This is a genomic window from Serinibacter arcticus (genome assembly GCF_003121705.1).
GTDB lineage: Bacteria > Actinomycetota > Actinomycetes > Actinomycetales > Beutenbergiaceae > Litorihabitans.
Genome location: NZ_PYHR01000002.1, coordinates 1 through 113,844 on the forward strand (window position 1 = coordinate 1; position 113,844 = coordinate 113,844).

Annotated in this window: 108 protein-coding genes, 3 tRNA genes, 1 pseudogene and 1 riboswitch (1 of these 113 only partly in view); of the genes and pseudogenes, 72 read left to right on the plus strand and 40 right to left on the minus strand. The window is 74.1% G+C overall.

The annotated features are described in order from the left end of the window. The 8 genes from C8046_RS00075 to cimA all read left to right on the plus strand — a co-directional run. Positions 1–1,861, plus strand: a 1,861-nt coding sequence (locus C8046_RS00075; RefSeq protein ID WP_268921344.1) for an acetolactate synthase large subunit, incomplete at its 5' end; no start/stop codon positions are given. A 5-nt stretch (positions 1,862–1,866) separates the two neighbouring features. Beyond that, positions 1,867–2,391, plus strand: a complete 525-nt coding sequence (ilvN, locus tag C8046_RS00080) for an acetolactate synthase small subunit (RefSeq protein ID WP_109227742.1) — start codon at positions 1,867–1,869, stop codon at positions 2,389–2,391. A gap of 76 nt (positions 2,392–2,467) precedes the next feature. Next, complete coding sequence (gene ilvC, locus C8046_RS00085; protein ID WP_109227743.1) at positions 2,468–3,496, plus strand: ketol-acid reductoisomerase; 1,029 nt, start codon at positions 2,468–2,470, stop codon at positions 3,494–3,496. A 103-nt stretch (positions 3,497–3,599) separates the two neighbouring features. Beyond that, positions 3,600–4,277 carry an ASCH domain-containing protein gene (locus C8046_RS18980; RefSeq protein ID WP_235865998.1) on the plus strand — a complete coding sequence of 226 codons (678 nt, stop codon included), beginning with the start codon at positions 3,600–3,602 and terminating at the stop codon, positions 4,275–4,277. Continuing rightward, the gene (locus C8046_RS00095) at positions 4,274–4,939 is read left to right on the plus strand and encodes a hypothetical protein (protein WP_109227744.1); all 666 of its coding nucleotides are present in this window, start codon (positions 4,274–4,276) and stop codon (positions 4,937–4,939) included. Before C8046_RS18980 ends, C8046_RS00095 begins: the two co-directional genes overlap by 4 nt. A 70-nt stretch (positions 4,940–5,009) precedes the next feature. After that, the gene (locus C8046_RS00100) at positions 5,010–6,059 is read left to right on the plus strand and encodes a 3-isopropylmalate dehydrogenase (protein ID WP_109227745.1); all 1,050 of its coding nucleotides are present in this window, start codon (positions 5,010–5,012) and stop codon (positions 6,057–6,059) included. Between the two features lie 142 nt (positions 6,060–6,201). Then, on the plus strand, positions 6,202–7,302 hold the full coding sequence (locus tag C8046_RS00105) for a branched-chain amino acid aminotransferase (RefSeq protein WP_109227746.1): 1,101 nt from the start codon (positions 6,202–6,204) through the stop codon (positions 7,300–7,302). A 289-nt stretch (positions 7,303–7,591) separates the two neighbouring features. Next, the gene (gene cimA, locus C8046_RS00110; RefSeq protein WP_109227747.1) at positions 7,592–9,202 is read left to right on the plus strand and encodes a citramalate synthase; all 1,611 of its coding nucleotides are present in this window, start codon (positions 7,592–7,594) and stop codon (positions 9,200–9,202) included. 93 nt (positions 9,203–9,295) lie between these two features. Here the strand turns inward: cimA and C8046_RS00115 are convergent, their stop codons facing one another. After that, positions 9,296–9,967, minus strand: coding sequence for a hypothetical protein (locus C8046_RS00115; protein WP_109227748.1), 672 nt, complete (start codon positions 9,965–9,967; stop codon positions 9,296–9,298). Positions 9,968–10,024: 57 nt separating this feature from the next. Here C8046_RS00115 and C8046_RS00120 point away from each other — a divergent pair, with 57 nt between their 5' ends. Both C8046_RS00120 and C8046_RS00125 read left to right on the plus strand, forming a co-directional pair. Next, positions 10,025–11,086: a lipoate--protein ligase family protein gene (locus C8046_RS00120; protein ID WP_109227749.1), complete on the plus strand. Its 1,062-nt coding sequence runs from the start codon at positions 10,025–10,027 to the stop codon at positions 11,084–11,086. Further along, positions 11,083–11,658, plus strand: coding sequence for an HhH-GPD-type base excision DNA repair protein (locus C8046_RS00125; RefSeq protein ID WP_109227750.1), 576 nt, complete (start codon positions 11,083–11,085; stop codon positions 11,656–11,658). The genes C8046_RS00120 and C8046_RS00125 overlap by 4 nt, the downstream gene beginning before the upstream one ends. Before the next feature lie 47 nt (positions 11,659–11,705). Here C8046_RS00125 and C8046_RS00130 read toward each other — a convergent pair whose 3' ends face one another. From C8046_RS00130 to C8046_RS00155, 6 genes are all read right to left on the minus strand, one after another. Further along, positions 11,706–12,761 (minus strand): DUF2510 domain-containing protein, encoded by a 1,056-nt coding sequence (locus tag C8046_RS00130; RefSeq protein WP_158277091.1) that lies wholly within the window; start codon positions 12,759–12,761, stop codon positions 11,706–11,708. 55 nt (positions 12,762–12,816) lie between these two features. Next, positions 12,817–15,423: a DEAD/DEAH box helicase gene (locus tag C8046_RS00135; RefSeq protein ID WP_199224349.1), complete on the minus strand. Its 2,607-nt coding sequence runs from the start codon at positions 15,421–15,423 to the stop codon at positions 12,817–12,819. 31 nt (positions 15,424–15,454) lie between these two features. After that, positions 15,455–16,591, minus strand: a complete 1,137-nt coding sequence (gene rlmC / locus C8046_RS00140; RefSeq protein ID WP_109230620.1) for a 23S rRNA (uracil(747)-C(5))-methyltransferase RlmC — start codon at positions 16,589–16,591, stop codon at positions 15,455–15,457. A 52-nt stretch (positions 16,592–16,643) separates the two neighbouring features. Beyond that, positions 16,644–17,069, minus strand: coding sequence for a VOC family protein (locus C8046_RS00145; RefSeq protein WP_109227752.1), 426 nt, complete (start codon positions 17,067–17,069; stop codon positions 16,644–16,646). Between the two features lie 97 nt (positions 17,070–17,166). After that, positions 17,167–17,544, minus strand: a complete 378-nt coding sequence (locus tag C8046_RS00150) for a VOC family protein (protein WP_109227753.1) — start codon at positions 17,542–17,544, stop codon at positions 17,167–17,169. Beyond that, positions 17,544–18,971: a hypothetical protein gene (locus C8046_RS00155; RefSeq protein ID WP_109227754.1), complete on the minus strand. Its 1,428-nt coding sequence runs from the start codon at positions 18,969–18,971 to the stop codon at positions 17,544–17,546. Before C8046_RS00155 ends, C8046_RS00150 begins: the two co-directional genes overlap by 1 nt. A 196-nt stretch (positions 18,972–19,167) precedes the next feature. Between C8046_RS00155 and C8046_RS00160 the strand changes: the two genes are divergently transcribed. Beyond that, a complete protein-coding gene (locus tag C8046_RS00160; protein ID WP_146197010.1) occupies positions 19,168–20,289 on the plus strand; it encodes a DUF4349 domain-containing protein in 1,122 nt (373 codons plus the stop codon). Here C8046_RS00160 and C8046_RS18985 read toward each other — a convergent pair. The 5 genes from C8046_RS18985 to C8046_RS00185 are packed head-to-tail and all read right to left on the minus strand — an operon-like array spanning position 20,286 to position 25,446. After that, positions 20,286–21,029 (minus strand): ABC transporter ATP-binding protein, encoded by a 744-nt coding sequence (locus C8046_RS18985; protein ID WP_109227756.1) that lies wholly within the window; start codon positions 21,027–21,029, stop codon positions 20,286–20,288. The genes C8046_RS00160 and C8046_RS18985 overlap by 4 nt on opposite strands. Then, positions 20,954–21,910, minus strand: coding sequence for an oligopeptide/dipeptide ABC transporter ATP-binding protein (locus C8046_RS18990; RefSeq protein ID WP_146197011.1), 957 nt, complete (start codon positions 21,908–21,910; stop codon positions 20,954–20,956). The genes C8046_RS18985 and C8046_RS18990 overlap by 76 nt, the downstream gene beginning before the upstream one ends. Further along, the gene (locus tag C8046_RS00175; RefSeq protein WP_109227757.1) at positions 21,907–22,767 is read right to left on the minus strand and encodes an ABC transporter permease; all 861 of its coding nucleotides are present in this window, start codon (positions 22,765–22,767) and stop codon (positions 21,907–21,909) included. The genes C8046_RS18990 and C8046_RS00175 overlap by 4 nt, the downstream gene beginning before the upstream one ends. Further along, positions 22,764–23,762: an ABC transporter permease gene (locus tag C8046_RS00180; protein ID WP_109227758.1), complete on the minus strand. Its 999-nt coding sequence runs from the start codon at positions 23,760–23,762 to the stop codon at positions 22,764–22,766. Before C8046_RS00180 ends, C8046_RS00175 begins: the two co-directional genes overlap by 4 nt. Positions 23,763–23,793: 31 nt before the next feature. Continuing rightward, entirely contained in the window at positions 23,794–25,446 is a 1,653-nt protein-coding gene (locus C8046_RS00185; protein WP_235865999.1) for an ABC transporter substrate-binding protein, read from the minus strand. Between the two features lie 77 nt (positions 25,447–25,523). Between C8046_RS00185 and C8046_RS00190 the strand changes: the two genes are divergently transcribed. Together C8046_RS00190 and C8046_RS00195 are read left to right on the plus strand one after the other, a co-directional pair. Continuing rightward, positions 25,524–26,117: a TetR/AcrR family transcriptional regulator gene (locus C8046_RS00190; RefSeq protein WP_109227759.1), complete on the plus strand. Its 594-nt coding sequence runs from the start codon at positions 25,524–25,526 to the stop codon at positions 26,115–26,117. A 69-nt stretch (positions 26,118–26,186) separates the two neighbouring features. Then, entirely contained in the window at positions 26,187–26,501 is a 315-nt protein-coding gene (locus C8046_RS00195) for a ribosomal protein L7/L12 (protein ID WP_146197012.1), read from the plus strand. A gap of 55 nt (positions 26,502–26,556) precedes the next feature. On the opposite strand, the gene C8046_RS00200 is transcribed toward C8046_RS00195, so the two are convergent. The 7 genes from C8046_RS00200 to C8046_RS00230 all read right to left on the minus strand — a co-directional run bounded on the left by C8046_RS00200 (position 26,557) and on the right by C8046_RS00230 (position 34,766). Then, positions 26,557–27,882, minus strand: coding sequence for a TrpB-like pyridoxal phosphate-dependent enzyme (locus C8046_RS00200; protein ID WP_109227760.1), 1,326 nt, complete (start codon positions 27,880–27,882; stop codon positions 26,557–26,559). Between the two features lie 74 nt (positions 27,883–27,956). Next, entirely contained in the window at positions 27,957–28,589 is a 633-nt protein-coding gene (locus C8046_RS00205; RefSeq protein ID WP_109227761.1) for a YigZ family protein, read from the minus strand. Between the two features lie 27 nt (positions 28,590–28,616). Then, positions 28,617–29,483 carry a hypothetical protein gene (locus tag C8046_RS00210; RefSeq protein ID WP_109227762.1) on the minus strand — a complete coding sequence of 289 codons (867 nt, stop codon included), beginning with the start codon at positions 29,481–29,483 and terminating at the stop codon, positions 28,617–28,619. A gap of 64 nt (positions 29,484–29,547) precedes the next feature. Next, positions 29,548–31,263 carry a nuclease-related domain-containing DEAD/DEAH box helicase gene (locus C8046_RS00215; RefSeq protein WP_109227763.1) on the minus strand — a complete coding sequence of 572 codons (1,716 nt, stop codon included), beginning with the start codon at positions 31,261–31,263 and terminating at the stop codon, positions 29,548–29,550. Positions 31,264–31,335: 72 nt separating this feature from the next. Beyond that, positions 31,336–32,541: a cobalamin-independent methionine synthase II family protein gene (locus C8046_RS00220; RefSeq protein WP_109227764.1), complete on the minus strand. Its 1,206-nt coding sequence runs from the start codon at positions 32,539–32,541 to the stop codon at positions 31,336–31,338. A 114-nt stretch (positions 32,542–32,655) separates the two neighbouring features. Then, a complete protein-coding gene (locus tag C8046_RS00225) occupies positions 32,656–33,543 on the minus strand; it encodes a 3-methyladenine DNA glycosylase (RefSeq protein ID WP_235866000.1) in 888 nt (295 codons plus the stop codon). Continuing rightward, the gene (locus tag C8046_RS00230; protein ID WP_109227765.1) at positions 33,540–34,766 is read right to left on the minus strand and encodes a heparan-alpha-glucosaminide N-acetyltransferase domain-containing protein; all 1,227 of its coding nucleotides are present in this window, start codon (positions 34,764–34,766) and stop codon (positions 33,540–33,542) included. The genes C8046_RS00225 and C8046_RS00230 overlap by 4 nt, the downstream gene beginning before the upstream one ends. A gap of 107 nt (positions 34,767–34,873) precedes the next feature. Here C8046_RS00230 and C8046_RS00235 point away from each other — a divergent pair, with 107 nt between their 5' ends. From C8046_RS00235 to C8046_RS00275, 10 genes are all read left to right on the plus strand, one after another. Next, complete coding sequence (locus C8046_RS00235) at positions 34,874–35,671, plus strand: class I SAM-dependent methyltransferase (RefSeq protein ID WP_109230625.1); 798 nt, start codon at positions 34,874–34,876, stop codon at positions 35,669–35,671. A 16-nt stretch (positions 35,672–35,687) separates the two neighbouring features. Continuing rightward, positions 35,688–36,461 (plus strand): fumarylacetoacetate hydrolase family protein, encoded by a 774-nt coding sequence (locus C8046_RS00240; protein ID WP_109227766.1) that lies wholly within the window; start codon positions 35,688–35,690, stop codon positions 36,459–36,461. Between the two features lie 42 nt (positions 36,462–36,503). Continuing rightward, the gene (gltX, locus tag C8046_RS00245) at positions 36,504–37,994 is read left to right on the plus strand and encodes a glutamate--tRNA ligase (RefSeq protein ID WP_109227767.1); all 1,491 of its coding nucleotides are present in this window, start codon (positions 36,504–36,506) and stop codon (positions 37,992–37,994) included. A 10-nt stretch (positions 37,995–38,004) separates the two neighbouring features. Further along, positions 38,005–38,418: a hypothetical protein gene (locus tag C8046_RS18995; protein ID WP_235866001.1), complete on the plus strand. Its 414-nt coding sequence runs from the start codon at positions 38,005–38,007 to the stop codon at positions 38,416–38,418. Beyond that, positions 38,328–38,756: an HAD family hydrolase gene (locus C8046_RS19000; protein WP_235866002.1), complete on the plus strand. Its 429-nt coding sequence runs from the start codon at positions 38,328–38,330 to the stop codon at positions 38,754–38,756. Before C8046_RS18995 ends, C8046_RS19000 begins: the two co-directional genes overlap by 91 nt. Positions 38,757–38,926: 170 nt before the next feature. Next, a tRNA-Gln gene (locus C8046_RS00255) sits at positions 38,927–38,998 on the plus strand. 80 nt (positions 38,999–39,078) lie between these two features. Next, positions 39,079–39,151: transfer RNA gene (locus C8046_RS00260), tRNA-Glu, on the plus strand. A gap of 101 nt (positions 39,152–39,252) precedes the next feature. Beyond that, a complete protein-coding gene (locus C8046_RS00265) occupies positions 39,253–39,945 on the plus strand; it encodes a hypothetical protein (RefSeq protein WP_109227768.1) in 693 nt (230 codons plus the stop codon). An 11-nt stretch (positions 39,946–39,956) separates the two neighbouring features. Beyond that, the gene (locus tag C8046_RS00270) at positions 39,957–42,449 is read left to right on the plus strand and encodes a PD-(D/E)XK nuclease family protein (RefSeq protein WP_109227769.1); all 2,493 of its coding nucleotides are present in this window, start codon (positions 39,957–39,959) and stop codon (positions 42,447–42,449) included. After that, positions 42,446–45,808, plus strand: coding sequence for a UvrD-helicase domain-containing protein (locus tag C8046_RS00275; RefSeq protein ID WP_109227770.1), 3,363 nt, complete (start codon positions 42,446–42,448; stop codon positions 45,806–45,808). The genes C8046_RS00270 and C8046_RS00275 overlap by 4 nt, the downstream gene beginning before the upstream one ends. Positions 45,809–45,914: 106 nt before the next feature. Here C8046_RS00275 and C8046_RS00280 read toward each other — a convergent pair whose 3' ends face one another. Continuing rightward, the gene (locus C8046_RS00280) at positions 45,915–46,634 is read right to left on the minus strand and encodes an IclR family transcriptional regulator (protein ID WP_109227771.1); all 720 of its coding nucleotides are present in this window, start codon (positions 46,632–46,634) and stop codon (positions 45,915–45,917) included. A gap of 137 nt (positions 46,635–46,771) precedes the next feature. Between C8046_RS00280 and leuC the strand changes: the two genes are divergently transcribed. From leuC to C8046_RS00295, 3 genes are all read left to right on the plus strand, one after another. Beyond that, positions 46,772–48,253 carry a 3-isopropylmalate dehydratase large subunit gene (gene leuC, locus C8046_RS00285; RefSeq protein WP_109227772.1) on the plus strand — a complete coding sequence of 494 codons (1,482 nt, stop codon included), beginning with the start codon at positions 46,772–46,774 and terminating at the stop codon, positions 48,251–48,253. Positions 48,254–48,279: 26 nt separating this feature from the next. After that, the gene (leuD, locus tag C8046_RS00290) at positions 48,280–48,918 is read left to right on the plus strand and encodes a 3-isopropylmalate dehydratase small subunit (protein ID WP_109227773.1); all 639 of its coding nucleotides are present in this window, start codon (positions 48,280–48,282) and stop codon (positions 48,916–48,918) included. Positions 48,919–49,016: 98 nt separating this feature from the next. Beyond that, on the plus strand, positions 49,017–51,002 hold the full coding sequence (locus C8046_RS00295) for an acyltransferase family protein (protein WP_109227774.1): 1,986 nt from the start codon (positions 49,017–49,019) through the stop codon (positions 51,000–51,002). A gap of 34 nt (positions 51,003–51,036) precedes the next feature. Here the strand turns inward: C8046_RS00295 and C8046_RS00300 are convergent, their stop codons facing one another. Beyond that, positions 51,037–51,513: a MarR family winged helix-turn-helix transcriptional regulator gene (locus C8046_RS00300; RefSeq protein ID WP_235866003.1), complete on the minus strand. Its 477-nt coding sequence runs from the start codon at positions 51,511–51,513 to the stop codon at positions 51,037–51,039. Between the two features lie 144 nt (positions 51,514–51,657). On the opposite strand from C8046_RS00300, the gene C8046_RS00305 reads away from it, so the two are divergent. From C8046_RS00305 to C8046_RS00360, 12 genes are all read left to right on the plus strand, one after another. After that, positions 51,658–52,551 (plus strand): SDR family oxidoreductase, encoded by an 894-nt coding sequence (locus C8046_RS00305; RefSeq protein WP_109227775.1) that lies wholly within the window; start codon positions 51,658–51,660, stop codon positions 52,549–52,551. Between the two features lie 146 nt (positions 52,552–52,697). Further along, positions 52,698–54,713 carry an MMPL family transporter gene (locus C8046_RS00310; RefSeq protein WP_235866004.1) on the plus strand — a complete coding sequence of 672 codons (2,016 nt, stop codon included), beginning with the start codon at positions 52,698–52,700 and terminating at the stop codon, positions 54,711–54,713. A gap of 87 nt (positions 54,714–54,800) precedes the next feature. Further along, complete coding sequence (locus C8046_RS00315; RefSeq protein ID WP_109227777.1) at positions 54,801–56,468, plus strand: TIGR04028 family ABC transporter substrate-binding protein; 1,668 nt, start codon at positions 54,801–54,803, stop codon at positions 56,466–56,468. Next, the gene (locus C8046_RS00320; protein WP_109227778.1) at positions 56,465–57,400 is read left to right on the plus strand and encodes an ABC transporter permease; all 936 of its coding nucleotides are present in this window, start codon (positions 56,465–56,467) and stop codon (positions 57,398–57,400) included. The genes C8046_RS00315 and C8046_RS00320 overlap by 4 nt, the downstream gene beginning before the upstream one ends. A 10-nt stretch (positions 57,401–57,410) precedes the next feature. After that, positions 57,411–58,295, plus strand: a complete 885-nt coding sequence (locus C8046_RS00325; protein ID WP_109227779.1) for an ABC transporter permease — start codon at positions 57,411–57,413, stop codon at positions 58,293–58,295. After that, the gene (locus tag C8046_RS00330; protein ID WP_109227780.1) at positions 58,292–59,908 is read left to right on the plus strand and encodes a dipeptide ABC transporter ATP-binding protein; all 1,617 of its coding nucleotides are present in this window, start codon (positions 58,292–58,294) and stop codon (positions 59,906–59,908) included. The genes C8046_RS00325 and C8046_RS00330 overlap by 4 nt, the downstream gene beginning before the upstream one ends. Next, on the plus strand, positions 59,905–60,945 hold the full coding sequence (locus C8046_RS00335; protein WP_199224350.1) for a putative FMN-dependent luciferase-like monooxygenase: 1,041 nt from the start codon (positions 59,905–59,907) through the stop codon (positions 60,943–60,945). Before C8046_RS00330 ends, C8046_RS00335 begins: the two co-directional genes overlap by 4 nt. Beyond that, positions 60,942–61,544, plus strand: coding sequence for a CMD domain protein (locus C8046_RS00340; protein ID WP_235866005.1), 603 nt, complete (start codon positions 60,942–60,944; stop codon positions 61,542–61,544). The genes C8046_RS00335 and C8046_RS00340 overlap by 4 nt, the downstream gene beginning before the upstream one ends. Further along, entirely contained in the window at positions 61,541–62,203 is a 663-nt protein-coding gene (locus tag C8046_RS00345; protein WP_109227781.1) for an alkylhydroperoxidase domain protein, read from the plus strand. Before C8046_RS00340 ends, C8046_RS00345 begins: the two co-directional genes overlap by 4 nt. Positions 62,204–62,271: 68 nt before the next feature. Next, positions 62,272–62,985: a lysophospholipid acyltransferase family protein gene (locus C8046_RS00350; RefSeq protein ID WP_109227782.1), complete on the plus strand. Its 714-nt coding sequence runs from the start codon at positions 62,272–62,274 to the stop codon at positions 62,983–62,985. Between the two features lie 2 nt (positions 62,986–62,987). Beyond that, positions 62,988–63,983, plus strand: coding sequence for an NAD(P)H-dependent glycerol-3-phosphate dehydrogenase (locus C8046_RS00355; protein WP_199224351.1), 996 nt, complete (start codon positions 62,988–62,990; stop codon positions 63,981–63,983). A gap of 4 nt (positions 63,984–63,987) precedes the next feature. Continuing rightward, complete coding sequence (locus tag C8046_RS00360; RefSeq protein WP_235866006.1) at positions 63,988–64,584, plus strand: NUDIX domain-containing protein; 597 nt, start codon at positions 63,988–63,990, stop codon at positions 64,582–64,584. 49 nt (positions 64,585–64,633) lie between these two features. Here the strand turns inward: C8046_RS00360 and C8046_RS00365 are convergent, their stop codons facing one another. Both C8046_RS00365 and C8046_RS19840 read right to left on the minus strand, forming a co-directional pair. Beyond that, positions 64,634–65,488: a trans-sulfuration enzyme family protein gene (locus tag C8046_RS00365; protein WP_328587621.1), complete on the minus strand. Its 855-nt coding sequence runs from the start codon at positions 65,486–65,488 to the stop codon at positions 64,634–64,636. Continuing rightward, positions 65,485–65,814 (minus strand): PLP-dependent transferase, encoded by a 330-nt coding sequence (locus C8046_RS19840; RefSeq protein WP_328587558.1) that lies wholly within the window; start codon positions 65,812–65,814, stop codon positions 65,485–65,487. Before C8046_RS19840 ends, C8046_RS00365 begins: the two co-directional genes overlap by 4 nt. Positions 65,815–65,874: 60 nt before the next feature. Between C8046_RS19840 and C8046_RS00370 the strand changes: the two genes are divergently transcribed. Then, on the plus strand, positions 65,875–66,990 hold the full coding sequence (locus C8046_RS00370; RefSeq protein ID WP_235866007.1) for a D-alanine--D-alanine ligase family protein: 1,116 nt from the start codon (positions 65,875–65,877) through the stop codon (positions 66,988–66,990). A 159-nt stretch (positions 66,991–67,149) separates the two neighbouring features. Here the strand turns inward: C8046_RS00370 and C8046_RS18270 are convergent, their stop codons facing one another. The 3 genes and pseudogenes from C8046_RS18270 to C8046_RS00380 form a co-directional block, all read right to left on the minus strand. After that, a complete protein-coding gene (locus C8046_RS18270) occupies positions 67,150–67,317 on the minus strand; it encodes a hypothetical protein (protein WP_158277092.1) in 168 nt (55 codons plus the stop codon). 251 nt (positions 67,318–67,568) lie between these two features. Further along, positions 67,569–68,159, minus strand: a complete 591-nt coding sequence (locus tag C8046_RS00375) for a DUF3515 family protein (protein ID WP_235866008.1) — start codon at positions 68,157–68,159, stop codon at positions 67,569–67,571. Between the two features lie 95 nt (positions 68,160–68,254). Beyond that, positions 68,255–68,518: pseudogene (locus C8046_RS00380) on the minus strand (HNH endonuclease signature motif containing protein); the annotation flags it as partial. 2 nt (positions 68,519–68,520) lie between these two features. Here C8046_RS00380 and C8046_RS00385 point away from each other — a divergent pair. Next, positions 68,521–69,480 (plus strand): thiamine-phosphate kinase, encoded by a 960-nt coding sequence (locus C8046_RS00385; protein ID WP_109227786.1) that lies wholly within the window; start codon positions 68,521–68,523, stop codon positions 69,478–69,480. A gap of 105 nt (positions 69,481–69,585) precedes the next feature. On the opposite strand, the gene rpmB is transcribed toward C8046_RS00385, so the two are convergent. Then, complete coding sequence (gene rpmB, locus C8046_RS00390) at positions 69,586–69,777, minus strand: 50S ribosomal protein L28 (protein WP_109227787.1); 192 nt, start codon at positions 69,775–69,777, stop codon at positions 69,586–69,588. Between the two features lie 277 nt (positions 69,778–70,054). Between rpmB and C8046_RS00395 the strand changes: the two genes are divergently transcribed. From C8046_RS00395 to C8046_RS00445, 11 genes are all read left to right on the plus strand, one after another. Next, positions 70,055–72,379, plus strand: coding sequence for an ATP-dependent DNA helicase RecG (locus C8046_RS00395; protein ID WP_235866009.1), 2,325 nt, complete (start codon positions 70,055–70,057; stop codon positions 72,377–72,379). 145 nt (positions 72,380–72,524) lie between these two features. Continuing rightward, positions 72,525–73,232 (plus strand): ABC transporter ATP-binding protein, encoded by a 708-nt coding sequence (locus C8046_RS00400; RefSeq protein WP_109227789.1) that lies wholly within the window; start codon positions 72,525–72,527, stop codon positions 73,230–73,232. Beyond that, the gene (locus C8046_RS00405; RefSeq protein WP_109227790.1) at positions 73,229–74,758 is read left to right on the plus strand and encodes a DUF6297 family protein; all 1,530 of its coding nucleotides are present in this window, start codon (positions 73,229–73,231) and stop codon (positions 74,756–74,758) included. Before C8046_RS00400 ends, C8046_RS00405 begins: the two co-directional genes overlap by 4 nt. Before the next feature lie 9 nt (positions 74,759–74,767). Beyond that, positions 74,768–75,349, plus strand: a complete 582-nt coding sequence (gene rsmD, locus C8046_RS00410; protein ID WP_109227791.1) for a 16S rRNA (guanine(966)-N(2))-methyltransferase RsmD — start codon at positions 74,768–74,770, stop codon at positions 75,347–75,349. A gap of 9 nt (positions 75,350–75,358) precedes the next feature. After that, entirely contained in the window at positions 75,359–75,847 is a 489-nt protein-coding gene (gene coaD, locus C8046_RS00415; protein WP_109227792.1) for a pantetheine-phosphate adenylyltransferase, read from the plus strand. Continuing rightward, the gene (locus C8046_RS00420) at positions 75,844–76,335 is read left to right on the plus strand and encodes a hypothetical protein (protein WP_109227793.1); all 492 of its coding nucleotides are present in this window, start codon (positions 75,844–75,846) and stop codon (positions 76,333–76,335) included. The genes coaD and C8046_RS00420 overlap by 4 nt, the downstream gene beginning before the upstream one ends. A 97-nt stretch (positions 76,336–76,432) precedes the next feature. Beyond that, entirely contained in the window at positions 76,433–77,008 is a 576-nt protein-coding gene (locus C8046_RS00425) for a YceD family protein (RefSeq protein WP_235866010.1), read from the plus strand. Positions 77,009–77,091: 83 nt separating this feature from the next. Beyond that, complete coding sequence (gene rpmF / locus C8046_RS00430; RefSeq protein WP_109227794.1) at positions 77,092–77,280, plus strand: 50S ribosomal protein L32; 189 nt, start codon at positions 77,092–77,094, stop codon at positions 77,278–77,280. A gap of 5 nt (positions 77,281–77,285) precedes the next feature. Then, positions 77,286–78,023, plus strand: coding sequence for a ribonuclease III (gene rnc / locus C8046_RS00435; RefSeq protein WP_109227795.1), 738 nt, complete (start codon positions 77,286–77,288; stop codon positions 78,021–78,023). Position 78,024: 1 nt separating this feature from the next. Next, a complete protein-coding gene (gene mutM / locus C8046_RS00440) occupies positions 78,025–78,939 on the plus strand; it encodes a bifunctional DNA-formamidopyrimidine glycosylase/DNA-(apurinic or apyrimidinic site) lyase (RefSeq protein ID WP_109227796.1) in 915 nt (304 codons plus the stop codon). Between the two features lie 93 nt (positions 78,940–79,032). Continuing rightward, a complete protein-coding gene (locus C8046_RS00445) occupies positions 79,033–79,647 on the plus strand; it encodes a response regulator (protein WP_109227797.1) in 615 nt (204 codons plus the stop codon). A 33-nt stretch (positions 79,648–79,680) separates the two neighbouring features. On the opposite strand, the gene C8046_RS00450 is transcribed toward C8046_RS00445, so the two are convergent. Then, on the minus strand, positions 79,681–81,351 hold the full coding sequence (locus tag C8046_RS00450; protein WP_109227798.1) for a GAF domain-containing sensor histidine kinase: 1,671 nt from the start codon (positions 81,349–81,351) through the stop codon (positions 79,681–79,683). A 393-nt stretch (positions 81,352–81,744) separates the two neighbouring features. Between C8046_RS00450 and C8046_RS00455 the strand changes: the two genes are divergently transcribed. Next, complete coding sequence (locus C8046_RS00455; protein WP_109227799.1) at positions 81,745–84,942, plus strand: Rne/Rng family ribonuclease; 3,198 nt, start codon at positions 81,745–81,747, stop codon at positions 84,940–84,942. Between the two features lie 72 nt (positions 84,943–85,014). Here C8046_RS00455 and C8046_RS00460 read toward each other — a convergent pair whose 3' ends face one another. Then, positions 85,015–86,997: a hypothetical protein gene (locus C8046_RS00460; RefSeq protein ID WP_109227800.1), complete on the minus strand. Its 1,983-nt coding sequence runs from the start codon at positions 86,995–86,997 to the stop codon at positions 85,015–85,017. A 226-nt stretch (positions 86,998–87,223) separates the two neighbouring features. Here C8046_RS00460 and rplU point away from each other — a divergent pair, with 226 nt between their 5' ends. The 4 genes from rplU to proB all read left to right on the plus strand — a co-directional run bounded on the left by rplU (position 87,224) and on the right by proB (position 90,562). After that, positions 87,224–87,532, plus strand: a complete 309-nt coding sequence (rplU, locus tag C8046_RS00465; protein WP_199224352.1) for a 50S ribosomal protein L21 — start codon at positions 87,224–87,226, stop codon at positions 87,530–87,532. A gap of 35 nt (positions 87,533–87,567) precedes the next feature. Beyond that, on the plus strand, positions 87,568–87,816 hold the full coding sequence (rpmA, locus tag C8046_RS00470; RefSeq protein ID WP_109227801.1) for a 50S ribosomal protein L27: 249 nt from the start codon (positions 87,568–87,570) through the stop codon (positions 87,814–87,816). Positions 87,817–87,911: 95 nt separating this feature from the next. Further along, positions 87,912–89,426, plus strand: coding sequence for a GTPase ObgE (gene obgE, locus C8046_RS00475; protein ID WP_109227802.1), 1,515 nt, complete (start codon positions 87,912–87,914; stop codon positions 89,424–89,426). Between the two features lie 5 nt (positions 89,427–89,431). Continuing rightward, entirely contained in the window at positions 89,432–90,562 is a 1,131-nt protein-coding gene (gene proB, locus C8046_RS00480; RefSeq protein ID WP_199224353.1) for a glutamate 5-kinase, read from the plus strand. Positions 90,563–90,582: 20 nt separating this feature from the next. Here proB and C8046_RS00485 read toward each other — a convergent pair whose 3' ends face one another. Further along, entirely contained in the window at positions 90,583–91,128 is a 546-nt protein-coding gene (locus C8046_RS00485; RefSeq protein WP_109227804.1) for a flavin reductase family protein, read from the minus strand. A 163-nt stretch (positions 91,129–91,291) separates the two neighbouring features. Further along, positions 91,292–91,405, plus strand: a riboswitch (SAM riboswitch). Positions 91,406–91,766: 361 nt separating this feature from the next. Between C8046_RS00485 and C8046_RS00490 the strand changes: the two genes are divergently transcribed. Together C8046_RS00490 and C8046_RS00495 are read left to right on the plus strand one after the other, a co-directional pair. Further along, the gene (locus tag C8046_RS00490; protein ID WP_109227805.1) at positions 91,767–92,717 is read left to right on the plus strand and encodes an LLM class flavin-dependent oxidoreductase; all 951 of its coding nucleotides are present in this window, start codon (positions 91,767–91,769) and stop codon (positions 92,715–92,717) included. Between the two features lie 17 nt (positions 92,718–92,734). Next, a complete protein-coding gene (locus C8046_RS00495) occupies positions 92,735–94,072 on the plus strand; it encodes a glutamate-5-semialdehyde dehydrogenase (RefSeq protein WP_109227806.1) in 1,338 nt (445 codons plus the stop codon). 236 nt (positions 94,073–94,308) lie between these two features. On the opposite strand, the gene C8046_RS00500 is transcribed toward C8046_RS00495, so the two are convergent. Next, a complete protein-coding gene (locus tag C8046_RS00500; protein WP_109227807.1) occupies positions 94,309–94,845 on the minus strand; it encodes an aromatic ring-opening dioxygenase LigA in 537 nt (178 codons plus the stop codon). Positions 94,846–95,067: 222 nt separating this feature from the next. On the opposite strand from C8046_RS00500, the gene C8046_RS18275 reads away from it, so the two are divergent. From C8046_RS18275 to C8046_RS00530, 6 genes are all read left to right on the plus strand, one after another. Continuing rightward, a complete protein-coding gene (locus C8046_RS18275) occupies positions 95,068–95,217 on the plus strand; it encodes a hypothetical protein (protein WP_158277093.1) in 150 nt (49 codons plus the stop codon). A 67-nt stretch (positions 95,218–95,284) separates the two neighbouring features. Then, a complete protein-coding gene (nadD, locus tag C8046_RS00505; RefSeq protein ID WP_109230632.1) occupies positions 95,285–95,866 on the plus strand; it encodes a nicotinate-nucleotide adenylyltransferase in 582 nt (193 codons plus the stop codon). A 502-nt stretch (positions 95,867–96,368) separates the two neighbouring features. Beyond that, complete coding sequence (locus C8046_RS00515) at positions 96,369–97,034, plus strand: hypothetical protein (protein ID WP_146197013.1); 666 nt, start codon at positions 96,369–96,371, stop codon at positions 97,032–97,034. 68 nt (positions 97,035–97,102) lie between these two features. Beyond that, positions 97,103–97,492, plus strand: coding sequence for a ribosome silencing factor (rsfS, locus tag C8046_RS00520; protein ID WP_109227810.1), 390 nt, complete (start codon positions 97,103–97,105; stop codon positions 97,490–97,492). Then, positions 97,489–98,100 (plus strand): histidine phosphatase family protein, encoded by a 612-nt coding sequence (locus C8046_RS00525; RefSeq protein WP_109227811.1) that lies wholly within the window; start codon positions 97,489–97,491, stop codon positions 98,098–98,100. Before rsfS ends, C8046_RS00525 begins: the two co-directional genes overlap by 4 nt. A 165-nt stretch (positions 98,101–98,265) precedes the next feature. Further along, a tRNA-Ala gene (locus C8046_RS00530) sits at positions 98,266–98,338 on the plus strand. Between the two features lie 82 nt (positions 98,339–98,420). On the opposite strand, the gene C8046_RS00535 is transcribed toward C8046_RS00530, so the two are convergent. Together C8046_RS00535 and C8046_RS00540 are read right to left on the minus strand one after the other, a co-directional pair. After that, positions 98,421–98,642 (minus strand): hypothetical protein, encoded by a 222-nt coding sequence (locus tag C8046_RS00535; protein WP_109227812.1) that lies wholly within the window; start codon positions 98,640–98,642, stop codon positions 98,421–98,423. A 99-nt stretch (positions 98,643–98,741) separates the two neighbouring features. Further along, positions 98,742–99,482 carry a hypothetical protein gene (locus tag C8046_RS00540; protein WP_109227813.1) on the minus strand — a complete coding sequence of 247 codons (741 nt, stop codon included), beginning with the start codon at positions 99,480–99,482 and terminating at the stop codon, positions 98,742–98,744. Between the two features lie 181 nt (positions 99,483–99,663). Between C8046_RS00540 and C8046_RS00545 the strand changes: the two genes are divergently transcribed. Further along, complete coding sequence (locus tag C8046_RS00545) at positions 99,664–100,725, plus strand: zinc-dependent alcohol dehydrogenase family protein (protein WP_109227814.1); 1,062 nt, start codon at positions 99,664–99,666, stop codon at positions 100,723–100,725. Positions 100,726–100,781: 56 nt separating this feature from the next. Next, positions 100,782–101,465, plus strand: coding sequence for a GOLPH3/VPS74 family protein (locus C8046_RS00550; protein WP_109227815.1), 684 nt, complete (start codon positions 100,782–100,784; stop codon positions 101,463–101,465). 27 nt (positions 101,466–101,492) lie between these two features. Here C8046_RS00550 and C8046_RS00555 read toward each other — a convergent pair whose 3' ends face one another. The 6 genes from C8046_RS00555 to C8046_RS00580 all read right to left on the minus strand — a co-directional run bounded on the left by C8046_RS00555 (position 101,493) and on the right by C8046_RS00580 (position 106,922). Continuing rightward, positions 101,493–102,101 (minus strand): DJ-1/PfpI family protein, encoded by a 609-nt coding sequence (locus tag C8046_RS00555; protein ID WP_199224354.1) that lies wholly within the window; start codon positions 102,099–102,101, stop codon positions 101,493–101,495. After that, positions 102,098–102,490: a DUF1801 domain-containing protein gene (locus C8046_RS00560; RefSeq protein WP_109227816.1), complete on the minus strand. Its 393-nt coding sequence runs from the start codon at positions 102,488–102,490 to the stop codon at positions 102,098–102,100. Before C8046_RS00560 ends, C8046_RS00555 begins: the two co-directional genes overlap by 4 nt. A gap of 37 nt (positions 102,491–102,527) precedes the next feature. Further along, on the minus strand, positions 102,528–103,349 hold the full coding sequence (locus C8046_RS00565; RefSeq protein ID WP_109227817.1) for a purine-nucleoside phosphorylase: 822 nt from the start codon (positions 103,347–103,349) through the stop codon (positions 102,528–102,530). A gap of 10 nt (positions 103,350–103,359) precedes the next feature. After that, positions 103,360–104,856: a purine-cytosine permease family protein gene (locus C8046_RS00570; RefSeq protein ID WP_199224355.1), complete on the minus strand. Its 1,497-nt coding sequence runs from the start codon at positions 104,854–104,856 to the stop codon at positions 103,360–103,362. A 108-nt stretch (positions 104,857–104,964) separates the two neighbouring features. Continuing rightward, positions 104,965–106,251: an alpha/beta fold hydrolase gene (locus C8046_RS00575; RefSeq protein ID WP_109227818.1), complete on the minus strand. Its 1,287-nt coding sequence runs from the start codon at positions 106,249–106,251 to the stop codon at positions 104,965–104,967. A 44-nt stretch (positions 106,252–106,295) separates the two neighbouring features. Beyond that, positions 106,296–106,922: a hypothetical protein gene (locus C8046_RS00580; protein ID WP_109230635.1), complete on the minus strand. Its 627-nt coding sequence runs from the start codon at positions 106,920–106,922 to the stop codon at positions 106,296–106,298. A 124-nt stretch (positions 106,923–107,046) separates the two neighbouring features. Here C8046_RS00580 and C8046_RS00585 point away from each other — a divergent pair, with 124 nt between their 5' ends. Genes C8046_RS00585 through C8046_RS00595 form a run of 3 tightly spaced genes read left to right on the plus strand, consistent with a single transcriptional unit; the run spans position 107,047 to position 110,988 of the window. Next, positions 107,047–108,615 carry a Re/Si-specific NAD(P)(+) transhydrogenase subunit alpha gene (locus C8046_RS00585; protein ID WP_109227819.1) on the plus strand — a complete coding sequence of 523 codons (1,569 nt, stop codon included), beginning with the start codon at positions 107,047–107,049 and terminating at the stop codon, positions 108,613–108,615. Beyond that, positions 108,612–110,024, plus strand: a complete 1,413-nt coding sequence (pntB, locus tag C8046_RS00590) for a Re/Si-specific NAD(P)(+) transhydrogenase subunit beta (protein WP_109227820.1) — start codon at positions 108,612–108,614, stop codon at positions 110,022–110,024. Before C8046_RS00585 ends, pntB begins: the two co-directional genes overlap by 4 nt. 19 nt (positions 110,025–110,043) lie before the next feature. Next, entirely contained in the window at positions 110,044–110,988 is a 945-nt protein-coding gene (locus tag C8046_RS00595; RefSeq protein ID WP_109227821.1) for an EamA family transporter, read from the plus strand. On the opposite strand, the gene C8046_RS00600 is transcribed toward C8046_RS00595, so the two are convergent. Next, positions 110,939–112,147, minus strand: coding sequence for a benzoate/H(+) symporter BenE family transporter (locus C8046_RS00600; protein ID WP_109227822.1), 1,209 nt, complete (start codon positions 112,145–112,147; stop codon positions 110,939–110,941). The two genes, C8046_RS00595 and C8046_RS00600, sit on opposite strands and share 50 nt — an antisense overlap. Positions 112,148–112,205: 58 nt before the next feature. Between C8046_RS00600 and C8046_RS00605 the strand changes: the two genes are divergently transcribed. The 3 genes in view from C8046_RS00605 to C8046_RS00615 are tightly spaced (at most 57 nt apart) and all read left to right on the plus strand, a layout consistent with a single transcriptional unit that may run on beyond the window. Beyond that, positions 112,206–112,724 (plus strand): helix-turn-helix domain-containing protein, encoded by a 519-nt coding sequence (locus tag C8046_RS00605; protein WP_235866012.1) that lies wholly within the window; start codon positions 112,206–112,208, stop codon positions 112,722–112,724. Next, on the plus strand, positions 112,721–113,632 hold the full coding sequence (locus C8046_RS00610) for a DMT family transporter (RefSeq protein ID WP_199224356.1): 912 nt from the start codon (positions 112,721–112,723) through the stop codon (positions 113,630–113,632). The genes C8046_RS00605 and C8046_RS00610 overlap by 4 nt, the downstream gene beginning before the upstream one ends. Positions 113,633–113,689: 57 nt before the next feature. Further along, positions 113,690–113,844 carry the 5' portion of a hypothetical protein gene (locus tag C8046_RS00615; RefSeq protein WP_109227824.1) on the plus strand. 442 nt of this gene lie beyond the right edge of the window, so 155 of the gene's 597 nt are visible here — the first part of the coding sequence; its start codon is at positions 113,690–113,692; its stop codon lies beyond the right edge, outside the window.

Below are 113,844 nucleotides of genomic sequence, written 5' to 3' on the forward strand. Positions count from 1 at the left end.
CAGGAGTTCCAGCTCGGTCCCGTCCCGCGGCCCCGCCCCGTCCCCACGGACGCCGACGCCGAGCCGTCCGCGGCTCGCGCCGACGCCTGGACCCTCGCCCGTCTCGCAGGGCGAGCGCATGACCGGTGCGCAGAGCATCGTCCGCTCGCTCGAGGCCGCCGGCACCGAGGTCATCTTCGGTCTGCCCGGGGGCACGATCCTCCCGACCTACGACCCGCTGCTGGACTCCGAGAAGCTCCGTCACATCCTCGTGCGCCACGAGCAGGGCGCCGGCCACGCCGCGTCGGGCTACGCGCACGCCACCGGTCGCGTCGGGGTCTGCATGGCGACCTCCGGCCCGGGGGCGACCAACCTCGTCACGCCGCTGGCCGACGCCAACATGGACTCGATCCCGATGGTCGCGATCACGGGCCAGGTCGGCGCCTCCCTCATCGGCACGGACGCCTTCCAGGAGGCCGACATCGTCGGCATCACGATGCCGGTGACCAAGCACTCGTTCCTGGTGACGAACCCGGACGAGATCCCGGCCCGCATCGCCGAGGCCTTCCACATCGCCAGCACCGGGCGCCCCGGTCCGGTGCTCGTGGACATCGCCAAGAGCGCGCAGCAGGCCGACACGATCTTCCGGTGGCCGGTCGAGCTCGACCTGCCCGGCTACCACCCGACGACGAAGCCGCACCTCAAGCAGGTGCGCGAGGCCGCCCGGCTGCTCGCGACGGCGCGTCGCCCCGTGCTGTACGTCGGCGGCGGCGTGGTGCGCGCCGGGGCCAGCGAGGCCCTGCGCAAGCTCACCGACATCTCGGGCGCACCCGTCGTCACGACGCTGATGGCCCGCGGTGCCCTGCCCGACTCCCACCCGCAGAACCTCGGCATGCCTGGCATGCACGGCACGGTCCCCGCGGTGGCGTCGCTGCAGCGGGCCGACCTCGTCGTCGCGCTCGGTGCTCGGTTCGACGACCGCGTCACCGGCCTGCTGTCGACGTTCGCGCCGCTGGCCACCGTGGTGCACGCCGACATCGACCCCGCGGAGATCTCCAAGAACCGCCGCGCGGACGTGCCGATCGTCGGCGACATGCTCGAGGTCATCACCGACCTGGCGATCGAGCTGGCCAACGAGCACGCGCAGCACGGTCTGCCGGACCTCGAGGCCTGGTGGGCCCAGCTCGACAAGCTGCGCGAGACGTACCCGCTGGGGTGGACGCCGACCGAGGACGGTCTGCTCGCCCCGCAGCACGTGATCTCCCGCCTCGGCGAGATCAGCGGGCCGGAGGCGACCTACGTGGCCGGCGTCGGCCAGCACCAGATGTGGGCCGCGCAGTTCATCAAGTACGAGCGCTCGCAGTCGTGGATCAACTCGGGCGGTCTCGGGACGATGGGCTATGCGATCCCCGCCGCCATGGGGGCCAAGGTCGGCGAGCCGGACCGCAACGTCTGGGCGATCGACGGCGACGGCTGCTTCCAGATGACCAACCAGGAGCTCGCCACCTGCGCGATCGAGGGCATCGGCATCAAGGTCGCCGTCATCAACAACTCCTCGCTCGGCATGGTGCGGCAGTGGCAGACCCTGTTCTACGAGGGCCGCTACTCCAACACCGAGCTGAACACCGGCCACTCCTCGCGCCGCATCCCCGACTTCGTCAAGCTCGCCGAGGCCTACGGCTGCATCGGGCTGCGCTGCGAGAACGCCAAGGACGTGGACGAGACGATCCGCAAGGCGAACGAGATCGACGACGTGCCCGTCGTCGTCGACTTCGTCGTCAGCCGCGACGCCCAGGTGTGGCCGATGGTCGCCGCCGGCGTTAGCAACGACGCGATCCAGTACGCCCGGGACATCACCCCGAGCTGGGACCGGGAGGAATGAGCACCATGAGCCGCCACACACTGTCCGTCCTGGTGGAGAACAAGCCCGGCGTGCTGACCCGCGTCGCCGCGCTGTTCGCCCGTCGCGCGTTCAACATCCACTCGCTCGCCGTGGGCCCCACGGAGCACGACGACGTCTCGCGGATCACCGTGGTCGTCGACGTCGCCGAGCTGCCCCTGGAGCAGGTGACCAAGCAGCTCAACAAGCTGATCAACGTCATCAAGATCGTCGAGCTCGAGGAGAAGGCCTCCGTACAGCGCGAGCTCCTGCTCGTCAAGGTCAAGGCCGACGACGCCTCGCGCACCGCGGTGCTCCAGGTCGTCGACCTGTTCCGCGCCCACGTCGTCGACGTCTCCCCGGAGGCCGTGACGATCGAGGCCACGGGCGGGCCCGAGAAGCTCGGCGCCCTGCTCACGGCCCTCGGGCCGTACGGCATCCGCGAGATCGTCCAGTCGGGTACCGTCGCCATCGGCCGCGGTGGTCGCTCCATGACCGAGCGCGCCCTCGACCGGGTGGCCCGGTCCGCCTGACCCGCACGACCGTGCGGGCCGCCAGGCCCGCGCCTGCACCCTCACCCCCACCCACGCACACAAGGAGATTCCCATCGTGGCTGAGCTGTTCTACGACGACGACGCCGACCTGTCCGTCATCGCTGCCAAGAAGGTCGCCGTCATCGGTTACGGCTCCCAGGGGCACGCGCACGCGCAGAACCTCCGTGACTCCGGCGTCGAGGTCGTCATCGCGCTGAAGGACGGCTCGAAGTCGGCCGCGAAGGCGTCCGAGGACGGGTTCGAGGTCAAGTCGGTCGCCGACGCGACCGCGTGGGCCGACGTCGTCATGATCCTGGCGCCGGACCAGCACCAGCGCGGGATCTTCAACGACCACGTCAAGCCGAACCTCGCGCCGGGCAAGACGCTCGCCTTCGCGCACGGCTTCAACATCCGCTTCGGCTACATCGAGGCGCCCGAGGGCGTCGACATCGTCCTCATCGCCCCGAAGGCCCCCGGCCACACCGTGCGCCGCGAGTTCGTCGCCGGCCGCGGCATCCCGGACATCGTCGCCGTCGAGGTCGACGCCACCGGTTCCGCCTGGGAGACCGCGCTGTCCTACGCCAAGGCCATCGGCGGCACGCGCGCCGGCGTCATCAAGACGACCTTCACCGAGGAGACCGAGACGGACCTCTTCGGCGAGCAGGCCGTCCTGTGCGGTGGCACGTCGCAGCTCGTCCAGTACGGCTTCGAGGTCCTCACCGAGGCCGGCTACCAGCCGGAGATCGCCTACTTCGAGGTCCTGCACGAGCTCAAGCTCATCGTGGACCTGATGTGGGAGGGCGGCATCGCCAAGCAGCGCTGGAGCATCTCCGACACCGCCGAGTACGGCGACTACGTCTCCGGCCCGCGCGTCATCTCCCCGGAGGTGAAGGACAACATGAAGGCCGTCCTCGCGGACATCCAGTCCGGCGCGTTCGCGAAGCGCTTCATCGAGGACCAGGACGCCGGCGCCCCCGAGTTCACGGCGCTGCGCGCCAAGGGCGAGGCGCACCCGATCGAGACCACCGGTCGCGAGCTCCGCAAGATGTTCGCGTGGCAGAAGAGCGCCGACAGCGACTACGTCGACGGTCAGGTCGGTCGCTGATCACGCACCACCGCTGATCACGCACCACCACTGATCGCCGCGAACGCCCCGCCCCGGACCTCCGGGGCGGGGCGTTCGTCGTCGGCGCTGGTTGAATGGGGTGATGAGCGAGCACAAGGACGACACCACGCCCGAGACCCCGCTGCCGGAGACCGCCACGGACCCGGTGATCCCCGTCGACGAGGCGGTCGACGGCGCCAGCTCGCCCGACCCCGTCGTCGCCGCGGCCTACGCGCCCGAGCCCGAGGAGCCGACGTCGGAGTCGGACGACCCCGAGCTCACCTTCGAGCCCGAGGGTCAGGGCGAGGAGATCCAGCTCTACTGGGAGGCGGTGCGCGCCAAGGCCCGTATCGGCCGGCTCGCCGTCTACATGGGCACCGACCTGTCGACCGCGGTGGCCCCGCCGGCGTGGTCCTTCGGCGACAACCCCCGCCTCGCCGACGAGCTGCTCGGCCACGTCCTGTCAGGCCGCAAGACGGGCACGTCGACGGCGCTGGTCGAGTTCGGCGAGGAGCCGCTGCCGCGCGAGGGGGAGCTCTCGATCATCCTCGACGGCGCGGGTCACCCGCGGGCCCTCGTGCGGACCACCTCCGTGGCGACCGTGCGCTTCGACGAGGTCGACGAGGCGTTCGCCCGCGCCGAGGGCGAGGACGACCTGAGCCTGGGCTCCTGGCGCGAGCAGCACGAGACCTACTGGCGCCGGGTGCTGGGCGTCGACGCCCTCGACCCCGCCACCGAGATCGTCACCGAGCGCTTCGAGCTGCTGGACCCCCGGCCATGACCTCCGACCTGCCTGACGTCCCGCGCTGGCAGGACACGCCCGTGGTGACGCCGACGCCGGAGGTGCGCGACGCGCCGACGCCGCTGCTGGCGCAGGCGCACCTGGCCGCGCTGACGGCCACCGCCGGGCAGATCATCCCGCCGCTCGCCCGCGCCGTCGGGTGGTTGCGGTGGCCCTCGCTGGTCGTGCTGGTCCTCGGCGCGGCCGGACCCGTCCTGCTGATCGCCCTGGCGGCGAGCTGGCAGGGCTGGCCGCGTCCGGTCGGGATCGTCGTCGGGCTGCTCGCGCTGGTCCCGGTCGTCCTGCTCGGACGCTCCCGGGCGGCCACGCTCCGTGCCGCGCGCGCACCGGAGGCCCTCACCGCCGAGCTCGCCGGCTTCGCCGCGCACGTCAACGGCGGTCTGGCGATCCTCGACAAGCTCCGGGCGGTCGCCCAGGGCGGGGGAGCACGCCTGATCCCGCGCCTGACCGCGCTGTGGAAGGTCGTCCAGCTCCCCGGCGACGCGCTCGAGCACCTCGACCGGCTGCCCCACCTGCGCTGGTTCCTGCCGCCCCGGGTGACCGACACGTGGGCTCGCGTGATCACGGTCGTCTGGAGCTCGCTGGGGTGCTACCTGCTCTCGACCTTCCTCGGGGCGCTGTCGCTCACCGACGTGCTCTGAGGAGCCCCGAAGGTGTTCGAGGCGTAAGACACCTGGTTTCAGCAGGTGGGACCGCGCTAGCATCGACGGCATGACTCGCACGCTTGATCTTGCAGTGATCGCCGGTGACGGCATCGGTCCCGAGGTGGTGGCCGAGGGCCTGAAGGTGCTCGACGCCGTCCTCACCGGCTCCGACGTCACCGTGGCCACCACGCCGTACGAGCTCGGCGCGAAGCGCTGGCACGCGACGGGGGAGACACTCACGGAGGAGGACCTCGCCGCGATCGCGAAGCACGAGGCGATCCTGCTCGGCGCCATCGGTGACCCCGGCGTCCCGAGCGGCGTGCTCGAGCGCGGGCTGCTGCTGAAGCTGCGCTTCGCTTTCGACCACTACGTCAACCTGCGCCCGTCCGTGCTCTACCCGGGCGTCCCGACGCCGCTGGCGAACCCGGGTGACGTCGACTTCGTCGTCGTGCGCGAGGGCACCGAGGGTCCCTACGTCGGCAACGGTGGCGCGATCCGCGTCGGCACCCCGGCCGAGGTCGCCAACGAGGTCTCGGTCAACACCGCGTACGGCGTCGAGCGCGTCGTGCGGGACGCGTTCGCCCGCGCCCAGGCGCGCCCGCGCAAGAAGCTGACCCTCGTGCACAAGCACAACGTCCTTGTCCACGCCGGCCACCTGTGGCGCCGTCAGGTCGAGGCCGTGGCCGCCGAGTTCCCCGACGTCACGGTCGACTACTGCCACGTCGACGCTGCCACGATCTACCTCGTCAACGACCCGGCGCGCTTCGACGTGATCGTCACCGACAACCTGTTCGGCGACATCCTCACCGACCTCGCCGCGGCGATCACCGGCGGCATCGGCCTGGCCGCGTCCGGGAACATCAACCCCACCGGGGCGTTCCCGTCGATGTTCGAGCCCGTGCACGGCTCGGCACCGGACATCGCCGGCCAGCAGAAGGCCGACCCGACGGCGACCGTGCTGTCGGTGGCCCTCATGCTCGAGCACCTCGGCCTGACCGAGCAGGCGAGCCGCATCCAGCGCGCCGTCGAGGAGGACATCGCCTCCCGCGTCGGGAACCCCGCCGTCCGGACCACCAGCGAGATCGGCGACGCCCTCGCCGCACGAGTAGCCGGCTGAGCCGCCACCGCGCCCGTGCCGGCGCCCCTCGGAGCGACCTCGGTCGCACCGAGGGGCGTCGTCGCAGCCGGGCACCCAGCGGCGGCTCCCGCCGGCGATTTCTGGCGTAGGTTCGTTCCCGCAACCACCCTGGAGGCTTTCCGTGACCACCCCGACCGCTTCGTCCACCTCGTACGAGATCCGACCGTCCTCGAACCCGCGCACCGTCACCGAGCGCGCGGAGGTCCTGGCCGACCTGAAGTTCGGCACCGTCTTCACCGACCACATGGCGCACGCCACCTGGACCAACCAGGAGGGCTGGCACCACCGTCGCATCGAGGCGTACGGACCGCTGCAGCTCGACCCGGCTTCCGCCGTGCTGCACTACGCCCAGGAGGTGTTCGAGGGCCTCAAGGCCTACGCGCACCCCGACGGCTCCGTGTGGTCCTTCCGGCCCGAGGCCAACGCGCGCCGGTTCGCCCGCAGCGCCGAGCGCCTCGCGCTGCCGCAGCTGAGCGAGGAGGACTTCCTCGACTCGGTGCGCCAGCTCGTGCACACCGACGTCGAGTGGGTCCCGACGACGCCGGGTTCCTCGCTCTACCTGCGCCCGTTCATGTTCGCCTCTGAGGCGTTCCTCGGCGTGCGGGCGGCGCAGCGCGTGGACTACCTCGTCATCGCCTCGCCCGTGGGCCCGTACTTCGCCCGCGGCATCACGCCCGTGCACATCTGGGTCAGCGAGGACTACACCCGCGCCGCCCCCGGCGGCACGGGAGCGGCCAAGTGCGGCGGCAACTACGCCGCCAGCCTGCTGCCGCAGGCCGACGCCGCCGCCCGCGGGTTCGACCAGATCCTGTTCCTCGACCCCTCGGGCGAGAACATCGAGGAGCTGGGCGGCATGAACGTCGTCGTCATCCACGCCGACGGCTCCGCCAGCACGCCGCGCCTGACCGGCTCGATCCTCGAGGGCGTCACGCGCTCGTCGATCCTCACGCTGCTGGCGGAGGACGGGCGGACGGTCACCGAGCGCGACATCCCGCTGGCCGAGCTGGTCGACGGCGTGCGCTCCGGCGAGGTGACGGAGATCTTCGCGTGCGGCACGGCCGCCGTCGTCACCCCGATCGGCCGCCTGGCCGGGACCGACTTCGACGTCACGGTCGGCGACGGCGAGGCCGGACAGGTCACGCGCGACGTGCACGCCACGCTCACCGGCATCCAGTACGGCACGCGCGAGGACACGCACGGCTGGCTGACGCGCCTCGTCTGAGCCGTTCGGCGTCGCCGGCCCGCCCCGGCGACGCGGACGGATCGGGGCGGGGTGGGCCGCTGTGGCATACTCGCTGCGTGGCACACCCCGCCCTCCTCATTACCTAGCGCGTCCGGCCCTCCCGGACGCGCCGCCTCCCGCACCCTCGGGAGGCTTTTGTGTGTCCGGGTGAGCAACCCTCAGCCTCCTCGGGCACGGCGGACGGGCAACCACAGGGATCGACAGGGCCACCGGCACCACCCAGGCCGGCGACGTCGATCCCGCTTCGCACGGTGAAAGCAGGCATGCAATGACGACGCCCCACGCGCTCGACGGCGTGACCGTCGAGATCTACGACACGACCCTGCGCGACGGCGCGCAGCAGGAGGGCATGAACCTCACGGTCGCCGACAAGCTGGCGATCGCGCCCCTCCTGGACGAGCTCGGCGTCGCGGTCATCGAGGGCGGCTGGCCCGGAGCGATCCCCAAGGACACCGAGTTCTTCGGGCGGATCGAGAAGGAGCTCGAGCTCCCGCGGGCGCAGATCGCGGCGTTCGGCTCGACCCGCAAGGCCGGCGGCCGCGCCCACGACGACGTGCAGGTGCGCGGGCTGCTCGACTCCGAGGCTCCCATCGTCACGCTGGTCGCCAAGAGCGACATCCGGCACGTCGAGCGCGCTCTGCGCACGACGGGCGAGGAGAACCTCGCCATGATCACCGACACCGTCCGCTACCTGCGCGACGCCGGCCGCCGCGTGATCCTCGACGCCGAGCACTTCTTCGACGGCTTCCGGTACGACCGCGACTACGCCCTGCGCGCGGTCACCGCGGCCTTCGAGGCCGGCGCCTCCGACGTCGTCCTGTGCGACACCAACGGCGGCATGCTGCCCGACTGGGTGCACGCCGTCGTCGAAGAGGTCCGCGGCCGTACCGACGGCACTCTCGGCATCCACGCCCACAACGACTCCGGCTGCGCCGTGGCCAACTCCGTCGCCGCCGTCGCGGCCGGGGCGCGGCACGTCCAGGGCACCGTGAACGGCTACGGCGAGCGGACCGGCAACGCCGACCTCGTCGCCGTCGTCGCCAACCTCGAGCTCAAGCTCGGTGCCGTCTGCCTGGCGCCCGGCGCGCTGGCCGAGTCCACGCGCATCGCGCACGCGATCAGCGAGGTCACCAACATCCCGCCCTACGGCCGCCAGCCGTACATCGGTGCGAGCGCGTTCGCCCACAAGGCGGGGCTGCACGCCAGCGCCATCAAGGTCGACCCCGACATGTACCAGCACATCGACCCGACGGCCGTCGGCAACGACATGCGCATGCTCGTCTCCGACATGGCCGGCCGGGCCTCGATCGAGCTCAAGGGTCGCGAGCTCGGCTTCGACCTGGCGGGGCAGCCCGAGCTGCTCACCCGCGTCGTCGACCGGGTCAAGAACGCCGAGGCCGCCGGGTACACGTTCGACGCCGCCGATGCCTCCTTCGCGCTCATGCTGCGCGAGGAGATCGACGGCTCGCGCCCCGGCTACTTCCGGATGGAGAGCTGGCGCGCGTCGGTGAACTACTCCGAGCGCACCGGCGGCGACGGCGAGTGCGAGGCGACCGTGAAGCTGCACGCCGGCGGGGCGCGCGTCGTCCAGACCGGCGAGGGCAACGGTCCCGTCAACGCCCTCGACCACGCGCTGCGCGAGGCGCTCGTGGGCGTCTACCCGGAGATCGAGACGTTCGAGCTCATCGACTTCCGCGTCCGCCTGCTCGACACCTCGCACGGGACGGACGCGGTCACGCGCGTGCTCATCCAGACGACGGACGGCTCCGAGGTCTGGAGCACGGTCGGCGTCGGGCCCAACATCCTCGAGGCGTCGTACGAGGCGCTCGTGGACGCCCTCGTCTACGGGCTCGTGCGGCAGGGCGTCGAGACGCGCTGACGCAGGAATGTCTCGACGGGCGGTGGCTGAGGCCGCCGCCCGTCGGCGTTCCCGGGGGAGCGGTGGTGCGGGGCCCGGTCCGGTGCCGAGGCCTCAGACGATCTCGGCGAGGGGTGCCTGGTCGATCACGAGGCGGACGCGCGTGGCGCGTCGGGCGAGCTGCTTGCGGGCCGAGGCGAGCGTCTCGGACACCTCGGCGTCGACCGTCTCCTCGGCGATCGTCACGTTGAGGACGATCGGGTACTCGGGGTCGGCGTCGGCGGGCGCGGGGGAGTGCTCCCCGACGGCGGCGGCGAGGCCGTTCTCCAGCGCGGCGCGCAGGTCGGCCGCGCTGCCCTCGGCCGACGGCGACGTGTGGACGATGCGCACGACGACGCCGCGCAGGCCCGCGTTCCACGCCAGCACGGGTGCGGGGCCGTCGGAGGGGACGACCTCCGCCGCCACCTGGAGCGTGCCGGAGGCCCCGAGCGGCTCGAGCGCCGGCTCGGGGACGTCGAGCGGGTCGGGGTCGGACGCGGGGTCGGGCTCGAGGATCGGGTCAGGCTCGAACGCCGGCTCGGGCTCCACGACGGGGTCCGGCTCGAACGCGGGCTCCGGCTCGACGGCAGGCTCCGGCTCGACAACAGGCGTCGGCTCGACGGCGGGCGTCGGCTCGGGCTCGACGACCGGCGTCGGCGCGGTCCCCGTCGTCGCCGCCGGCGGCGCGAGGGTCTCCTCGTCGGTCTCTGCGTCACGGGTGTTCTTGCGCCAACGGAACCAGGCCATGCGTCCATCCTCCCACCGCGGGGCCACCGGCGGGCCCCGCGGTGGGAGGATGGACGCATGCACGGTGAGTACAAGGTTCCCGGTGGCAAGCTCGTCGTGGCGGACGTCGACCTCGACGGCGAGGGCGACGGCGCGACGCTGGCGAGCGTCGCCGTCTCCGGCGACTTCTTCCTCGAGCCCGACGACGCGCTCGACGTCATCAACGCCTCCCTCGTCGGCCTCCCGGCGTCGTCGTCGGTGGCCTCGATGGCCGCCGCGGTCGCCGGTGCGGTCGGGGACGACGTCGCGATGGTCGGCTTCTCGCCCGAATCGGTCGCGATCGCCGTCCGGCGCGCGCTCGGGCACTCCTCGAGCTGGGGCGACCACACGTTCGAGATCATCCGGGGCCGCGCCGAGGAGCCGTTCGTCCAGATGGCGCTCGACGAGGTGCTGGCCCAGTCCGTCGGCGCCGGTACGCGCGGACCCACGCTGCGGTTCTGGGAGTGGGAGCGCACGACGGTCGTGATCGGGTCGTTCCAGTCGATGCGCAACGAGATCGACCCCGACGGCGCGCAGCGCCAGGGCGTGACGATCACGCGCCGCGTCTCGGGCGGCGGCGCGATGTTCATCCAGCCGGGCAACACCATCACCTACTCGCTCTACGTCCCGGCCTCGCTGGTGGACGGCCTGAGCTTCGAGCAGAGCTACGCGTTCCTCGACGACTGGGTGCTCGGGGCGCTGCGCGACCTCGGCATCCGGGCCAGCTACGTCCCGCTCAACGACATCACCTCCCCGGACGGCAAGATCGCCGGCGCGGCGCAGAAGCGCTACGCCTCCGGCGCCGTGCTCCACCACGTGACGATGAGCTACGACATCGACGCCGACGCGATGCTGGACGTGCTGCGCATCGGCCGCGAGAAGCTGTCGGACAAGGGCACCCGCAGCGCCAACAAGCGCGTGGACCCGTTGCGCCGCCAGACCGGGCTGCCCCGCGAGGAGATCATCGACGCGTTCATCGCCCACTTCGCGAGCCGCTACACGACCGTGCCGGGCGAGATCACCGACGCCGAGCGGGCCGAGGCCGAGCGCCTCGTGCGGGAGAAGTTCGCCACGCCCGAGTGGTTGAATCGGGTCCCATGAGCTTCCACATCGCAGGCCTGGCCGAGGCCGACGCCGTCCTCGACGCCGACCCCTTCGCGGTCGTCGTCGGCATGATGCTCGACCAGCAGTACGGCATGGAGCACGCGTTCCGCGGCGGGTGGAAGGTGCGCAGCCGGTTCGGCACGCTCGAGCCGGCCGCGATCGCGAGCGCCGACCCGGAGGCGTTCAAGGAGCTGTGCTCCACGCCGCCGGCGATCCACCGCTTCCCCGGCTCGATGGCGGCCCGCCTGCAGGAGCTCGCGGCGCTGGTCGTCGAGCGCTACGACGGCGACGTCACCCGGCTGTGGACCGAGGCGACCTCGGGCAAGGATCTGCTGACGCGTGTCCAGGAGCTGCCGGGCTTCGGGAAGCAGAAGGCGCAGATCTTCGTGGCGCTGCTGGCCAAGCAGCTCGGCGTCCGACCCGAGGGCTGGGAGGCGGCCGCGGGGGACTACGCGCTGGAGGGCTACCGGTCGGTGGCCGACGTCGTGGACGGCGAGTCGCTGCTCAAGGTGCGCGACTTCAAGCAGCAGAAGAAGGCGGCGGCGAAGGCCGCCGCGGCCGAGGGCTGATCCGCCCTCGACGTCGGCCCGACGTGGTCGTCGGCCCGGCGTGACGGTCAGCCCAGCGTGACGGTGACGGAGAACGTGCCCGAGGCCCCGAACAGGTCCTCCAGGACGACGAAGGCGTAGCCGGGCTCGACCGGCACCTCCGCCAGCGGGTCGTACTCCGCGCCCCCCGTGGTGCCGGCCAGGGTCGGGCCGCGATCGTCGACGCTCGTGATGCGGCCGCCGGCGTCGTACGTCAGCTGCCCGTCCTGCGCGTCGGGGTCGGCGGCGCGCGCGTCGACCAGGAGCGTGCCCGCGGCGTCCACGGGCACCGAGACGACGGTCGGGAGGTAGTCCGCCACGGTCACGTCGGTCGCCACCCCCAGCGGCAGCTCCACGACGGTCGCTGGCTCGACGAGCACCGTCACCTCCGTCTGGAGCGCGTCGTGCTCGGTGACGACGACGTCGTAGGTGCCGGCCGTCAGGTGGAGGTAGTAACCCGGATCGCTCCAGGTGCCGCCGAGGTGGTCCGCCAGGACGGTGCCGCGGTCGTCGGGCAGGGGCAGGGGGTCGGTGCCCCCGGCCGGGGTGAGGGTGAGCTTGACGTCCTCGTCCGACGTCGCCACCACGAGGTAGGCGCCGTCGGTGGTGACCTCGAGCGTGCTGCGCAGCTCACCGTCGGCCGGGACGGTGCCCCGCGCCTCGACGTCGACGGCGATCGGATCGATCGTGGTGGTGCTCGACGGCGACGGGTCGGCCCCGACCGGAGCGTCGCCGTCGCCCGTGCCCAGGGCGCCGAGGGCGACCACGAGGATGGTGACGACGAGGGCGCCGCCGCCCACCAGCCACCAGACGAGGCCGCTGCGACGTCGCCCCGGCGCCCGGGAGGTCGGCGGGACCAGCACGGGGGCGGGGGTCCAGGTGCTGACGGTGCGGGGGCCGTCGGAGGCGCGCAGGTTGGCGTCCGCGAGGTAGGGGTAGTCGGCCAGCGCGGTCGTCGGACCGTGGGACGCGGTCTCGAGCGGCGCGAACGGCTGGGTGTAGTCGGTCCAGGTGTCGCCGTCCCAGAACCGCACCTGGGGCACACCCTGCGGATCGGGGTACCAGCCCGGCTCTTTGGTCAGCACGGGTCTAGTCTCGCGCACCCGGCGGCCGGGACGGGAAGCCGGGGCCGGTGACGCCTCACGCGGGCCCGAGCGAGACGATCCGCACGACGACCTCGCTCGCGGCGTCGCAGGCGTCGAGGTCGACGTCGAGCTGCAGGCGCCAGTCGTGGTCGCCGGCCGGGTCGTCGAGGATCTGCGTGACGTGCCACGTCCGGCCCTCGGGCTCGACGAGCAGCAGCGAGGCGGAGCGGGCCGCGCCGTCCGTGGCGATCTCGTCGTACTCCTGCCAGTACGGAGCGATGGCGTCGGCCCACCGCTGCGGGTCCCAGCCGTCGTCGCCGTCGAGCGCCCCGAGGTCCGCGTAGCGATCCCGTGCCAGGAGCTCGACGCGGCGGAACGCGGCGCCGCGGACGGCGGTGCGCAGCGCGCGTTCGTTCGCGGTGAACGGCGGCGGCGCCTCGGAGTCGCCGAAGCGGCGCTCGGCGGCGGCCACCTCGTCGTCGGTGAGGCCGTCGGCGGCATCGGTCTCGGCGCCGGCCAGGGCCTCCCACTCGCTCAGCAGCGAGGAGTCGACCTGGCGGACGACCTCGCCGAGCCAGGTCACGACGTCCTCGACCTCGCTGCTGCGGCGCTCGGCGGGGATGATCTGGCGCATCGAGCGGTAGACGTCGGTGAGGTAGCGCAGCACCACGCCCTCGCTGCGGGCGACCTGGTAGCGGGAGACGAGCTCGGAGAACGTCATGCCGGTCTCGATCATCTCGCGCACGACCGACTTGGGCTGGATCTCCGAGTCGGTGACCCACGGGTTGGCCTTCGCGTAGATGGCCATCGCCCCCTCGAGGAGCTCCGCGAGCGGCTGCGGGTAGGTGATCTCCTCGAGCAGCTCCATCCGCTCCTCGTACTCGAGCCCGTCGGCCTTCATCTGACCGATGGCCTCGCCGCGGGAGGCGTGCTGCTGGGCCATCAGGACGGGGCGCGGACCCGGCGTCGTGGCCTCGATGACGGAGACGACGTCGAGCGCGAGCGCGAACGGCTCCTTCTCGGGGTCGAGCAGCTCCAGCGACGCCAGGGCGAAGGGGGAGAGCGGGGAGTTCAGCGCGAAGTCGTCGGGCATGTCGGCCTCGAGCGTCACCGTGGGCTCGCCCTCGCGCACGTACTGCCGCGGGGTGTGCTGGACCAGGCCGGCCGAGCGCAGCGAGCGGTAGATCCCGACGGCGCGGCGCAGGTGGGGGTCGGCGGGCCGGTCGGGCTCGTGGCTGCCGAGCACGAGGTCGGTGAGCCGCTGCACCGGGTCGCCGGGGCGCGCGAGGATGCCGAGCACCATGGCGTGCGTGACGTGGAACTGCGACGTCAGTGCCTCGGGCTCGCTGTCCCGCAGCCGCTCGAACGTCTTGTCGGTCCAGTTCACCTGGCCCTCGGGGGCCTTCTTCCGGACGATCTTGCGGCGCTTGCGCTCGTCGTCGCCCGCCTTGGCCAGGGCCTTGGCGTTCTCGACGACGTGCTCGGGCGCCTGCACGACCACGTCGCCCATCGTGTCGAACCCGGCGCGGCCGGCCCGGCCGGCGATCTGGTGGAACTCCCGGGCGCTGAGGTGGCGCTGCCGCACGCCGTCGTACTTCGTCAGGCCGGTGAAGACGACGGTGCGGATCGGCATGTTGACGCCGACCCCGAGCGTGTCGGTCCCGCACACGACGCGCAGGTGGCCGGCCTGGACCAGGCGCTCCACCAGGCGGCGGTAGCGGGGAAGCATCCCGGCGTGGTGGACGCCGATCCCGAGGCGCAGGAGGCGGGACAGGGTGGTGCCGAAACCGCCGGCGAACCGCTCGCCCGCCAGCGCCTGCGCGATCGCCTCGCGCTGCGGCTTGGTGGTGACGGGGACCGACGTGAGGGCCTGAGCGCGCTCGAGGGCGGCCGCCTGGGTGAAGTGGACGACGTAGACCGGGGCGCGGTGCGTGGTGAGGAGCTCGGTGATGACCTCGGTCAGCGGCTCGAGGGAGTAGCTGAAGGTCAGGGGGACCGGCCGCTCGGTGTTCGTGATGAGCTGGCTCTCGCGGCCCGTGCGGCGCGTGAGGTCGGTGGTGATCGCGCTCATGTCGCCGAGCGTGGCCGACAGCAGCACGAACTGGGCGCCCGGCAGGTCGAGCAGCGGGATCTGCCAGGCGGCGCCGCGCTGCGGGTCGGCGTAGAAGTGGAACTCGTCGGCGACGACGACGAGGTCGGCGTCGTTCTCGGTGCTCGCGGGCGTGGCTCCCAGCTGGCCCCGCAGGGTCTGCGCGGAGAGGATCTCGGCCGTGCAGCAGATGATCGGGGCGCCGGGGTTGATCGCGACGTCGCCGGTGACCATGCCGACGTTCGCGGCGCCGAAGACGGCGGCGAGGTCGAAGAACTTCTCGCTCACGAGCGCCTTCACGGGCGCGGTGTAGAACGTCCGGGCACCTCGGGCCAGGGCGGCGGCGTGGGCCGCGATCGCCACGAGGCTCTTGCCGCTGCCGGTCGGGGTGGCCAGCACGACGTGCTCGCCCCCGAGGATCGCCAGCGCGGCCTCCTCCTGGTGCGGGTAGAGGGTCAGCCCGCGGGTGGCGGCATAGGCCTCGAACGCCCCGTAGGCGTCGTCCGGCGACGTCCCTGCGGCCAGCGCCAGCGGGTGGGCGGGGCTGAGGGAGGTGGTGGTGGGGTGGGGCACCACCCGAACCTACCCGCTGGCCCGCCGCCGCTCAGCGTCGGGCGAGGAGCGTGAGCACCTCGTAGTGGTCCGTGTTCGGGAACATGTCGAGCAGCTGGGCGCGCTCGACGCGCAGCGACGGCATCGCGGCGAGGTCGCGCGCGAGGCTGGCGGCGTTGCACGAGGAGTAGACGACGTGCGCGGCGCTCGAGGTCTCCAACCACTGCGCCAGCGGGGCGCCGATGCCGCGGCGCGGCGGGTTCACGACGACGACGTCGGGGGCCTGCGACGGGTCACCGAGCGCGACGGCCCCGGCGTCCTGCGCCATGAACCTCGCGCGCGGGAGGCCGAGGTCGGCGGCGGTGCGCCCGGCGCTCGCGACCGCCTCGGTCGACACCTCGATCCCGAGCACCTCCAGACCCGGCACGGCCCGGGCGGCGTGCAGGGCGAACCCGCCGACGCCGCAGTACAGGTCCCACAGGGTGCGCGGGCCGAGCTCGGCGATCCACGCCGTCGCCTGCCGGTACAGGGCCGCGGCGACGTCGGTGCTCGTCTGGAAGAACGACCGGGGCCGCAGGTGCAGGGGCAGGTCGTTGACGCGCATCGTGAGCGTCTCGCCGTGCAGCACGATCTCCTCGGGGCCCTCGAGCACGGCGGCGTGCTGCGGCTGGAGGTTGAGGCTGACGACGGCGGCGTGCGGCAGGTCCGCCAGCAGCCCGGGCAGGTGCTTGCGGATCCTCGTCTCGGCCTCGCGCGAACGCAGGACGAGGCGGATCAGGAGCTCGCCGTCGGGACTGGCGGTGACGAGCAGGTACTTCAGCTCGCCGGAGCGGGCGGCGATGTCGTAGGGGGTGAGCGACGCCGTCGTGACGAACCGCGCGAGCGCGGGGAGGGAGGCCTCGATCGTCTCGAGGTGGAGCGGGCACGCGGTGAGGTCGGTGACCTGGCCAGGGGCGCCGTCGATCGTCTGGATCCCGAGCACGGGGGCGGCCGCGGTGCCTCCGACGACGAGCTTGGCCTTGTTGCGGAAGCGGTCCTGCCGGCTGGTGACGGGTGGCAGCCAGACGTCCTCGGGCAGCCCGAGCACGTCACGGACGGCGCGCTCCTTGCGGGCGATCTGGTCCGGATACCTCAGGTGCAGCAGGGTGCACGAACGGCACAGGTCCCGCTCCAGGTAGTCGCACCGCACGGTGAGATCATCCCACCGTGCGGTGCGCACCGCCGCGAGGCCGGTCAGGTCGTCACTCCTGCGGGGTCCCGGCGATGTTGACCATCCAGTAGGTGCCGAACCTGTCGAAGGTCATCCCGAAGTGGTCGCCCCAGGGCGCCATCACGAGGTCCTCGGTGATCCGGCCGCCGTCGGTGAGCTTCGCCCACTGCTGGCGCATGACGGCCTCGTCCTCGGGGCCGCCGAACAGCGCGACGGCGACCGAGGAGGCCTCGGGCAGCGGCATGCTCGCGGGGCTGTCGGCGGCCATCAGCCACGCCGTGCCGTCGATGACCAGCTGGCTGTGCATGATCTTCTCCGCCTCGGCCGGGTCCTGCGCCATGCCGAAATCGCCGAACGTGGAGAAGGTCGCCTCGCCGCCGAACACGTCGACGTAGAACTCCATGGCGGCGCGTGCGGTGTCGCGGAACTGCAGGTACGGGTTGACGTTGATGCTCACGAGGTGCTCCCTGGGTCGGTGGTGGTGGGTGCACGGTAGACCCGGCCACCGACAGGAACTCATCGGGGGGTGCGGCTCGGCCGCGAGGAGTGCTCGGTCAGGGCTTCTCGGCGATGACGATCTCGGTGCCCCACGGGTCGCGCAGGTGCGCGAACCGGGCGCCGGGCTCGCCGTCGGGACCGTGGAACGGGCGGACGCCGAACCGGCGGTCGAGGTGGAGCAGGTCGTCGTCGAGATCGTCGGAGTAGAGCACCAGGGTGGGGTCGGTGCCGGTCTGCGAGCCGACGCGGTCCCCCGTGGAGTCCAGCAGCCAGATGCCCGGGTCGCCGACGGTGCCGGTGCCGACGTGGAGCGCGCGGAAGTCCTCGCTGATCCGGGCGTCGAGGAGGACGGGGAAACCGAGGCCGCCGGAGTAGAAATCCAGCGCCTCGTCGAGGTCGCCGACCAGGACGACGACGCGGCCGAGGCTGATCATCAGTCGAAGAGGTCGTCGAAGACCTCGCCCAGGACCATGCCGCCGAGCAGACCGCCCGCGAGGCCGCCGAGGCCTCCGAGATCGCCGCCGCGACCGCGGCCACGACCGCCGGCCAGACCACCGAGCGCGCCCAGGCCGCCCAGACCCGCCGCGCCGCGGCCGTAGCCGCCGCGACGGTCCCGGTCGCCCCGACCGTCGTCCCAGCCGTCGTCGCCCCAACCCTGGTCGCGTCCGCCGTCGATGTCCTGGCGGGCCAGGTCGAGGGCCTGCGCCGCGAGGGTGGCCGACCGCCGGGCGAGACCGAAGGCCTGCTCGCGGGAGTCGTCGTCGCTGCCGCAGCGGTGGACGTCGGTGAGCGTGCGCTCGGCCTCGGCGAGGCGCGTCCGGGCGTCGGCACCGATGTAGCCGCGGTGACCGGCGATGACGTCGCGCGCGACGGCCAGCTGGCGCTCGGCGTCGTCGATCGCGTGCGCGAGCTGGTCGCGGCCGGGGACGGGACGGGCGGCGCGCTCGCGGGCGACGTCGACGGCGCGGTCGAGGGCCGTGTTGGCCTCGCGCAGCCGCGACAGGTTGCCGAACGGGTCGCTCGGCGTCCCGGCCGCCGGGAGCGCGGCGAGCGCGGCCTCGAGCTCCGCGGCGGCGCGCGTCACGTCGGGGGTGGCGGGGACGTCGCGGACGGCGATCAGGTCGCCGCGCGAGTCGGCGACGACGGCGGCGAGCGTCGACTCGGCCCGGAGCGCCTCGATCTCGAAGGTCTCCACGGCCTCGAGCAGCGTGGCCGAGCGCCGGATGCCCTCGGTGGCGGCCTCGAGGGCGACGGTGGCGGCGGCGTTGTTGCCGGAGTCACGACGCCGGGCCGCGACGTCGAGGCTGTGCTCGGCGAAGGAGATGAGCTGCTCGGCCTCGGCGGCGTTGTCGGCCACCTGGCGCACGGCGCCCGAGGAGTAGCGCTCGCCCAGGCGGGTCACCGTCTCGTGCGCGTGCGGCACCTGGCCGCGGATGCGGGTGGCCTCGGAGCGCACGTTCTCCACGACGGCCGGCGCCTCGCGGACCTTGCTCACGGCGCGCTCGAGGTCGGCCGTCCGGGCGTCGAGGAGGTCCTGCGCCCAGTCGGCGAGCTGGACGATGCGGGCGTTGCGCTCGCGCAGCTCCTCCGGGGTGTCGGGGATGTGGTCCGTGTTGAGCTGGTGGAGGCGGAAGGCCTCGCCGAGGTGGGTGCGGACACTCTCGACGGCGTCGCGCAGGTCGGCCGTCGCGGCCTCGCCCAGCTCGGCGACGGCGAACCCCAGCTCGTCGGTGGTCAGGCGGAGCCGTTCGTCGGCCTCGACGAGGGCGCGGCCGGCGCGCTGCGCGAGCACGGCGTCCTGAGAGTCGAGCTCGTCCTGCTGCTGGTTCTTGCGGGTCCGTCCCCAGAAGAGCGATGCCATGTCGTGAGTCTAGGTCGGCGGGTCGGGGAGTCGGTCGGGCAGCCGGTCGGGGCCTCGTCGTGCGCTGCCTCCGGGTCACGACGACGCAACGACTCGGCGTCGATCCGGTCACGGCTGCACGATCCGCCCCCGCACGGCACACAGACGGGACATCCTGGGCGTGCACGCCCGACCTCTCGACGTGACGGAGACGACCATGATGCGGACCCGAACCCTGATCGCTCTCGGACTCGGGGCAGCGATGCTGGCCGGCTGCTCGGGCGGAGGGAGCGCGAGCGATGCGGGTCAGCCGGGCGTGGCCGAGTCCGCCGCCGGCGCCGACTCCGCCGCGGAGGAGTCCGGTCGCGGGAGCGGCGCGGCGGGCAGCGCCGACGGCGCGGGCTCCACGGTCGACCGCCAGGTGATCTCGACCGGCTGGGTCCAGCTCTCGGTCGAGGATCCGGTCACCGGCGCCGACGAGGTCGTCGCGATCGTCGAGGCCTCGGACGGCCGCATCGACTCCCGCTCGATCGTCGCCGAGCGGGAGGACAGGCACCCGTTCGCCTCGCTCGTCGCCCGCATCCCCTCCGACGACCTCACGGCCGTGCTCGGCCAGCTCGACGACGTGGGCGAGACGCTCAGGAGCGAGATCAGCGCGCAGGACGTCACCGGCACCGTCGTCGACCTCGACGCCCGCATCCGCGCGAAGGAGCTGTCGGTCGAGCGGCTCGAGAACCTGCTCGCGAGCGCCACGACCAACGCCGAGCTGATCGAGGCCGAGGGGGTGCTGACGCAGCGGCAGTCCGAGCTCGAGCAGCTGCGGACCGAGCGCGACCTGCTCGGCGACCAGGTCGCGCTGTCCACCATCACGATCGAGCTGACCGTCCCGGAGGAGATCCCGGTGACGCGCTCGCCGGGTTTCACGGGCGGCCTGGCGAGCGGGTGGGACAGCGTCGTGTCCTTCTTCACCGTGGCGGCCGTCGTGGTCGGGACGCTGCTCCCGTGGCTCGTGATCCTCGGGCTGGTGGGCGCCCTCGTTCTGGTGCTGCGTCGTCGCCGGCTCGCTCGTCGACCTGAGAAGTCCGCACCGACCGCCCCCGCACCCACCGCCCCCGCCGCCGCGCGGACCGCCCCGGTGCCGGACTGGCTGACGACCCCGGCCTACCCCGCGCCGCAGGCCACCCGGTCGGCCCCCGCGGGGGCGACCGTCGTCGCGGATCCCGCGAGGGACCCCGAGCCCGACGCCGGTGCGCGGGAGAAGCCCGACGACACCGAGGTCGAGACGCCGACCGACCCGCCGACCGACCCGCCGACCGACCCCACGGCCGAGCGACCCTAGCGGCCGGCGTCGAGCAGGGCCCGCGTGAACGGGTGGGCGGGTCGCGCCCACACCGTCTCCACGGGCCCCTGCTCGACGACGCGGCCCTCCCGCATCACGACGACGTCGTCGCACACCTGCCGCACGACGGCGAGGTCGTGGGAGATGAGCACGAGCGACAGCCCGCGCCGGGTCTGCAGGTCGCGCAGCAGGTCGAGGATGCCCGCCTGCACGGTGACGTCGAGGGCGGAGACGGGCTCGTCGCACACGAGCAGCTCCGGCTCGGCCGCGAGCGCCCGGGCGATCGCGACGCGCTGACGCTGCCCGCCCGAGAGCGTGCGCGGTCGGCGGCCGAGGATCTCCGGTCCGAGTCGGACCTGGGCCAGCAGCTCGACCAGGGCGTCGCGACGGGCGGGCCGCCCGGCGCTGCTCGCCGAGTCGCGCAGCAGCGCCTCGACGGCGAGGCGGGGGTCCGCACTCGCGAGCGGGTCCTGCGGCACGAGCCGCACGAGCCGGCGTCGCGGTCGACGGGCGCGCTCGTCCGGCGCGCTCCACGGCTCGCCGTCCAGCAGCACCGCGCCGGCGTCGGGCCGCTCGGCCGCCAGCAGGAGCCGGGCCAGCGTGGTCTTGCCCGAGCCCGACTCACCCACGATCCCGAGGGCGCGGCCGCGCGCGAGCGTGAGGCTCACGTCGTCGACGGCGACGACCTCGCCGCCGCGCGGCAGCGGGTAGCTGCGGCGCAGCCCGGTGGCGGCGAGCACCGGCGTCGACCCCGCACCCTCACCCCCTGCAGCCCCTCAGCCGCACCACCGCCGCCGGGCTTCGCCCCGCGCGGCACCGCGGCGACCAGCCGCTGCGTGTACGGATGGGCCGGGGCCTGCAGCACCTGCGCCGTCGGACCCTCCTCGACCACGCGCCCGTTCTCGAGCACGACGACGCGGTCGGCCACGCGTGCGACGGCGCGCAGGTCGTGGCTGACCAGCAGCATCGCGGTGCCCCCGTCGCGGAGCCGGCCCAGCAGCGCCAGCACGCCCGCCGCCACGGTCGCGTCCAGCGCGGTGGTCGGCTCGTCCAGGACGAGCAGGTCGGGGGAGCCGATGATCGCGGAGGCGATGAGCGCCCGCTGACGCATGCCGCCGGAGAGGTCGCCGGAGCGCTGGGCGGCCCGCACCGCGGGGAGGTCGAGCCCGGCGTCGGCGAGCGCCTGCTCGACGGCCGCGCGACGCCCGGCCCGTCCCGTGCGTGCGCCGCCCGCGCGGGCGGCCAGCGTCTCGCCGACCTCCGCGCCCACGGTCCGCAGCGGGTCGAGCGAGCCGAGGGCGTCCTGCAGCACGAGCCCGACCCGGCTCCCGCGCAGGCGTCGCCACCGGCGCTGGCCGTACCCGCGGACGTCGTGGCCCGCGACGTCGAACCGCTGCGCGCGGACGGTCGCCGTCGACCCGCCCTCGCCCGCCAGGCCGAGGACGGCGCGCGAGAGCACCGACTTGCCCGCCCCGGACTCGCCGACGACGGCGACGCACTCGCCGGGGGCGATCGTCAGCGAGACGCCGTGCAGCACGGCGACGGCGGTGGCACCGCGCACGAAGCCGACCTCCAGGTCCTCGATCGCCAGGACGGGAGCCCCGCCCGTCGTCGCCGTCACGCCGCCACCCGCCCGAATCGTCGCCCGAGCACGGTCAGCGCGGCCGCCGTCACCGTGATCGCCAGCCCGGGGCAGACCGTGAGCCACCACGACGAGGTCAGGTAGACCCGGCCGGCGTTGAGCATCGCGCCCCACTCCGAGGACGGCGGCCTGGCCCCCAGCCCGAGGAAGCTCAGCGCGGCCACCCACACCACGGCCTGCCCGATCCCGAGCGTGACGACGGCGACCAGCGGCCACAGCGCGTTCGGCAGGATGTGGCGACGCAGCACCCAGGCGCCGCCGCGCCCCTCGAGCCGCGCGGCGGCCACGTAGCCGGAGTCGGCGACGGAGCGCGCCCGCGCGCGCAGGATCCGGGCGTACCCGGGGGCGGTCGCGAGCCCGACGGCGAGGACCGAGGCCGCCACCCCCGGGCCCTGCACGGCGACGAGCAGGAGCGCGAGCACCATCGTCGGCAGCGCGTAGAGGACCTCGATGATGCGCGAGACCCCGGCGTCCAGCCAGCGCGGCCCGAGCCCCGCCGCGAACCCGAGGACGAGCGCGAGGCCGGTGCCGATCGCCGTCGCGGCGAGGCCGACCCCGAGCGAGGACGAGGCGCCGTGCACCACGCGGGTCCACACGTCGCGACCCGACTCGTCGGTGCCGAACCAGGTGCCCCAGCCCGGCGGCTGCATGGCGCGCCCCGGGTCGATCGCGGCCGGGCTCCCCGGGGCGACGAGCGAGGGTGCGACGACGGCGAGCAGCACCAGGGCGACGACCACGAGCGCCACCGCGCCCGGGACGCCGAGGCGACGCGCCGCCGTCGTGAGCCGGGTCCGCACGGCGTCGGACGCCCGGACCGACGCGTCGGCCGCGCTCACGAGAGCGCCACCGGTTCGGGGGCGGCCGGCGACGGCGCGGAGCGCCCGCCCGCCCGCCGCGTGCGGGGGTCCAGCACCTTCTCGAGCGCGTCGGTGGCCGTGACGATGACGACGTACAGCACCGCGACGGCCGCGACGGCGCCGATCACCACGGGCACGTCGCCCACGAGCGTCGCGTCCACCAGCAGGCGGCCGAGGCCGGGCCGGCCGAAGAGCAGCTCCACGACCACGGCGCCGGACAGGAGCGACCCGAACGCCCAGCCCGACAGCGCCACGACCGGGAGGCTCGCGTGCCGCAGCGTGTGCCTGGCGAACACGCGGGCGGGCGAGGCGCCTCGGGCGCGCGACGACGTCGCGAACGGCGCGGCCCCGGCCTCTTCGAGGCCGTCCCGCATCAGCTGGCCGAGGAAGCCCGCGAGCGGGACCGCCAGGGTGATCGTCGGCAGCACGAGACCAGGCAGCGAGCCGGGGGTGCTCGTCGCGGGCAGCCAGCCGAGCCCGGCCGCGACGACGGCGATGAGCATCGCGCCGAGCCAGAAGTGCGGCGTCACGGTGGCGACGACCTCGAGCCCCCGGAGCGCGGCGGCGACGATCCGTCCGACCGGCCCGCGCGCGTGGACGGCGACCAGCGCCACCGCCAGGGCGAGCAGCCAGGCGAGCACCAGCGCCGCCGTCGCGAGCACGGCCGTCGTGGGGAGGGAGTCGCGGAGCAGGTCGGCCACGGGGACGCGGCGCGAGAACGACGTGCCGAGGTCGAGCGTGGCCACGCGGCGCAGCTGGTCGAGGTACTGCAGCACGAGCGGCTGGTCGAGGCCGTACTCGGCGACGGCGGCCGCGACGGCGTCCGGACCCGCCTGCGAGCCGGGGCCGCCGAGGATCGCCTCGAGCGGATCGCGCCCGCCGGCCCGCAGGGAGAGGAAGACGACCGTGGCCGTGACCCACACCACCAGCAGGGCGCGACCGAGCGCGCCCAGGGCGAAGCGGAGCACGGCCACGAGGCGATCCTCCCTCAGACGTGCGGCGGGGTCAGGACTGCGTCAGCGCGGCGTCGACGAAGGTCGGCGTCGAGACGGTGTCCAGGGTGTCGACGCCCTCGACGCCGCGCAGCAGGAAGTGGTTCTGCTGGTCGTAGAGCGGGAGGATGTAGTGGCCCTCGAGCACGATCGCCTGCGCCTGCGCGTACAGGTCGGCACGCTCCGTCTCGTCCTGGCTGGCCGAGGCCGCGTCCAGCAGGGCGTCGAGCGCGGGGTCCCTCACCGAGGCGAGGTTGGCGAAGTAGCCCGACGGCGCCGGGACGGTCGAGTCGGAGTGGTAGAGGATCCGCAGCACGTCCGGGCCGACCTTGGTGTACGGGGCGCTGACGGCCTCGTACTCGTGTGCCGCGAGGGCGCCGTACCAGCCGGAGAGGTCGAGCGGCTCGAGGACGACCTCGAAGCCCGCCTCGGCCGTGTTGGCCTGGATCTGCTCGAACAGCGACTGCTCGGCGGCCACGGACTGGTTCGTGCTCACGGGGAAGCGGACGGTGAGGCGCTCGCCGTCGCGCGTGCGGTAGCCGTCGGCGTCGCGCTCGGTCCAGCCCGCGCCGTCGAGCAGCGTGTTCGCGGCGTCGAGGTCGTAGCCGAACAGGGACTCGTCGGAGTAGGCCGTGGTCTCCACCGAGGAGAGCGGGGAGTACGACGGCGCGGCGACGCCCGCGAAGAGCGTCTCGATGCCGGGCTCGGGGTTGGCCGAGCGGATGAAGGCCTCGCGCACGGCGGCGTCGTCGAACGGCGCCTGCGCCGTGTTGAGCTCGATGCGGTTGGAGCTGCCCGGGCGCGGCGCGTCGAGGTGCGTGACGTCGGTGCCCTCGGAGGCGACGATCGCGTCGGGCTGCGGGTTGTCGATCACCTGGACCTCGCCCGAGGTGAGCGCGGCGTAGCGGGTGGCGGCGTCGGGCAGGAAGCGCCAGGTGATCCCGTCGAGGATCGCGGGCTCCGCGGTGCCGTCCGGGCGCACGTAGTCGTCGTTGCGCACGAGGTCGACCTGCTGCTGCGGCGTCCAGGCCTCGACGACGAACGGTCCGGTCCCGATCGGCGCCGCGCAGTTGGCCTCCTGGCCGCGTGCGAGGCCGGCGGGGGACTGGATGGCGGTCCACGGCTGCGACAGCGACTCCAGCAGCGCGGAGTCGGGAGCCGTGAGGAGGAAGCGCGCGTGGGTCGCGTCGACGACCTCGACCTCGGCGACCTTGCCCACCGCGAGGTACCCCGTGGAGGAGCCCGTGTCGGGGTCCTGGAGGTGCTCGACGTTCGCCTTCACCGCGGCGGCGTCCACGGGGGTGCCGTCGGTGAACGTGCGTCCCTCGGCGAGCGTGAAGTCCCACGTCAGCCCGTCGGGGCTGACGGTCCAGTCGGTCGCCAGCCACGGGGTGATGGCGCCGTCGGCGTCGCGGCCGACGAGCGGCTCGAGGTACTGCGACGAGAGCAGGGCCTGCGGGTAGTTGCCGCCGACGTGCGGGTCGAGGCACGTGGGCTCGGCGTCACCGGTCGCGTAGACCAGGGTGCCGCCCGCCTCGGCGCTGCCGGTGCCGGCGGTGCTGCTCGCGTCGCCGGTGTCGGGGGAGTCGCCGGCGGGGGAGCCGGTGCAGGCGGCGAGGACGAGCGCGAGCGCGCTCAGGGCGATGACGGGGGCGTGACGGCGCACAGGTGCCTTCTTCCGGATTGTTGGTCGCAGTCCAACAATAGGTGGATCCGGCCCCGACAGCCGCCTACGATCGAGTGATGACGACCACACGGGGGGCCGGGCGGCCGCGGGCCGCCTCGCGCGCGCTGCTCGAGGAGGCGGCCTGCGAGCTGTTCCTGGAGCAGGGGTACGCCGCGACGTCGGTGGCGGACGTGACGCTGCGGGCCGGGGTGAGCCGCTCCACGTTCTTCAACTACTTCGACACCAAGAGCGACCTCCTGTGGACCGGCGTCGACGAGCAGGTCGCGGCGCTCGCGGCACGGCTGGCCGCGCCCGGGGGAGCCGACCTCGCCGGCGTCGACCGCGAGCTGCGGACCTTCGCGACGGCGCTCGGCCCCGACAACGTCGCCCTCGCGTTCTCGCAGGAGTCGGTGATGGGCCTCGGGGACGACCTCAGGGAGGCCGCCGTGCGCCGTCTCGCCGACGTGCGCGACGTGGCGTCGGCGGCGCTGCGGGCGGCCGGCGTCCCTGAGCTGACGGCCGAGGTGCTCGGCGCCGCCCGCGCGGGGGCGCTGCTCGCGGCCGTCCGGTCGTGGTCCCTGCGCGGACCCGGCCGGGTGGCGCTCGCCGACGTCCTCGAGGAGGCGCTCGCAGCGCTGGACGGGGCGGCGGTGCCGGCGGACCCGGCGTGACACCGCCGCCCCGGCGTGACACCGCCGCCCCGGCGTGACACCGCGCCGTCGCCCCGCCAGGATGGCGTGATGGGACTCTTCGGCAGCAGCAGCGGCAACGACCAGACCCTCGAGCGACGCGTGGCCGACCTGGAGCGCGAGGTCCGCGACCTGCGGGCCGCGGTCGCGGCGCTGGCCGCCCGCCCTGCGGGGGGCGGCAGCGCCGACGCCACGGACGCCCCCGCCTGGGGCTCGGCCGTCGCGGGCTACCAGCCGAGCGAGCGGGTCTACACCGCCCTCCTGGCCGGCAGGAAGATCGAGGCGATCAAGATCGTCCGCGAGGAGACGAGCTGGGGGCTCGCCGAGGCCAAGAACTTCGTGGACCGTTTCGAGCGCACGCTCTGAGTCGGCACGCTCTGAGTCGACACGCCCCGAGTCGACTCGCTCCGAGGCGACACGCTCACACGTAGTCCGCGTACGAGGGCAGGTCGAGCACGCCGTTGCCCGACAACCCGATGAGGATCACCTCGTCGGTGGTCGCGGCGCGGGCGTGGGCGATCGCGGCGGACACCGCGTGCGTCGACTCCGGTGCCGGGATGATGCCCTCGGCCCGGGCGAACGTCACCCCGGCGCGGAACGCCTCGTCCTGCTCGACGGCGACGGCCTCCATCAGGCCGAGGTTCACCGCGTGCGACACCATCGGCGACATTCCGTGGTACCGCAGACCGCCGGCGTGGATCGCCGGCGGCACGAAGTCGGCCCCGAGCGTGTGCATCTTCAGCAGCGGCGTCAGGCCGGCCACGTCGCCGTGGTCGTAGCGATAGGTGCCCTGCGTGAGCGACGGGCAGGCGGCCGGCTCGCACGCGACCAGCCCCGTCGTCGTGCCCTCGCGCAGGTTGCGCCCGAGGAACGGGAACGTCAGACCGGCGAGGTTGGACCCGCCGCCCGCGCAGCCGAACACGATGTCGGGCACGGGGTCCCCGGCCTCGGCCAGCTGGACCAGCGCCTCCTGGCCGATGACCGTCTGGTGCAGCATCACGTGGTTGAGGACGCTGCCGAGGGAGTAGTGCGCCTGCGGGTCCTTGGCCGCCGCCTCGACCGCCTCGCTGATGGCCATGCCGAGCGAGCCGGTCGTGTCGGGCGTGGCCGCCAGGATCGCGCGGCCCGAGTCGGTCAGGTCCGACGGCGAGGAGTGGCACACCCCGCCGTAGGCCTCCATCTGGAAGCGGCGGTAGGGCTTGGCGTCGTAGGAGGAGCGCACCTGCCACACCTCGACCGTCAGGCCCAGCAGCGCCCCAGCGAGCGAGAGCGACGCGCCCCACTGCCCGGCGCCGGTCTCGGTGGTGAGCTTCGTCGTGCCCTCGAGCGCGTTGTAGTAGGCCTGCGCGATCGCCGTGTTCGGCTTGTGCGACCCTGCCGGGCTCTGGCCCTCGTACTTGTAGTAGATCCGCGCCGGCGTCCCCAGGACCCGCTCGAGGCGGTGCGCGCGGATCAGCGGCGCCGGCCGCCAGAGCGAGTAGATCTCCCTGACCGTCTGCGGGATCTCGATGTACCGCTCGGTCGCGACCTCCTGCGCGATGAGCGCCATCGGGAACAGGGGCGCGAGGTCCTCCGGCCCCAGCGGCTCGCGCGTGCCGGGGTGCAGGTGCGGCGGCACCGGCTCCGGCAGGTCGGCGTTGAGGTTGTACCAGTGCGTCGGCACGGTGGAGGGGATCTCGAAGCCCAGCGGCTCGAGGCTGCGGCGCTCGGCACCGAGGGGAGCAGCGGGGGCAGGGACGTCGGACATCGGGTTCTCCTCGCAGGATCGACAGTGATCGCGACCGAGCCTAGGGGCCGCCCCCGACGCCCGCGGGGAGGCGCTCAGCCCGTGGTCACCCACGTGGTGCCGACCTCGCGGGCGGCGACCCGCCCCGCGGTGGCGCGCTCCACGCTCGTGACCAGCCGGGCGTCCCCACCGGGCGGGACGTCGACGCGCAGCCCGACGTCGGCGCCGTACGTCGCCGTCACGGGCCACCCGGCACGACGCGCCTCGGCCTCCACCACGGCGGCCTCGGCGTAGCCGGCCACCAGCTCGTAGGAGGTGTGACGGGTCCGGACCGCGACGTCGGCGTCCTCCAGCGCCAGCGCGACGGCGCCGCGGTAGGCCCGCGTGAGGCCACCGGTCCCGAGCAGGACCCCACCGAAGTAGCGGACCACGACGGCGACGACGTCGCTCACCCCGCCGGCGACGAGCGCCTCGAGCATCGGGGCGCCTGCGGTGCCCGAGGGCTCGCCGTCGTCGTTGGTGCGCTGGAGGGCGCCGTCGGGTCCGAGGACGAACGCCGTGCAGTGGTGCCGGGCGCGGGGGTGGGCGGCGCGCACCGCCGCGATCCGCTCGCGCGCGGCCGCCTCGCCGTCGACGGGGGAGAGCAGGCTGAGGAACCGGGAGCGCGAGATCTCGGTCTCGGCGGCGACCTCGCTGCGCAGCGTCCGGTACGAGGAGACGTCGGCCATCAGCGAGCGGCCGTCAACGAGCAGCCATCAGTCGGTGGCGTCGCCCTTGGTGAGCACCTCGAGGCGCTGCCGGGCGACGCGGGCCTGCCGCTCCGCCTCGCGCAGCTTCCGCTTCCAGGCAGCGACGTTCGTGCGGGTCGAGTCGCGGTCGCGGGTCATCGACACGAGCTCGGACTCGAGCACCTCGAGCATCCGCGCGAGCGACTCGACCGTGTCCCTGGCGGCCGACAGGTCGTTCTCGGCGTCGACCAGGTCGGCGGTCGCCCGCTGGATCGCGACCTGACCGGCCCGCTTCGCCGCGCCGCTCGGGTGCCGGTCGCGCGAGGTCTCGCGCAGCGGCAGCAGCGTGACCGTCGGTCCGCCTGGGGTGGGGTCGACGACGTCCTCCTCGTCGGTGTCCAGGAGCGTGAAGCCCTCGTGGACGACGGTCCGCGCCAGGGTCCCCGCGCGCACCTGCTCGGCGACGTCCTGATCCATGACGGCGGCCGTGAGGGTCTCGAGCACGCGCGTCAGGGTCTCCTGCGACGGCTTGCGACCGCCGCCGGCCGACTGGTCCTCGCCGTGGTGCCACAGCAGCGACATCAGGGCGTCGGTCTTGATCCGTCGCGACCGGTCGAGCCGCGTGAGGTCGATGCGGTTGCGCGCCAGGGTCGCGGCCCGCAGCTGCTCCCCGACGGCGAGGAGCTCCTCCAGGTCGGCGGGCCAGTGGTGGGCGATCTGGTTGACCCAGAAGGCGCCGATCGTGGGCTTGGCGAGCTTGCGCAGCCGGGCGGACCCGACCTCGTCCCCGTCGGCCTTCATCGCGGCGGCGGCCCGGCTGCGAGCGCCGACGAACTCCTCGGGCTCCAGCTGGTAGAGCGACGCGATCACATCGCGCAGGGAGCTGGAGGACATGGTCCAAGAGTGGCGGTCGCGGCGTCCCACGTCCACACGGGCGGTCGGCAGCGGTGTCGTCAGCTCACGCCGGCGACCAGCGGTCGGCCTTGCGCAGGCGGTTCGCCAGGCCCTCGCCGCCGACCCGCTCGAGGTAGGCGCGGGGGCCGACGAGCACCAGCAGCGTGCGGGCGCGGGACATCCCGGCGTACAGGATGTGGCGCGCGCGCTCGACCTCCCGCACCCCGTTGACCGCCAGCACCACGACCCGTCGCTCGAGCCCCTTGAAGCCCAGGACGTGGCCGTAGAAGACGTCCTCCTCGGCGAAGAACGTGTCCCAGTAGGCGTCGAAGCCCCCGTGCCCGACGTCGCTCACCTGTGCGGGGTGACGTCGACCCGTGACCAGGAGGGCGACGTGACCGGGGTCCCAACCCTCCTCGAGCAGCGCCTCGACGACGGAGTCGGCGGCGTCGACGACGGCGTCCGCCGAACCGGCGCGCACGGAGGGGTCCGCCGAGCCCAGCGCCTCGGCGTCGCCGGCCTCGACCAGCCGGACCGCGGGTCCGGACATCCCCTGCGGGGACACGTCGGTGTCGGTGAGGCTGCCGAACACCTGGGCGATCTGCCGGGTGGAGCGCAGGTTCTCGCTGAGCCGGAACGGGGGCAGCTCGACGGGTGCGCGGCCCTCCCGCGGGAAGATCCGCTGGGCCTCGTCCGAGAAGACGAACAGCCCGCCGGCACTCCCGCCCTCGGCCGCGCCGCGCAGGCAGCGCGTCAGCGCGGGCCACCAGGCCTCGGAGAAGTCCTGCGCCTCGTCGACGACGATCGCGTCGAACGGTTCGGCCGTCCCCGCCAGGCGCGCGAGGTCGGCCGGGAGGCGGACCTCCCAGTCCTCCGCGACGTCGTCGCGTCCGGGGTCGGCCCCGAGCGCGACGGGCAGGTCGTGGAAGAGGCCCACCCAGGCCGGACGCTCGCGCGCGGGCCACGTCGCCGTCGTCCGCTCCATGTAGCGGCCGAGGCCGCGGGAGTAGCACAGCAGCGCGACCCGGCGGTGCCGACGGGCCAGGCGCCGGGCCTGCGCGAGAGCCAGGTAGGTCTTGCCGCTGCCGGCGCCGCCGACCACCTGCGCGCTCGGGAAGGCGTCGATGAGGTCGAGCACGCGCTCCTGCTCCCGGGTCATCCGCTCGAGCCTGAGGTCGTGCGCCTCGGCGAGCGCGAGCTGCTCGCTCTGACCGGGGAAGGAGTCGGCGAGGGTCGCGTGCACGAGGCCGGTCCCGACGTCGTCGAGATCGGCGTGGCCGACGGCGTGCCGCCCGAGCGACGAGCGCACCTGGGTCCCGACGTCGCCCGCCTCGAGGGTCGCCGCGTCGATCAGCATCGGCCGCGGCAGGTCCGGCGGGCGGACGTCCGCGGGCACGCGCGTGTGGGGGAGGGCGACCAGGTGCGCGAAGCGGACGTCGCCGAGCGAGGGCGCGTGGGTCCGGAGGTACCGGCGCAGGGAGTGCTTGGCGCGGTCGGCCTGGTAGCCGGGGTCCACGGTGCGCCCCTCGCCCGGGCCCTGGCGCCACTCGCCGTCGACGCGGCGCACGGCCCCGCCCTTCACCTCGATCACCGCGATCCCGTGGGGCGGCCAGACGACGACGAGGTCCGCCTCGCGCTGCTCGGCCCCCTCCTGCAGCCGCAGGTTCGCGATCAGCAGCGCGTCGTCGGGGAGCGCGTCGCGCACCGCCGTCCACACGGCGCGCTCGGCCCCGTGATCGCGGGAGTCGTCGGGCGGGTCGGCGGGGAAGAGGTGCGGCACCCCTCAGTCCTATCGCAGCCGGCGGCGGGCCGCAGGGTGAAGCCCCGCTCCCGCCGCCGACGGCGTGGCGCCTCAGCCCCAGAGCGTCCGTGTCGCCAGGGCCGCGCCCTCGGTCAGGCTGCGGAGCTTCGCCCACGCGATCTGGCCGTGCACGCGGCCGCCGAGCCCGCAGTCCGTGGAGGCGACGACGTTCTCCCGACCCACGCGCTCGGCGATCCGGACGATGCGCTCGGCCACGAGCTCGGGGTGCTCGACGACGTTGGTCGCGTGCGAGACGACGCCGGGCAGCAGGATCTTGCCGTCGGGCAGGGCGACGTCCTCCCACACGCGGTACTCGTGCTCGTGCCGGACGTTCGCGGCCTCGAAGGTGATCGCGTCGGCGTTGATCCCCAGGACGGTCGGGAGGATGTCGCGCAGGCCGAGGTCGGTGGTGTGCGGGCCGTGCCACGAACCCCAGCAGAGGTGGTAGCGGATCCGGTCGGACGGAAGGCCGCGCAGCGCGTGGTTGAGCGCCTCGACCCGCAGCCGCGTGAAGTCCAGATAGTCCTCGAGCGCGGGCTCGGGCTCGATCTGGTCGTAGTTCTCGGCGATCGAGGGGTCGTCGATCTGGAGGATCAGCCCCGCGTCGAGGACCGCGACGTACTCCTCGCGCATGACGTCGGCCCAGGCGAACAGGAGCTCCTCGTCGGAGGCGTAGTGCTCGTTGGCGATGCGGGAGGCGGAGCCCGGCGCGAGGGACGTGATGAAGGCGTCGCTCGTCCCGGCCGCGTCGGCCGCGGCGCGCAGGTTGGCGACGTCGGCGGCGATCGCCGCGTGCCCCGTGTAGCGCAGCGGTCCGGTCACCTTGGGGAAGACCGGAGGGGTGCCGTGGAAGATGCCCGACGTCGGGTCGGTGTAGGCCTCGCGGAAGGCCTGCTGGTCGCGTCGGAAGGCGAACCCCGTCAGCCGGGTGTCGCCCGGGGAGGACACGTGCCGGTCGGTGATCCAGGCGCCGCCCTCGTCGAGGGACAGGCCCTCGGCCCGCTGGAAGATGTAGGACCACCACGAGCCGAAGTCCATCGGCGAGGTCATCGACTTGCCGTACTCGCCGTCGCCCACGAGGTCGATCCCGGTCTCGCGCTGCCGCAGGACCAGGTCGGCGACCTCGGCGGCGAGCAGCTCCTCCCAGCCCTCGACCTCCTCGCCCGCGGCCCGCGCGGCGTTGGCGGCGACGAGGCGTTCCGTGCGGGGGAGGGAACCGGCGTGGGACGTGAGGACGGAGTCGTGGCTGCGGCGCATCCCGCCATCATCGCCTCGCCTCGCGGCGTCGGGTCCGGGACGCCCACCAGGTGACCACCGGGCGGACGAGCGCGGCCGAGCGGACCGGTCGGGCCGGTCGGGTCCGGTCGGTGCTCAGCCGGCCAGGACGCGGGTGGTGACGTCGAGCAGCCGGTGCCGGACGCCGTCGGCCCGGACGCTGAAGTCGCGCTGCGCCGCGACGTACTCCGCCTTGCCCGCCGGCGTCTCGATGGCCACGGGCGCGAGCCCGAACGAGGAGACGTCGTAGGGGGAGGCGCGCATGTCGAGCACCCGGATGTCCCGGGCCAGCTCGAACGCCGCCAGGGCGAGGTCGCCCGGGACGGCAGGTCCGAGGTGGATGGAGGTCTTCACGAGGTCCATGCCGACGTGCAGGCAGCCGCCCTGGTCCATCGCCACCTGCGTCTCCCTGGAGGGCTGCAGCGTGTTGAGCGGCTGCGCCGCCGGGGTGAAGAACCGGAACGCGTCGATGTGGCTGCACTGCACCCGGTGGCTGCGCACGACGGCGTCGGTCGCCTCCTCGCCCAGGCGCAGGGGGAGCGGGTGGCGGTGCTCGTCGGCCGCCTCGCCGTAGACCATCGCCCACTCGTGCAGACCGAAGCAGTCGAACCGGGCGGGGCGGTCGGCGACGGCGCCGAGCAGCGCGTGGTGGAACCGGACGGCACCTCCGCGGTCGGCGAGGAAGCGGGCGCGGTCCAGCTCGACGTCGCCGCCCTCCTCGCGGAACCACCGGGCGCCGGCGAGCCGGGAACCGGCCGCGTCCTCGAGCACGACGCCGACGCCGGGGCTCCACCGGGCGAGCAGCGACGGCTTGACCGGGTAGTAGGTGAAGAGGAAGTCCTCGACGGCGTGGCTCTCGCCCCGCCCGCGGCGCTCGCGGTACGTGGCGGTCAGGCCCTCGGCCCGCGCGACGTGCGCCGCCTCGGCCGCTCGCCAGGTCGCCGGGGCCAGCCGGCGGGTGTCGGCCACGAGCGCGGTGCTCACGCCGACACCGACCGGGCCGCGCCGTCGGACGCCGCCTTGAGGAGCCGTTCGAGCGGTCCCTGGCCGAGCGTGGCGCGCCACAGGCAGGCGAAGGCGATCGAGCCGAGCGCGAGGGCGAGCAGGGGACCGTTCGAGGCGGGGTAGTACACGGCGTCGGAGCCCAGGACCGCGATCACGACGAGCTGCGCGGAGTAGATCGTCAGCGACATCGAGCCCGTCGCGGCCAGCGGCCACAGGGCGAGCTCACCGACCCGGCCGGAGGTGGCCAGCAGGCAGAGCCCGAGCACCGCCACGGCGACCCCGAGGTTGCCCACGACATCGAAGCCGGAGTTGGCGTGCGGCTCGACGGACAGCAGCGCGTCGGGCCAGAAGAGCACGTCGAACGGTCCGGTCGAGCTGCCCGTCCCGCTCGAGAGCGAGGCGCCGACGCCGTAGGCCGCGGCCGCGACGAGGGCCCCGCCGCCGAGCAGCGCGGCGGCGTAGCGACGGGAGGCCAGCGCGCCCCGGCCGACGACGATGCCGACCAGCAGGTAGGCGATCCAGACCACCACCGGGTAGTAGCCGAGCACGAGCTCGCCGATCAGCGGCCCCTCCCAGAGGAAGACGACGCTCGGCTGCACGGTCCCCGTCAGGGACTGTCGCAGCCCGAGCGCGACGACGGGGCCGAGCACGACGGCGACGCCCGCCAGCCCGAGCAGCCACCCGCTCCGCAGCCGGAGCACGGGCAGCGCCATCAGGAACATCACCGCGTAGGACGTGAGGATGACGACGACGGGGGTCCCGAGCAGCTGCAGCCCGAACCCGACGCCGAACAGGATGACGGCGCGGACGGCGATCTTCGTCCGCACGCGACGCCACCCGAGGCGGTCGTCGTGCGCCGTCGAGCGCGTCATCAGGGCGATCCCGACGCCCGCGAGCGTCGCGAACAGGGCCGAGGAGCGACCGTCGAAGATCCACATCCACTGCTCGCCCCAGCCGCCACCGCGGTTGTCGTGGCCGGTGCCGAGGTGCGCGACGAGCATGCCGAGGATGGCGACGGACCTGGCGACGTCGACGCCCGAGATCCGACGGCGCGGTGCGGCCGTCCGAGCGGTCGTCGGGGCGGGCGCGGGGGTCGGCGCGAAGGCCGGGCCGGTCGTCGGACCCGGGGTCCAGACCTGCGGCGGGGGCGCTGTGGCGGGTCCCGGGACGGGCGATCCGGCGGGGAACTGCGGTGAGCTCATCACGACCTTCCTGGCGGCGCGGGACGCGCCGGGACGTGGGGCCAGCCTAGGAGACGGTCCTTGCCCCGAGGGATACGGTGGGGGACACCCGCGACGAGGAGGACGCCATGGCCCGGTACACGCACGGACACTCCGAGAGCGTGCTGCGGTCGCACACGTGGCGGACCGCACGCAACTCCGCCGCCTACCTGCTCGACGACCTCGCCCCCGGGCTGGACGTCCTCGACGTGGGCTGCGGCCCCGGCACCATCACGGTCGACCTCGCCGACATCGTCGCCCCGGGGCGCGTCGTCGGCGTCGACACCTCCCACGAGGTGCTGCTGAAGGCCTCCGAGCTGGCCGCCGCCCGCGGCGTGAGCAACACGCTCTTCGAGCCGGCCGACGTGTTCGACCTTCCCTACGGGAGCGCGAGCTTCGACGTCGTCCACGCCCACCAGGTCCTCCAGCACCTCGACGATCCGGTCGCCGCGCTGCGCGAGATGCGCCGCGTGCTGCGCCCGGGCGGCGTGCTCGCCGTCCGCGACGTCGACTACGGCGGCATGCGCTGGTTCCCGCGGCTGCCCGGTCTGGACGAGTGGCTCGACCTCTACCAGCAGGTGGCGCGCCGCAACGGCGGCGAGCCCGACGCCGGTCCCCGCCTGCTGTCGTGGGTCCGGGAGGCCGGCTTCGCGGACACGACCGCGACGGCGTCGACCTGGTGCTACGCCGACGACGACACGCGCGCCTGGTGGGCGGGCGTCTGGTCCGAGCGGGTGCGCCACTCGCAGTTCGCCGAGCACGCCCTGGAGCTGGGCGTGGCGGACACGGCGGCGCTCGACGCCGTCGCGGAGGCCTGGCGCGAGTGGGGCGCTGCCGAGGACGGCTGGTTCGCGATGGTGCACGGCGAGGTCGTCGCCCGGCGGTAGTCCGTAGGCTGACCCCATGCGCATCGCACGTATCGCCGTCGGCGACGACCCCCGTTACGCCATCGTCGAGGGTGAGGGGGAGGACGTCACGTACGCCCTCATCACGGGTGACCCGCTGTACTCCGGCGTCGAGCCCACGGGCCAGGTGCTCCCGGCCGACGGCGTCCGCCTGCTCGCCCCGGTCATCCCTCGCTCGAAGGTGGTCGGGATCGGTCGCAACTACGCCGAGCACGCCGCCGAGCTGGGCAACGCGGTGCCCGAGGACCCGATGGTCTTCCTCAAGCCCAACACCGCCGTCGTCGGGCCGGACGACCCGATCATCCTGCCGAGCTACTCCGAGGACGTGCACTACGAGGGCGAGCTCGCCCTTGTCATCTCCCGGATCTGCAAGGACGTCCCGGTGACGCGCGCCAAGGACGTCATCCTCGGCTACACGTGCGCCAACGACGTGACCGCGCGGGACCAGGGCGCCACGGGCCCGTGGACGCTGAAGAAGGGCTTCGACTCCTCCTGCCCGCTCGGCCCCTACATCGTCACCGACCTCGACCCTGCCGACCTCGCCGTGCGGACCTACCTCGACGGCACGCTGGTCCAGGACGGGTCGACCTCGCAGATGGTCCACGGCGTGCACGAGCTGGTCGCCTACGTCTCGACGATCTTCACGCTGCTGCCCGGCGACGTGATCCTCACGGGGACGCCGGCCGGTGTCGGCCCGATGGTCGCGGGCCAGCGCGTCGACGTCGAGATCGAGGGCATCGGTCGCCTGAGCAACCCGGTGATGCGCCGCTAGGGGAGCCGGGGGAGGACCGGTCGTCGATAGGCTGGCCCCATCATGACTACCTCCTCCGGCTCGTCCGTGCGCGTCCGCTTCTGTCCCTCGCCCACCGGGATCCCGCACGTCGGGATGATCCGCACGGCCCTGTTCAACTGGGCGCAGGCCCGGCACACCGGCGGCACGTTCGTGTTCCGCATCGAGGACACCGACGCCGCGCGGGACTCCGAGGAGTCCTACGCCGCGATCATCGAGTCGCTGCGCTGGCTCGGGCTGGACTGGGACGAGGGCATCGAGGTCGGCGGCCCGCACGGTCCCTACCGGCAGTCGCAGCGCGGCGAGATCTACGCCGAGGTCATCTCCGAGCTCAAGGCCGGCGGGTACCTCTACCCGTCCTTCTCGACGCCGGAGGAGATCGCCGAGCGCAACGCCGCCGCCGGGCGGGCGGCACAGATGGGTTACGACAACGCCGAGCGCGACCTCACCGCCGACCAGGTCGAGGCGTTCCGCGCGCAGGGTCGCGAGCCCGTGTGGCGCCTGCGGATGCCCGACGACGACATCACCTTCACGGACCTGATCCGCGGCGAGGTCACGTTCGCGGCGGGCTCCGTGCCGGACTTCGTCGTCGTCCGCGCCGACGGCAAGCCGCTGTACACGCTCGTCAACCCGGTCGACGACGCGCTGATGGGCATCAACCACGTGCTGCGGGGCGAGGACCTGCTGTCCTCCACGCCGCGCCAGATCGCGCTGTACCGCGCGCTGGTCGAGCTCGGGATCGCCGAGGCGGAGCCGGTCTTCGCCCACATGCCGCTCGTGCGCGGTGACGGCAACAAGAAGCTCTCCAAGCGCGACCCCGAGTCGAACCTCTTCCACCACCGCGAGCGCGGATTCATCCCGGAGGGGCTGCTGAACTACCTGTCGCTGCTGGGCTGGTCGATCGCGCCGGACAACGACGTGTTCACGATGGCCGAGCTCGTCGAGGCGTTCGACATCGCCGACGTCAACCCCAACCCGGCCCAGTTCGACCTCGCCAAGGCCGAGGCGATCAACGGCCAGCACGTCCGGCTCCTCGCGCCGGAGGACTTCCGCTCCCGGCTGGTGCCCTACCTCACCGACGTCCTGTCGGCCCCGAGCTGGGACCTGCTGAACGACCGCGAGCGCGAGATCCTCACGGCGGCGGCTCCGCTCGTGCAGGAGCGCATGGTGCTGCTGGGCGAGGCGCCGGCGATGCTCGGCTTCCTCTTCACGGCGGGCGACGACGTCGCGATCGCCGACGACGCCCGCGCCACGCTCAAGGACGGCGCGGCCGACGTGCTCGACGCCGCGATCGGCGCGCTCACCGGTCTGGAGACGTTCGCGACGGCGGAGATCGAGGCCGCGCTGCGCGAGGCCATCGTCGAGGGTCTGGGCGTCAAGCCGCGCCTGGCGTTCGGTCCGCTGCGCGTGGCCGTCTCAGGACGTCGGATCTCGCCGCCGCTGTTCGAGTCGATGGAGATCCTCGGCCAGGACTCCACGCTGAACCGGCTGCGGGCGCTGCGCGCGACCCTGTGAGCGCGGCGACGTGACGACGCCCGGGACCGTGGTGCTCGACGACGTCGACGGCGTTTTGCTCGACATCGACGACACGCTGGTGGACACCCGCGCCGCGTTCGGCACGGGCCTGGCGGCGATCGCGGAGGTCTACCTCCCGCACCTGGGCGAGGACGAGCGAGCCCGGGCGCTGGAGCTGTGGCGGGCCGACGCCTCCGGGTACTACCGGCGCCACACTCGCGGCGAGCTGACGGCGAGCGAGCAGCGGCTGCTGCGCGCCCGCGAGCTGCACGCCGCGTTCGGGGCCCCGAGATCGACGACGACGACTTCGCCGCCTGGGACGCCGTGTGGCGGGTGGGTTTCGAGGGCGGCTGGCGGGTGCACGACGACGTCGCGGACCTGCTGGTGCGTCTCGCGGAGGCGGGGCTCGCCGTCGGGGCCCTGACGAACGCGGTCGGAGACCTCTCGGCGCGCAAGCTGGCGCGGTGCGGCCTCGCCGACACCGTGCCGCTGCTGGTCAGCCTCGACACGTTCGGCGTCGGCAAGCCCGACCCTCGGGTCTTCCTCGAGGCGTGCCGGCTGCTGGGCACGTCACCGGAGCGCACCGTCTACGTCGGCGACGAGCTGGACACCGACGCGCTCGCAGCGACCGCCGCCGGGCTGCGGGGGATCTGGCTCGACCGGCCCGGTACGCGTCGCGGCGGCGTCCATCTCGAGGACCCCGGCGTCGCGCGCGAGGCGGGGATCGCCGTGGTCGGCTCGTTGGACGCGCTCGGGCGCTGAGGCCGCCTCGGAGGCCGGCTCGGAGGCCGGCTGGGAGGCCGGCTGGGATGCCCCGAGCGCTGCAAATCCGCCGGTTTGGTCACCCCCGGATTTCCTTGTACAGTAGACCGGCGGTTGAAAGACGGCAAAGAGTCGGGGAAGCCCGGAACTGCGCCGATCTGGATACCCCTTGGGGTATGGTGTAATTGGCAGCACGACTGTTTCTGGTACAGTTAGTCTAGGTTCGAGTCCTGGTACCCCAGCGGTGAAGACAGCCGCCGATTTTGCTTGCGAGCAGGAATCGGCTAGAGTCTTTGAGGCCACTTCGGTGGCTGACCAGCACGGCCCCATCGTATAGCGGCCTAGTACGTCGCCCTCTCACGGCGGTAACGCGGGTTCGAATCCCGCTGGGGTCACGAGCGCAAGGCCCCCGATCTTCGGATCGGGGGCCTTCGTCGTTCTCCGGGACGGGTGGGGACCCAGGGCCGATGTCGGCGGCCTCGCCTAGGGTCGAACCGTGGTCTTCCTCACAGCCGGCCCCGACGCCGCAGCCCCGTCCCCGACGGGCCGTCCCGCGCCCGGCGCCCCCGTGGCGCACGTCAGCTCCTACGGACGCGACCTGCTCGAGCAGCTGCGTCGGGCCGTCGCCGCCGCCAAGGGCGGTGACCCGCTGGCCGCCGTCACGGTCGTGGTGCCCGACAACCTCAGCGGTCTGCTGGCCCGTCGCGCGCTCGCCTCGGGCCTGGGCGATCGCGGTCCCGGCGTCGCGGGGCTCGTCGTCACGACCCTGCCCCGGCTCGCGGAGACGATCGTCGCCGGCGCGCTCGCCCCCCGACTCCCCGCCACGGGCGCCGTCGTCGCTGCCCGGTGGCGCCGGGCGCTGCAGGAGGACCCGGGCGCGTTCGACGCCGTGGCCGACCACCCGGCCACGATCCGGGCCCTCGTGCAGGCGCACCGCGAGCTGCGGGACCTGGACGCCGGCGGTCTGGCGGCGGTGGCCGCGAGCGGGGCGCTGGCGCACGAGGTCGTCTCGCTCCACCGCCGCGTGACGTCCGCCCTCGAGGCGGGCTGGTACGACGAGACGGACCTGCTCCGGGAGGCGGCGCGCCGCGTGGCCGAGAGGGCCGGGGCGGCCGCCGTCGCCCCGTCGTCCTGCACGCCCCGCAGCGGACGACGGCGGCCGAGCAGGAGCTGCTGCGGGCGCTCGTGACGAGGACGGCGGTGACCGCCGTCGTCGGACTCACGGGTGTCGAACGGGCCGACGGAGCCGTCCTCGCGGGGCTGGCAGCCGTCGGGATCGCGCCCGCGGCGTCGGAGCGGGCCGGCACCGCCATCCCGGTGGCCACGGGCATCCGCCACGCGTCCGACGCCGACGACGAGGTCAGGCTGGTCGTCCGGGAGGTCGCCACGCTGCTCGAGTCGACGCCGGCCCACCGCATCGCGGTGCTCTACGCCGCCGCCTCGCCGTACGCGCGGCTGCTCCACGAACGCTTCGCGCAGGCCGGGATCCAGGTCAACGGGCGTGGCGTGCGCGGTGTCGAGGAGCGAGCGCTGACGCGCGGTTTCCTCGGGCTGCTGCGGCTGCCCGAGCACCTGTTCGCCCGCGCCGAGGTGATGCGGGTGCTCGCCGAGGCGCCCGCCGTGCTGGACGGCCGCGTCGCGCCCGTCTCGCGCTGGGAGGCGATCTCCCGGGCGGCGGCCGTCGTCGAGGGCGAGGACTGGGACGTCCGGCTGGGGGAGTGGGCCCGGTCCCGGGCCGTGCTGGCCGAGGCCGAGCTGGCCGCGGAGGACCCCCGCCCCGGGGTCGTGGAGCGCCACCAGCGGGACGCCCGGAGCGCCGGCGAGCTGCGGGACGCCGTCCTCGGGCTGCGCGCGCGACTCGCCGACGGCGCTGCGGCGGTGACATGGCCGGCGCTGTCCGCCTGGGCCTCGGCCCTGTTCGCCGACGTCTACCAGCAGGACGACGGCGGACGGCTCCCCGCCGAGGAGTCCTACGCCGCCGCCGCGATCGCCGCGGCGACGGCGCAGCTCGCCTCGCTCGGCCAGGTCGAGCCCACCACGTCCCTCGCCTCGGCCGTGGAGGTGCTGGAGCTGGAGCTGGAGCGCGCCGTCCCGCGCGTGGGGCGCTTCGGCGAGGGCGTCCACGTGAGCCCGCTCGGGGAGACGGCCGCGCTGGAGGCCGACGTCGTGATCGCCGTCGGGCTCGCGGAGGACTCCTACCCCGGCCGCCTGCGGGAGGACGCCCTGCTGGGGGAGGACGCCCGCGACGCCGCCCCGGGACTCGTCCCGCTGCGCACCCGGATCGACGACCGCCACCGTGCGCTGCTGGCGGCGCTGGCCGCCGCGCCGACCGCGCTCGTGACCTTCCCGCGCGGCGACCTGCGGCGCAGCACCCACCGGCTCCCGTCGCGGTTCGTCCTGCCGTCGCTCCGCGACCTCGCCGGCACGGCCGACGGGCCCAGGACGGAGCTCGCCGCCTCGGAGTGGGACGAGGTGCCGGAGGCGGCGAAGGTCGGGTCGCCGTCGTTCGCGTCGTCGCTGCTGCGCACGCCGGCGCCCGCCGACGAGCAGGAGTGGCGGGTGCGGGCAGCGGCGCAGGACGCGCTCGACGATCCGGTGGTGACCTCGGCCCGGACCATGCTCGCGGCACGCGCCGGCGACGTGCTGACGCGCTACGACGGCGACCTGGGAGGCGTCACCGGGCTGCCGGACCACGCCACCGGGCAGCCGGTGGTGGCGCCGACGTCGCTGGAGCAGTACGCCGACTGCCCGCACGCCTGGTTCATGGAGCGCCTGCTGCGGGTCTCGCCGCTCCAGGCGCCGGAGGAGGTCGTCCAGGTCTCACCGCTGGAGGTCGGGAACCTCGTGCACACCTGCCTCGACCGGCTGGTGAGCAGCTCGCCCGCGCTGCCGCAGGACGGCGCCCCGTGGTCGGCCGCCGACCGTGACCTGCTGCGGCGGATCTTCGAGGAGGAGGCCGACGCGGCCGCCGCCCGCGGCGTCACCGGGCACCCCCGGCTGTGGCAGCTCGAGCGGCAGGCGCTGGCGCGCGACCTCGAGCGGATGCTCGAGGACGACGACCGCTGGCGGGCCTCCCGCCGCGCGACCGTGCTGGCCTCGGAGCTGAGCTTCGGCCAGAACGGTGCCCCGCCCGTGCTGGTGCCGGTCGCCGGCGGCGCCGTCGCGATGCGCGGGAGCGCCGACAAGGTGGACCGCGCGGCCGACGGCACGCTCCTGGTGACCGACGTCAAGACCGGGAAGAAGGCGGGCTACACCGCCATCGAGAAGGATCCGGTGGTCGGTGGGACGCGGCTGCAGCTGCCCGTCTACGCCCACGCCGCCCGGGCCGCCTACGGGGGCGAGGTCGCCGAGGCGCTGTGCTGGTTCGTCCGTCGCGACGCCGGCTCCCGCATCGCCGTGACGCTCGACGACGAGCTCGAGCGCCGCTACTCCGAGTCCGTGGGGACGCTCGTCGACCACATCGCGCGGGGCTGGTTCCCGGCCGTCGCCCCGGCGGAGGCCGACGTGATCTTCGTGCGGTGCCCGTACTGCAACCCCGACGGGCTCGGCCACGGCGAGCGCCGCGAACGGTGGGAGCGGCAGCGCAGCGACCCCCGGCTGGCCGACCTGGTCGCCCTCATCGACCCCGAGGCCGTCGATCCGCTGTCGTCGGGTGCCGGCGCGCCCACCCCCCGTACCGAGGAGAACCGATGAGCGCGCTCGGACACGTCGTCGAGCCCGATCCGGACCTGGTGGACGAGGCGGACCGGACCCGCATCACGACCGAGGTTGACAGCTCGCTGTTCGTCGAGGCCGGCGCCGGGTCGGGCAAGACCCGGGCCCTGGTGGAACGGATCCGCACGCTGGTGCTCGTCGAGGGGGTGCCGCTGCGCCGCATCGCCGCGGTCACCTTCACCGAGAAGGCGGGAGCCGAGCTGCGCGACCGGCTGCGCGCCGACCTCGAGGAGGCTCGCCGGGACGCCCGCGATCGTGGCGACGGCGCGGCGGCGCTGCGCGCCGACCACGGCCTCGAGGACCTCGACTCCGCCGCGATCGGCACGCTCCACTCCTTCGCCCAGCGCCTCCTGGGTCGGCACCCGGTCGAGGCGGGACTGCCGCCGCTGGTCGAGGTCAGCGACGAGGTCGGGTCGGGGGTCGCGTTCGACGAGCGCTGGTCGGTGCTGCGCCGCGAGCTGCTCGACGACGAGGACATGTCGCAGCGCCTGCTGCTGGCGATGGCGGCGGGCGTCACCTTCGACCACCTGCGCCAACTCACGCGCGCGTTCAACGCCGACTGGGACCTCGTGGCCGACCGGGTCCTTCAGGCCGAGGTCGGCGACGCCCGGCTGCCCGACCCCGCGTCCCTCGCGGCTCGGGCGACGGCGCTGGCGGCCCGCGCCGCCGAGTGCGCCAACCCCGCGGACAAGTTCGTCGGCAGGCTGGCGGCGCTCGGGGAGTGGGCGGCGCTCGTGTCGGCGGCGGCCGACGACCGCGAGCGGTTCGCCGCCCTCAAGGTCGGTGAGGGTCTCTCCTTCGCGCACGGGGTGACGAAGTCGTGGCCCGACCTCCCGGGTCTGCGGGAGGAGTGCAAGGACCTCGTCGCGGAGGTCGCCGGAGCCGTCGCGGCGTTCACCGACGCCACGCTCCGTCCTCTCGCGCGCTGGATCGCCGAGCGCGTGGTGCGCGACGCCCGGGCGAGAGCCGCCCGCGGGACGCTCGAGTTCCACGACCTGCTCGTGCTCTCCCGCGAGCTCCTGCGCACGGACGAGGATGTGCGGGCCTCCCTGCAGGCCGCCTTCCCGCGACTGCTGCTGGACGAGTTCCAGGACACCGACCCGATCCAGGTCGAGCTCGCCGTCCGGATCGCCGCCGGGGCCGCCGGCGGGGCGCCGGACTGGCGGGACGTCCGGGTCCCGCCCGGCTCGCTGTTCGTGGTCGGCGACCCGAAGCAGTCGATCTACCGGTTCCGGCGCGCCGACATCCGCACGTTCCTCGGCGTCCGATCCTGGATGGGACCGGAGGCCGGGGCGACCCTGTCGACGAACTTCCGCACCACGGCGCCGATCCTGGAGTGGGTGAACGGGGTCTTCGGTGAGCTGATCCAGGCCGTCGACGGGGCGCAGCCCTCCTACGTGCCCCTCGACGCCCACCGGCCCGCGGTCTCCTCGGGCCCGGCGGTCACCGTCCTCGCCCCGGCCCCGCACGAGGACCTCCCGCGCAGCAGCGCCTCGATCCTGCGCGAGCGCGAGGCGGCCGACGTCGCCGGCACGCTCGCGCGCGCCCACGCCGAGGGCTGGGCCGTGCAGGACGAGCGGACGAAGGCCGAGCGAGCGATGCGGTGGGGCGACGTCGCGATCCTCGTGCCCGCCCGCACCTCGCTGCCGTTCCTTGAGGAGGCGCTGGAGCACCGCGGCATCCCGTACCGCGCCGAGTCCAGCTCGCTGGTCTACTCGGCGCCGGAGGTGCGCGACCTGATGGCAGCGGCGCGCGCCGTCGCCGATCCGGGCGACCAGCTCGCGGTGGTCACCGCGCTGCGGTCGCCGCTCTACGGCTGCGGGGACGACGACCTGTGGACGTGGCGCCGCGACGGTGGTTCGTTCCACCTGCTGGCGCCGCGGGAGGACGACGACGGCCTCGATGAGGCGCACCCGGTCGCGGCTGCGCTCGCCCACCTGCGCGAGGTGCACCGCTGGGCGCGGTGGACCACCCCCAGCGAGGTGCTCGGCCGGCTCGTCGCCGACCGACGGATGCTCGAGGTGCCGGCGCACCAGCTGCCCCGGGCCCGCGACGTCTGGCGGCAGCTGCGGTTCGTCGTCGACCAGGCCCGGGCCTGGTCCGAGGTCGAGCACGGGGGTCTGCGCGCCTACCTGACCTGGGCGGCGCGGCAGGCAGACGAGTCCTCGCGCGTGGCCGAGGCCGTGCTGCCCGAGACGGACGTCGACGCCGTGCGCATCATGACCGTGCACGCCGCCAAGGGTCTGGAGTTCCCGGTCGTGGCGCTCTCGGGCCTCACCTCGCGCGGCCAGAGCCCCCGCGGGGTGCGGGTGCTGTGGACCGACGACGGCGGGTGGTCGATCCGCCTCAAGGCCGGCGTGCAGACCGAGGAGTTCACGGCAATGGCGCCGCTGGACGAGCAGATGGACTCCTACGAGCGGCGCCGGCTGCTGTACGTCGCGGCCACCCGCGCTCGCGACCACCTCGTCGTCTCGCTGCACCGGGACGCGGGACGCAGCGACACGAGCGCGCGGCTGCTGGCCGAGCAGGGCGGGGCCTCGGGTCACGGGGCGGTCGCCACTCCCGCGGGGGCCGAGATCGCCGCGCCGCCCGCGCCGCAGCCGCTCCCGCCCGTCCCCGACCTGGCGACGTGGCAGGCGCGCACGGCGGCGGTGCGCGCCGCGAGCCGCGCGGTCGTGGTGCTGAGCCCGTCGGGTCTGGAGGGGACCGAACCCGACGCGCCGTTCACGCCGGTCATCACGGGCGCTGCGGCTGCGGCTGATGCGCGGGACGCGGCTGACGCGGCTGAGTCCGACACGGTCGAGCCAGGGGGAGCGGCCAAGGGCGCACGGGACCTGCAGCTCCCGCCCTGGTCGAAGGGGCGCTACGGCACCGCGATCGGGCGGGCCGTGCACGGCGTGCTCCAGTCGGTCGACCTCGCCTCCGGTGCGGGACTGGACGCGGCGCTGGCCGCCCAGGTGCACGCCGAGGCGGTCACGGAGCACGCCGACGTCGTCGAGGCCCTCGTGCGGTCCGCGCTCGCCAGCGACCTCGTGCGGCGAGCGGCCGAGCGGGAGCACTGGGCGGAGACGTTCGTCGCCACGGTCGAGGACGGCCGCGTCCTCGAGGGGTTCGTCGACCTCACGGTGCGGGACGCGGACGGCGGGGTGACGATCGTCGACTACAAGACCGATGCTGTCCCTGCCGGGGCGCTCGGGGCGCGCACGCAGTACTACGCGCCCCAGCTCCGCGCCTACGCGAGGGCGCTGCGGGACGCCGGGGCCGACGTGCGTCGCGCCGTGCTGCTGTTCCTCCACCCGGAGGGCGCGGTGGAGCGCGACGTCGACCTCACGGCCTGACCAGGGACGCCGTCACAGCGAGAACGCCCGGCGCGGCTCGGGAGTCATCCTCGAGCCGCGCCGGGCGTTCTCGGCGGGAGTGGTGGGGGTCGGAAGCGAGTCGACGTCAGTGCTCGTCGGAGCGCTTCAGCACCTCGGACAGGCGGTTGGCGGCGCTCATCACGGCGGCGGCGTGCAGCCGGCCGGGCTGACGCGTCATCCGCTCGATCGGGCCGGAGATCGACACGGCGGCCACGACGCGGCCCGACGGCCCGCGCACGGGGGCGGAGACGGAGGCGACCCCGGCCTCGCGCTCGCCGACGGACTGGGCCCAGCCGCGGCGTCGGACGCCCGACAGGATCGTGGCGGTGAAGGAGGCGCCGTGCAGGCCGCGGTGCAGGCGGTCGGGCTCCTCCCACGCGAGCAGGGTCTGGGCGGCCGAGCCGGCCTGCATCGAGAGCTGGACGCCGACCGGGATGGAGTCGCGCAGGCCCATGGGGCGCTCGGCGGCCGCCACGCAGATGCGGGAGTCGCCCTGGCGACGGAAGAGCTGGGCGCTCTCGCCCGTGTGGTCGCGCAGCGCCGTCAGCACCGGGCCGGCTGCGGCGAGCAGCCGGTCCTCGCCGGCGGCGGCGGCGAGCTCGGCCAGCCGCGGGCCGAGCACGAAGCGACCCTGGAGGTCGCGGGTGACGAGACGGTGGTGCTCGAGGGCGACGGCGAGCCGGTGCGCGGTGGGGCGCGCCAGGTGCGTCGCGGCGACCAGCTGCGCGAGGGTCGAGGGGCCGGCCTCGAGCGCTCCGAGCACGATCGCGGCCTTGTCGAGAACTCCCACTCCACTTGTGTCCATGCCTCGATATTGCCGTCTCGTTGACTGAGACGCAAGTCCAGGCGGGGGCGAGTTCGGAGCACAATCACCTCCTGACGTGTTCCGGCGGCCCGTCGCACGATCTGCGACCGGGCCAGACGTGGTTGAAGGTGAGCAACATGGGCAAGACCCTGGCTGAGAAGGTGTGGGAGGCGCACATCGTGCGCAAGGGCGAGAACGGGGCGCCCGATCTCCTGTACATCGACCTCCACCTGTGCCACGAGGTGACCAGCCCGCAGGCCTTCGAGGGCCTGCGGCTCGCCGGTCGTCCCGTGCGCCGTCCCGACCTCACGATGGCGACCGAGGACCACAACACCCCGACGCTCGACATCGACCTGCCGATTGCGGACCTCACGAGCCGCACGCAGATCCAGACGCTGCGCAACAACGCCGCCGAGTTCGGCGTCCGCATCCACTCGCTCGGCGACGCCGACCAGGGGATCGTGCACCAGGTCGGCCCGCAGCTCGGACTGACGATGCCCGGCATGACGGTCGTCTGCGGCGACAGCCACACCTCCACCCACGGGGCGTTCGGCGGCCTGGCCTTCGGGATCGGCACGAGCGAGGTCGAGCACGTGCTCGCCACGCAGACGCTCCCGCTGCAGCCGTTCAAGACGATGGCGATCAACGTCGTCGGCGACCTGCCCCCCGGCTCCACCAGCAAGGACATCATCCTGGCGATCATCGCCAAGATCGGGACCGGCGGCGGCGCCGGCTACGTGCTGGAGTACCGCGGTCCGGCCATCGAGAAGCTCTCGATGGAGGCCCGCATGACGATCTGCAACATGTCGATCGAGGCCGGCGCCCGCGCGGGCATGATCGCGCCCGACCAGACCACGTTCGACTACGTCGAGGGCCGCCCGCACGCGCCGCAGGGCGAGGACTGGGACGCCGCCGTCGACTACTGGAAGACGCTGCGCACCGACGAGGACGCGACGTTCGACGTCGAGGTCGAGCTCCTCGCGAGCGACCTCGAGCCGTTCATCACCTGGGGCACCAACCCGGGTCAGGGGCTGCCGATCAGCGCCACGATCCCCGTCCCCGAGAACATCTCGGACGAGAACGAGCGCGTCGCCGCCGAGCGCGCGATCGAGTACATGGGCCTCACGCCCGGCCAGCCGCTGCGCGAGATCAAGATCGACACGGTCTTCATGGGCTCGTGCACCAACGGCCGCATCGAGGACCTGCGCTCCATCGCCAAGGTCATCCAGGGCCGTCGCAAGCACGACGACCTGCGCGTGCTCGTCGTCCCGGCGTCCGCCCGCGTGCGGCTGCAGGCCGAGGCGGAGGGGCTCGACCAGATCTTCCTCGACTTCGGGGCCGAGTGGCGCAACGCCGGGTGCTCGATGTGCCTCGGCATGAACCCCGACCAGCTCGCGCCGGGGGAGCGGTCCGCCTCGACGTCGAACCGCAACTTCGAGGGACGCCAGGGCAAGGGCGGTCGCACGCACCTCGTCTCGCCCCTCGTCGCGGCGGCCACCGCGATCCGCGGCACGCTCTCCTCGCTCAGCGACCTCGACCTGCCCGCCGGCACCGACCTGACGACCTTCGACGGCACGCCCCTGGCGCCCCTGGACCCCGCGGTCCTGGTCCAGGTCTGAGCGCGACGACGAGGAAGGACATCCCCATGGACAAGATCACCACCCACACCGGCATCGGCGTCCCGCTGCGCCGCGGCAACGTGGACACCGACCAGATCATCCCCGCCGTCTACCTCAAGCGAGTCACGCGCACGGGGTTCGAGGACGCGCTCTTCGCAGCCTGGCGCGGCGACCCCTCCTTCATCCTCAACCAGGACGCCTACAAGGCCGGTACCGTGCTCGTCGCCGGACCCGACTTCGGCACCGGCTCCTCCCGCGAGCACGCCGTCTGGGCGCTGAAGGACTACGGCTTCCGGGTCGTGCTCGCCTCGCGCTTCGCGGACATCTTCCGCGGCAACTCGGGCAAGCAGGGTCTCGTGGCCGGTCTGGTCGAGCAGGAGGACATCGAGCTGCTCTGGAAGCTCCTCGAGGCCACGCCCGGCCTGGAGGTCACGGTCGACCTGGTCAACAAGACCGTCACGGCCGGCGAGGCCACCGTGCCGTTCCAGATCGACGAGTACACGCGCTGGCGCCTGATGGAGGGCCTGGACGACATCGGCCTCACCCTCCAGCACGAGGCGGACATCACGGCGTTCGAGGCGACGCGCGAGAGCTGGCGTCCGAAGACGCTGCCGGCACGCACCCTGCCCAAGATCGACATCGAGGCGGCGCGCAGCTCTTCCTGAGCGGCGCTCCCGGGACGACGGGCACCCCCGTCATAGGGTGAGGAGACCGCTCTCGGGCGGCTCCGATCCCTATCCACGCCTCCTCGGACGGTTCCTCCATGACGGTGACGCTCGGCCGCGGGCCCGCTCGCGCGACCGCGTCAGCCCAAGCGTCCGCCCGGCCCCCCGCGCCTCGCGTCGAGGCCCCCTCGTCCCGACCGCTGCCCCACCTGCGGGGCCTGGACGGCGTGCGGGCCCTCGCCGTCGCGGCCGTCGTGGCCTACCACGCGGGGGCCACCTGGCTGCCGGGCGGCTTCCTCGGCGTCGACGTCTTCTTCGTCCTCTCGGGCTTCCTCATCACGGCGCTGCTGGCCCACGAGGTGCGCGAGACGGGCGGCTTCCGGATCGGCACGTTCTACCGCCGTCGGATCGCGCGGCTCGTCCCGGCGCTGTGGACGATGATCGCGGCGGTCGCGCTGGCCGGCCTGGTCTGGCGCGAGCAGCTCGATGCCCTCCGCGGCTCGATCGTCGCCGGCCTGACCTCCACCTCCAACTGGTGGATGATCGCCGCGGACGAGTCCTACTTCTCCTCGGGCGGCCGGCCGCCGCTGCTGCGGCACCTGTGGTCGCTCGCGCTCGAGGCCCAGTTCTACCTGCTCGCCCCGCTGCTGGCGTGGGTGCTGCTGCGCCGGGGGCGACGGTACCTGGGCAGGATCGCCCTCGGTCTCGCGATCGCCTCGGCGGCCCTGATGGCGGTGTGGGCCGTCCGGGGCGAGATGCCGATCCCGTTCGATCCCTCCCGGCTGTACTTCGGCACCGACACGCACCTCGCGGGCCTGATGATCGGCGTCGTCCTGGCGTGCGTGTGGCAGCCCTGGCGGACGTGGCCGGGGACCGCCGCGTGGTTGCGCGGGAGCGACGCCACCCCGCGCTGGCGCTCGGGCCTGGTGGCCGACCTCGCCGGGGTGGTCGGCCTGATGCTCGCGGTCGTGGTGATGGCGACGCAGGGTGAGCTGTCACCGTCGCTCTACCGCGGCGGGTTCCTGTCCTTCAGCGTGATGGCCGCGCTGCTCGTCGCCGCAGCGGCCCACCCGGGCAGCCTGCTGGGACGCGGGCTCGCGCTGCCGCCGCTCGCGTGGCTCGGCACGCGCTCCTACGGCATCTACCTGTGGCACTGGCCGGTCTTCGCCTTCACCCGACCGGGCCTCGACGTGCCAGGTCCGGACTGGCTGGTGCAGACGCTCCGCATCGCGCTGGTGCTCGGGATCGCGGAGCTGTCCTTCCGGTACGTCGAGACGCCCGCCCGGCGGGGCGGCCTGCAGCGTTGGTTCGCCGGGCTCCGCGAGCCCGGGCGTCCCGGCCGCCTGCTCGTGGCGTCCGGCGCGGCGACGGCGGTGCTCGCGCTCGGTGCGGCCGTCGCGCTCGTGCCGGGCACCTCGTCCGACGCCGAGCTCGGCGCCCGGTCGGTCGCCGAGGAGGCCGCGACGCCGGCGTCGGCGCGCGCCACGGATCCCGTCCCCGACGACCCGACCCCCGAGGCGCCGGCGCCGCTGGCGCCGGCGGCGGCCCCGGTGCCACCGCCCGCCCCGGCAGCCGCCACCACCCCAGCCCCGGCTCCGACCCCCGCCGAGGAGCTCGGCACCGTGTCGGCCGTCGGGGACTCCGTGCTGGCGATGGCCGCGCCCGACCTCGGGGCGCTCGGCGTCGGCGTCGACGCGGTGAAGTCGCGGCAGTTCCGGGAGATGGCCGATCTCGTGCTGACGGCGCGCGACTCCGGCACCCTCGGGCACACCGTCGTCGTGCACGGCGGCACCAACGGCCCGATCGCCGAGGCCGACCTCCGGCGACTGCTGGACGGCACCGCGGACCGGCGGGTCTTCCTGGTGACGATCAAGGCACCCGTGGCCTGGGAGGGTATGAACAACGAGCTCCTGGCGCGGGTGGTGCCCGAGTACCCGCACGCGGGTCTGATCGACTGGGCCGGCGCCGCGACGGCGCACCCCGACTGGCTCTACAGCGACACGATCCACCCGCGCGAGGGCGAGGGGAGCGCGGCGATGGCGAACCTGGTCTGGACGACGATCCAGCCGGGGTGGACCGGCTGACGGCGGGCGGCCGACGGCGGGGAGCAGCCCCGTGCTACGGCACGGTCTCCACGAGCGGCCCCGCGGCCTCGGCCGCGGCGACGGCGCCGCGCAGGTAGCGCACCACGACCTCGCGCTCGTCCGGCGAGAGGGAGGCGTCCAGCTGCGCGAGGGCGCGGAACATGCCCCCCATGTGCTGCAGGACCTCGCTCCGGGCGGAGTCGGTGATGACGACCTCGGTCCGGCGCCGGTCGCGCGAGTGGGGGCGACGCTCCACGTGCCCCTTCGCCTCCAGCCGGTCGACGATCCCGGTGGACGCCGCCGTCGAGACGTCGAGCAGCCGCGCGATCTCCGCGGGGCCGATGGGCTGACGGGCGAGGTGCTCCAGGGCGTGCACCTCGGTGTCCGAGAGCCCGGTCGAGGTGGACACGTGCTGGCGCACGTCCGCCTCCAGGCTCATCACACGACGGAGCAGCACCAGCGACTCGGTCTGCTTCCAGGCGCCACGCACGGAGAGGTCGACGTCGGTCAAGTCATTCACCTACTTAGTCACTAAGCAACGCGCCCAGCCTAGCGCTCGCGTTCCGCACCCGTGGGGCGACACGGACCGTGACGTGGCCCCCTCGGCCTGCCTACGGTCGAGGGAGGGGAGCCACCTCCGACCGGAAGGACCACCGTGCGCACGCAGTACACGTTCGTCGACCCCACCACCCTCTACGCCGACATCAGCACGCGACCGGACGACCAGACGGAGCCCGGGCTGGACGCCGAGCTCCGGGACCGCGCCGACCTGGGTGAGGAGACCTACGTCGGCACCGGCCGGCTCAAGGGTCGCAAGGCGCTCGTGACCGGGGGCGACTCGGGCATCGGCGCCGCGACCGTGATCGCGTTCGCCCGCGAGGGTGCCGACGTCGCCCTGGCCTACCTCCCGCCGGAGCAGGTGGACGCCGAGCGGGTCGCCGCGATCGCACGCGAGGCCGGGGTCGTCGTCGCGCTGCTGCCCGGGGACCTGAGCGTGCACGCCGAGGCGGTGGCGCTGGTCGACGACGCGGTGGCGCAGCTCGGAGGGCTCGACATCCTCGTCAACAACGCCGGCAAGCAGATCTACAACGAGGACCTGACGACGCTCCCGGACGAGCAGTTCGACGACACGTTCAAGGTCAACGTCTACGCGATGTTCTGGATCACCAAGGCCGCGCTCGGCCACCTGCCGCCGGGCTCGACGATCATCAACACCACGTCGGTCCAGGCGTACTCGCCGTCGGACATCCTCGTCGACTACGCCTCCACGAAGGCGACCATCAACGCCTTCACGAAGGCGCTCGCGCAGCAGGTGGGGCCGAAGGGCATCCGCGTCAACGCCGTCGCCCCCGGTCCGGTCTGGACGCCGCTCCAGGTCACGGACGGCCAGCCCTCCGACGCGATCGGGGAGTTCGGGCAGAGCACGCCCCTCGGGCGCGCGGGCCAGCCCGCGGAGCTCGCTCCGGCCTACGTCTTCCTGGCGTCGGCGGAGTCGAGCTACGTCTCGGGCGAGACCCTCAACGTCAACGGGGGCATGCCGACCCCCTGACGCCTCACCCACCTCCGCACGGCGCGCCGCCCCCACCAGCTTCCGGTGGGGGCGGCGTCGTCGTATAGTTCACTTGCTTAGCAACTAACCAGGTGATCTACCGAGGTCACGTTCCAGGAGGACGAGCTCAGATGTCGACACGCCGCATGCCCAGGCCCGTGATCTGGGTGTTCGCCATCCTCCCGCTGATCCTCGGTGTGCTGATGATTGCGGTGGTCGGAGGCGGCGAGCGGCCCCGGCTCGCGACCGACCAGCTGCCCGCCGGCTACGACTCGACGCTGGCGACCGAGCTCGCCGCCGAGCTCCCCGACGACGCCGGCTCGACCGCCGTCGTCGTCTTCAGCGCGGTCGGCACCGACGCCCTGGCACCCGAGGCGCTGGGGGAGATCGGCACGCTCCTGACCGACATCTCCGGCGCCGAGCCCGTGCTCGTCCCCTCCGAGGACGGCACCGCGGCGCTGGGGATCCTGGCGCTCGAGGCGACAAGCGCGAGCGAGGTGGCCGACGCCGTCGTCGACCTGCGCGAGCAGCTCGACCAGGGGGTGCCCGACGGCGTGACGGCGCAGGTCACCGGTCCCGCCGGGATCGAGGCCGACCTCGCCTCCGTGTTCGACGGCGCGAACTTCCGACTGCTCGCGGCCACGGCCCTCGTCGTCGCCGTGCTCCTGATCGTCACCTACCGCAGCCCCGTGCTGTGGATCATCCCGCTCACCGTGGTGGGCATCGCCGACCAGACGGCCGCCGCGCTGGCGACCCGGGTGCTCGCCGCCGTCGACATCGCCTGGAACGAGTCGACCACCGGCATCCTCAGCGTGCTGGTGTTCGGCGCCGGCACGAACTACGCGCTGCTGCTCATCTCGCGCTACCGCGACGAGCTGCGCACCACGGACGACCGGTTCGCCGCGATGGGGCACGCGCTGAAGCGCACGCTCGAGCCCGTCCTGTGCTCGGCCGGCACCGTCGTGGTCGGCCTGCTCACCCTGCTGCTCTCGCTCGTCCCGACCACGCGCGGCCTCGGGCTCGCGTGCGCGGTCGGGATCGTCGTCGCCGCGTTCTTCGTGCTCGTGTGCCTGCCCGCGTGCCTCGTGCTGTTCGGGCGCTGGGTGTTCTGGCCCAAGGTGCCCCGCGTCGGGGACGCGCTCGCGAGCGAGACCCGCTCCGTGTGGCGCCGGATCGGCGACGGCGTCGCCCGCCGCCCGATCGTCGTGGGCTCCGGCGTCGTCGTCGTGCTGGCGCTGCTCGCCGTCGGCAACACCCAGCTCCGCCTCGGCCTCGACACGGCCGACCAGTTCCTGGTCAAGCCGGAGGCGATCGCCGCCGCGGAGCGCATCTCGGAGTCGTTCCCGGCCGGGACGTCCAACCCCACCCTCGTGGCCACGCGGGCGGACGCCGCCCAGGTGCAGCAGGCGATCGAGGGCGTCGACGGCGTCGCGTCCGTCGCCCCGGCCGGCACGGGGGAGGGCGTCACGCAGCTCCAGGTGGTGCTCGACGCGGCCGAGGGGAGCGACGACGCCGACGCCGCCGTCCTCGCGCTGCGGGACGCGCTGGGCGAGTTCGACGAGACGTACGTCGGCGGCCCCGAGGCCCAGCGCCTCGACGCGACCGACGCCGCCGCCCGCGACCGCGGCCTGATCATCCCGCTCATCCTCGGCCTGGTGCTCGTGGCGCTGGGGGCCCTGCTGCGGTCGGTGGTGGCGCCGATCCTGCTGGTGCTCACGGTGGTCGGCACGTACTTCGCCTCGCTCGGCGCCTCGTGGTGGATCTTCACCGGCGTGCTCGGGTTCAACGCGCTCGACGAGGGGGTGCCGCTGCTCGCGTTCCTCTTCCTGGTCGCGCTCGGCGTCGACTACAACATCTTCCTCGTCACGCGGGCCCGCGAGGAGAGCCTGGAGCACGGTCCCCGCGAGGGGATGCTCCGGGCGCTCGGGGCCACGGGCGGCGTCATCACGAGCGCCGGGATCCTGCTGGCGGCCGTCTTCGCCGTCCTCGGGGTGCTGCCGCTCGTCGTGCTCGCCCAGCTCGGCGTCATCGTGTGCCTCGGGGTGCTGCTGGACACGCTCGTCGTGCGGACGATGCTGGTCCCGTCGCTCGCCCTCGTCCTGGGCGACAAGTTCTGGTGGCCGCGGCGTCTCGGATCCGGACGGCACGCGTCCGCCATCTGAGACGAATCGGGGTCGCGAGACCCCGTGCCGCCAACGCTCCTACGGTCGGGTCACCCACGCACCACAGCCCGAACCGAGGAGCACGAGATGTCACGCACCACCCCTGTCCGCAGATCGGTCGCGCTCGCCGCCGTGGCCGCCGCCACAGCGATGCTCGCCGCCTGCGGGACGGCCGGCGGTTCGAGCTCCGGCGGCGACGACGCGACCAGCGGCGAGGGCGGCTCCGCCGCCGCCGGCGAGCCGCAGACCGGCGGCGAGCTGCTGTACCTGGAGTACCAGCCGTACACGACGCTGTACCCGCCGCAGTCGGGCTTCTACCCCAACGGCGCCCTCATCGCGAACATCACCGACCGCCTCGTCTACCAGGACCCCGAGACCCTCGAGTTCTCGCCCTGGATCGCCACGGACTGGGAGATCAACGCCGATGCCACGGAGTACACCTTCAACCTCCGCAGCGGCGTGACGTTCTCCGACGGCACCCCGCTGGACGCCGAGGTCGTCGCGAAGAACTTCGACACCTACGGACTCGGTGACCCGGAGGCGGGCTTCCCGATCTCCGAGCAGATCAACAACTACGTCAGCAGCGAGGTCGTCGACGACGACACCGTGATCTTCCGGTTCTCGGCCCCGGCACCCGGCTTCCTGCAGGCGACCACCGCGAACGGCGCCGGCCTGCTGTCCTCGGCCACGCTCGACGGCGACCTGGACTCCTACGCCCCGGGCAACGCGACGAACGTGGTCGGCTCCGGCCCCTTCGTCATCACGGAGGAGACCGTCGGCACCGAGATCCTGCTCGAGGCCCGCGAGGACTACGACTGGGCCCCCGAGGACTCCGAGCACCAGGGTCGCGCGTACCTCGACGGCGTCCGGTTCTCCGTGACGCCGGAGGACAGCGTCCGCATCGGTGCCCTCACCTCGGGCCAGACGGACGTCATCCGCTACGTCCAGGCGTACGACGAGGACCAGGTCGCCGACGCGGGGCTGCAGCTCTTCGCCCCGCAGACGCAGGGCGTGAACAACAGCCTGTCGCTCCGCTTCACCAACGGGATCCTCGCGGACATCAACGTCCGCAAGGCGATCGTGGCCGGTGTGAACGCGCAGGAGGTCGTCGACACGGTCTTCACCGAGAACTACCCGGTCGCCACCGGCGTGCTGTCCCACACCGCGCTCGGCTACGTCGACCACGAGGCCGAGCTGGCCTACGACCCCGACGAGGCGAACCGCCTGCTCGACGAGGCCGGCTGGACCCTCGGCTCGGACGGCATCCGTGAGAAGGACGGTCAGAAGCTGACGCTCGTGGCCAGCGAGGCCAAGCCCCAGCCGCTCTCGCGCGACACCCTGACGCTCGTCTCCCAGCAGCTCAAGACGATCGGCGTCGACCTGCAGATCCTCGCCGCCGACTCCGGCACCTACGCCGAGGCGATCAAGGACCCCGAGCAGGTGCAGCTGTACCACTCGATGGTCGGACGCACGGACCTCGACGTCATCAAGAGCCAGTACCACTCGGCCAACCGCAACGCGAACCTGTCGAACGACGCCGAGCTCGACCGCCTCCTGGAGCTCGTCTCCTCGACGGCCGAGCCCGAGGCTCGCCTGGCGGCCACGGCTGCCGCCCAGCAGTACCTGGTCGACCAGGCCTACGTGATTCCGCTGTTCGAGGAGCCCCAGGTCTACGGCGCGCAGCCGTACGTCCAGGGCTTCGGCTGGGACACCATCGCCCGTCCGGTCTTCTACAGCACCTGGCTCGAGCAGTGAGATACGCCCTCGGCCGCGTCGCCTCCGCCGCGGGGGTGCTGCTGGCGGCCTTCACCGTCGCGTTCCTCCTGCTGCAGGCGCTCCCCGGCGATGCCGTGATGATCCGCTTCGAGAACCCCGAGCTGGGGCTCTCGCCGGAGCAGATCGCGGGCATCCGGGAGAGCTACGGCGCGGACGTGGGCCTCCTCACGCAGTTCTGGCACTCCCTGTCCGGTGCCCTCGGAGGCGACCTCGGCTACTCGGTCGCCTCCGGGGCCCCGGTGCGGGTCCTGGTGGGATCGGCGATCCCGTCGACGCTGCTGCTGGCGGGGCTCGGGTTCGTCGTCGCGGCGATCCTCGCGGGTCTGCTCGCCTTCGGCGCCATCCTCAGCCCGTCCGGGTGGCTGGCCTCGTTCCTGCGGTCGCTGCCCTCGCTGTTCGTCTCGGTGCCGGTCTTCTGGCTCGGCATCGTGCTCATCCAGATCTTCAGCTTCCGGCTCGGCCTGATCTCCGTGATCCGACCGGGACCGCTGGAGGCGCTGATCCTTCCCGTGCTCACGCTCGCGGTGCCGATCAGCGCCCCGATGGCGCAGGTGCTCGTCCGGGCGATCGACGACGTCCAGGCGCAGCCGTTCATCACGGTCGTCCGCTCCAAGGGGGCGGGCGAGGCGTGGATCCTCGTCAAGAACGTGCTGCGGAACGCCGCGCTGCCCGCCCTGACGATCGCCGGCGTCCTGCTGGGCGAGCTCATCGGCGGCGCCGTCGTGACCGAGACCGTGTTCGCGCGGTTCGGCATCGGCCGCCTGACGGCCGACGCCCTGGACACCCAGGACATCCCCGTGCTGCAGGCGATCGTCGTGGTCGCGGCGCTGGCCTTCGTCGTCGTCAACCTCCTGGTGGACCTCGTCGCCCCGCTCATCGACCCGCGCCTCAAGCGCCGGGTCCAGGCCTGAGGAGCACGCCATGACCCTCGAGCTCGAACGCGTCGCGCTGCTCCCCCCGGAGGGTGAGGGGACCCCCGGTCCCCGCGCCCGCCGTCGTCGTCGCCTCCCCAAGGTCGGCGTCACCCTCGCCCTCGCCGTCCTCGTCCTCGTGGTCGCCTGGGCCCTCGTGCCCCAGCTCTTCACGAGCTACGACCCCTACGTCGGCGTCCCGGCCGACGCGCTGCAGGGCCCGAGCGCGGCCCACTGGTTCGGCACCGACTCCACGGGCCGCGACCTGTTCAGCCGCGTCGTGCACGGCTCGCGCTACTCGCTGACGGGCGGCGTGGTCGCCGTCGCGGTCGGGCTCGTCGCCGGCACCGCGATCGGCGTCATCGCCGGCTCGATCGGCACGATCATCGACGAGGTCCTGATGCGCGTCGTCGACGTGCTGCTCTCGATCCCCGGCCTGCTGCTCAGCCTCTCGGTCATCATCCTGCTCGGCTTCGGCACCACCAACGCCGCGATCGCGGTGGGCGTGACGTCGGTCGCCTCGTTCGCACGCCTGTCGCGCTCCGAGGTGGTGCGCGTGCGTCGGTCGGACTACGTCGAGGCCGCCTTCGGCAGCGGCGGTCGCTGGTGGAGCGTGCTGTGGCGCCACGTGCTGCCCAACTCGCTCACGCCCGTGCTCGCGCTGGCCGCGCTCCAGTTCGGCACCGCGATCCTGGCCATCTCCACCCTCGGCTTCCTCGGCTACGGCGCCCCGCCGCCCACGCCCGAGTGGGGCCTGCTCATCTCGGAGGGGCGCAGCCACCTGGCCACCTCGTGGTGGCTCACGACCCTGCCCGGCGTGATCGTCGTGCTCGTCGTGCTGTCGGCCAACCGCCTCTCCGCCGCCATCTCCTCGGCAAGGACGGCCCGCTCATGACCGCTCTCCTGGACGTCCGCGGCCTCTCGGTCGGGTACGGCAACCACGGCGGTGACGTCACCCAGGTGACGCACGACGTCACGTTCTCGGTCGCCCCCGGCGAGATCCTCGCGCTGGTGGGGGAGTCGGGCTCGGGGAAGACGACGACGGCGCAGGCCGTCATCAACCTGCTGCCCCAGGGCGGTCAGGTGCTCGGCGGCAGCATCGAGCTGGAGGGCGAGGACGTCACGTCAGCCTCCGGCTCGCGCTGGCGCTCCCTGCGCGGCCGCCGGGTCGGCCTCGTGCCGCAGGACCCGGGCGGCTCCCTGGACCCGACCAAGCGCATCGGCGACTCGATCGCCGAGGCGTTCCGGATCCACCGCGCCGCCCCGCGCCGCGTGCTCGAGAGCCGTGTCGTGGAGCTGCTGGAGCGTGTCGGCATCGACGACCCGGCGCGGCGCGCCAAGCAGTACCCGCACGAGCTCTCGGGCGGCATGAAGCAGCGCGTGCTCATCGCCGGGGCCATCGCGCTGGGACCGGGGCTGCTGATCGCCGACGAGCCGACCTCGGCCCTCGACGTCACCGTGCAGCGCCGGATCATGGAGCTGCTCGACGACCTGCGCCGCGAGTCCGGCACCGGCATCCTCCTGGTCACGCACGACCTCGCGCTGGCCGGCGACCACGCGGATCGCGTGCTCGTGCTCCAGGGCGGCCGCGTGCAGGAGGAGGGGACGAGCGAGGAGGTGCTCGGCAACCCGAGCGCCGACTACACGCGCCGTCTGCTCGCCGACGCCCCCACCCTCGCGAGCCCCGTCCACCGCGTGGCGCGCACACCTGAGCCGGACGAGCGTCCCGTGCTGGCCGTGAACGACCTCGTCGTGGAGTTCGGCGGCGGGCGGTTCACCCGGACCCCGGCCTTCCGGGCGGTCGACGGCGTCAGCTTCGCCATCGCGCACGGCACCACGCACGCGCTCGTGGGGGAGTCCGGTTCGGGGAAGACGACGACGGCGCGCGCGATCGCCGCCTTCCAGCCCGCCACCTCGGGCCAGGTCACGCTCCTGGGCATCGACGTGCTGGCGGCGCACGGCTCGCCCCGCCGGCAGCTGCGACGCAACGTCCAGCTCGTCTACCAGAACCCGTTCGGCTCGCTCGACCCCCGCCAGACGGTCCTGGAGGTCGTCACCGAACCCCTGACGAACTTCGGCCTCGAGGGGTCGCCCGCGGAGCGTCGCGAGCACGCCGTCAAGGCGCTCGAGCGGGTCTCCCTCCCCGCGGCGCTGCACCAGCGGCGCCCGCGCGAGCTCTCGGGCGGCCAGCGCCAGCGCGTGGCGATCGCCCGCGCGATCGTGCTGCACCCGGAGCTGCTCATCCTCGACGAGGCCACCAGCGCCCTCGACGTCACCGTCCAGGCGGAGATCCTCCGCCTGCTGGACGACCTGCAACGCGAGCGCGGCATGACCTACCTCGTCATCTCCCACGACCTCGCGGTGGTGCGCCAGATCGCCGACACCGTGACGGTGCTCCGCCACGGTCGAACGGTCGAGCAGGGCACGACGGCGGAGATCTTCGCCTCGCCGCAGCAGGACTACACCCGCGATCTCATCGCCGCCATCCCCGGAGGAGTTCACCCATGACGGAGTCGTTGTCGCACCTGCGGCTCGGCGTGTTCACGCGCCTGCTCGACGAGACCTCGCCCCGCGAGCGGTACCGCAACGCGACCGAGCAGATCGTCGCGGCCGAGCGCCTGGGCTACCACTCGGCGTGGGTCGCCCAGCACCACTTCCACGCGCTCGAGGGCGGCCTGCCGGCTCCCGCCGTTCTGCTCGCCTCGGTCGCCTCGCTGACCTCGCGGATCCGGCTGGGCTTCGGCGTCATCACGCTGCCGCTGGAGCACCCGCTGCGCGTCGCCGAGGACCTCGCCGTGCTCGACGAGATCTCCGGCGGTCGGGTGGAGGTCGGCTTCGGCACCGGTGGCACGCCGAGCTCCTTCCGGGCGTTCGGCTTCGACCCGGCCGACCGCCGCCAGATCTACGCCGACCACATCGCCGTCGTCACGGACGCGTGGGCGGGGCGCGACATCGCCGATCCCGAGAACCAGCTCTACCCGCCGGCCCCGACGCTCGCCGCACGGCGGTGGGAGGCGACGTTCTCCGCCGAGGGTGCCGCCCGGATCGGCGCGGCCGGCTCCGGTCTCATGCTCTCCCGCAGCCAGCCGCGTCCCGACGCGACGCCGGACATCACCATCTGGGAGCAGCAGGAGCCGCTCGTCGACGCCTACCTCGCGGCCCTCCCGACCGGGGTGGAGCCGCGCATCGCGGCGTCCCGCACGGTCTTCGTGGCCGACGACGAGCCGACCTGGCGCCGCGAGGCCGACCGCGGCCTGCGCTCGGTCGCCGTCCGCGGCGGGCTGTGGGGACTCGACCCCGACGCCGACCTGGAGGTGCTCGTCGAGCGCTCCAACAGCGTGGTCGGGACGAGCGAGCAGGTCGCGGAGCAGCTGGCCCGCGACACGATCCTCACGCGCGCCACCGACCTGCTCGTGCAGGTCCACTCCGTCGACCCCGTGCACGAGCTGGTGCTGCGTTCGCACGAGCTCCTCGCCCGCGAGGTCGCCCCGGTGCTCGGCCTGAGCACCGGATCCACCACCACCGAGCTGGAGGCCGCGCGATGAGCGCCACCCTGCTGACGCCCCCCGACCTCCTGGACGACGTGCTGGGGGTGAGCGAGGGCGACGCGATCGACGCCGTCCGTCGCTCGCGTCCCGCCGCCCGGGAGAACACCCAGGCCACCCTGACGGCGCTGTTCGCGCTCGAGGACGGGGCCGACGGCGCCGACGTCCCCACGCTGGCCGAGCGGCTCGCGGTGGCGACGTTCGTCGTCGGGCTGCACGGCGAGTCGCCGCTGCTGGCCGTCTACGCGGCCGACCTCGACCCCGAGGTCCGCGACGTCGTGACCGGGCTGGTCGCGCAGGCCGTCCGTCCCGGCCCGTTCGGGGTCTACCGCGAGCCCGGGCTGGCGGAGGAGTCCGTCGAGGGCCCGCGCTGGGCCGCGCCGACCGACGCGCTGGGGCCGCGGCTCGCGGCCGCCCTCACGCACGCGGCGCTGCTGGTGCAGCGTCCGCGCGAGTCCTCGCCGCAGGCCCTGGCGGCGCTGCTGGCCGCCGGCTGGAGCCGGACCGAGATCGTCACCCTGTCCCAGCTCGTCGCGTTCCTCACCTACCAGGTGCGGGTCGTGGCCGGCCTCGCCGTCCTGAAGGAGTCACGTTCATGAGCACCGCACACGTCGCCGGCGACGGCTCCCTCGCCACGGCCCCCGAGGTCACCACCTACCCCGAGCTGGACCGCCCCGAGCACTTCACGCGGGCCAACCTCGGCTGGGTGCCGTGGCTGGAGCCGCCCACGGCCGAGGAGCTCACCGAGGAGCAGTACGTCGGTCTCGTGGACCGCCGTCGCGACTCGAGCCCGTACTTCCGCCTGCTCGCCCTCGACCCCGCGGTGCTCGCCGCGCGGACGAAGGCCGACATCGACATCTTCCACACGTCCTCGCGCGACGGCGACGGGCTGCCGCGGCCCGAGCGCGAGCTCGCGGCCGCCGTCGCCTCCCGCGTGAACGGCTGCGTGTTCTGCGCGTCCGTCCACGCGCGGTTCTCGGCGCAGCTCTCCCACCGGGAGGCCGACATCGACCTCCTCCTGGCCGAGGGCGTCGAGTCGGCCGCGGGAGCGCTCGACCCGCGCTGGTCGGCGATCCTGAACGCGGCCGAGGCCCTGACCGTCACGCCGCCGCGGTTCGGCACGGAGCACGTGGCCTCGCTGCGCTCCGTCGGGCTCAGCGACGAGGCGATCGGCGACCTCGTCTCCTCGGCCGGGTTCTTCTCCTGGGCCAACCGTCTGATGCTGTCGCTGGGCGAGCCCGAGAACCCGGCGAGCTGAGGATCCCCGCCCGACGCCCGGAGGGGCCACGGTCGCCGTCGCGGGCATCCGCACTAGGATCGGCGACCGTGGCCTCAACGACTCGGACGACCTCCGCCAGCTACCGCTTCATCGCCGGGCTGATCAGACCCTTCCTCCGGCTGATCTCGAAGCGCACCTGGTACGGCGTCGAGAACCTGGACCGCAGCGAGGGGTTCATCGTCGCCGCGAACCACGTCTCGACGCTCGACCCGCTGACCACTGCGCACGTGCTCTACAACAACGGCGCCCCGCCGCGCATCATGGCCAAGGCCGAGCTGTTCAAGGTCCCGATCTTCGGCGCCCTGCTGCGCTCCTCGGGCCAGATCCCCGTGCACCGCAACAGCCGGAACGCGGCCGAGTCGCTCGACGGCGCCCGCGCGGCGCTGGCCGCGGGCGAGTGCGTGATGATCTTCCCGGAGGGCACCCTGACGCTCGACCCCGAGGGCTGGCCGATGGTCGCGCGCACCGGAGTCGCGCGCCTCGCGCTCAGCACCCGGGCGCCCGTGCTCCCGCTCGCGCAGTGGGGCGCGAGCGCGATCCTGCCGCGCCAGTCCTTCGTCCTGCGGCTGTTCCCGCGCAAGCGGGTGCTCGCGATCGTCGGCCCCCCGGTCGAGCTGAGCGACCTGCACGGCCGCCAGGACTCCGCCGCGCTGGTCGAGGCGACGGCGCGGATCATGGCCGCCATCACCTCGCAGCTCGCGGAGCTGCGGGGCGAAGAGCCCCCGACCGAGCCGTTCGACCGCCGTCGGGCGGGCGTGTAGTGGTGCGCTGCACCGTCGTCGGTTCCGGCAGCTGGGGGACGACGTTCGCCCAGGTGCTCGCCGACGCCGGCAACGAGGTCGTCGTGTGGACGGCGCGCGAGGCCACGGCCCGCTCGATCACGGACGACCACGCCAACCCGACCTACCTGCCCGGCATCGCGCTCTCCGACGCGATCTCCGCCACCACGGACCTGACCGCCGCGCTCGCGGGGGCCGAGGTCGTCGTCGTCGCGCTCCCGTCGCAGATCGTGCGCGAGGTGCTGGCCCCGTACGCCGCGGCCGTGCCCGGCGACGCCGTCGTGGTCAGCCTGATGAAGGGCGTCGAGCTCGGGACCGACGAGCGCATGAGCCAGGTGCTCGGGGAGATCTGGGACCTGCCGACCGAGCGGATCGCCGTCGTGTCGGGGCCGAACCTCGCCGGTGAGATCGCCCTCCAGCAGCCGACCACCACGGTCGTCGCCTGCGAGGACGAGGACGTCGCGCTGCGGATCGCCCGGACCTGCGCGACGCCGTACTTCCGCACGTTCACCACGACCGACGTCATCGGCGTCGAGATCGGCGGCGCGGTCAAGAACGTCATCGCGCTCGCCGTCGGCATCGCCCAGGGCCTGGGGTACGGCGACAACACGATGGCCTCGATCATGACGCGCGGCCTGTCCGAGGCCGCCCGGATCGGCGCGGCGGTGGGCGCGCAGCCCGCGACGTTCGCCGGCCTGGCCGGGATGGGCGACCTCATCGCCACGTGCTCCTCGCCGCTCTCGCGCAACCACCGTCTCGGCTCGCTGCTCGGCCAGGGCCGCTCGCTCGAGGAGGCCGTGGTGGAGATCGGGTCGACGGCGGAGGGCGCGAAGTCCTGCCGCTCGATCCTCGACCTCGCCCACCAGCACGGCGTGAAGACGTCGATCATCGCGGCCGTCGTCGCGGTGCTGTACGAGGGCATGACGGTGCCCGAGATGGTCGCGAGGCTGGTCGACCGGCCGCCGCGGCCCGAGGACTGAGCTGGTGACGACGTCGCCGCTCCCGACGCGGGCGACCGGGACCGCCGCGCTGCTGCGGGCCTGGACCGCGCCCGACGCCGGTCAGGAGGCACTGCGCCGGGAGTACGTCGGGTTCGTCGAGGAGCGCGGCGCGAGCGCGCTCGAGCGCGACGGCGGGCCGCACCACCTGACGGCGTCGACCTTCGTGCTCACGCGCAAGCTCGACCACGTCCTGCTGGCGTTCCACCGCAAGGCGCAGCTGTGGTTGCAGATGGGTGGTCACATCGAGCCCGGGGATCCCTCGGTCGCCGACGCGGCGGCACGCGAGGCCCGCGAGGAGAGCGGGCTGGCGACGGTGGCGCTCTGGCCAGGCGGGCTGGCCGACCTCGACCGCCACGTGCTCGTGGGGTCGTTCGGACGCTGCCACACGCACTGGGACCTGGGGTTCGTGGCGCTGGCGGGCCGCGGCGAGCCGATCGCGGTCAGCGACGAGAGCGAGCGGGTCGCCTGGTTCCCGGTGGACGCGCTGCCGGAGGCCACGTCGCCCGACCTGCCCGGGCGGCTGGCGCACGTGAGCGCGGCGGTGCGGGCGGGGTCGTCGGGGTCGGTGCGGCAGGGCTGAGGCGTTCCCGGCCGGTGAGGGCTCCCGGCCGGTCAGCCTCCTCGGCCGGTCAGCCCTCCTGCGATGCGCGCAGCGCCCGGTCGAGGTCGTCCCAGAGGTCCTCGACGTCCTCGATGCCGACGCTCACGCGCATCAGGTCCTCGGGGACCGTGGGGGCCTCGTTCGGCCAGCGACGGCGTCGCTCCAGCATCGACTCGACCCCACCCAGCGAGGTCGCGGGCAGCCACAGGTGCACCTCGCCGGTGAGGCGGGCCGCCGCCGCGGCGCCACCGCGGACGCGCAGGGTGAGGATCGAGCCGTAGCCGTCCATCTGGCGCGTGGCGAGCTCGTGCTGCGGGTGCTCGGGCAGTCCGGGATAGGCGACGGCGAGCACGGCGGGGTGCTCCTGCAGCCGCCGGGCGAGCTCGGCGGCGTTGGCCTGGGCCCGCTCGACGCGCAGCGCCAGCGTGCGCAGACCGCGCAGCGCGAGCCAGGCCTCGAACGGCCCGGCGACGCCGCCCGCGGTGATGCGGCGCTGACGGACCTTGGCGAACAGCTCCTCGTCGCGGGTGACGACGGCGCCGAGGATGACGTCGGAGTGGCCCGCCAGGTACTTCGTCACCGAGTGGACGACGACGTCGGCGCCGAGCTCGAGCGGTCGCTGGAGCAGCGGGGTCGCGAACGTGTTGTCCACGACGACGATCGCCCCGACGGCGTGGGCCGCCTCCGCGATCGCGGGGATGTCGGCGATCTCCAGCATCGGGTTGGTCGGCGTCTCGAGCCAGACCAGAGCGGCGGGGCCGGTGTCGTCAGCGGTGGCGTCGTCGCCGCTGGCGTCCCCCGTGATCGCGGCGATCACGGCGTCGGTGTCGGCGATGTCGACCAGGCGGGGCCGGACGCCCGCGCGCTCGGCCTGGTGCTTCAGCGCGACGAGGGACTCGTGGTAGGCGTGGCGCGGGGCGACGACGGCGCCGCCGACGGGGTGAGGTCGAGGGCGGCGGAGATCGCCGCCATGCCCGAGGCGAAGAGGAGTCCGGGACGGCCGGCGTTCTCGAGGTGGCCGAGCGCCTCCTCGAGCGGCTCCCACGACTCCGTGCCGATGCGCGCGTAGACGAGCTCACCCGGCCCCGGCTGCTCGTGCCCGACGTACGTGCTCGACATGACGATCGGGGAGTTCACGGGGGCGCCGGGCGTGCGCACGGGGCGCCCCGCCTCGACGACGACCGTGGCGGGGTGCAGGCGTCGCTTCATGCCTCCAGGCTACGCGTGCCGGTCCCCGGAGCCCGGGTCGGTCACGCGTAGTCTCGACGCGTGACCAGGACCCGCGTGGCGATCATCTTCGGCGGCCGCAGCAGCGAGCACGCCATCTCGTGCGCGACGGCGGCCGGTGTGCTCTCGGCGATCGACCGGCAGCGCTTCGACGTCGTCCCGATCGGCATCGCCCGGGACGGGTCGTGGCTGCTGCTGCCCGACGATCCGGCCCCGTTGCGGATCGAGGGCACCCGCCTCCCGGAGGTCGTGGTGGGCGAGCACCCCGCCGTCGTCATCCCGTTCGGGGCCGAGCGCGGCCGGATGCTCGTGGCCCCGGCGACGGAGGCCGCCCGCGTGCTCGGCGGCGTCGACGTCGTCATGCCGCTGCTGCACGGCCCGTTCGGCGAGGACGGCACGCTCCAGGGCCTGCTCGAGCTCGCGGACCTGCCCTACGTCGGCTCGGGCGTGCTCGCCTCGGCGGCCGGCATGGACAAGCAGGTCATGAAGGTCCAGCTCGCGGGCTCCGGCATCCCGGTCGGCCCGTACACGCTGATCACGCGGACCGCCTGGGAGCGGGACCGGGCCGTGTGCCTCGACGCCGTCGCCTCGCTGTCGGACGTCGTCTTCGTCAAGCCGGCGCGCGCCGGTTCGAGCATGGGCATCACGCGCGTCGTGCGGAGCCAGGGCGTCGACGCGCTGGTCGCCGCCATCGAGGAGGCCCGCCGTCACGACCCCAAGGTCATCGTCGAGTCGGCGATCGACGGGCGCGAGATCGAGGTTGCCGTGCTCCAGGGCCGAGGGCTCAACCCGCCGCGCACGACGACGCCGGGCGAGATCGTCGTCGGCGGCGACCACGACTTCTACGACTTCGAGGCCAAGTACACCGGCACCGAGACCACCCAGCTGGACGTCCCCGCGAGCGTCCCGGCCGAGGTGGCCGACGCCGCGCGCGTCATGGCTGCCGAGGCCTTCGAGGCGCTCGGGTGCGAGGGTCTGGCGCGGGTCGACCTGTTCTACACGGGCACGGGGCTGGTGGTGAACGAGGTGAACACCATGCCGGGGTTCACACCGTTCTCGATGTTCCCGAGCCTGTGGCAGCACGAGGGGCTGGCCTACCCGGAGCTCATCACCGAGCTGATCGAGCTGGCGCTGGAGCGGCCGGTGGGGCTGCGCTGAGACCCGAGCCGGGCCGTTGCCGCTGACGACATGGTCGTCGGGCGGGCCAGGCCGGCCCCGGACGTCCGAGAGGCGCTGCCGCTCCCGATCGGGGAGCTGCAGCGCCTCTCGTGTGTCCCGGCGGGGTTGCCGCCGGAGCGTGGGGTGAGGTGACGAACCTCAGCTGGTGTGCGCGACGACGTCGCGCACCTCGTCGACGACCTGCGACCAGGTCCGGGTGTCCATCTCGACCCGGCGCGCACGGGCGACGGGGAGGTAGGCGGAGACGGCCTCGCGAACGAGCGCGACGGCCTCGTCGTGAACGTCGGTGGCAGTGAGGGTGCTCATCAGTGGTGTCTTTCGTCGGGGTGTGCCTCGTGGGCCTTGTCCGATCTCGATGTTACGCGGATGTAACACGACGGAGCAGGGGCTTGCGAGGTGACCTGGGACTCATTTCCCGCAGAGTTGCAACGATTGCGGGGGAGTTGAGGGACGCCGTTGGGGTGGTGGTGACGTGGAGGAGGGGATCGGGGCGGATCCCGGTCCGGCAGGTCGGAGCCGGTTGGTCGGTCGGTCGCATCAGGACCGGGCCGGTCGGATCAGGAGACGTCGCTGAGATCCAGGCAGGTGCGGGGTGCGTCCGTCAGGGCGACCGCCGGACCGAGGTCCACGAGGAGAGCCGTGGCTTCCGTGCCGGCGTACTCGACGGGGACGATGACCTCGATCGCCGGCTCCCGGCCGTAGGTGGTGAATCGGAAGCGACCGCGCTCGGTGTCGGCGTCGGGGCCCGTGCCGACCACGTCGTCGTTCTCCGCGACGATCCAGTCGATCGAGGTCCCGTCCGCGGCGGTGACGGCGATGCACCGTTCGTCGGTGGGCGGGGGCGGGGTCACACCGCATCGCAGGGTGATGGCGGGGTCTCCCCAGGCGAGCGAGGCCTGGGAGTTGGTCGCCCGTCGCTCGGCCCCCGCGAGCACGATCGGCGCGGATCGCATGACCTCCGCGCACACTGGATCGGATGCCGACGGCGCCGGCTCGAGCGGGACGTCGCGCGCGCAGCCCCCGAGGACCACGGTGGCGGCGACGACCAGGAGGAGGCCCGCCGACCGGTGGGCGCGGGCACCCGTCGCGGGACGGACCGGGACGGGCGGGACGCGTCGGAGCACGGCGGGAGGGAGGAGCTTCGGCACGTCCACCACCGTATCCCCGGGAGGCCGATCAGCCGGACGGCAGGCGGTCGGCGAGGGACGGTGGTCTCGCGGCGTCGGCGGCCCGGGCACAGGAGGACGCAGTTGTCGGGACTCGTCTCGCCGCCGTCCTGCCAGCTGGCGATGTGGTGGGCCTCGCACCAGGTCGCCGGGATGGCGCAGCCGGGGAAGGCGCAGCCGTGGTCGCGGGCGATCAGTGCGTGCCGCAACCACTCCGGCACGAGGCGGTGCTTTCGCCCGATGTCGAGGATGCGACCGGCCGTCCCCAGGACGACCGGGATGAGGTCGGCGTCGCACGCCAGCCGCCCCGACGACTCCCGCCACCCCGGCCTAGGCTGCACACGTGCCCGAAACCGTCGCCGACCTGTCCGAGAGCGAGCTGCTCGCCCGTTTCGTCCCCCGCCTGAGCGCCGGGCGCCAGACGCTCCACGGTCCCGGGGACGACGCCGCCGTCGTCGCCGTCCCGAGCGGCAGCATCGTCGTGACCTCCGACGTGCTCGTCGAGGACCGCCACTTCCGACGCGACTGGAGCACCGGCGTCGACGTCGGGTGGCGGGCGGCCGCCCAGAACCTCGCCGACGTCGCCGCGATGGGTGCGCGCCCGACGTCGATCGTCGTCGCGCTCGTGATGCCCCGTGACCTCGCCGTGGCGTGGGTCGTGGAGCTGGCCGAGGGGCTCGCTGCGGCGTGCGCCCCGCACGACGTCGGGATCGTCGGGGGCGACCTGTCCTCCGGACGCGAGATCTCGGTGGCCGTCGCGGCGTTCGGCGAGCTCGACGGCGCTGCTCCCGTGCTGCGCTCGGGTGCGCGTCCCGGCGACCGGGTCGCGCTCGCGGGGACGCTCGGTCGCTCCGCGGCGGGTCTCACCGCGCTCACCGCGGGCGGTGAGGTCGTGGTCGAGGGGGCGGAGGTCGCCGTCGCCACCTATCGCCGGCCCGAACCCCCGCTGCTGGCCGGACCCGAGGCGGCGAGGGCGGGGGCCACCGCGATGCTCGACGTGAGCGACGGTCTGCTGCGCGACGCCGGGCGGATCGCCTCGGCGAGCGGCGTCGCGATCGACCTCGACCCGCGGCTGCTCGCCCCGGACGTCGAGGCGCTCGCCGAGCTGGCCGAGGAGCTGGGCGCCGACGCCGCGAGCTGGGTGCTCACGGGTGGCGAGGACCACGGGCTCCTCGCGACCTTCCCGGCCGGTCATCCGCTGCCGCCGTCGTTCCGACGGATCGGGGTGGTCGGTGCGGGCTGCGGGGTGACGGTCGACGGCGTGGCGCCCGATCTCGTCGGGTGGGACCACTTCGGAGGCTGACGGCCGCCGTCGAGCTCACGCGCTCAGCCGAAGCTCCCGGAAGCCTCGGGTACGACGAAGGCCGCCACCCCGAGGGGTGGCGGCCTTCGCGAAGCGTCGGCGGGCTCAGAGAGCGCGCGTCACCTTGCCGGCCTTGAGGCAGGAGGTGCAGACGTTCAGACGGGTGGGCGTGCCGTTGATCACGGTGCGCACCTTCTGGATGTTCGGGTTCCAACGGCGCGAGGTCCGCACGTGCGAGTGCGAGACGCTCTTGCCGAAGCTCGGGTGCTTCGCGCACACGTCGCAGGTCGAAGCCACGGTCGTTCTCCTCGTTGTGGGCCGCCGGGAAGGCCGGCGGCGAAATCAGATGGGCGTCGCGCACTGGGTCGACCGGGGGTCGATCCGTCACAACGCAACCGAAGAAGCGTACCCCAGGGCTGCGCGGCGACCAACTCGCGGCGGGCGCGCGGCCCGCCGTCGTGCTCCGCCACCGCACCCCGGCGCCGGATCCGCGGCCTCGGGGGCAGGGGACCGCACCGTCCACAATCCTCGCGCACCCCGGCGATCGCGGGCCCCGCGCGACTACGCTCGCCGGGTGAGCACGTCCGGTCCGAAGCCGCCCCACCACCCGCCGCCCGTGGTCGACGGCATCGTGCAGCTCAACCCGCTGGACCGGCGTGTGTCCAAGGTCATCTCCGCCCGACCCGCGAAGGCGCTGGAGAAGATAGGTATCCACACCGTCAGGGATCTGCTCGGCCACTACCCCCGCCGGTACAGCGATCCGGGCCGGCTCACCGACCTGAGCGACCTCGTGGTGGGGGAGCCGGTCGTCCTCGTGGTCGACATCGCCTCGTTCACCTCGCGTCGCACCCAGAAGGGCGGGTACCTCATCACCGTCGAGGTGACCGACGGCGTGCGGCGCCTCCCGACCGTCTTCTTCCCGCGGCACCGCGGGAGCGTGCAGTACTACGAGCGGATCCTGCGGGTCGGTCAGCGCGTCACGGTCGAGGGCACCATCGGGCTCAACCGCGGCGTCCGCCAGATCACGCACCCCGACATCGAGGGCATCGACGAGGAGATGAGCGAGGAGGAGATCGCCGAGCGCGCCTCCCGACCTCGCCCCGTCTACCCCCTGACCGGGTCCCTCAACCAGAAGCAGCTGCGCGCCGTCATCCGAGCCCAGCTCCTGACGCTCGACGACCGGTTCCTCGCCGACCCCGTGCCGGCCGAGGTCAGGGCCGAGCACGGGCTCCTCTCGCACGCCGAGGCGATCCGGCTGCTCCACGACCCCGAGACGGCCGAGGACCACGGACGTGCGCGGGAGGCGCTGCGGTTCGAGGAGGCCTTCGTGCTCCAGTCGGCGATGGCGCGCCGTCGGGCCGAGGCGGCCGCCGTCCCGGCCACCGCGCGGCCGCCGCGGTCGGGCGGCATCGCCGACGCCTTCGACGCGCGGCTCCCGTTCGAGCTCACCCCGGGGCAGCGCGAGGTGGGGGACACGATCGCCGCCGAGATCGCCGGCACCGTGCCCATGCAGCGGCTGCTCCAGGGCGAGGTCGGTTCCGGCAAGACGGTGGTGGCGCTGCGCGCCATGCTGCAGGTGGTCGACGGCGGAGGTCAGGCCGCGCTGCTGGCCCCCACCGAGGTGCTCGCGGCCCAGCACGAACGCTCGATCCGCGCGCTGCTGGGCGAGCTCGGCGAGGCCGGCATGCTCGGCGGCGCCGACGCCGCCACGCGGGTCGTCCTCCTCACGGGGTCGCAGACGGCGGCCCAACGACGCCGCGCGCTCGGGGAGGCCGCCGGCGGCAGCGCCGGCATCGTCATCGGCACCCACGCGCTGCTGCAGGAGCACGTGCAGTTCGCCGATCTCGGGCTGGTCGTGGTGGACGAGCAGCACCGGTTCGGGGTCGAGCAGCGCGACGCGCTCCGCGCCAAGGGCCGTGCAGCCCCGCACCTGCTCGTGATGACGGCGACGCCGATCCCGCGCACCGTCGCCATGACGATCTTCGGCGACCTCGAGATCTCCACCCTGCGCGACCTTCCCTCGGGCCGCGCCGAGGTGACGACGGTGGTCGTCCCGGCCGAGAACGAGGCCTGGATGGCGCGGACCTGGGCCCGGGTGGCCGAGGAGGTGCGGCAGGGGCGTCGCGCGTTCGTGGTCTGCCCGCGGATCAGCGCGACGCAGGTCGAGCCGGGGACGCCGCCGCTGGTGCTCCTGCCCGAGGGAGCGGGGGCGGACGACGTCGAGGACCTGTTCGTCGCCGCGGCGGCAGCGGCCGAGGCGGACGCACCGGCGCCCGCGCCGCGCGAGCTCGCCGCCGTCGAGGACGTGCTCGAGGAGCTCCGTGGCAACCCCGACCTCGCCGGGATCACGATCGAGGCCCTCCACGGCAGGCTCGCGGCCGAGGAGAAGGAGGCCGCCATGGCGGCCTTCTCCTCGGGGGAGACGGGTGTGCTCGTGGCCACGACCGTCATCGAGGTGGGCGTCGACGTCCCGGAGGCGAGCGCGATGGTGGTGCTCGACGCCGACCGGTTCGGCCTGTCCCAGCTCCACCAGCTCCGCGGCCGCATCGGCCGGGGCAGCCTGCCGGGGATCTGCCTCGCGGTGACTGCCGCGACGCCGCTGTCCGCCGCCGGCGAGCGCCTCGCCGTCTTCGCCTCGACCCGCGACGGGTTCGTGCTGGCCGAGGCCGACCTCGGACAGCGCCGGGAGGGCGACGTCCTGGGGGCGGCCCAGTCCGGCGGGTCCAGCTCGCTGCGGCTCCTGCGGGTGGTGTCCGACGCCGACGTGATCGAGCAGGCGCGGGGGTCGGCGCGCGCCGTCGTCGAGCAGGATCCTGACCTGGCCGCCCACCCGGCCCTCGCCGAGGCGATCGCCCGGGCGCTCGACCCGGAGGCCGAGGAGTTCCTCGAGCGGAGCTGAGCCGTCTGGGCAGAAGCCCCTCGCGGGTGGTGCGCAAGCCCCTCGCCGATGTGCGCAAGCCCCTCGCCGATGTGCGCAAGCCCCTCGCGGGTGGTGCGCAAGCCCCTCGCGGACGGGGGACGGGGGCCGCCGTAGGCTGGCCCCCGTGCCTCCCGCCTCCCGCGCCGTGCCCGCCGTGCGCGCCACGTCCCTGCTCGTCGGCTACGGGGAGTCCGCTGACTCCGCCGTCTGCCCGCCCGTGACGATCGACGTCGCCGCCGGCCGCGCCCTCGCCATCGTCGGTGCCAACGGCACCGGGAAGTCGACGCTGCTGCGCGCGATCGTCGGCCTCCTCGCGCCCGTCGGCGGGAAGATCGAGGTCCTCGGCCGCGAGGTCGACGAGCGCGAGGCCCACTTCCGCGCCGCCGTCAGCACCGTCATGGACGAGGACGCCAGCTTCCCCTCGCTCACCGTCCGCGAGCACCTCCTGCTCCTGGCCCGCGGCCACGGCGTCGCGCAGGCCAGCGCCCTGGTCACCGAGCTCATCGCCGAGTTCGGTCTCACCGAGCGGGCCAGGGCGATGCCGACGGCCCTGTCCTCGGGGCAGCGCCGACGGATGCTCCTGGCCTCGGCCTTCGTGCGCCCGCGCCGACTGCTCGTGCTCGACGAGCCCGAGCAGCGCCTGGACGCCGGCATGCGCGACCGCCTCGCCCAGCGGCTGATCGCCGAGCGGGCCGACGGCGTCACGGTCGTCATGGCCACGCACGACCCCGCGCTCGTGGCGACGGTCGCCACCGAGGCCCTCCTCATCTCCGAGCAGTCCGCCCGCCGGACCTCGCCGAAGGACGCCGTCGCCGCCATCGAGGCGCTGTGAGCACCGACGCCCGGCCCGACGGCGTCGAGCCGCCCCGGCTCGACCTCGCGGCCGTCCCGTCCGGCGCCGAGCTCCGCTCGCTGACCCGAGCGGCCCGTCGCGGCCACGGCGGCGCGCCGGTCTCGCAGCTCGTCGGCGACATCTACACCTACTTCTTCACGTTCGTGGTCACGGTGGCGATCGCCATCAGCTCCGCCCACGTGCTCGGGGCCGACTTCTCCAGCGCCTCCGGCACCGCGACCCTCGACGGACGCTGGCTCTGGGTCGTCGCCTCGCTCGCCGTCCTCGGGCTGATGCTGGGGCTGCTGGCCCGGCTCGGACCGATCGGTGTCGGCGGCCCCGGGGCCCTGTGGTGGCTCCCGACGCCGGTGGACCGGCTCTCCCTCCTGCGCCCGACGGCGGTCGGCTGGGTCGCCGTGACGGCGTTCGCGGGTGCGCTGGCCGCCGGCGGCATCGGCTCGCTCACGCACGCCGACGCCCCGACGCTGCTGTGGGCGATCCCCGCGGGGGCGGGGCTCGGGGCGGCGCTCGCCTCCGCCGTCGCCCTCACCCAGACCGTCCGCTCGACGCGCGCGGGCGTGCGACGCCTGGCGCTCGCCGGCGACCTCATCGTCGCCCTCGCCGTCGCGCTGTGGATCGGCGTGGCCGTCGCGGGTGTCGCGGCGATCACGCTGCCGGCCGTGGCCCTCGCCGTCGTCGGGCTCGCCCTCGGCGTCGCCGTCACCGTCATCCTGCTGCGCCGGCTCGAGCAGATCCCCGGGGCGGCCCTGCGCGACCGCGGCGCCCGCACGGGGATGGCGTCGTCCGCCGTCATGACGCTGGACTTCCGCGAGCTCGGGCGCGTGCTCACCGACCCGGGCAAGGACCAGCGCCGTCGGATCAGCTCGCTGGCGTGGGTCAGGGGAGCCGCCAGCGCGATGGTCACCGCCGACGCGCTGCTGCTCGTGCGCGCACCGCGCCAGCTGGTGGTGCTCGTCGCGAGCCTCGGCCTGCCGGTCGCGGTCGCGGGCTCCGGCGCCTCGGACGTGCTGGCGGCGCTCGCGTTCGTCGTCGGCGTCTACCTCGCGGCGAACGCCGTCTCGGTCGGCGCGCGCGAGGCCGAGCACGCCCCGGCGCTCGACCGCGTGCTCGGGGTCTCCGCCCGTGCCGCCCGGCTGATCCGGCACGTCGTCCCGACCGTCGCGTGCCTGGTGTGGTCGGTCGCGGCGATCGCCTTCCTGCGCGACCTGGACACCGCGTGGATCGCGCTCCTGGTGATCTTCGCGCCCGCCATCGCCGCCGCCTCGATCAAGGCCGCCTACCGCAACCCGCCGAACTGGGGCGCGCCGCTCGTCGTCTCGCCGATGGGCGCCTACCCGCCCGGGGTCGTCAACTCGCTGGCGACCGGACCGATCCTCGCCGTCATCGCCTGCCTGCCGGTCGCCGTCGCCCTGTTCGTCGGACCGCTGCCGATCCTGGGGCTCGCCCAGGTCCTCATCACCGGCATCCTCGTGCTGGTCGCGAGCCACACCAAGCGTCGCAAGTAGGCTCACCGGGTGGCACGGATCATCGCTGGCTCGCACGGCGGGCGCACCATCGCCGTCCCGGCCAAGGGCACCCGGCCGACCACGGACCGCGTCCGCGAGGCGCTGTTCGGACGGCTCGACCACCACGACCTGCTCGACGGCGCGCACGTGCTCGACCTGTACGCGGGCTCGGGGGCGCTCGGCCTCGAGGCGGCCAGTCGCGGCGCCGAGCGCGTCGTCCTGGTCGAGGCGGCCCGCACGGCGGCCCAGGTCTGCCGCGACAACGTGGCCTCGCTCGGGCTGCGCGACGTCGTGACGGTGGTCGACCGGAAGGCCGAGTCCTACCTCGCCCACCCCGCCGCCCCGTCGGCGCCGTTCACCCTCGCGTTCGTCGACCCGCCCTACGACCTGGGGGAGAGCGAGCTCGCGGCCGTCCTCGAGGCCCTGGTCGACCATCTCTCCTCCGACGACGCCGTCGTCGTGGTCGAGCGGTCCTCGCGGAGCCCCGAGCCCGTGCTGCCGCCGGGCCTGGCCCTGTGGGAGACCCGGAAGTACGGCGAGACGGCGCTGCACCTGCTCGAGGTCCCCGCCCACGACCACCCGCAGGCATAGGCTGACCGGGTGCGTACCGCCGTCGTCCCGGGCAGCTTCGACCCGGTCACCCTGGGTCACGTCGACATCGTGCGACGCGCCCTGACGATCGCCGACGAGGTGGTCGTCGCCGTCGGCCGCAACGCCGGCAAGCAGCCGCTCCTGACCGCAGACGAGCGCCGCGACGCGTTCGCCGCCGCCGTGGCACACCTGGACGGCGTCCGGGTCGAGATCATGCCGGGCCTGCTGGTCGACTTCTGCCGCGAGGTCGGCGCCGCGATCGTGGTCAAGGGCCTGCGCGGCGGGGGAGACCTCGACGCCGAGGCCCCGATGGCCGCGATGAACCGCCACCTGTCCGGCGTCGAGACGGTCTTCCTCGTCGGCTCCGGCCACCTCAACCACATCTCGAGCTCGATGGTGCGCGACGTCGCACGCTACGGCGGACCGATCGACGACCTCGTTCCACCGGGCACGGGTGACCTGGTGCGGGCACGACTTCACCCTGGAGGATCCTCATGAGCAACGATTCCGACCGTTCCGCGCCGCTGCTGGCGATCCTCGACGACGTGGCGCTGGCGGTGCAGAGCGCCCGAGCGATGCCGATGAGCGCGTCCGTCATCGTCAACCGCGCCGAGGTGCTCGACCTCGTCGCGGCGGCCCGGGAGTCCGTGCCGGACCAGGTCGCGGCCGCCGACCAGATCGTCGCCGACGCCGAGTCCGTGCTCTCGCGCGCCAAGGACGAGGCGGCTCAGATCCTCGCCGACGCCCGGTCCGACGCCGAGACGGCCGTCTCGGAGCACGAGATCACCCAGGCGGCGCACGTCCGGGCCGCCGAGATCGTCGCGGCGGCTGAGGCGAAGGCCGAGGAGCTCGAGGCCGGCGCCGACCGCTACTGCGACTCGCGCCTGGCCCAGTTCGAGACGGACCTCGATGCCGTCAGGCAGCAGGTCCTCGCCGGTCGCGCCCGGCTGGCCGCGCGCCAGGGTGGGCGGCTCGGCGAGGACTGAGGAGTTCCTCCACGCCCTCGCCCTGCGCTAGGATCGTCCGTTGGTCCTCGAGGCAGCTGCCCGTCGATCCCTCCCACCACCTGTCAGGAGCCGTTGCGTGCACTCACGCTCACCGCTGATCATCGGGACGCACGACCTCGCGCGTCGTCCCGGGGCGATGCGCACCCTCGAGCTCGAGGTCCCGGCACCCGCCGATCTCGCGATCGAGGTCATCGGCGTGCCCGAGGGCGCCCCGGTCGAGCTGGACCTGCGGCTGGAGTCGGTTCTCGAGGGAGTCCTCGTGACCGCGAGCGCGCACGCCCCGCTCGTGGGGGAGTGCGTCCGCTGCCTCGGTGAGGTGACCGACACCGTCGACGTGTCCTTCTCCGAGCTCTACGCCTACCCGGGCGCGATCGAGAAGCACCCGGACGACGAGGAGGCGGAGTTCATCGCGGAGATGACCGGTGACGCCGTCGACCTGGAGCAGTCGCTCCGGGACGCCGTCGTGCTCGCGCTCCCGTTCCAGCCGTACTGCCGGCCCGACTGCGCCGGCCTCTGCGCCCAGTGCGGCAAGAACCTCAACGAGGATCCGCACGACCACGACCTGATCGACATCCGTTGGGCCTCCCTCAAGGAGTCCCTCGAGGCGGGCGACGACGACGGCGACGAGGCTCCGGCCTCACCCCCGGCCTGACGGGTTCCACCCGGCAGGATCCGCACCCCCGATGCCGTAGACTCGTCTGCGGCTTTGACTCTGAGATGGAATGAGGAATTCCCGTGGCTGTTCCCAAGCGCAAGATGTCGCGCAGCAACACCCGTGCGCGCCGTTCGCAGTGGAAGGCGACTCCGGCGACGCTCAGCACCTGCCAGAAGTGCAAGGCCCCGCGCCTCTCGCACCAGGCGTGCCCGTCCTGCGGCGCCTACGGTGAGCGCACCTACGCCGAGGCGATCCGCTCCGACGCCTGAGCGTCATGACGAGATCCTCTGCCCCCCGAGGGGGTCGATCAGCGCCTCAAGCCAGTCTTGAGGCGCTGATCGCGTCTCTCGGCGAGCAGATCGACCCCGAGCTCCTCGTGCTCGCGCTGACCCACCGGTCGTTCGCGCACGAGGCCGGTGGTGTCCCCACGAACGAGCGGCTCGAGTTCCTCGGGGACTCGGTGCTCGGCGTCGTGGTGACGGAGTACCTCTTCACGAACCACCCCGACGTTCCCGAGGGCGACCTCGCGAAGATGCGCGCCGCCTGCGTGTCGCAGCGCGCGCTGGCCTCCGTCGCCGGCCCGCTCGGCCTCGGCTCCGTCCTGCTCCTGGGGCGCGGTGAGGCCAACTCCGGCGGCGGCGAGAAGGACTCGATCCTCTCCGACACCCTCGAGGCCGTCATCGGCGCGACCTTCCTGTCCGTCGGTCTCGAGCGCACCCGCGTGATGGTGCTGCGGCTGCTGGCGGACCTGCTCGCCTCCGCCGCGCGTGCCGGCGCCGGCCTGGACTGGAAGACCAGCCTCCAGGAACGCTCCGCCTCGCTCGGACTCGGTGTGCCCGTCTACCAGGTCGAGCACACCGGCCCCGACCACGCCCGTGTCTTCACGGCCACGGTCATGCTCTCCGGCGTCGAGCGCGGTCACGGCACCGGGACCGCCAAGAAGCACGCGGAGCAGGGAGCGGCCGAGATGGCGTTCGGCTCGCTCGCCGACCCGGAGACCCTCGCGGACTGACGTGCCCGAGCTGCCCGAGGTCGAGACCGTCCGCGCCGGGCTGGAGTCCCACGTCGTGGGCCGCCGGATCGTCGCCGTCGAGGCACCGTCCGGCCGCGCCGTCCGCCGCAGCTTCGGCGGCGCCCCGCACCTGACCGGCTCGCTGCCCGGCGCCGTCGCCACCGCCGCGGTCCGTCGCGGCAAGTTCGCCTGGCTCGTGCTCGAACGGCCCGACCAGATCGACCACGCCCACCGCTCCGCGCTCCTCTTCCACCTCGGCATGAGCGGCCAGCTCCTCGTGCGCTCCGAGCCGCCACCGCAGACGCCGCGCCACCTCGCCGCGCGGCTGACATTCGAGGACGACGGCGTGCTCGACTTCGTCGACCAGCGCACCTTCGGCTACCTCGCGCTGGACGCGCTCGTCCCGACGGCGGACGGAGGCCCCGGCGGCGACGCGGGGGCGGGCACGGCGGGCGCCGAGCTCCCCGTGCAGGTCGCCCACATCGCACGCGACCTCCTCGACCCGACCCTCGACGTTCCCGCGCTCGTGCGGCGCCTGCGCACACGCCGGACGACGATCAAACGTGCGCTGCTGGACCAGACCCTGGTCTCCGGCGTCGGGAACATCTACGCGGACGAGGCCCTCTGGCGCGCCCGGGTGCACCCCGAGCGCGCGCTGAACGAGATGGCCGCCGTCACCGTGCGCCGCGTGCTGGACAGCGCGGCCGAGGTGATGCGGTCGGCGCTCGTGCAGGGTGGGACGTCGTTCGACGCGCTGTACGTGAACGTCAACGGAGCGTCGGGCTACTTCGACCGCTCGCTGGCCGTCTACGGCCAGGAGGGGCGGGACTGCCCGCGCTGCGGCGCCCGCATCGTCCGCCTCGCGTTCGCGAACCGCTCCTCGCACCTCTGCCCGCGCTGCCAGCGCGTGCGCTGAGGCCCGAGCACGCGCCAGGGTCGGCCGCCGATCCGGCTGACCACGAATCGCTCGACCGGTACTGTCGCAGGCGTGAGCCAACCGACATCCGTCATGATCGTCGACGACCACGAGGTCGTCCGTCGGGGCATCGCCGACGTCGTCGCCGCCGCCGAGGGGCTCGAGGTCGTCGCCGAGGCCGGGACGGTCGCCGACGCCGGTCGTCGGGGTGGTCTGCTCAAGCCCGCCGTCGCACTCGTGGACCTCCAGCTCCCCGACGGGACCGGCATCGACGTCATCCGCGCGCTGGCGACGTCCTCGCCCGAGACCCGCTGCATCGTGCTGACCTCGTTCGACGACGACGACGCCGTCGCGATGGCCGTCGAGGCGGGCGCCAGGGCGTTCGTGCTCAAGACGGTGCGCGGCGCGGAGATCGTCGACGTCGTGCGGGCCGTCGCCGCCGGCCGGGTCCTGCTGGACGAGCGCACCCTCACGCGGCGTCGGCAGGCGCACCCCGACCCGACGGCGTCGCTGACGGCCAGCGAGACGAAGGTGCTCGACCTGGTCGCCACGGGGATGACGAACCGCGACATCGCCGACCAGCTCGGGCTCGCCGAGAAGACGGTGAAGAACCACGTCACCTCGATGCTCGCCAAGCTCGGCCTCTCGCGCCGCACCCAGGTCATCGCCTGGGTCGCGAGCCAGCACACGACGACCTGGCGCTCCTGACCCCGGCGGCGTCACCCGACCCCTGCGCCGGCGTCAGCCGATCCACGCCTCCCACACCAGCACCGAGCCGCCGTCGGGCCCGGGGGAGAGCTTCGCGTTCCCGGCGTGGTCCTCGGCGCGACCGGTGAGGTTGGCCAGCCCGCTGCGGCGGTGCGAGGCAGGGTCGGGCCCGCGACCGTCGTCGACGACCGCCACCCGGACGGTGCGCGCGGCGACCTCGATCTCGACCCGGGCGCCGGTCGCCTGGGCGTGACGCGCCACGTTGGACAGGCCCTCGCGGACCACGGCGACGACGTCGTCGCCCAGCCGCACGCCGAGCCGGGCGTCGAGCTCGACGGACTCCTCACCCGCCGGGTCCACCGCCTCCAGCAGCACGCCGTCCAGGCGCAGGAGCACGGACGGCGCGAAGCCGAGGCTCGCGCGGGCCAGCGACGTCTCGCGCACGAGGCGCTCCAGGACCGGCAGCTGCTCGTCCCGGTCGCGCAGCGAGCGCACGATGCCGCGGATCTGACGGACCCCCTCGTCGACGCCGTCGATCGCGTCCTCGAGCTCGCCGCGGAGCTCCTCCTGCCGGGGCGACCCGGCCAGCAGCCCCTTGGCGTGCTCGAGCCGCATGCCCGTGGCGAACAGCTGCTGGATGGCGAGGTCGTGCAGGTCGCGCGCGATCCGGTTGCGCTCCGTGAGCAGGGAGGAGACGTCCTCGGCGTGGCGGGCGGCGGCCAGCTTGAGGGCGAGGGCGGCCTGCGCGCCGAAGTCGTGCGCGACGGCGAGGTCCGCCTCGGTGAACGGCACCCGGCCCGGCAGCCGGAACAGGATGAGCACGCCGCCGACCGCCGCGCTCTCCTCCGACTCCGCGGCGCCGGCGAGCAGCGGGGCGTACAGCGCCCGCTCGAAGATCCGTGCGGGCTCGGCGAAGCGGTGGGCCTCGCGCGAGATCGAGTCGATCAGCAGGCCGGTCCCCGACGCCACGGTCTGCGCCGCGGGTCCGCCCGCGGGCAGGACCGCGCCGATGAGCCGCTGCGTGCCGGGCCCGTCGACGATCTCCACCACCCAGGCGTCGTCGAGGGAGGGGAGGACGATGGCGGCGCCGTCGGCGTCCGCGACCTCGCGGATGCGGTGCGCGACGAGCTGGAGCACGTCCTCCTCGTCCGAGCCCTCCAGGAGCTGCGTGGTGATCTCCTGCGAGACGGCGAGCCAGCGCTCGCGCACCTGGGACTGGCGGTACAGGTGGGCGTTGTTGATGGCGACGGCGGCCGCGGCCGCCAGCAGCTGGACCGTCTCGACGTCCTCGCGGGTGAAACCCCCGGCCTTCTCGGTGAGGTAGAGCCGCCCCAGCAGCGTGCTGCCCGCGACGACCGGCACCCCGAGGAACGTGCGCATCATGGGGTGGCCGGGCGGGAAGCCGCCGAACGCGGGGTGCGTCGTGAGGTCGTCCAGGAGCAGGACGCCCTCGTCGGGCAGCGCGCCGAGCACGCCGGTGCCGCGGGGCGGGTGCCCGAGCGCCTGCTCGGTCTCGGCCGGCATGCCCTGCTGGACGAACGTCGTCGTCTCCCCGTAGGCGTCGAGCTCGCCGAGCGCCGCGTACGTGGCGCCCGTGTGCTCGGCGGCGTCGACGACGAGCTGCGCCAGCACGCGTTCGGCGTCGAGCTGGCCGGCGAGCCCGAGCAGCGTGGTGAGCAGGGCCGGGGTGACGGGGGTGCTCATGCGGATCCGATCTCGAGGACGGCGTCGGCGGCGGCCGCGACGGCGTGGCGCAGCGGGCACGGATCGAGCGGCGTCACGAGTTCAGGGTGCCACGACGGCTCCCCGCCCCGGCGCGCCGCAGCGGGGGTCGCCACCCGGGGCGGGGCTCCTGTGCGATACTGGCCGAGGCCGGTTGGGGCACACCTCCCACCGGTCCGACGACGGCTCCGTCCCACCTCGGCCGCCTCGCACCGCCACGTCGGCGTCGTGCGGCGACGCTGGTGACGTGCAGACGACGTCGGTCCCACCTGGGGCGACACAAGACTTCCGGTGCCGGGCTGCTCGCCCGGTTCCGATCAACACGTGCACGGGTCACCGACTGGTGTGGCGGTCCTCGTGGGCATGGAGCCTCACATGGCACTCGACAACGACAGCAACGCCACCTCCGTGAGCGGGGAGACCCCCGCCGCCGAGAAGCCCAAGCGCCGCGCACCGCGCCGCGCCACCCGCGGCGTCGTCACCCCCGACGAGAAGGCCGCGGCGGCGGAGACCGCTCCGGCCGCGCCGCCCGCCCCCGCGGCGGAGCCCGCCCCCGCGCAGGCCCCCGCCGAGACCTCGGCTCCGGCCGACGTCCCGCCGGCGGCCCCGACCACCCGCAAGCGCGCCCCGCGTCGGGCGAGCACGGCCTCCGTCGTCACGCCCGCCGAGGCGCCCGCCGAGCCGGTCGTGGCGGCTGAGCCCGCCGCTCCCGCGGTCGAGGAGCCCGCCGCCGAGCCGGCGCCGAAGACCCGCACCCGCAAGTCCCGCGCGAAGGCCCCCGTCGAGCCGACCGCCGAGGTCGCGACCGAGGCCGCCCCGGAGCCGACCCCGGCCGACGCCGAGCCCGCGGCCCCCGTCAAGAAGCCCCGCAAGTCCCGCGCGAAGAAGGTCGTCGCCGAGGAGGCGCCCGCCGAGACCGCCCAGGCCACCGAGACCGTCCAGGCCGACGAGCCCGCCCCGGCCGACGAGCCGGCCGAGTCCACCTCGTTCAGCCCGGTCTCCCCGTTCTCCGCCACCCGCGTGGCACCGGCCCCCGAGCGCGACCCCGAGCAGCGCATCGACGTCCTCGCCGCCTTCGGGCTCGGCACGGCCCCCGCTGCGCCGGCCGCGCCGGCCGCCGTGGACGCCGACGACGAGCTCGACGAGGACGAGGACGCCGCGAGCGACGAGGAGGCGACCGAGGAGGTCGCCCCGCGTCTGCCCGCCACCGCGTTGCTGTTCCAGCCCCCGGCCCCGGCCCGCCGTCGTCGCCGTCGCACGGAGGACGCCGAGGAGACCACCGAGGCGAGCGTCGAGGCGCCGGCCGTCGACGCCGAGCCCGAGCCCGAGTCCGACGCTCCCGCCTCCGCCCGCGGTCGTGGCCGCCGCAGCGGCCGTCGTGGCGGTCGCCGCACGGACGCCGTCGAGCAGGCCGAGCCCGAGGAGGAGACCGAGGTCGCCGAGCCGGTCGAGGACGGCGCCGAGGACCAGGAGTCCGACGAGAACGAGGGTGCCGAGGGCACCGACGGCGAGCGCGACCAGGCCCGTCGCCGTCGCCGTCGTGGTGGTCGCGGCCGCAAGCGCCCCGCGACCGAGGACGCCGACGGCGAGACCGACGGCGCCGAGCGCGAGAGCGCCGGCGAGGCCGAGTCCGACGACGATGACGACACCGAGCAGCCCGAGGGCACGGACGGGGGCGAGGACGGCAGCGGCTCGTCGCGCCGCCGCCGTCGTCGTCGTGGACGCCGCGGCGACAGCGCGTCCGACGGTGCCGCCCCGGCGCCGGCCCGGGCCCGCGACGAGGTCACCGCGCTCAAGGGTTCGACGCGGCTGGAGGCCAAGCGCCTGCGCCGCCGCGAGGGCCGCGACGCCGGTCGTCGTCGCCAGATCATCACCGAGGCCGAGTTCCTCGCGCGCCGCGAGAGCGTCCAGCGCGACATGGTGGTGCGCGAGCGCGCCGGCATGATGCAGATCGCGGTCATGGAGGACGGGGTGCTCGTGGAGCACTACGTCGCCCAGGAGAAGCAGACCTCGATGGTCGGCAACGTCTACCTCGGCCGCGTGCAGAACGTGCTCCCGAGCATGGAGGCCGCCTTCGTCGACCTCGGCAAGGGGCGGAACGCCGTCCTGTACGCCGGCGAGGTCAACTGGGAGGCCGCCGGCCTCGACGGTCAGCCGCGCCGCATCGAGCAGGCCCTGAAGTCGGGCGACCAGATCCTGGTCCAGGTGACCAAGGACCCGATCGGTCACAAGGGTGCCCGCCTGACGTCGCAGATCACGCTCGCCGGCCGCTACCTCGTCCTCGTGCCGAGCGGCGCGATGACCGGCATCTCGCGCAAGCTGCCCGAGAACGAGCGCGCCCGACTCAAGAAGCTCCTCAAGGAGATCGTGCCCGCCGGCCAGGGCGTCATCGTGCGCACCGCCGCCGAGGGTGCCAGCGAGGAGGAGCTGCGTCGCGACGTCGAGCGCCTCACCGGCGAGTGGGCGGACATCTCCGCGCGCACCGCCGGCAAGAAGGTCTCGGCGCCCGCCCTCCTCAAGGGCGAGCCGGAGCTCGCGCTCCGCGTCGTCCGCGACGTCTTCAACGAGGACTTCAGCTCCCTCACGGTCGCCGGCAACGGCGCGTGGGAGACGATCTCCGGCTACGTCGCCGCCGTCGCCCCCGACCTCGCCGAGCGCCTGCACCACTGGGCCGGCCCCGAGGACGTCTTCGCGTCCAAGCGGATCGACGAGCAGCTGGCCAAGGGCATGGACCGCAAGGTCTGGCTGCCGTCCGGCGGCTCGCTCGTCATCGACCGCACCGAGGCCATGACGGTCGTCGACGTCAACACCGGCAAGTTCACGGGCTCGGGTGGCACGCTCGAGGAGACCGTGACGCGGAACAACATCGAGGCGGCCGAGGAGATCGTGCGCCAGCTCCGGCTGCGCGACATCGGCGGCATCATCGTCGTCGACTTCATCGACATGGTGCTCGAGTCCAACCGCGACCTCGTGCTCCGTCGCCTCATCGAGTGCCTCGGTCGTGACCGCACGCGCCACCAGGTCGCCGAGGTCACGTCGCTCGGGCTCGTGCAGATGACGCGCAAGCGCGTCGGCCAGGGCCTGGTCGAGGCGTTCTCCACGCCGTGCGAGCACTGCCACGGGCGGGGCTTCATGGTCTCCTCCCAGCCGCACGCGCACGTCGAGGACGAGGTCGAGGTCGAGGAGACCGAGGCACCGCGCGGTCGTGGTCGGGGTCGTGGTCGCAGCGCGAGCCGTCCCACCGTCACGACGCCTGCCCCGGTCACCCCGCCCGTCGAGGTGGACCCGGCGGCCCGCGAGGCCGTGAAGGCCACGCTGGCCCAGATCGCCGCCGCGGCGCAGCACGCTCACGACCACGACCACGAGCACGACGCCGCCGAGGCCGGGTCGGAGCCGTCGGCCGACGTGGCCGAGGCCGTGGCGGTCGCCGAGGCCGAGGTCGAGACGGTCGAGGACGACGCGACCCTCGACGAGGCGCCGGTCGAGGTGGCCGACGCTGCCGATGTCGACGCCACCGAGAACGACTCCGCCGAGGATGAGCAGGCGACCACCGAGGACACCCCCTCCGCCTGACGCCCGCGCACGAACGTCGACGCCCCCGGCACCTTCTGGTGCCGGGGGCGTCGCGCATCTGCGGCGGGCCCGCTACGGCGTCGTGCGGCCCAGGCGTCGGTGCGTGAGCACGCTGATGACGGCGGCGCCGCCGTAGGTGAGCAGGAGCGTCGTCAGCGCCAGCCACTGCGAGCGGGCGGGGCCGGCGAGCGTGAGCAGCGCCGCGGGGGTGGAGACGAGCCCGAGGATGACCAGCGCCCGCGGACGAGGGCCGAAGGTCCTGTCGGCGGCGCCGCGCGATCCGCGCACGGCGTTCTCCTGCGCCAGCCGGGGGAGCGGCGGCGCCTCCTGCTCGGCGAGCTCGAGCCGGGCCGTCCGGGCGAACGCCTCGAGCTCCTCGTACCGCCCCGTGGGCGCCCACTCGGCGGCGGGCAGGACGGCGCGCCACCGGCCGCGGGCGTCCGAGAGCGCGAACCCCCAGGCGACGTCCGAGCTGAGCAGCCGGACCAGTCGGGTCACCCCGAGGTCGGCGTCCTGCGGGCCGGGCACCCACGTCTCGTGCCCCGAGGCCGAGCGGACGACCAGGAAGCGCTCCGTCAGGGACAGCCGCGGTCGCCCCGGGGCGGCGGGGGAGTAGACGGCGAGACGGGTCGGTCGCGGGACGGCGTCGCGCAGCAGCGCCAGCAGCCAGGAGAGCCACGGCTCCGCCACGACGACGAGCGCGAGCAGCATGACGCCGACCTGGAACGCGTTGCGGCCACCGCCCGGCCAGATGACCAGCGGGGCGACGGCGAGCAGCCACGGCGCGGCGGGGCGCAGCCAGCCCGAGACGGCCGTCCCCGGACCGAGGTCGGTGTTCCACCAGCGGCGGCGCTGACGGCGTCGGATCGCCACGCGGGGGGCGAGCAGGTCGCGTCCGCGGTAGGGCTGGCGGTCCTCACCGGCGCGGACGCTCCCGTGGCCGTCGGCCGCGGCGGGCGGGTGGGCGACGCCGCGCAGCAGCGGGACGCCGATCGTCGTCGCGCCTCGGGTGAAGCCGAGCGACTGCAGTGCGTAGACGCCGCGTGCGGCGCCGAGCGGGAGGTCGCCCGCCGTGGAGTCGACCAGCGCCTGGTCGACGACGGTCGTGGCCTGGCTGGCCCAGTCCGAGACGGTGAGCGCGACCAGGCTGCGTCCGGCGGAGTCGAGCACGTGCACGGTGCCGAGCGGATCCTGCTCGAGATTCGCGGCCCAGCCCTCCTCGGGGGCCGAGACGGACTCGACCTCGCCCGTCACGGGCGGCGCGACCCAGAGGAGCGAGCCGATCGGGCTGCCCTGGCCGACGGAGATCCGACCGGCGGCCGAGACGATCTCGACGCGGCCGGGCGTGAAGCGCACCCGGGAGCGCAGGGCCCAGCGCCGCTGCGGCGCCGCGCGGCCCCCGGGGTAGAGCTCGACGTCGCCGCCGACCCCCGGCAGCTCGGGGGTGCCGGGGTGGCGCGTGGCGTGCAGGTGGGCGACGACGACGTCCGCGAGGCGTTCGACGCGCGCCGCGGCCAGGGCGACCTCCGCGAGCCACGGCACGACGGCGACGGCCGGGACGCCGCGGCGCGGGACGGACCCCAGGGTGCGCACCGCCGTCGCGAGGCCGCCCAGCGTGGCGCGCATCGACTCCCGCAGGCCGTAGACGACCTCCGTGGAGGACGCGAGCGGCACGTCCAGGACCGCGGCCCCGAGCGGGGTGCGCGGCTCGAACGGGAAGGGCTGGGCGACGGTGGCGAAGGTGGGGAGGTCGGAGATCACGGTGTCGGCGACCATCCGGGCCGCGAGCTCCAGCTGCTCGTTCGCGTAGACGAAGGCCTCGTTGAGGTCGGCGTCCACGCCGGCCGTGATCTCGACGGCGTCCGCGCCGGCGAGCAGGGCCGTCCGCACGGCCTCGACGGCGGCCGTGATGGGGTCGCCCCCGAGGGCGAGGAGACGGGTCGCGGGTCCGGCGACCGTGCCGCGGGGCTCGACGGGGGGCAGCGGTGCCGTCGCCGGCCGGGTGACCCTGGCGGCGAACCGGCGCGCGGTCGAGGTGGGGGCGGTGGCAGTCATCCCTGGCACAGTACCCAAGGGGGCGACGACCGAGCGGGCCGGTCGTGCGGCGGGTCCGGCAGGCACGGTGCGTGGTGCATTTGACCCGTGGCGTCGGCGTGCGTAATCTTGACTGTCGGCGTGTGCGGGACTGCGCGCGCCTGAAGGCCCAAGCTGCTGCTTTCCCCTCGGGTGGTCCGTCCGCCCGCTGGTTGACGTGCAGCAGTCCGATGAGGAGAGATGCAACGTGGTTTACGCGATCGTCAAGATGAGCGGCCGTCAGGAGAAGGTGGCCGTCGGTGACATCGTCGTCGGCAACCGGGTTCAGGGAGGTGTCGGCGACACCATCGAGCTGACCCCGATCCTCCTTGTCGACGGCGAGAAGGTGACCTCGGCGGCCAAGGAGCTGGCCAAGGTCAAGGTCTCCGCCGAGATCGTTCGGGACGAGAAGGGCCCGAAGATCGTCATCATGAAGTACAAGAACAAGACCGGCTACCGCAAGCGCCAGGGACACCGTCAGCCCCTGACCCGCTTCAAGGTCACCTCGATCGCCTGAGCCTTCAGGCTCCCTATCTGAAAGGAGTGTGCGTCATGGCACACAAGAAGGGCGCAAGCTCCTCCCGCAACGGTCGCGACTCCAACGCTCAGCGTCTGGGTGTCAAGCGGTTCGGTGGCCAGGTCGTCAAGGCCGGCGAGATCATCGTCCGCCAGCGCGGCACGCACTTCCACCCGGGTGAGGGCGTGGGTCGCGGTGGCGACGACACGCTGTTCGCTCTCCAGCCCGGTGCTGTCCAGTTCGGTCAGCGCCGCGGTCGTCGCGTCATCGACATCGTCGCCTGAGCCAGTCCGGCGAACCTGTCTTCCCGCGAGGGGGCGTACCGCACAGGCGGTACGCCCCCTCGCGGCGTTTCATTTGCATGTCTTGAGGAGTAGTCGTGGTCTCGTTCGTCGATCGGGTAGTGCTGCACGTCAGCGGCGGTGACGGCGGGAACGGTTGCGCCTCCGTCCGTCGCGAGAAGTTCAAGCCGCTGGGTGGTCCCGACGGGGCCAACGGTGGCAACGGCGGCGACGTGATCCTCGCCGTCGACCCGCAGATCACGACGCTGCTGGACTACCACCACCGCCCGCACCGGCACGCCGAGTCCGGCGGCCAGGGCAAGGGCGACATGCGCCACGGCAAGAACGGCACCGACATCGTGCTCGGCGTGCCCGACGGAACGGTCGTGCGCGACCCCGACGGCTCCGTGCTCGTCGACCTCGTCGGCGCCGGCGCGACCTACACCATCGCCCGCGGCGGCCAGGGCGGGCTGGGCAACGCCGCCCTCGCCTCGCCCAAGCGCAAGGCCCCCGGCTTCGCGCTGCTCGGAGAGCCCGGCGACGAGGCCGAGATCGTCCTCGAGCTGAAGTCCGTGGCCGACGTCGCCCTCGTCGGCTTCCCGAGCGCCGGCAAGTCCTCGCTCATCGCCGCGATGAGCGCGGCCCGGCCGAAGATCGCCGACTACCCGTTCACGACCCTGGTGCCGAACCTCGGCGTCGTGCAGGCCGGCGAGGAGCGCTACACCGTCGCCGACGTGCCCGGTCTGATCCCCGGCGCGAGCGAGGGCAAGGGCCTCGGCCTGGAGTTCCTGCGCCACATCGAGCGCTGCGCCGTGCTCGTGCACGTGCTCGACTGCGCCACCCTCGAGCAGCGCCGCGACCCCGTCACCGACCTCGACGTCATCCTCGGCGAGCTCGCCGCCTACGCCCCCGACCTCGAGATCGCCGGCGGCCGGGTGCCGATCCTCGACCGCCCGCAGCTCGTCGTCCTGCACAAGGTCGACGTGCCCGAGGCACGCGAGCTCGCTGACTTCGTGCGGCCCGACCTCGAGGCGCGCGGGTTCCGCGTGTTCGAGGTCTCCAGCGCCTCGCACGAGGGTCTGCGCGAGCTCACGTTCGCGCTCGGCGCCATCGTGCGCGAGGCGCGGGCCGCCGAGCCCGAGCCCGCCCCGGCCCCCGTCGTGCTGCGGCCCCGGGCCCACGGCGACGCCGGCTTCACCGTCGAGAAGGTCAACACGCCCGACGGCGAGGTCTTCCAGATCCGCGGCGACAAGCCCGAGCGCTGGGTGCGCCAGACGTCGTTCACCAACGACGAGGCCGTCGGCTACCTCGCCGACCGGCTCAACCGCATCGGCATCGAGCAGGCGCTGGCCAAGGCCGGCGCCGTGCCGGGGAGCACGGTCGTCATCGGCAAGATCGACGGCGGCGTGATCTTCGACTGGGAGCCCACCGCCATGACCGGCGCCGAGCTCCTGGCACCGCGCGGGTTCGACCCGCGGCTGGAGGGCGACCGCCGTCGCACCACGCCCGAGCGTCTCGAGCAGTACAAGGCGCGCATGGATGGCAAGACCGCCGCGCGCGAGCAGCTGCGCCGCGACCGCGACGAGGGTCTCTGGACCAGCTCGGGGGAGTGAGCACGGTGAGTCTGCCGCTGGGACGCGGTGCGCTGCAGGTCGCGCGCCGGATCGTGGTGAAGATCGGGTCGTCGTCGCTGACCGACGGCGGGGGAGCGCTGAACCCGGCGGCCGTGACCGCGGTGGCCGACGCGCTCGCCGCCCGGCGCGCGGACGGCACCCAGGTGGTGCTGGTCTCCTCCGGTGCGATCGCCGCCGGCATCACCCCGCTCGGGCTGGCGTCCCGCCCGCGTGACCTCGCGACGCAGCAGGCGGCCGCCAGCGTGGGCCAGGGGCTGCTCGTCGCCCACTACACGCGGGCCTTCGCGGCCCACGGGCTGACGGTCGCGCAGGTGCTCCTGACGGCCGAGGACGTCATCCGACGCGGCCAGTACAAGAACGCGCAGCGCGCGCTCGAGCGCCTCCTCGCGCTCGGCACCGTCCCCGTCGTCAACGAGAACGACGCCGTCGCGACGGACGAGATCCGGTTCGGCGACAACGACCGGCTCGCGGCGCTCGTGGCGCACGTGGTGCAGGCCGACGCGCTCGTGCTGCTGACCGACGTCGACGGCCTCTACGACGGCCACCCGAAGCTCCCGACGTCGCGCCGGATCGCCCGCGTGACCTCGCCCGCCGACCTCGAGGGCGTCGTGGTGACCGGTCGCGGGAGCGGCGTGGGCACCGGCGGCATGACGACGAAGGTCGACGCCGCGCTCACCGCCACCGGCGCGGGGATCCCGACGCTCGTCGCGGCCGCCCACGACGTCGGCCGGGCCCTGTCCGGGCAGGACGTCGGCACGTGGTTCGAGGCGACGCACGCGCGCCCGCGCACCCGCCGGCTGTGGCTGGCCCACGCCGCCCACACGCGGGGGCGACTGGTGCTGGACGACGGTGCCGTCCGCGCCATCACGCACGGCAAGCGGTCGCTGCTCGCGGCCGGGGTGGTCGGGGTCGAGGGTGCCTTCGAGGCCGGGGACCCCGTGGAGCTGGCGAGCACCGACGGCGTGGTCGTGGCCCGCGGTCTCGTGGCCTACTCGAGCGAGGAGCTGCCCGAGCGGTTCGGTCTCACGTCCTCCCAGCAGCGCGAGGAGTTCGGCGACGGCCGGGACCGCGCCGTCGTGCACCGCGACGACCTGGTCGTGGTGGCCCGGCGCTGAGGCCTCGGCCCGCGCGCGGGTCAGCCGACCTGCGAGTGACCGCCCGTGCGGTGGTAGGTGCGGTCGACGTAGACCAGGCGCGGCTGCTCGACCTGGGCGTGCGGCGTCTCCTCGTGCACGTGCGTCACGTCCGCCGTCACCAGGAAGCTGGAGCCGGCGGGGATCCGCTCGGCGATCTCCACGCGGGCCCACGACGTCACCTGCGCCAGCCGCGGCTCACCGGTCGGCAGCCACTCCAGCGGCGTGTCGGTGAACCGGTCGATCCCCGGGGTGGCGAACCGGACCGAGAGGTCGGCCTGGTCGTGGGCGAGGAAGCTCACGACGGCGGAGTGCGCCTCGCGCAGGGCCGGCCAGGAGGAGGACACCCCGGTGATCGAGAAGGCGAGCACCGCCGGCGAGGCCGAGACCGAGATCACGGAGGTCGCCGTGAAGCCGACCGGGGCGCCGTCGGGACCGACCAGCGTGACGATCGCGACGCCCGCCGGGTGGTGGCGGAACAGGTCCTTGAACGCCCGCGGGGACGGGACGGCGGCGGCGTCGAGGGAGGTGGGGTGCGGTGCGGTCACGCTCCGAACCTACGTCCGTCACCGGCCGAGCGTCGGGGTGCGTCCCGTCCGTCCATCATGCGGACCGCGTCGAACGGATGCGGGTGACCGCTCACATCGCGTCAGCACCGCGTCGACGATTGAGTTGACACATCAACCAATGTGGTCGTAGCGTCGTGTCCACGGTCTTGAGTACCAGCGCGTAAGCCCCGGCTTGCTGGTCGGCAACCCTCCTCCTGCGGTGGGGTGCCCCGGGTGACGACCAGGCCCTGGCTACCTGCCAGGGCAAGCGCTCGTCCGCACCACGCGGAGATACGAGGAACAGAACACGATGGTCACGGAACGGCAGATGAAGTCCCTGCGACGCTCCACCACGTCCCTCATGTGTTGCACGCCGTCGGCGTGCACGTGTATGCGCTGACGGCGGCCGGACGAACTCCCCGCGGGCTCCCCGCCCGCTGAGCTCAGCCGCTGGTGAGAACCACCAGTCTCCTGCCGTCGTGCCCCGGCTCCTGCTGCCCCGCAGCGGAGCGATCCCGCCCGCACGCCCGACCCACCGCCCTGCCCCAGCCCCGTGCTGCCGGTCGCGGAGCGGGTCGCGAGCCCGGACGGTCCCCATACACGCATGAACCCTGCCCTGCAGGGAAAGGACCCCTCACATGTCTCAGCAGCACCCCTCCTCGTCCCCCGCCCGCACCGGTCTGACGCTCGGTCTCGACCTCACGACGCTCGGCGCGAAGGCCTCGTCCTTCCGCCGCCCGGGCGCCGGTGGCAACGAGCGCGTCTCGCTGTCCGACGTCGCCGAGCACGTCGCGCTGGCGGCCGCCGCCGGCGTCGACCTCATCACCTTCGGCGAGTCCTTCCGGCTCGACACGACCGCCCGCGCCGACGCCTGGCTCGACCCGGCCGTCATCGCCTCCCGCCTGGCCGCCAGCGGCGCGCTCACCGGTGGCCCGACGGTCGTGCCGGCCCTGCCGGCCGGTTTCCTCGACCCGGTCCGCCTGGCCCGCGCCGTCGCCGGCATCCACGCCCGCTCGGGCGGTCGCGCCGGCTGGCAGCTGCCCATCAGCGCCACCGCGGGCGGCGTGCACGCCGAGGTCCGCCGCGTCTGGGAGGCGACGCCGGACGCGCAGACCGGCGGTCACAGCCCGCTCGTGGTGACGGCGCCGCAGGAGGCGACGACCGCCGTCGTCGCCGGCCGGTTCTCCGACGTCGTCCGCCTGCAGGTCTCCGACCTCGCCGAGGCGAAGCGCCGCCGGACGGCCATCCGCACCGCCGCCGAGCAGGCGGGCCGCAACCCCGACGACGTGCGCGTGCTCGTCGACGCGGTCACGGTCATCGGCCAGGACGCGGCCAGCGCACTGTTCCGTGCCGACCTGCTGCGCGACCTCGGGACGCACACCGACCACGACGAGCTCACCGTGGCCGGCACGGCGCGCGGCGTCGCGGACGTCTTCGAGGACTGGTACACCCAGGGCGCCGTCGACGGCTTCGTCGTCCTCCCCGGGTCGCTGCCGGCGGACGTCCAGGCGCTCGCCCACGAGCTCGCCCCGGCCCTCGCCGAGCGCGGTCTGCTCGCGGGCGTCGCCGCCTCCGCCGTCGTGCGCTGAGGCCTACCCTGGTGGGCATGGCTCTCGAGACCCCCACCATCCCCGTCGTCGGAGGCGGCCCCGCGGGGCCGCCTCCGACCACGAGCGAGCAGGACGTCACCGCCGGGGTGCACGCGGCCGCGCGTCGCGCCAAGGTCGCCTCCCGCGTGCTGGCCCGCTCGACGCGCGCCACGAAGGACGCCGCCCTGCACGCCATGGCCGACGCGCTCGTCGCGCGCGCGGACGAGGTCGTGGCGGCCAACTCCGTCGACGTCGATCGGGAGCGCGCCCGCGGCATGAGCGAGGGGCTGCTCGACCGCCTCACGCTGACGCCCGAGCGCCTGGGGGGCATCGCGGAGGCGCTCCGCGAGGTCGCCGGCCTGCCGGACCCGGTCGGCGAGGTGGTGCGCGGCTCGACCCTGCCCAACGGCCTGCGGGTGCGGCAGACGCGGGTGCCGCTCGGCGTCGTCGGCGTCATCTACGAGGCTCGCCCCAACGTGACGGTCGACGTCGTGGGGCTCGGGCTGAAGTCCGGCAACGCCGTCGTGCTGCGTGGTGGCTCGGCCGCCGCCGCGTCCAACACCGCGATCGTGGCCGTGCTGCAGGACGCCCTGGAGCAGCAGGGGCTGCCGCGCGAGGCCGTCGGGAGCATCGACGAGTTCGGGCGGCCCGGGGGAGTGGCGCTGATGCGCGCCCGCGGGCTCGTGGACGTCGTCGTCCCGCGTGGCGGGGCCGACCTCATCGCCACCGTGGTGCGCGAGTCCACCGTCCCGGTCATCGAGACCGGGGTGGGCAACTGCCACCTGTACGTCGACGCCGGGGCCGACGTCGCCCAGGCCGTGGCGATCCTCCTCAACGGCAAGACCCAGCGGGTCGGCGTCTGCAACGCCCTCGAGACCCTGCTGGTGCACGCCGACGCCGCCGAGGCCTTCCTTCCCGCGGCGCTGGCCGCGCTCACCGACGCCGGCGTCCGGCTGCACGCCGACGAGGCGGCGTCGGCCCACGCGCCCGCGGGCGCCGACGTGGTGCCGGCGACCACGCAGGACTGGGAGACGGAGTACCTCAGCCTCGACCTGGCGGTGAAGGTCGTCGCCGACCTCGACGAGGCGCTGGAGCACATCCGGACCTACACCTCGGGCCACACCGAGGTCATCTGCACGCCGTCGCTGGCCGCGGCGCACCGGTTCAGCACCGAGCTCGACTCGGCCGCGATCATGGTCAACGCGTCCAGCCGGTTCACCGACGGCGGGCAGCTCGGCCTCGGCGCCGAGCTCGGCATCTCCACCCAGAAGCTGCACGCCCGCGGCCCCATGGGGCTCGCGGAGCTCACGACCACGACGTGGATCGTCCAGGGCGACGGGCACGTGCGTCCCTGAGGGCGGTTGCGCTGCCCGACGCGCCCTCCGCCGCACTCCCCGGGAGTGACGAACGGCCCCGTCCGAGGGACGGGGCCGTTCGGGGAGGCCTGCTCCGGCGCCAGCCGGCCTCACCGTCCGCCGCGGTCCGTTGCCGGTCCTGCGGCGGGGCTTGTCGCGGCCGGGGCCGCTGGGTCAATTCTTCGCCCTGCGCCGGGGTGGATCCAGGGCCGAAGGTCCCGGGTCCACGAGGACGGTCAGTCCCGGGTGGGAGGGCCCGCCGGGCCGGCGGGGGCCGCCGACGCCTCGGGCGAGCTGGTGACGGCCACCTTCCGCAGGCCGAGCCCGACGAGGGCGAACATCACGCCCAGCCCCATCACGAGGGCGGCGACGCCGAACGCGACGACCGAGGTGAACAGCGAGGCCCGCAGGAACGAGGCGTTCATGACCGTGGTGCGCTGACCCTGCAGGGCGAGCACCTCCTCGGAGTCGTCCGCCGCGCCGTCCGCCTTGAGGGTGCTGATCTCTGACCCCAGCTCGGCGTAGGTCTTCCCGTCCGTGGCCGCGAGGGCGTGGTGGTTGATGATGTCGGCCTGCGCGAACGCGGTGAACGGGTCCTGGACGGTCTGCCCGCCGAACATCGCCGCGTCCTCGGAGACGGTGATCTCCTCGGCCCGCAGGTTGCTGGAGACGAGACCCCAGGTGACCGCGCCGGCGACGAGGAAGATCGCGCCGGCGACGATGCTGACGAGGCCGATGACCGCGGGGGCCCGGGAGGTGGTGGTGGTCGCCATGGGATGGCCTGCTCTCTGTGGTGCGCCGGTGGGGACGTCGCCCAGTCTTCCGGCGGCGTCCCACCCGTGGCTGGGCAGGAGGTCCCGGTCCGGGTGTGAGCACCGTCACGGGGCACGACATGCCGTTCCGCGCGCCGCGACGGGCACGTCTGCACCGGGTCGGCGCGACGTGCGAGACTGGGCGGTGGTTCGGCACGATGCCGCGCGCGAAGGGAGATATTGATGGCGAACACTCTGGTCGTCCTGGCCGAGGTTGCTCACGAGGTGACCCGCCCCAACCCGTGGCTGTACGGGGGCATCACGCTCGCGTCCCTGCTCCTCCTGCTCCTCGCGACGTACGCGTTCCGCAGCGTCGGCACGCGCCGCCGCTGACGCGGTGACCCTCCCCTCGCCCGGTGGTGACGCCGGCGCGCCGGCCCGGCGACGCCGGACCGGGATCATGGGCGGCACCTTCGACCCCGTCCACCACGGCCACCTCGTGGCCGCGAGCGAGGCGGCGTCGGAGTTCGACCTCGACGAGGTCGTGTTCGTCCCGACCGGGACGCAGCCGTTCAAGGCCACCCGCAAGGTCGCCCCGGCGGAGCACCGCTACCTGATGACCGTGATCGCGACGGCGTCGAACCCGGACTTCACCGTCTCGCGGGTCGACATCGATCGGCCTGGCATCACGTTCACGGTCGACACGCTCGGCGACCTGACGCGGCAGCGTCCGGACGAGGACCTGTTCTTCATCACCGGTGCCGACGCCCTGAACCAGATCCTGACGTGGAAGAGCTCGAGCGAGCTGTTCGAGCTGGCACACTTCATCGGCGTCACACGCCCCGGCCACGTGCTGGACGTGGCGCACCTGCCGGGGGAGCGGGTCTCGCTCCTGGAGGTGCCCGCCATGGCGATCTCCTCCACCGCGTGCCGCGAGCGGGTGGAGACCGGGAGACCGGTCTGGTACCTCGTGCCCGACGGCGTCGTGCAGTACATCAACAAGCACCAGCTCTACCGTCAGCCCCTGGGAGGTGCCGAGTGAGCGCCGAGGATCCGCTCCACCCGATCGGCGAGCGTCGTCGTCGACGTCGCGAGCAGCCGACGCAGGCGCCCTCCGCCGAGGTCGGCCGGGTCGGCGACCCCGACGCGACCGGCGAGACCGGCGTCGTCGAGGCACCCGCCGCCACCCCCGCCCGCGGGGTCGCCGGTCCGACGGTGACCGGCACCGGTCCGACGACGGTGCCGTCGCGACGCCAGCTGCGCGAGGCGCGGGCGGCCGAGGAGGCGGCCAGGCAGCGGGCCGAGCGCGAGGTGATCAGCGCCGAGGCGACCCAGGCGCACCAGGTGGTGCCGGAGGAGTCCGAGCCGGCCGCTCCGGCGACCCCGGCCGCTCCGACTGCTTCGGCGCCCCCAGGCCCCCGGTGCGGGTCGCGCGGGCCGAGCGCACGGCGTCCTCGCCCGCGCTGCCCGCCGCCCCCGCAGCACCGCCGGCCGAACCGCCGGCGCCCGCGGCCACGCCGGGGAGCGCCCCGAACCGCCGATCGATGCGTGAGCGCCGGGTCGAGGGTCCCGCCGGGCCCGCGGGCCGGGGCGAGCGCGTGCCGCCGCAGCGGCCCGTCGTCCGCACCCCCGCCGCCGCGCAGGGGATCCGCAGCGTCGACGAGACGGGTGCCCTCACCGGCGTCACGTCGACCCGCGCGTCGGAGGACTCGCCAGTCGAGGTCACGGGTCCGATCGACTGGTCCTCCTCCGTCCTGCCCGCCGTCACCGGTGAGACGCCCGCGCCCGCCGGCGTGAGCGGCGAGACCGGCGCGGTCGCTCCGGCACCGGCCCGGCCCGGGACGGCGACCGACCCCGCGGGGACTCCTGCCGCACGAGTGGTGCCAGCGGCCCCCGAGACGCCGGCCCCGGTCGCCCCCGCCACCCCGGCGCGGCGCTCGGTGCTGTCCGCCGGACGCGCGCCCGTCCACGCCTGGGAGGCCGTGTCCGGCGAGGGCCGCGGCGCCACCGTGCCCGATCCGGGTCTCACGGAGGTCCCCGACGTCGAGGGTGTCTTCGACGTGGCGGCCCCGGACGTCGAGGTGGCCGAGGGCATCGACGTCTCCGGGGAGGCGAGCGGACAGCACGACTGGGCCACGTGGCTGAGGCGCGGGCTGCTGGCACTGGTCGGCGTCGGGATCGGGATCGCCATCTTCCTGATCGTCCGGTAGGTCGGGGTCGAGCCCGGGGCAGCCCGTAGACTGGGGCGTCCCGTCACCGAACGCCCCTGGAGCCCCGCGTGCCCGCATCTGCCAACGCCGTCGAGCTGACCATCGCTGCGGCTCTCGCCGCCGCGGACAAGAAGGCCGAGGAGATCATCGCGCTCGACGTCTCCGAGCGCCTCGTCCTCACCGACGCCTTCCTCGTCGCCTCCGGCACGAGCGAGCGTCAGGTCTCCGGCATCGTCGACGGCATCGAGGACGCGCTGCACGCACGCGGCGTCAAGGCGATCCGCAAGGAGGGCGTCTCGCAGGGTCGCTGGGTGCTGCTCGACTACGGCGACATCATCGTCCACGTCCAGCACTCCGAGGACCGCGAGTTCTACGCCCTCGAGCGCCTGTGGCGGGACTGCCCGGTCATCGAGCTCCCGGCGGAGGTCCGCGAGGCCCCGCAGGACGCCGCGGAGTGACCGCCGGCACCATCGTGCTCTGGCGGCACGGTCAGACCGACTACAACGTGGCCATGCGGCTGCAGGGTCAGACCGACATCCCGCTGAACGAGACCGGGCGGGCGCAGGCCGAGACGGCCGCCGCCGTCCTGGCCGAGCTGCGGCCCGACGCGATCGTCGCCTCCGACCTGTCGCGCGCCGTCGCCACCGCCTCGGCTCTCGCGTCGCGCCTCGATCTCCCCGTCGTCACCGACCCCCGCCTGCGGGAGCGGGACTTCGGCGACTGGGAGGGGCTGCACGGCGACGTCATCGCCGAGCGCTGGCCCGACGCGCACGAGGTCTGGCGCGCCGGTGGCCACCCCGAGGGCGTGCGCGCCGAGCGGCGGGGCGACGTCGGAACCCGCTTCGCCGCCGGCGTGACCGACGCCGCGTCCCGGCTCGAGCCGAGCCAGACCCTCGTGGTCGTCGCGCACGGCGCCTGCATCACCGCGGGCATCACCACGCTGCTGGGCCTGGACGCCGAGACCTGGGGCGGCCTCCAGGGGCTGAACAACTGCCACTGGTCGGTGCTCGGAGCCTCCAGCCGGACGCCGCACCGGCGGCTGCTGTCGCACAACGTGCGGGCCTGACCGCGTGGGCCCGGTCGGGGCGCCGAGACCGCGCGATCGGCACCAGGAGGCCGATTTGGTCGAATCGCCCGGGCCACGTAAGATAGTCAAGCCCTGCGGGGCACGGCACGAAGCAGCAGGACAGCACGGCGGAAACACAGCAAGACCCAGTCGGTCAGCCGACACGGGGCATTGGCGCAGTTGGTAGCGCGCTTCCATGGCATGGAAGAGGTCAGGGGTTCGAATCCCCTATGCTCCACAGCTCGAGAAGCCCGGGACGGTGTCCCGGGCTTCTTGCATTCCCGGTTGATGGTGCGGGGCCGCGGCCGGCCTCGCGCGTGTCAGTTCCGACGCGTGACGACGTACCAGGAGCCGTCGGCCCGCTGCACGCGCTCGAGCGTCTCGTGGAGCTGGGTCTCGCGGGCCTCGTCCGCCTCCGTGACCGGGGTGACGTCGCCGTGGGGGCGCAGCTGGGCCGGTCCGAAGACCCGCAGCGCGAACCGGTAGGTGCCGCTGCGACCGCTCCAGCGGCCCCCGCCGCCCCGTCGGCCGGCGCGAGTCACGGGCGCACCCGTCCGGCCCGAACGGCGAGCACGGGTGCGACGACGGGCTGCACCGACCCGAGGACGACGGCGGTGGCGTGGGTGATCACGAGGTCGAGCCTAGGCGGAGTGCGCCTCGACCAGATCGACCAGGGCCCGGGCGGCACCCTCGGGGCCGAGCGCGTCGAAGTCCTCCCGGCTGAGCGAGTTCACCTCGAGCACGACCCCGGCGAGCTGGTCCTCGCTCGGGAGGAACACCTCGTACTTCCCCTGCGGGTTCGTCGGGTACCAGGTGGCGAGGACGTCCAGCGTGGTGCCGTCGACGGTCTCGCGGCTCGCCGTCACCTCCTGCACGTCGCTGCTCGGACGGGTGACGAAGAGGTCGAGGGTCTCGGCGAGGTCGTCCGCCGAGGTCGCCTGCAGGAGCTGGACCTCGCCGGCGTAGCGTCCGCTGGCCCCGTACCGGCAGAGGTAGCGATAGCTCTCCTGGTCCGCGGGGTCGCTCCCGTAGGCGCCCCACCCCGCGCCCCTGCCTTCCGACTCCTCCCCGAGCAGGCCCGGGGCGGCGTCGAACAGGAGGCAGTCCGTACGGAGGTCCAGCACCGGGGCGGCGGCACCGAAGCCGTCCGAGTCCGGCCAGCCGGCGGCCGTCTGGCTCAGCCAGTCCTCCGGGATCGTGAGGGCGGCCCCCGTCGACTCCGGGGACGACGAGGAGGAGGACGTCGACGTCGCTGAGGGCGAGGCCGAGGTCGTCGACCCGTCGTCGGGCGGTCCCGAGAGCTGCTCGCCACCGCAGGCGGTGAGGGACGCCGTCGCGACGGCGGCGACGAGCAGGGCGAGAGCGGGGATCTGTCGGGTCACGGGACGCTCCGGGGGGTGGACGACGTGGGGAAGGCGAGGTGGGCGGGGTCGGGGACGACCACGAGGTCGGGACCGGCCCGGCCGCCGAACCTAGCAGCGCCTCCCGGCGCGCCGGGGATCGGGGATCAATCCCCGGGAGCCGGCGATCGGGACCCGGCGGTCTCGCCCGTAGGCTCGTGCCATGCGCGCCACCCTCATCCACGCCCCCGGTGACATCCGGTCCGAGATCGTTCCCGACCCCGTGCTCTCCACCGGCGGCGACGCCGTCGTGCGCGTCACCGCGAGCTGCGTCTGCGGCTCCGACCTGTGGCCCTACCGCGGCGTGACGCCGACGAAGGAGCCGAAGCGGATCGGGCACGAGTTCGTCGGCGTCGTCGAGCAGGTCGGCGCCGACGTGACCTCCGTCGCCGTCGGCGACTTCGTCATCGCCCCGTTCTACGTCTGCTGCGGCGAGTGCGTGAACTGCCGCAACGGCGTCAGCACCTCGTGCCTGAACGGCGGCTGGTGGGGCTCGGACGTGCGCGACCTCGGATTCGCCGACGGCGCCCAGGGCGAGCTCGTGCGCGTCCCGCTGGCGGACGGCACGCTCGTCAACGTCTCCGCCGTGATCGGCGGTCAGCCCGACCCGGCGCTCATCCCCAGCCTCCTCACCCTGGCGGACGTCATGGGCACCGGGCACCACGCCGCGATCTCGGCCGGCGTCGTGCCGGGCGCGACGGTCGCCGTCGTGGGCGACGGTGCGGTGGGCCTGTGCGGCGTGCTCGCCGCCCGCCGCCTCGGCGCGGGCCGCATCATCGCGATGTCGCGGCACTCCGACCGCGCGGCCATCGCGCGGGAGTTCGGTGCCACGGACGTCCTGCCCGAGCGGGGCGACGCCGGCGTCGAGGCGGTCCGCGCCCTCACCGGCGGGATCGGCGCGGACGCCGTGCTCGAGTGCGTGGGCACCGAGGAGTCGATGGACCAGGCCCTGCGCTCGGCCCGACCCGGCGGCCGCGTCGGCTTCGTCGGGGTGCCCAACGGCGGCCCCGAGCTGCCGGTGCGCACGATGTTCGCCACGAACGTCGGCGTCGTCGGGGGAGTGGCGCCCGTCCGCGGCTACATCGCCGAGCTGCTCACCGACGTCCTGAGCGGCGCCATCGACCCCGGTCGGGTGTTCGACCTGGAGCTGCCGCTGGCCGAGGCCGCCCGCGCGTACCGGGCGATGGACGGGCGAACCGCCACGAAGGTGCTGCTGCGGTCCTGACCCGTTCAGCCGACGCGTCCTCCCACCGCGCCGGTGGCGGCCGTTACGGTGGAGCGATGGACATGCTCATCGCCGAGGACGTCATGCTGCTCCTGCTCGACGACGCGACCGGCTCGGTCGCCGGCTCGTCCGCCGTGCACTACACGCTCGGGGGCGCCGTGCTGGTCGAGCTCGCGCTCGCGGAGCGCGTCTGGATCGAGCCGTCGGGCAGCGCGTGGCGCACCGCCAGGGTCCACCCCGTGCCCGGGGCACCGCCACTGGCCGATCCGCTCCTGCAGGGGGCGCTGGGGATCGTCGCCGAGAAGCCGCGGAGCGCCCAGGACCTCGTGAACCGGCTCGGGAAGGGCCTGCGCGAGCACGTCGCCGAGCGCCTGGTCAATCGCGGCCTCGTGCGCCGCGAGACCACGAACGTGCTCGGCCTCTTCCCCTCGACGCGCTGGCCGGCGCAGGACGCGCGCCACGAGCAGGAGCTGCGCGGGACGCTCGAGCTGGTGCTCGCGCGCGGCGCGGTGCCCGACGCGCGGACGGGCGCTGTCGTGGCCCTCCTGTCGGCCGCCGACCAGGCCCACCGGGTGCTCGGCTACCCGGGGATCGCCCCGCGCGACGTCAAGGCGCGCGCGAAGGTGATCGCTGAGGGCGACTGGGCGGCCAAGGCCGTCAAGGACGCCGTCGCGGCGATGAACGCGGCCGTGATCGGCGCCATCGTGGCGACGACGGTCGTCACCGGCAGCAGCAGCTGAGGACCGGCGGCAGCGGGGAGGACGGCGTCAGCGCCGCCAGGCGTAGTCCATCTGCCGCGCCGTCCGCTCGGCGTGGACGACGTCGGACAGCACTCCGACCAGGTGAAGGCTGAGGTCGAGTCCGGCCGAGATACCGGCCGAGGTGTACAGGCCGTCGCCGCCGATCCAGCGCGCGCGGTCCGTCACCCTCAGTCCGGGGAAGCGCTGCGCGAGGTCGCCCTGGTCCTCCCAGTGCGTCGTGACCTCCTGGTCGGTGAGCACGCCGGCCTCGGCCAGCAGGAACGCGCCGGTGCAGACCGATGCGAGCGTCGGCGTGCCGCCACGGGCGGCGATCCAGTCGACGACGACCCGGTCGCGCTCCACCTCGGTCGTCACCCCGCCCGGCACGATCAGCAGGTCGAGCTCGGGGGCGTCGAGCAGGGTGCTGTCGGCCGTGAGGACGAGCCCGCCGCGGGCCCGGACCCGGTGGTCGGTCGTCGAGGCCGCGATCAGCGTGACGGTGAAGCCGCGCCAGCCGGGCTCGGCACCCGCGAACCGGGAGGCGACGGAGAAGACCTCGAACGGGCCGCAGGCGTCGAGCACCTCGACCTCGTCGAACACCAGGATGCCCACGCGCAGGGGCGAGGAGGTCGTCACGACTCGTGCACCACCCAGCGCGTGAGGAGATCGGAGAGCGCGGGTGCCGCCGTCGTGATCTGCTCGAGGTCGCCGAGCTCGATCGTGCCGCGGACGTCCGAGACCCAGGTGACCAGGCCGTCGGGGTCGGGCAGGTCGGGGCGTCGGCCGCGCCGCTCGGACTGGCCGGTGCCGCGGTGCAGGACGAGCAGCACGCGCTCGCCGCGGACGTTGAAGGTGAGGCGGTCGGCGTCGCCCAGCCGATAGCTCGGGGCGTTCCAGCGGATCGCCTCGCTCAGCGCCGGCCGGACCCCCAGCACCACCGCCCGGGTGGCCTCCACCCTGGCGCGGGTACCGCCGTCGAGCTCGGCGAGGTAGTGCTCGACGTCCGCGTGCTTGAGGGTGGCCACGGGGCGATTGTGCACCTCGTGGAGCTCCCGCGGGAGGTCAGTCCGCCGTCAGGGCGCCTCGCACCGCCGTCGCGAGCGTCTCCCGCGAGCGGGCCGCGGCGTCGAGCACGGCCTGCGGGTCGGTCGTCGCGGCGTCGAAGGACAGGTCCGACACCACGCTCAGGCCGGCTGCCCGCAGGCCGAGCGCCGCCGCCGTCAGCGCCTCGTGGACGGTGGACATGCCGACGACGTCGGCGCCGGACGCCGCGAGCAGGCGGCTCTCCGCGTCCGTCTGGTACTCGGGGCCACGCAGCGCCGCATAGGTGCCGGACCGGGGGCAGACCGCCGTCGTCGCGGCCGCGAGCGTCCGGTCCCAGACGGTGCGGGGGTCGAGGAACACGCCGCCGTCGAACGGCGAGGAGCCCGTGAGGTTGAGGTGGTCGGTGATCGCGACGACGTCGCCGAGCTTCCAGGGCCGCAGGCAGCCGTTCGCGTTGGTGAGCACGGTCCGGCGCGCCCCGGCGGCCGCGGCGATGCGGACCAGGGCGGTCACGCGACGGCGGTCGACGCCCTCGTACAGGTGCGTGCGTCCGAGCGCGACGAGCACTCGGGTCCCGGGGGAGCCGTCGGGGGAGTCGGGCAGCACGCAGCTGCGCAGCTCGTCGAGGTGTCCGTCGGCGGTCGGGGCGAGCACGCCGGGCAGCTCCGACAACCGGAGCGTCGCCGTCGCGGTGCCGAGCGTGTCCGCGACGTCGGTCAGTCCCGAGCCGAGCACGACGAGGGCGTCGTGCCGCTCGTGGCCGGTGACGGCCGCGAGGTGGGCGGCGGCCGCGGCGTCGTCGGCGTCGAGCAGGTGGGCGCGAAAGTCCTCGGGGCTCATGTCGCCGGTCTCAGCGCACGACGCCGGCGACGCCGGTGACGTCTCCGACGAGCGAGCCCGTCCGCTCCTGGTCGGCCACCCGGCCGCGGCACAGGAGGAGGTAGCCGCCGAAACCGATCACGAGCGCGAGCAGGACTCCGAGGTTCGCCCAGGCCCAGTCGCCCTCCCTGCCCCCGACGAGTCCGAGCAGGTAGCCCTGCCACGACAGCCAGGAGGCGGAGGTGTTCTGCACGAAGCCGAACCCGACGACGGCGGCGAGCGCCAGGATGCCCAGCGCCGCGCGGTTGACCGAGCCGTACACGCCCTTCGCGGTGAAGAGGTCGGCCTCGGCGTAGTCGCGACGACGCAGCAGGATGTCGGCCAGCATGATCCCGGCCCAGCCGGCGATCACGACGCCGAGCGTGGTGAGGAAGCCGGTGAACGGCCCGAGGAAGTCGGCGGAGAAGAAGACCACGACGATCGTGCCGAGCGTCATGATCGTGCCGTCGATCCCGGTGGCGACCGGGCGGGTGACGGGCAGGCCGGTGGCCAGCAGCGACAGCCCCGAGGAGTAGATGTCCATCGTGATGCCGCCGATCAGCCCGAGGATCGCGACGACCGCGAACGGCACGAGGAACCACGTCGGGAGCACGGTGGTCAGCGCCCCGATCGGGTCGGCGGCGATGGCGTCGGTGAGCGAGGGGTCGGAGCCCACGAGCAGGAGGCCGAACACCACCAGGGCGACGCAGGGGAGCGCGGAACCGACCGTCGTCCAGCCCACGACCCCGCGGGTGCTGGCCGAGCGGGGCAGGTAGCGCGAGTAGTCGGCCGCGGCGTTGACCCAGCCGAGCCCGAAGCCGGTCAGCACCATCACCAGGGCGCCGATCACGGCGGCGAGCGAGCCGGCCGGCAGCGCCATCACGGCACCGAGATCGATCCGCGGGATGACGAGGGCGAGATAGACGATCGTCAGGGCCGCGGTGATCCAGGTGATCCACGTGGTGGCCTTCATCAGCGTGTCGAAGCCGAGCACGCCGGCGCCGCCCGCGATGAGCACGACGGCGACGAGCGCGACGATCTGAGCGACCGTCGTGCCCTCGAAGCCGAGCGCGGTCATCACGGTCGCCGCCGCGAGCGTGGCCATGACGCACAGGAACGTCTCCCAGCCGACCGTGAGGATCCAGGAGATGACGGCGGAGACCCGGTTGCCGTGGTACCCGAACGCCGCCCGGGAGAGGACCAGCGTCGGGGCCGAGCCGCGCTTCCCTGCGATGGCGATCAGGCCGCACAGGCCGAAGCTCGCCACGACACCGATCACCGACGCGGCGACCGCCTGCCAGAACGAGATCCCGAACCCGAGGACGAACGAGCCCCACGAGATCCCGAACACGGAGATGTTCGCGGCGAACCAGGGCATGAAGAGGTCGCGGGGCCGGCCCTTGCGATCGCCCTCGGGGATGACGTCGGTGCCCGCCATCTCCACGGTGACGGTTCTGGTCCCGGCTCCGGCCGTCGGGGTCGTGCTCATGGCCCGTTCCTCACTGCGGAGCCCGACGGCCCCAGCGTCGCCACCGTAGGGACCTCGGGCGTCCGTGTCCACGAACGACGCCGTGCCGCCTCGCCGCCCGGGCGGGACTCAGCGCCGCGTGACGCTCCGCCGCCCGGCCGTGAGGTCGAGCAGGCGCGGCAGGATGACGTCCCCGCTCACCCGCAGCCCGTCGTGGAGGAACTCGTTGGTCACCCACACGTGGCTGTTCCCGACGGCGTCGGCCGTGTCGAGCGCGAGGTCGAGGTCGACGTAGGGGTCGTGCACGTACTGGACCGCCGCGAGCGGTACCTCGTTGCGGGCCAGGGCGTCGGCGTCGTACAGCGCCGGCCACGACGGTCGGGCGGCCAGCTCGTGCGCCACCGCCTCGAACGGCCGCAGGCTCGGGATCTCCGCGAACATCCACGGGAACATCGCCTCGCCGGTGAGCTGCAGCGGACGGGCCGAGGTGGCGAACGCCGGGCGCCGCTGGAGCTCCGAGGCCGCCGCCCAGCCGGGGGCGCGCTCGCCCTGGTGGTAGATCGCCTCCTGCAGCACGGCGTAGAGCGGGTTCGCGGCGAAGCCGGTCTCCTGGGCGATGAACGCCCGCAGCGACGGCGTCGGGCTGCCGTCGGGCTCGACCCCCGTCTCCAGCACCCAGTGCAGCGCCTCGACGCCGGTGCTGACGCCGAACGGCATCCCCAGCAGCTGCAGACGCCGCGCGCTGAGCGTCTCGCCCGTGGGGAGGACGACCTCGCCCGCCTCCGCCCGGTCGGCCAGCGCCCCGAGGGTGGTGACGTCGTCGGGGAACCGGCGGGCGAGCTCGCGGTTGCGGGCGAGCTGGAGGTCGAACGTGCGCCGGTAGACCTCCTCGGCGTCGGCCGCGATGCCGGGCAGTCCGCCGGTGACGTGGGCCGCGGTGATCGCGTCCGGGTGGCGCGAGAGGTAGACGAGGGTGAGGAAGCCGCCGTAGGACTGGCCGAGGGTCGCCCAGCGGCGGCCGCCGTACACCTGCTGCCGCACGTCCTCGGCGTCGGCGACGATCGCGTCGCCGCGGAAGCAGGCGAGGTAGTCGGCGGCGGTGGCGGCGTCGGGGAAGCGGGCGATGCTCGTGGCGGTGACGGCCCCGGAGCGGCCGGTGCCTAGCTGGTCGAGCAGCACGACCCGGTGCGTGCGCGTCGCCGTCGCGAGCCAGCCGCCGGCGGCGGGGCGCGGGCCCTGGCCGCCCGGACCGCCCTGGAGGAACAGCAGCAGGGGGAGGTCCTCGCCGTCGCGCGCCGGGTCGACGACCTCGCGGGCCAGCACGTCGATCGAGCCGAACCGGGTGGGGTCGGCGCGGTCGACGGGGACGGTGACGAGGTGGTCGCGGTGCAGGAGGCCGCCGGTGAGGGTGCTCATGCCTCCATCATCGGCCCGGTCCGTCGGGCCGGTCGTTCGTCAGCTCACCGGCCGCCGCGTCGGCGGTGCCGGCCGGCGGCGGCCACCGTCGTCGTCACCCGGGTGATCCCGGGGGCCGCGGGCGTGGAGCTGAAACCGAAGGTGACCGGGGGATCGACGCGGGAGAGCGCCCCGAGGTCGGTGCCGTGCCACGACCCCGTCAGCCCGGTGGCGTGCCTGCGGTCCGTCGCGCCGTAGGCCTCGGTGCGGTCGTGACCGGCGGTGCCCCACGTGCGCACACCGGCCAGCACGTCGGCCGCGGGGGAGATCACCCGGGCGAGCGCGGGGCTCGTCGCGAGCGCCGGTGGCAGCAGCCGCAGCGCCCGCCCCAGCACGTCGCGCCCGCCGAGCCGGACGGCCAGGTCGAGGCCGCCGCCGGCGAACGTCACCGCCTCGCGCGTCAGGCTCGCCCGCACCGGGGCGACGACGACCTCGTCGAAGGAGTACGTGTCCGCGATGAACGTGGCGACGTCGGACCGCGGAGCCACGAGCGTGCGGTGCCCCGAGGCGTCGGCCACCATCGCGTCGGCGAACGCGCCGAACGGGGTGGTGCGCCAGAGCCCGACGACGACGCGCACGCCGCTCGTGCTGCCGACCCCGAGGATCGCGCCGTCGAAGCGCCAGGTGCTCACCCCTCCATCCTGCGGCCGGTGGAGGGGCAGGTCCACGACGGCGTCGCGAGCCCACCGCCCCGGACGCGCCGCCTGGGCCCATGGTCCGCCGTCGGGGGAGGGCGCACCCACCATGATGGGGAGCATGATCCTCGGAGTCCCTCGCGCGACGGCCCCCGGCGCGACCGCCGTCGCCGCGACCCCCGCCACCGTGGTGGCCCTGCGCCGGCTCGGCTACGACGTGCTGGTCGAGGCCGGGGCGGGCGCAGCGGCCCACCTCACCGACGACGCCTACCGCGAGGCCGGCGCCACGGTCGGGACGACGGAGCAGGCCTGGGGCGCCGACGTCGTCGCCCTCGTCTCCGCGCCCGCCCCGGCCGACGTCGAGCGCCTCACCCCGGGGGCGACGTTCGCGGCGATGCTCGCCCCGGCGCAGCGGCCGGACCTCCTCGAGGCCCTCGCGCGACGGCGAGTCACCGCGCTGGCGCTCGACGCCGTGCCGCGGATCTCGCGCGCGCAGGCGTTCGACACGCTCTCGACGCAGTCGAACATCGCCGGCTACCGCGCCGTCGTCGAGGCGGCGCAGGCCTACGGCGGCATGCTCGCCGGCCAGGTGACGGCCGCGGGCAAGACCGACCCGGCGACCGTCTTCGTCATCGGCGCCGGCGTCGCGGGCCTGGCGGCCATCGGCGCCGCCGGCAGCCTCGGCGCCCGGGTCCGGGCCTTCGACGTCCGTCCCGAGGTCGCCGAGCAGATCGAGTCCCTCGGCGGGGAGTTCGTGCGCGCCCCGCAGGCGCAGCAGGAGGTCGCGGCCGACGGCTACGCGACACCGCTGACGCCGGAGCAGCAGGCGGCGGCCATGGACGTCTACGCCGTCGAGACCGCGCGAGCGGACATCGTCATCACGACGGCGCTCGTGCGCGGCACCGCCCCGACCACGATCACGGCCGCGATGGTGGCGGCGATGCGGCCGGGCAGCATCGTGGTGGACCTGGCGGCCTCGGGCGGCGGCAACTGCGAGGTCACCGTGCCCGGCAGCACGGTCGTCACCCCCGGCGGCGTCACCGTGATCGGCGAGACCGACCTGACCGCGCGGATGCCGCGTCACACCTCGCAGCTGCTGGGGACCAACGTCGTCAACCTGCTGACGCTGATGACGCCGGGCCGGGACGGCGTGCTCGTGCTCGACCTGGACGACGTCGTCGTGCGAGGCCTGACGGTGACCGGCCCCGACGGCGTGCTCTGGCCGCCGCCGCCCGTGCAGGTCTCCGCCGCACCCGCAGCTCCGCCGTCGCCACCACCGCTTACCCCGGCCGAGGTCGCCGCGCGCGAGACGGCCGAGCGGGACGAGCGCCGCCGTCGTGGTCAGCGACGCACCGTGGCCATCGCGCTCGGCGCCGTGCTGGTCGCGTTCGCGCTGACCTCCGCGCCGGCGAGCGTGCTGCCGCACCTCATGGTCTTCGCGCTCGCGGTCGTGGTGGGGTTCTACGTCATCTCGCAGGTCAGCCACTCGCTCCACACCCCGCTGATGGCCCAGACGAACGCCATCTCCGGGATCATCCTGGTCGGCGCGCTCCTGCAGCTGGGCAACGAGAGCCTGCTCGTCACCGTCCTGGCCTTCCTGGCCGCGTCCGTGGCCAGCATCAACATCTTCGGAGGGTTCCTCGTGACCTCGCGCATGATCGGGATGTTCGCGCAGGGGGTCCGGCGATGAGCCTCTCCCTCACGACCCTCGCGCAGGTGGTCTACCTCGCGGCCGCCCTCCTGTTCATCCTCTCCCTCGCCGGACTGTCGAAGCAGACGACGGCGCGGCGCGGCAACGTGCTCGGCATGCTCGGGATGGGACTGGCGCTCGCGGCCACGATCACGCTGGCGCTCGAGACCAGCGAGCGGTCCGCGCTCGTCACCGCGATCCTCATCGCGGCCGTCCTGCTGATCGGGATCAGCGTGGGGACCTGGCGCGCCCGCACCGTCGAGATGACGCAGATGCCCGAGCTCATCGCCGTGCTGCACTCGTTCGTAGGACTGGCGGCCGTGCTGGTCGGGTTCAACTCCTACCTCACCGAGACCGCCGACGCCGTGCACCTGGTCGAGGTCTTCCTGGGCGTTCTCATCGGGGCGCTGACGTTCACCGGCTCGATCGTCGCCTACCTCAAGCTCTCGGCGCGGATCAGCTCCGCGCCGCTCCAGCTGCCGGGCAAGCACGCGATCAACGCGGCGATCGCGGTGGCGAGCGTCGCGCTCGGGGTCTGGTTCGTCGGGAGCCACTCCGTCGTCCCGCTCCTGCTCGTCACGGTGCTGGCCCTCGCGCTCGGCTGGCACCTGGTGGCCTCGATCGGTGGCGGCGACATGCCCGTCGTCGTCTCGATGCTCAACTCCTACTCCGGCTGGGCGGCGGCCGCCGCCGGCTTCATGCTCGGCAACGACCTGCTCATCGTCACCGGCGCCCTCGTCGGCTCCTCCGGTGCGATTCTCAGCTACATCATGTGCAGGGCGATGAACCGGTCGTTCATCTCCGTCATCCTCGGCGGGTTCGGCGGCGACGCCGGTCCTGCCGCCGGGGCGGCGGCGTCCGGACCCGCCGGCGAGCACCACGAGACCACGGCGGCGCAGGTCGCCGAGCAGCTGCTCGCGGCGCGGAGCGTCGTCATCACGCCCGGCTACGGTATGGCCGTCGCCAAGGCGCAGTACCCCGTCGCCGAGCTCGTGTCGCGGCTGCGCGCCGCGGGCGTGCAGGTGCGCTTCGGCGTCCACCCGGTCGCGGGCCGCCTGCCCGGCCACATGAACGTGCTGCTCGCCGAGGCCAAGGTGCCCTACGACATCGTGCTCGAGATGGACGAGATCAACGACGACCTCCCCGGTACCGACGTCGTCCTGGTCATCGGCGCCAACGACACCGTCAACCCCGCCGCCGAGGACGATCCGACCTCGCCCATCGCGGGGATGCCGGTGCTGCAGGTGTGGAACGCGGGTCACGTGGTGGTCTTCAAGCGCTCGATGGCGGCCGGGTACGCCGGGGTGCAGAACCCGCTGTTCTTCCGGGAGAACACCTCGATGCTGTTCGGGGACGCCAAGGACCAGGTCGAGGCGATCGCGGCCGCCCTCGCGTCCGTCGCGGTCTAGCGGGACTCCGGGAGACCACGTGCGCGCCGCCCTCCTCGTCCTGGCCGCAGCCGTCTGCTTCGGCACCACCGGCACCGCCCAGACCTTCGCGCCCGACGGCGCCGCTCCCGCCTCCGTGGGGGCCGCACGGCTGGTCGTCGGCGGCGCCGTGCTGGCGCTCGTCGGGCTCGCCACGTGGGGGCTGCGACGACGGCGCGACTCGACGCCGGTCGCCGCCCCGGGAAGCGCCGTCGCCACCTCGGGTGCCTCGCGCTCCCGGTTCACGGGCGCCGCCGTCGTCGCCGTCGCAGCGCTCGCGATGGTCGGCTACCAGCCGACGTTCTTCGCCGGCACGGCGGCCAACGGCGTGGCGGTCGGCACGATCGTCGCTCTCGGGTCGGCGCCGCTCTTCTCCGGCGTGCTGGAGTGGCTCGTCCTTCGCCGGCGGCCGACCCGGCGCTGGACGGCGGCGACGGCGCTGGCGGTGCTCGGCGTCACCCTCCTGGCCGCGAGCCCCGGGTCCGGCACCGGTCTCGGTGGACTGCTCGCCTCGCTCGGCGCCGGTGCCTGCTACGCGGTCTACGCGGTGGCCACGAAGATGCTGCTGGAGCGGGGCTGGGGTGTCGTGCCGGTGGTGTCGTGGGTCTTCGGCGTCGGCGCGGTGCTCGCCCTGCCCCTCCTGCTCGGGACCTCGACGGCGTGGCTCACCCGGGGCGACGGTCCGCTCGTGGCGCTCTGGCTCGGCGTGGTTACCGTCGCGCTGGCCTACCTCCTGTTCGCCGCGGGGCTGCGGCACGTGCCGGCCGCGACCGCGGCCACGCTGACGCTGGCCGAACCCGTCACGGCCGGACTGCTCGGGGTGCTCCTCCTGCACGAGGTGCTGGGGCTGCAGGCGTGGCTCGGGGTCGCCGTCGTCATCGGCGCCGTGGTGCTGCTCACGCTGCCGCAGCGGACCCCGCTCGCCGCTCGCGCCCGGGCCGGGTGAGCTCCACGGCGGCGTGCACGGCGAGACCGGCCAGCAGCGCCCAGAACGCGGCACCGATCCCGGCGAGGGTGACGCCGGAGACGGCGACGACGAACGTCACGACGGCGGCCTCGCGCCCCGTCGGAGACGACGCGGCGGCGCCGAGGCTCGCGCCCAGCGTGCCGACGAGGGCCAGGCCGGCGGCCGCGAGCAGCAGGTCGCCGGGGGCGTGCAGGACCAGGGCGGTCAGCGCCGTCGAGAACACCGCGATCACCAGGTAGGACAGCCCGGCGGTGCGCGCCGCGAGCCAGCGGCGGGTGGTGTCGGCGCCGCCCTCGGGACCCGCCGACAGCGCGGCCGTGATCGCCGCGAGGTTGAGGGCGTGACCGCCGAACGGGGCGCCGAGCACGGTCGCGACGCCGGTCACGGTCAGCGAGGATCGCCACGGCACGCGGTAGCCGAACGAGCCGAGCACGGCGGCGCCCGGAACGTTCTGGGCAGCCATCGTGACGATCCACAGCGGCAGCGCGATGCCGACGACGGCGGGCCAGCTGAGCCCCGGCGTCGTCCACTCCAGGTGGGGCAGCAGCTGCGGCAGGGTGCCGACGCCGTCGGCCGTCAGCAGCGCGACGACGAGCGCGACGCCGATCGCGAGCGGGGCGGCCAGGCGCGGCCGGAGCGCGAGCGCCGCGACCCAGACGAGGACGACCGGTGCGACGAGCGCCGGCTCCGCCACGAGCGCCCGCACCGGTGCGAGGCACAGCGGGAGCAGCACGCCGGCGAGCATCGCCTGGGCGATCGCGGCAGGGATGCGGGCGACGGCACCGCCGAGGGCCGGGATCGCCCCGGTGGCGAGCAGGAGCAGGCCGGTGAGCGCGAAGGCCCCGACGGCGGCCGGCCAGCCGCCCGCGACCGTGCCGCCCGCGGCGAGCAGCGCCGCGCCGGGGGTGGACCACGCGAGGACCACCGGCAGCCGGTGGCGCTGAGCGAGGAAGGCCGTGCCCAGTCCCTGGAGCAGGCAGAGGATCGCGAGCCCGGAGGCGGCCTGGCCGGGCGAGGCACCGACGGCGGTCAGCCCGGCGAGCACGACGGCGAACGAGGACGTCGAGCCCACGACCGCCGTCATGACGCCGGCGACGTGGACGCGCGAGGGCGGGTCGACGGCGGTCGTTCTGTTCATGGAACGAGGATAGTGGGCAGGGCCCCGGCGCCGGCGACGCTGGTCGTAGGGTGTGCGCGTGAATCCTCTCGTCGCCCGCTCGGGCGCGCGTGTCCGCGAGGTCCGCACCTCGCGCGGTCTCAGCCTCAGTGCTCTCGCCGAGGCGGCCGGCATCGGCAAGGGCTCGCTGTCCGAGCTCGAGAACGGTGTCCGCAACCCGACCCTCGCCACGCTGTACGCGCTCGCCGCGCCGCTGCAGGTTCCGCTGGCGACGCTGCTGGCAGACACCCCGGGCGCGACGCTCGACGGCGACGGCGTCGCGGTCCGCCTGCTCGACACGCGCCGCTCCGCCGTCGACGTCCGCGAGGTGTACCTGCTCGATCTCGCCCCCGACGCCGTCCGCGAGGCCACCGGGCACGGGGCCGGTGTCGTCGAGCACGTGCTCGTGACCGCCGGTGATCTCGAGGTCGGCCGGAGCGAGGCGACCGCGACGGTCACGTCCGGGGGCTCGCACTCCTGGACCAGCGACGCCGCGCACGTCTACCGCGCGGGCCCCGCCGGGGCGGCCGCCGTGCTCACGATCGTGACGCCGGCGTGAGCCGCCGCGGCGCCGTCGTGCGCTTCGTGCTGCTCGCGCTCATCTGGGGCTCGAGCTTCCTGTTCATGAAGATCGCGATCGAGGGGCTCTCCCCGGTGCAGGTGACCGCGGGGCGGCTGACCTTCGGGGCGATCATGCTCGTGGCGCTGATGGCGATCGGCCGTCGCCGGTGGCCCACCGACCCCCGCCTGCTCGGCAAGATCGCGGTGCTCTCGGTCCTGCTGTGCGTCGCGCCGTTCCTGCTGTTCGGCTGGGCGGCCCAGCACCTGCCGTCCGGCATCTCGAGCATCTTCAACGCCACGACGCCGATCATGACGCTGCTTGTCGGCGTCGTCGCCCTCCCCACCGAGCGCCTGACGCGCGACCGCGTCGCGGGGTTCGTGCTCGCCCTCCTCGGGGTCCTCGTGGTGGCCGGGCCGTGGCGGATCGAGCTCGACGGCGAGGGGTCGCGGTTCCTGCTGGCCCAGCTCGCGTGCCTGGGAGCCACGCTGTGCTACGGCCTGGGCGCGGTCTACAGCCGCCGGCTCCTGCGCGGCAGCACGATCGACTCCACGACGCTGGCCGCCACCCAGATCTCCCTGGCGGCGGTGCTCGCGCTCGTGCTCGTGGGCGCCGTGGGCCGGACGCCGATGACGATCACCGCACCCGTGCTGCTCTCGATCATCGCAGTCGGGGCGATCGGCACCGGCGTCGCCTACGTGTGGTTCAACGACATCATCCGGCTCTGGGGTGCGCCGCTCGCCGCGAGCGTGACGTACCTGACCCCCGTGGTCGGCGTCGTGCTGGGCGTGCTCGTGCTGAAGGAGGAGGTGCACTGGAACGAGGGCGTCGGGGCCCTCGTCGTCATCGCCGGCATCCTGCTGACGCAGGGCGTGCTCACCCGCCGCCGGGCGGTGCCCGCGCAGTAAGGTCGGGGGCGGGTCGCGGCACGAGTCGCGACGATCGATCATCGCGTCAGGAGCACCATGTCCCAGCCGTACGACCCCTCCGGACCCCAGCAGAGCCCGTGGGGCGCCTCGCCGGCCTCCCAGCAGCAGCAGGGTGCCGCCGGCGGCTACGGCCAGCAGCCCGGGTTCCCGCCGGGTGCCGGAGCTCCGGGGCAGCCGGGCCAGCACGGCCA

Excerpts from the sequence above, each read along its gene's own strand:
- ilvN (WP_109227742.1), top strand. The coding sequence starts at position 1,867 with ATGAGCCGCCACACACTGTCCGTCCTGGTGGAGAACAAGCCCGGCGTG.
- C8046_RS18980 (WP_235865998.1), top strand. The coding sequence starts at position 3,600 with ATGAGCGAGCACAAGGACGACACCACGCCCGAGACCCCGCTGCCGGAG.
- C8046_RS00095 (WP_109227744.1), top strand. The coding sequence starts at position 4,274 with ATGACCTCCGACCTGCCTGACGTCCCGCGCTGGCAGGACACGCCCGTG.
- C8046_RS00100 (WP_109227745.1), top strand. The coding sequence starts at position 5,010 with ATGACTCGCACGCTTGATCTTGCAGTGATCGCCGGTGACGGCATCGGT.
- cimA (WP_109227747.1), top strand. The coding sequence starts at position 7,592 with ATGACGACGCCCCACGCGCTCGACGGCGTGACCGTCGAGATCTACGAC.
- C8046_RS00115 (WP_109227748.1), bottom strand. The coding sequence starts at position 9,967 with ATGGCCTGGTTCCGTTGGCGCAAGAACACCCGTGACGCAGAGACCGAC.
- C8046_RS00120 (WP_109227749.1), top strand. The coding sequence starts at position 10,025 with ATGCACGGTGAGTACAAGGTTCCCGGTGGCAAGCTCGTCGTGGCGGAC.
- C8046_RS00125 (WP_109227750.1), top strand. The coding sequence starts at position 11,083 with ATGAGCTTCCACATCGCAGGCCTGGCCGAGGCCGACGCCGTCCTCGAC.
- C8046_RS00150 (WP_109227753.1), bottom strand. The coding sequence starts at position 17,544 with ATGATCAGCCTCGGCCGCGTCGTCGTCCTGGTCGGCGACCTCGACGAG.
- C8046_RS00155 (WP_109227754.1), bottom strand. The coding sequence starts at position 18,971 with ATGGCATCGCTCTTCTGGGGACGGACCCGCAAGAACCAGCAGCAGGAC.
- C8046_RS00160 (WP_146197010.1), top strand. The coding sequence starts at position 19,168 with ATGATGCGGACCCGAACCCTGATCGCTCTCGGACTCGGGGCAGCGATG.
- C8046_RS00190 (WP_109227759.1), top strand. The coding sequence starts at position 25,524 with ATGACGACCACACGGGGGGCCGGGCGGCCGCGGGCCGCCTCGCGCGCG.
- C8046_RS00195 (WP_146197012.1), top strand. The coding sequence starts at position 26,187 with ATGGGACTCTTCGGCAGCAGCAGCGGCAACGACCAGACCCTCGAGCGA.
- C8046_RS00200 (WP_109227760.1), bottom strand. The coding sequence starts at position 27,882 with ATGTCCGACGTCCCTGCCCCCGCTGCTCCCCTCGGTGCCGAGCGCCGC.
- C8046_RS00205 (WP_109227761.1), bottom strand. The coding sequence starts at position 28,589 with ATGGCCGACGTCTCCTCGTACCGGACGCTGCGCAGCGAGGTCGCCGCC.
- C8046_RS00210 (WP_109227762.1), bottom strand. The coding sequence starts at position 29,483 with ATGTCCTCCAGCTCCCTGCGCGATGTGATCGCGTCGCTCTACCAGCTG.
- C8046_RS00220 (WP_109227764.1), bottom strand. The coding sequence starts at position 32,541 with ATGCGCCGCAGCCACGACTCCGTCCTCACGTCCCACGCCGGTTCCCTC.
- C8046_RS00230 (WP_109227765.1), bottom strand. The coding sequence starts at position 34,766 with ATGAGCTCACCGCAGTTCCCCGCCGGATCGCCCGTCCCGGGACCCGCC.
- C8046_RS00235 (WP_109230625.1), top strand. The coding sequence starts at position 34,874 with ATGGCCCGGTACACGCACGGACACTCCGAGAGCGTGCTGCGGTCGCAC.
- C8046_RS00240 (WP_109227766.1), top strand. The coding sequence starts at position 35,688 with ATGCGCATCGCACGTATCGCCGTCGGCGACGACCCCCGTTACGCCATC.
- gltX (WP_109227767.1), top strand. The coding sequence starts at position 36,504 with ATGACTACCTCCTCCGGCTCGTCCGTGCGCGTCCGCTTCTGTCCCTCG.
- C8046_RS00275 (WP_109227770.1), top strand. The coding sequence starts at position 42,446 with ATGAGCGCGCTCGGACACGTCGTCGAGCCCGATCCGGACCTGGTGGAC.
- C8046_RS00280 (WP_109227771.1), bottom strand. The coding sequence starts at position 46,634 with ATGGACACAAGTGGAGTGGGAGTTCTCGACAAGGCCGCGATCGTGCTC.
- leuC (WP_109227772.1), top strand. The coding sequence starts at position 46,772 with ATGGGCAAGACCCTGGCTGAGAAGGTGTGGGAGGCGCACATCGTGCGC.
- leuD (WP_109227773.1), top strand. The coding sequence starts at position 48,280 with ATGGACAAGATCACCACCCACACCGGCATCGGCGTCCCGCTGCGCCGC.
- C8046_RS00295 (WP_109227774.1), top strand. The coding sequence starts at position 49,017 with ATGACGGTGACGCTCGGCCGCGGGCCCGCTCGCGCGACCGCGTCAGCC.
- C8046_RS00310 (WP_235866004.1), top strand. The coding sequence starts at position 52,698 with ATGCCCAGGCCCGTGATCTGGGTGTTCGCCATCCTCCCGCTGATCCTC.
- C8046_RS00315 (WP_109227777.1), top strand. The coding sequence starts at position 54,801 with ATGTCACGCACCACCCCTGTCCGCAGATCGGTCGCGCTCGCCGCCGTG.
- C8046_RS00325 (WP_109227779.1), top strand. The coding sequence starts at position 57,411 with ATGACCCTCGAGCTCGAACGCGTCGCGCTGCTCCCCCCGGAGGGTGAG.
- C8046_RS00330 (WP_109227780.1), top strand. The coding sequence starts at position 58,292 with ATGACCGCTCTCCTGGACGTCCGCGGCCTCTCGGTCGGGTACGGCAAC.
- C8046_RS00335 (WP_199224350.1), top strand. The coding sequence starts at position 59,905 with ATGACGGAGTCGTTGTCGCACCTGCGGCTCGGCGTGTTCACGCGCCTG.
- C8046_RS00340 (WP_235866005.1), top strand. The coding sequence starts at position 60,942 with ATGAGCGCCACCCTGCTGACGCCCCCCGACCTCCTGGACGACGTGCTG.
- C8046_RS00345 (WP_109227781.1), top strand. The coding sequence starts at position 61,541 with ATGAGCACCGCACACGTCGCCGGCGACGGCTCCCTCGCCACGGCCCCC.
- C8046_RS19840 (WP_328587558.1), bottom strand. The coding sequence starts at position 65,814 with ATGAAGCGACGCCTGCACCCCGCCACGGTCGTCGTCGAGGCGGGGCGC.
- C8046_RS18270 (WP_158277092.1), bottom strand. The coding sequence starts at position 67,317 with ATGAGCACCCTCACTGCCACCGACGTTCACGACGAGGCCGTCGCGCTC.
- C8046_RS00420 (WP_109227793.1), top strand. The coding sequence starts at position 75,844 with ATGAGCAACGATTCCGACCGTTCCGCGCCGCTGCTGGCGATCCTCGAC.
- rnc (WP_109227795.1), top strand. The coding sequence starts at position 77,286 with ATGACGAGATCCTCTGCCCCCCGAGGGGGTCGATCAGCGCCTCAAGCC.
- C8046_RS00445 (WP_109227797.1), top strand. The coding sequence starts at position 79,033 with ATGATCGTCGACGACCACGAGGTCGTCCGTCGGGGCATCGCCGACGTC.
- C8046_RS00450 (WP_109227798.1), bottom strand. The coding sequence starts at position 81,351 with ATGAGCACCCCCGTCACCCCGGCCCTGCTCACCACGCTGCTCGGGCTC.
- C8046_RS00455 (WP_109227799.1), top strand. The coding sequence starts at position 81,745 with ATGGCACTCGACAACGACAGCAACGCCACCTCCGTGAGCGGGGAGACC.
- C8046_RS00460 (WP_109227800.1), bottom strand. The coding sequence starts at position 86,997 with ATGACTGCCACCGCCCCCACCTCGACCGCGCGCCGGTTCGCCGCCAGG.
- rpmA (WP_109227801.1), top strand. The coding sequence starts at position 87,568 with ATGGCACACAAGAAGGGCGCAAGCTCCTCCCGCAACGGTCGCGACTCC.
- C8046_RS00490 (WP_109227805.1), top strand. The coding sequence starts at position 91,767 with ATGTCTCAGCAGCACCCCTCCTCGTCCCCCGCCCGCACCGGTCTGACG.
- C8046_RS00495 (WP_109227806.1), top strand. The coding sequence starts at position 92,735 with ATGGCTCTCGAGACCCCCACCATCCCCGTCGTCGGAGGCGGCCCCGCG.
- C8046_RS00500 (WP_109227807.1), bottom strand. The coding sequence starts at position 94,845 with ATGGCGACCACCACCACCTCCCGGGCCCCCGCGGTCATCGGCCTCGTC.
- C8046_RS18275 (WP_158277093.1), top strand. The coding sequence starts at position 95,068 with ATGGCGAACACTCTGGTCGTCCTGGCCGAGGTTGCTCACGAGGTGACC.
- nadD (WP_109230632.1), top strand. The coding sequence starts at position 95,285 with ATGGGCGGCACCTTCGACCCCGTCCACCACGGCCACCTCGTGGCCGCG.
- C8046_RS00515 (WP_146197013.1), top strand. The coding sequence starts at position 96,369 with ATGCGTGAGCGCCGGGTCGAGGGTCCCGCCGGGCCCGCGGGCCGGGGC.
- C8046_RS00545 (WP_109227814.1), top strand. The coding sequence starts at position 99,664 with ATGCGCGCCACCCTCATCCACGCCCCCGGTGACATCCGGTCCGAGATC.
- C8046_RS00550 (WP_109227815.1), top strand. The coding sequence starts at position 100,782 with ATGGACATGCTCATCGCCGAGGACGTCATGCTGCTCCTGCTCGACGAC.
- C8046_RS00565 (WP_109227817.1), bottom strand. The coding sequence starts at position 103,349 with ATGAGCCCCGAGGACTTTCGCGCCCACCTGCTCGACGCCGACGACGCC.
- C8046_RS00570 (WP_199224355.1), bottom strand. The coding sequence starts at position 104,856 with ATGAGCACGACCCCGACGGCCGGAGCCGGGACCAGAACCGTCACCGTG.
- C8046_RS00575 (WP_109227818.1), bottom strand. The coding sequence starts at position 106,251 with ATGAGCACCCTCACCGGCGGCCTCCTGCACCGCGACCACCTCGTCACC.
- C8046_RS00585 (WP_109227819.1), top strand. The coding sequence starts at position 107,047 with ATGATCCTCGGAGTCCCTCGCGCGACGGCCCCCGGCGCGACCGCCGTC.
- pntB (WP_109227820.1), top strand. The coding sequence starts at position 108,612 with ATGAGCCTCTCCCTCACGACCCTCGCGCAGGTGGTCTACCTCGCGGCC.
- C8046_RS00600 (WP_109227822.1), bottom strand. The coding sequence starts at position 112,147 with ATGAACAGAACGACCGCCGTCGACCCGCCCTCGCGCGTCCACGTCGCC.